At 45.1% G+C, this 115,343-nt stretch carries 101 protein-coding genes and 1 other RNA gene (1 of these 102 running past the window's edge); 58 read left to right on the forward strand and 44 right to left on the reverse strand.

Features of this window, described 5'->3' with window-relative positions; genetic code table 11:
- Positions 1-96: 96 nt before the first annotated feature.
- From IS446_RS12225 to IS446_RS12250, 6 genes are all read left to right on the forward strand, one after another.
- Positions 97-258, forward strand: a complete 162-nt coding sequence (locus tag IS446_RS12225; protein WP_203061034.1) for a hypothetical protein — start codon at positions 97-99, stop codon at positions 256-258.
- 51 nt (positions 259-309) lie between these two features.
- The gene (locus IS446_RS12230; protein ID WP_203061035.1) at positions 310-471 is read left to right on the forward strand and encodes a hypothetical protein; all 162 of its coding nucleotides are present in this window, start codon (positions 310-312) and stop codon (positions 469-471) included.
- A 51-nt stretch (positions 472-522) separates the two neighbouring features.
- On the forward strand, positions 523-684 hold the full coding sequence (locus IS446_RS12235) for a hypothetical protein (RefSeq protein ID WP_203061034.1): 162 nt from the start codon (positions 523-525) through the stop codon (positions 682-684).
- 693 nt (positions 685-1,377) lie between these two features.
- A complete protein-coding gene (locus IS446_RS15440) occupies positions 1,378-1,629 on the forward strand; it encodes a hypothetical protein (RefSeq protein WP_235996487.1) in 252 nt (83 codons plus the stop codon).
- 25 nt (positions 1,630-1,654) lie between these two features.
- Positions 1,655-2,854: an alanine dehydrogenase gene (locus IS446_RS12245; protein WP_203061037.1), complete on the forward strand. Its 1,200-nt coding sequence runs from the start codon at positions 1,655-1,657 to the stop codon at positions 2,852-2,854.
- 6 nt (positions 2,855-2,860) lie between these two features.
- Positions 2,861-3,238: a DUF4258 domain-containing protein gene (locus IS446_RS12250; RefSeq protein ID WP_203061038.1), complete on the forward strand. Its 378-nt coding sequence runs from the start codon at positions 2,861-2,863 to the stop codon at positions 3,236-3,238.
- On the opposite strand, the gene IS446_RS12255 is transcribed toward IS446_RS12250, so the two are convergent.
- Positions 3,228-4,400 carry a proline dehydrogenase family protein gene (locus tag IS446_RS12255; RefSeq protein ID WP_203061039.1) on the reverse strand — a complete coding sequence of 391 codons (1,173 nt, stop codon included), beginning with the start codon at positions 4,398-4,400 and terminating at the stop codon, positions 3,228-3,230. The genes IS446_RS12250 and IS446_RS12255 overlap by 11 nt on opposite strands.
- A gap of 96 nt (positions 4,401-4,496) precedes the next feature.
- Between IS446_RS12255 and aroB the strand changes: the two genes are divergently transcribed.
- The 5 genes from aroB (at position 4,497) to IS446_RS12280 (ending at position 9,442) form a co-directional block, all read left to right on the forward strand.
- Complete coding sequence (gene aroB, locus IS446_RS12260; protein WP_203061040.1) at positions 4,497-5,567, forward strand: 3-dehydroquinate synthase; 1,071 nt, start codon at positions 4,497-4,499, stop codon at positions 5,565-5,567.
- A gap of 282 nt (positions 5,568-5,849) precedes the next feature.
- Complete coding sequence (locus IS446_RS12265; RefSeq protein ID WP_203061041.1) at positions 5,850-7,247, forward strand: type III PLP-dependent enzyme domain-containing protein; 1,398 nt, start codon at positions 5,850-5,852, stop codon at positions 7,245-7,247.
- On the forward strand, positions 7,240-8,124 hold the full coding sequence (speB, locus tag IS446_RS12270) for an agmatinase (RefSeq protein ID WP_203061042.1): 885 nt from the start codon (positions 7,240-7,242) through the stop codon (positions 8,122-8,124). The genes IS446_RS12265 and speB overlap by 8 nt, the downstream gene beginning before the upstream one ends.
- The gene (locus tag IS446_RS12275) at positions 8,114-9,088 is read left to right on the forward strand and encodes a deoxyhypusine synthase family protein (RefSeq protein ID WP_203061043.1); all 975 of its coding nucleotides are present in this window, start codon (positions 8,114-8,116) and stop codon (positions 9,086-9,088) included. Before speB ends, IS446_RS12275 begins: the two co-directional genes overlap by 11 nt.
- A gap of 69 nt (positions 9,089-9,157) precedes the next feature.
- A complete protein-coding gene (locus IS446_RS12280) occupies positions 9,158-9,442 on the forward strand; it encodes a hypothetical protein (RefSeq protein ID WP_203061044.1) in 285 nt (94 codons plus the stop codon).
- A 46-nt stretch (positions 9,443-9,488) separates the two neighbouring features.
- Here IS446_RS12280 and IS446_RS12285 read toward each other — a convergent pair whose 3' ends face one another.
- Complete coding sequence (locus tag IS446_RS12285; RefSeq protein ID WP_203061045.1) at positions 9,489-10,007, reverse strand: DinB family protein; 519 nt, start codon at positions 10,005-10,007, stop codon at positions 9,489-9,491.
- A gap of 154 nt (positions 10,008-10,161) precedes the next feature.
- On the opposite strand from IS446_RS12285, the gene IS446_RS12290 reads away from it, so the two are divergent.
- Positions 10,162-12,981 (forward strand): gluzincin family metallopeptidase, encoded by a 2,820-nt coding sequence (locus IS446_RS12290; protein ID WP_317192208.1) that lies wholly within the window; start codon positions 10,162-10,164, stop codon positions 12,979-12,981.
- Between the two features lie 218 nt (positions 12,982-13,199).
- A complete protein-coding gene (locus IS446_RS12295; RefSeq protein ID WP_203061046.1) occupies positions 13,200-15,608 on the forward strand; it encodes an alpha-ketoacid dehydrogenase subunit alpha/beta in 2,409 nt (802 codons plus the stop codon).
- Positions 15,609-15,656: 48 nt separating this feature from the next.
- On the opposite strand, the gene holA is transcribed toward IS446_RS12295, so the two are convergent.
- The gene (gene holA / locus IS446_RS12300) at positions 15,657-16,667 is read right to left on the reverse strand and encodes a DNA polymerase III subunit delta (RefSeq protein ID WP_203061047.1); all 1,011 of its coding nucleotides are present in this window, start codon (positions 16,665-16,667) and stop codon (positions 15,657-15,659) included.
- An 80-nt stretch (positions 16,668-16,747) separates the two neighbouring features.
- Here holA and IS446_RS12305 point away from each other — a divergent pair, with 80 nt between their 5' ends.
- The 3 genes from IS446_RS12305 (at position 16,748) to IS446_RS12315 (ending at position 19,231) form a co-directional block, all read left to right on the forward strand.
- A complete protein-coding gene (locus tag IS446_RS12305) occupies positions 16,748-17,194 on the forward strand; it encodes a type I restriction enzyme HsdR N-terminal domain-containing protein (protein WP_203061048.1) in 447 nt (148 codons plus the stop codon).
- A 43-nt stretch (positions 17,195-17,237) separates the two neighbouring features.
- Positions 17,238-18,236 (forward strand): glycosyltransferase family 2 protein, encoded by a 999-nt coding sequence (locus IS446_RS12310; protein ID WP_203061049.1) that lies wholly within the window; start codon positions 17,238-17,240, stop codon positions 18,234-18,236.
- 131 nt (positions 18,237-18,367) lie between these two features.
- Positions 18,368-19,231, forward strand: a complete 864-nt coding sequence (locus IS446_RS12315; RefSeq protein WP_203061050.1) for an OmpA/MotB family protein — start codon at positions 18,368-18,370, stop codon at positions 19,229-19,231.
- A gap of 331 nt (positions 19,232-19,562) precedes the next feature.
- Here the strand turns inward: IS446_RS12315 and IS446_RS12320 are convergent, their stop codons facing one another.
- Positions 19,563-20,189 carry an L-threonylcarbamoyladenylate synthase gene (locus IS446_RS12320; protein ID WP_203061051.1) on the reverse strand — a complete coding sequence of 209 codons (627 nt, stop codon included), beginning with the start codon at positions 20,187-20,189 and terminating at the stop codon, positions 19,563-19,565.
- A 68-nt stretch (positions 20,190-20,257) separates the two neighbouring features.
- Positions 20,258-22,591, reverse strand: coding sequence for an ATP-dependent helicase (locus tag IS446_RS12325; protein WP_203061052.1), 2,334 nt, complete (start codon positions 22,589-22,591; stop codon positions 20,258-20,260).
- 182 nt (positions 22,592-22,773) lie between these two features.
- On the opposite strand from IS446_RS12325, the gene IS446_RS12330 reads away from it, so the two are divergent.
- Positions 22,774-23,319 (forward strand): DsrE family protein, encoded by a 546-nt coding sequence (locus IS446_RS12330; protein ID WP_203061053.1) that lies wholly within the window; start codon positions 22,774-22,776, stop codon positions 23,317-23,319.
- A gap of 151 nt (positions 23,320-23,470) precedes the next feature.
- Positions 23,471-23,983: a DUF7935 family protein gene (locus IS446_RS12335; protein ID WP_203061054.1), complete on the forward strand. Its 513-nt coding sequence runs from the start codon at positions 23,471-23,473 to the stop codon at positions 23,981-23,983.
- Positions 23,984-23,988: 5 nt separating this feature from the next.
- Here the strand turns inward: IS446_RS12335 and IS446_RS12340 are convergent, their stop codons facing one another.
- Together IS446_RS12340 and IS446_RS12345 are read right to left on the reverse strand one after the other, a co-directional pair.
- Positions 23,989-24,912: a patatin-like phospholipase family protein gene (locus IS446_RS12340; protein ID WP_203061055.1), complete on the reverse strand. Its 924-nt coding sequence runs from the start codon at positions 24,910-24,912 to the stop codon at positions 23,989-23,991.
- A 227-nt stretch (positions 24,913-25,139) separates the two neighbouring features.
- Positions 25,140-27,293 (reverse strand): M1 family metallopeptidase, encoded by a 2,154-nt coding sequence (locus tag IS446_RS12345; protein ID WP_203061056.1) that lies wholly within the window; start codon positions 27,291-27,293, stop codon positions 25,140-25,142.
- Between the two features lie 111 nt (positions 27,294-27,404).
- On the opposite strand from IS446_RS12345, the gene recG reads away from it, so the two are divergent.
- From recG to IS446_RS12365, 4 genes are all read left to right on the forward strand, one after another.
- Positions 27,405-29,510: an ATP-dependent DNA helicase RecG gene (gene recG / locus IS446_RS12350; protein WP_203061057.1), complete on the forward strand. Its 2,106-nt coding sequence runs from the start codon at positions 27,405-27,407 to the stop codon at positions 29,508-29,510.
- A 160-nt stretch (positions 29,511-29,670) separates the two neighbouring features.
- A complete protein-coding gene (gene pheT / locus IS446_RS12355; RefSeq protein WP_203061058.1) occupies positions 29,671-32,097 on the forward strand; it encodes a phenylalanine--tRNA ligase subunit beta in 2,427 nt (808 codons plus the stop codon).
- Positions 32,098-32,279: 182 nt separating this feature from the next.
- Complete coding sequence (locus tag IS446_RS12360) at positions 32,280-32,990, forward strand: hypothetical protein (protein ID WP_203061059.1); 711 nt, start codon at positions 32,280-32,282, stop codon at positions 32,988-32,990.
- Between the two features lie 45 nt (positions 32,991-33,035).
- Positions 33,036-33,293 carry a DUF2007 domain-containing protein gene (locus IS446_RS12365; protein WP_203061060.1) on the forward strand — a complete coding sequence of 86 codons (258 nt, stop codon included), beginning with the start codon at positions 33,036-33,038 and terminating at the stop codon, positions 33,291-33,293.
- A gap of 84 nt (positions 33,294-33,377) precedes the next feature.
- On the opposite strand, the gene IS446_RS12370 is transcribed toward IS446_RS12365, so the two are convergent.
- Complete coding sequence (locus IS446_RS12370) at positions 33,378-35,003, reverse strand: ABC-F family ATP-binding cassette domain-containing protein (protein WP_203061061.1); 1,626 nt, start codon at positions 35,001-35,003, stop codon at positions 33,378-33,380.
- A 188-nt stretch (positions 35,004-35,191) separates the two neighbouring features.
- Here IS446_RS12370 and IS446_RS12375 point away from each other — a divergent pair, with 188 nt between their 5' ends.
- On the forward strand, positions 35,192-36,610 hold the full coding sequence (locus IS446_RS12375) for a TlpA family protein disulfide reductase (protein WP_203061062.1): 1,419 nt from the start codon (positions 35,192-35,194) through the stop codon (positions 36,608-36,610).
- A 76-nt stretch (positions 36,611-36,686) separates the two neighbouring features.
- On the opposite strand, the gene fsa is transcribed toward IS446_RS12375, so the two are convergent.
- From fsa to ffs, 3 genes are all read right to left on the reverse strand, one after another.
- Positions 36,687-37,340 carry a fructose-6-phosphate aldolase gene (fsa, locus tag IS446_RS12380; protein WP_203061063.1) on the reverse strand — a complete coding sequence of 218 codons (654 nt, stop codon included), beginning with the start codon at positions 37,338-37,340 and terminating at the stop codon, positions 36,687-36,689.
- Between the two features lie 78 nt (positions 37,341-37,418).
- Entirely contained in the window at positions 37,419-38,225 is an 807-nt protein-coding gene (locus tag IS446_RS12385) for an SDR family oxidoreductase (RefSeq protein WP_203061064.1), read from the reverse strand.
- A gap of 48 nt (positions 38,226-38,273) precedes the next feature.
- Positions 38,274-38,372: signal recognition particle sRNA small type (gene ffs / locus IS446_RS12390), an RNA gene on the reverse strand.
- Positions 38,373-38,461: 89 nt separating this feature from the next.
- Between ffs and IS446_RS12395 the strand changes: the two genes are divergently transcribed.
- From IS446_RS12395 to IS446_RS12405, 3 genes are read left to right on the forward strand one after another with little or no spacing between them, the layout of a single operon-like run.
- The gene (locus tag IS446_RS12395; protein WP_203061065.1) at positions 38,462-39,508 is read left to right on the forward strand and encodes a glutaminyl-peptide cyclotransferase; all 1,047 of its coding nucleotides are present in this window, start codon (positions 38,462-38,464) and stop codon (positions 39,506-39,508) included.
- A complete protein-coding gene (locus IS446_RS12400; RefSeq protein ID WP_203061066.1) occupies positions 39,508-39,897 on the forward strand; it encodes an acyl-CoA thioesterase in 390 nt (129 codons plus the stop codon). The genes IS446_RS12395 and IS446_RS12400 overlap by 1 nt, the downstream gene beginning before the upstream one ends.
- 49 nt (positions 39,898-39,946) lie before the next feature.
- A complete protein-coding gene (locus tag IS446_RS12405; protein WP_203061067.1) occupies positions 39,947-41,485 on the forward strand; it encodes a right-handed parallel beta-helix repeat-containing protein in 1,539 nt (512 codons plus the stop codon).
- Here the strand turns inward: IS446_RS12405 and IS446_RS12410 are convergent, their stop codons facing one another.
- Positions 41,486-42,721 (reverse strand): glycosyltransferase family 4 protein, encoded by a 1,236-nt coding sequence (locus tag IS446_RS12410; protein ID WP_203061068.1) that lies wholly within the window; start codon positions 42,719-42,721, stop codon positions 41,486-41,488.
- Positions 42,722-42,789: 68 nt separating this feature from the next.
- Positions 42,790-44,064, reverse strand: a complete 1,275-nt coding sequence (gene glyA / locus IS446_RS12415; RefSeq protein ID WP_203061069.1) for a serine hydroxymethyltransferase — start codon at positions 44,062-44,064, stop codon at positions 42,790-42,792.
- A 111-nt stretch (positions 44,065-44,175) separates the two neighbouring features.
- On the opposite strand from glyA, the gene fahA reads away from it, so the two are divergent.
- The 8 genes from fahA (at position 44,176) to IS446_RS12455 (ending at position 50,758) form a co-directional block, all read left to right on the forward strand.
- Positions 44,176-45,468, forward strand: a complete 1,293-nt coding sequence (gene fahA, locus IS446_RS12420; RefSeq protein ID WP_203061070.1) for a fumarylacetoacetase — start codon at positions 44,176-44,178, stop codon at positions 45,466-45,468.
- Between the two features lie 93 nt (positions 45,469-45,561).
- Positions 45,562-46,761, forward strand: a complete 1,200-nt coding sequence (locus IS446_RS12425) for a hypothetical protein (RefSeq protein WP_203061071.1) — start codon at positions 45,562-45,564, stop codon at positions 46,759-46,761.
- A gap of 135 nt (positions 46,762-46,896) precedes the next feature.
- Positions 46,897-47,454 (forward strand): RidA family protein, encoded by a 558-nt coding sequence (locus IS446_RS12430; protein ID WP_203061072.1) that lies wholly within the window; start codon positions 46,897-46,899, stop codon positions 47,452-47,454.
- A gap of 16 nt (positions 47,455-47,470) precedes the next feature.
- A complete protein-coding gene (locus IS446_RS12435) occupies positions 47,471-47,905 on the forward strand; it encodes an SRPBCC family protein (RefSeq protein WP_203061073.1) in 435 nt (144 codons plus the stop codon).
- A 64-nt stretch (positions 47,906-47,969) separates the two neighbouring features.
- Complete coding sequence (locus IS446_RS12440) at positions 47,970-48,476, forward strand: hypothetical protein (RefSeq protein WP_203061074.1); 507 nt, start codon at positions 47,970-47,972, stop codon at positions 48,474-48,476.
- Between the two features lies 1 nt (position 48,477).
- A complete protein-coding gene (locus IS446_RS12445) occupies positions 48,478-49,416 on the forward strand; it encodes an alpha/beta hydrolase (protein WP_235996489.1) in 939 nt (312 codons plus the stop codon).
- A gap of 210 nt (positions 49,417-49,626) precedes the next feature.
- Positions 49,627-49,893, forward strand: coding sequence for a hypothetical protein (locus IS446_RS12450; RefSeq protein WP_203061075.1), 267 nt, complete (start codon positions 49,627-49,629; stop codon positions 49,891-49,893).
- Positions 49,894-50,134: 241 nt separating this feature from the next.
- Positions 50,135-50,758, forward strand: a complete 624-nt coding sequence (locus IS446_RS12455; protein ID WP_203061076.1) for a class I SAM-dependent methyltransferase — start codon at positions 50,135-50,137, stop codon at positions 50,756-50,758.
- A 6-nt stretch (positions 50,759-50,764) separates the two neighbouring features.
- Here IS446_RS12455 and ytxJ read toward each other — a convergent pair whose 3' ends face one another.
- Complete coding sequence (ytxJ, locus tag IS446_RS12460) at positions 50,765-51,154, reverse strand: bacillithiol system redox-active protein YtxJ (protein WP_235996490.1); 390 nt, start codon at positions 51,152-51,154, stop codon at positions 50,765-50,767.
- A gap of 153 nt (positions 51,155-51,307) precedes the next feature.
- On the opposite strand from ytxJ, the gene clpB reads away from it, so the two are divergent.
- From clpB to deoC, 3 genes are all read left to right on the forward strand, one after another.
- Positions 51,308-53,923, forward strand: a complete 2,616-nt coding sequence (gene clpB / locus IS446_RS12465; RefSeq protein ID WP_203061078.1) for an ATP-dependent chaperone ClpB — start codon at positions 51,308-51,310, stop codon at positions 53,921-53,923.
- Positions 53,924-54,132: 209 nt separating this feature from the next.
- Positions 54,133-54,729, forward strand: a complete 597-nt coding sequence (locus IS446_RS12470) for a TetR/AcrR family transcriptional regulator (protein ID WP_203061079.1) — start codon at positions 54,133-54,135, stop codon at positions 54,727-54,729.
- Positions 54,730-54,732: 3 nt separating this feature from the next.
- The gene (gene deoC, locus IS446_RS12475) at positions 54,733-55,389 is read left to right on the forward strand and encodes a deoxyribose-phosphate aldolase (RefSeq protein WP_203061080.1); all 657 of its coding nucleotides are present in this window, start codon (positions 54,733-54,735) and stop codon (positions 55,387-55,389) included.
- Positions 55,390-55,436: 47 nt separating this feature from the next.
- Here the strand turns inward: deoC and IS446_RS12480 are convergent, their stop codons facing one another.
- From IS446_RS12480 to IS446_RS12505, 6 genes are all read right to left on the reverse strand, one after another.
- Positions 55,437-56,744, reverse strand: a complete 1,308-nt coding sequence (locus IS446_RS12480; RefSeq protein WP_203061081.1) for an MFS transporter — start codon at positions 56,742-56,744, stop codon at positions 55,437-55,439.
- A 73-nt stretch (positions 56,745-56,817) separates the two neighbouring features.
- Entirely contained in the window at positions 56,818-57,645 is an 828-nt protein-coding gene (locus tag IS446_RS12485; protein ID WP_203061082.1) for a M48 family metallopeptidase, read from the reverse strand.
- An 18-nt stretch (positions 57,646-57,663) separates the two neighbouring features.
- Positions 57,664-60,063, reverse strand: a complete 2,400-nt coding sequence (locus tag IS446_RS12490; protein WP_203061083.1) for a glycoside hydrolase family 31 protein — start codon at positions 60,061-60,063, stop codon at positions 57,664-57,666.
- Between the two features lie 56 nt (positions 60,064-60,119).
- Complete coding sequence (gene glgB, locus IS446_RS12495; RefSeq protein WP_203061084.1) at positions 60,120-62,036, reverse strand: 1,4-alpha-glucan branching protein GlgB; 1,917 nt, start codon at positions 62,034-62,036, stop codon at positions 60,120-60,122.
- 23 nt (positions 62,037-62,059) lie between these two features.
- Positions 62,060-63,700, reverse strand: coding sequence for a trehalose synthase (locus IS446_RS12500; RefSeq protein WP_203061085.1), 1,641 nt, complete (start codon positions 63,698-63,700; stop codon positions 62,060-62,062).
- Positions 63,701-63,707: 7 nt separating this feature from the next.
- The gene (locus IS446_RS12505; RefSeq protein WP_203061086.1) at positions 63,708-65,648 is read right to left on the reverse strand and encodes an alpha-1,4-glucan--maltose-1-phosphate maltosyltransferase; all 1,941 of its coding nucleotides are present in this window, start codon (positions 65,646-65,648) and stop codon (positions 63,708-63,710) included.
- A gap of 75 nt (positions 65,649-65,723) precedes the next feature.
- On the opposite strand from IS446_RS12505, the gene IS446_RS12510 reads away from it, so the two are divergent.
- The 5 genes from IS446_RS12510 (at position 65,724) to msrB (IS446_RS12530) (ending at position 69,394) form a co-directional block, all read left to right on the forward strand.
- Positions 65,724-66,590: an alpha/beta fold hydrolase gene (locus tag IS446_RS12510; RefSeq protein ID WP_203061087.1), complete on the forward strand. Its 867-nt coding sequence runs from the start codon at positions 65,724-65,726 to the stop codon at positions 66,588-66,590.
- A gap of 143 nt (positions 66,591-66,733) precedes the next feature.
- Positions 66,734-67,507, forward strand: a complete 774-nt coding sequence (locus IS446_RS12515) for a hypothetical protein (protein ID WP_203061088.1) — start codon at positions 66,734-66,736, stop codon at positions 67,505-67,507.
- Positions 67,508-67,613: 106 nt separating this feature from the next.
- Positions 67,614-68,135 carry a hypothetical protein gene (locus IS446_RS12520; RefSeq protein WP_203061089.1) on the forward strand — a complete coding sequence of 174 codons (522 nt, stop codon included), beginning with the start codon at positions 67,614-67,616 and terminating at the stop codon, positions 68,133-68,135.
- A 343-nt stretch (positions 68,136-68,478) separates the two neighbouring features.
- Complete coding sequence (gene msrB / locus IS446_RS12525) at positions 68,479-69,003, forward strand: peptide-methionine (R)-S-oxide reductase MsrB (RefSeq protein WP_203061090.1); 525 nt, start codon at positions 68,479-68,481, stop codon at positions 69,001-69,003.
- Positions 68,996-69,394: a peptide-methionine (R)-S-oxide reductase MsrB gene (gene msrB / locus IS446_RS12530; protein ID WP_203061091.1), complete on the forward strand. Its 399-nt coding sequence runs from the start codon at positions 68,996-68,998 to the stop codon at positions 69,392-69,394. The genes msrB (IS446_RS12525) and msrB (IS446_RS12530) overlap by 8 nt, the downstream gene beginning before the upstream one ends.
- 63 nt (positions 69,395-69,457) lie before the next feature.
- On the opposite strand, the gene IS446_RS12535 is transcribed toward msrB (IS446_RS12530), so the two are convergent.
- From IS446_RS12535 to IS446_RS12555, 5 genes are all read right to left on the reverse strand, one after another.
- Complete coding sequence (locus IS446_RS12535; protein WP_203061092.1) at positions 69,458-70,714, reverse strand: sulfate adenylyltransferase subunit 1; 1,257 nt, start codon at positions 70,712-70,714, stop codon at positions 69,458-69,460.
- 209 nt (positions 70,715-70,923) lie between these two features.
- Positions 70,924-71,814 carry a sulfate adenylyltransferase subunit CysD gene (gene cysD, locus IS446_RS12540; protein WP_235996491.1) on the reverse strand — a complete coding sequence of 297 codons (891 nt, stop codon included), beginning with the start codon at positions 71,812-71,814 and terminating at the stop codon, positions 70,924-70,926.
- A 26-nt stretch (positions 71,815-71,840) separates the two neighbouring features.
- Positions 71,841-72,266 (reverse strand): DUF2061 domain-containing protein, encoded by a 426-nt coding sequence (locus IS446_RS12545; protein ID WP_203061093.1) that lies wholly within the window; start codon positions 72,264-72,266, stop codon positions 71,841-71,843.
- A 391-nt stretch (positions 72,267-72,657) separates the two neighbouring features.
- On the reverse strand, positions 72,658-74,568 hold the full coding sequence (gene dnaK / locus IS446_RS12550; protein WP_203061094.1) for a molecular chaperone DnaK: 1,911 nt from the start codon (positions 74,566-74,568) through the stop codon (positions 72,658-72,660).
- 235 nt (positions 74,569-74,803) lie between these two features.
- On the reverse strand, positions 74,804-75,271 hold the full coding sequence (locus tag IS446_RS12555; RefSeq protein WP_203061095.1) for an Lrp/AsnC family transcriptional regulator: 468 nt from the start codon (positions 75,269-75,271) through the stop codon (positions 74,804-74,806).
- A 165-nt stretch (positions 75,272-75,436) separates the two neighbouring features.
- Here IS446_RS12555 and IS446_RS12560 point away from each other — a divergent pair, with 165 nt between their 5' ends.
- The gene (locus IS446_RS12560) at positions 75,437-76,636 is read left to right on the forward strand and encodes an aminotransferase class I/II-fold pyridoxal phosphate-dependent enzyme (RefSeq protein WP_203061096.1); all 1,200 of its coding nucleotides are present in this window, start codon (positions 75,437-75,439) and stop codon (positions 76,634-76,636) included.
- A gap of 262 nt (positions 76,637-76,898) precedes the next feature.
- On the opposite strand, the gene IS446_RS12565 is transcribed toward IS446_RS12560, so the two are convergent.
- The 6 genes from IS446_RS12565 to IS446_RS12590 all read right to left on the reverse strand — a co-directional run bounded on the left by IS446_RS12565 (position 76,899) and on the right by IS446_RS12590 (position 85,703).
- On the reverse strand, positions 76,899-77,633 hold the full coding sequence (locus IS446_RS12565) for a Dph6-related ATP pyrophosphatase (protein WP_203061097.1): 735 nt from the start codon (positions 77,631-77,633) through the stop codon (positions 76,899-76,901).
- Positions 77,630-78,046 (reverse strand): type II 3-dehydroquinate dehydratase, encoded by a 417-nt coding sequence (gene aroQ, locus IS446_RS12570; protein WP_203061098.1) that lies wholly within the window; start codon positions 78,044-78,046, stop codon positions 77,630-77,632. Before aroQ ends, IS446_RS12565 begins: the two co-directional genes overlap by 4 nt.
- 73 nt (positions 78,047-78,119) lie before the next feature.
- Entirely contained in the window at positions 78,120-78,719 is a 600-nt protein-coding gene (locus tag IS446_RS12575) for an HD domain-containing protein (protein ID WP_203061099.1), read from the reverse strand.
- On the reverse strand, positions 78,716-79,327 hold the full coding sequence (locus IS446_RS12580) for a Pycsar system effector family protein (RefSeq protein ID WP_235996492.1): 612 nt from the start codon (positions 79,325-79,327) through the stop codon (positions 78,716-78,718). Before IS446_RS12580 ends, IS446_RS12575 begins: the two co-directional genes overlap by 4 nt.
- A 30-nt stretch (positions 79,328-79,357) precedes the next feature.
- A complete protein-coding gene (locus tag IS446_RS12585) occupies positions 79,358-81,331 on the reverse strand; it encodes an adenylate/guanylate cyclase domain-containing protein (protein WP_203061100.1) in 1,974 nt (657 codons plus the stop codon).
- A gap of 4 nt (positions 81,332-81,335) precedes the next feature.
- A complete protein-coding gene (locus tag IS446_RS12590; protein ID WP_203061101.1) occupies positions 81,336-85,703 on the reverse strand; it encodes a T9SS type A sorting domain-containing protein in 4,368 nt (1,455 codons plus the stop codon).
- A 310-nt stretch (positions 85,704-86,013) separates the two neighbouring features.
- Here IS446_RS12590 and IS446_RS12595 point away from each other — a divergent pair, with 310 nt between their 5' ends.
- The 3 genes from IS446_RS12595 to IS446_RS12605 all read left to right on the forward strand — a co-directional run bounded on the left by IS446_RS12595 (position 86,014) and on the right by IS446_RS12605 (position 89,693).
- Positions 86,014-86,955 carry a tyrosine recombinase gene (locus IS446_RS12595; protein WP_203061102.1) on the forward strand — a complete coding sequence of 314 codons (942 nt, stop codon included), beginning with the start codon at positions 86,014-86,016 and terminating at the stop codon, positions 86,953-86,955.
- 70 nt (positions 86,956-87,025) lie between these two features.
- On the forward strand, positions 87,026-87,973 hold the full coding sequence (locus tag IS446_RS12600) for an aldo/keto reductase (RefSeq protein ID WP_203061103.1): 948 nt from the start codon (positions 87,026-87,028) through the stop codon (positions 87,971-87,973).
- 19 nt (positions 87,974-87,992) lie between these two features.
- Entirely contained in the window at positions 87,993-89,693 is a 1,701-nt protein-coding gene (locus IS446_RS12605; RefSeq protein ID WP_203061183.1) for a glycoside hydrolase family 13 protein, read from the forward strand.
- 158 nt (positions 89,694-89,851) lie between these two features.
- On the opposite strand, the gene IS446_RS12610 is transcribed toward IS446_RS12605, so the two are convergent.
- Positions 89,852-90,046 (reverse strand): hypothetical protein, encoded by a 195-nt coding sequence (locus IS446_RS12610; RefSeq protein WP_203061104.1) that lies wholly within the window; start codon positions 90,044-90,046, stop codon positions 89,852-89,854.
- 291 nt (positions 90,047-90,337) lie between these two features.
- Here IS446_RS12610 and IS446_RS12615 point away from each other — a divergent pair, with 291 nt between their 5' ends.
- From IS446_RS12615 to IS446_RS12630, 4 genes are all read left to right on the forward strand, one after another.
- Positions 90,338-91,033 (forward strand): lysoplasmalogenase, encoded by a 696-nt coding sequence (locus tag IS446_RS12615; protein ID WP_203061105.1) that lies wholly within the window; start codon positions 90,338-90,340, stop codon positions 91,031-91,033.
- Positions 91,034-91,160: 127 nt separating this feature from the next.
- Positions 91,161-91,901 carry a lysoplasmalogenase gene (locus IS446_RS12620; protein ID WP_203061106.1) on the forward strand — a complete coding sequence of 247 codons (741 nt, stop codon included), beginning with the start codon at positions 91,161-91,163 and terminating at the stop codon, positions 91,899-91,901.
- A gap of 185 nt (positions 91,902-92,086) precedes the next feature.
- Positions 92,087-92,581 (forward strand): RNA polymerase sigma factor, encoded by a 495-nt coding sequence (locus IS446_RS12625; protein WP_203061184.1) that lies wholly within the window; start codon positions 92,087-92,089, stop codon positions 92,579-92,581.
- Position 92,582: 1 nt separating this feature from the next.
- A complete protein-coding gene (locus IS446_RS12630; RefSeq protein ID WP_203061107.1) occupies positions 92,583-93,200 on the forward strand; it encodes a hypothetical protein in 618 nt (205 codons plus the stop codon).
- Positions 93,201-93,258: 58 nt separating this feature from the next.
- On the opposite strand, the gene IS446_RS12635 is transcribed toward IS446_RS12630, so the two are convergent.
- Genes IS446_RS12635 through IS446_RS12645 form a run of 3 tightly spaced genes read right to left on the reverse strand, consistent with a single transcriptional unit; the run spans position 93,259 to position 97,575 of the window.
- Positions 93,259-96,045 carry an alpha/beta hydrolase family protein gene (locus tag IS446_RS12635; RefSeq protein ID WP_203061108.1) on the reverse strand — a complete coding sequence of 929 codons (2,787 nt, stop codon included), beginning with the start codon at positions 96,043-96,045 and terminating at the stop codon, positions 93,259-93,261.
- A gap of 33 nt (positions 96,046-96,078) precedes the next feature.
- On the reverse strand, positions 96,079-96,888 hold the full coding sequence (locus tag IS446_RS12640) for a lysophospholipid acyltransferase family protein (protein ID WP_203061109.1): 810 nt from the start codon (positions 96,886-96,888) through the stop codon (positions 96,079-96,081).
- Positions 96,889-96,933: 45 nt separating this feature from the next.
- On the reverse strand, positions 96,934-97,575 hold the full coding sequence (locus IS446_RS12645) for an NUDIX hydrolase (RefSeq protein ID WP_203061110.1): 642 nt from the start codon (positions 97,573-97,575) through the stop codon (positions 96,934-96,936).
- Between IS446_RS12645 and IS446_RS12650 the strand changes: the two genes are divergently transcribed.
- Entirely contained in the window at positions 97,574-98,317 is a 744-nt protein-coding gene (locus IS446_RS12650; protein WP_203061111.1) for a peptidylprolyl isomerase, read from the forward strand. The two genes, IS446_RS12645 and IS446_RS12650, sit on opposite strands and share 2 nt — an antisense overlap.
- Here the strand turns inward: IS446_RS12650 and IS446_RS12655 are convergent.
- Together IS446_RS12655 and IS446_RS12660 are read right to left on the reverse strand one after the other, a co-directional pair.
- Positions 98,314-98,931, reverse strand: a complete 618-nt coding sequence (locus tag IS446_RS12655) for a trimeric intracellular cation channel family protein (RefSeq protein ID WP_203061112.1) — start codon at positions 98,929-98,931, stop codon at positions 98,314-98,316. The genes IS446_RS12650 and IS446_RS12655 overlap by 4 nt on opposite strands.
- A gap of 4 nt (positions 98,932-98,935) precedes the next feature.
- Positions 98,936-99,574 carry a MarC family protein gene (locus IS446_RS12660; protein WP_203061113.1) on the reverse strand — a complete coding sequence of 213 codons (639 nt, stop codon included), beginning with the start codon at positions 99,572-99,574 and terminating at the stop codon, positions 98,936-98,938.
- Between the two features lie 320 nt (positions 99,575-99,894).
- On the opposite strand from IS446_RS12660, the gene IS446_RS12665 reads away from it, so the two are divergent.
- Positions 99,895-100,329, forward strand: coding sequence for a DUF2141 domain-containing protein (locus IS446_RS12665; RefSeq protein WP_203061114.1), 435 nt, complete (start codon positions 99,895-99,897; stop codon positions 100,327-100,329).
- Between the two features lie 164 nt (positions 100,330-100,493).
- The gene (locus IS446_RS12670) at positions 100,494-101,432 is read left to right on the forward strand and encodes a LysR family transcriptional regulator (RefSeq protein ID WP_203061115.1); all 939 of its coding nucleotides are present in this window, start codon (positions 100,494-100,496) and stop codon (positions 101,430-101,432) included.
- Between the two features lie 48 nt (positions 101,433-101,480).
- Here IS446_RS12670 and IS446_RS12675 read toward each other — a convergent pair whose 3' ends face one another.
- Positions 101,481-101,675, reverse strand: a complete 195-nt coding sequence (locus tag IS446_RS12675) for a hypothetical protein (RefSeq protein ID WP_203061116.1) — start codon at positions 101,673-101,675, stop codon at positions 101,481-101,483.
- A 239-nt stretch (positions 101,676-101,914) separates the two neighbouring features.
- Here IS446_RS12675 and IS446_RS12680 point away from each other — a divergent pair, with 239 nt between their 5' ends.
- Positions 101,915-103,195 carry a D-alanyl-D-alanine carboxypeptidase/D-alanyl-D-alanine-endopeptidase gene (locus IS446_RS12680; protein ID WP_203061117.1) on the forward strand — a complete coding sequence of 427 codons (1,281 nt, stop codon included), beginning with the start codon at positions 101,915-101,917 and terminating at the stop codon, positions 103,193-103,195.
- 57 nt (positions 103,196-103,252) lie between these two features.
- On the opposite strand, the gene IS446_RS12685 is transcribed toward IS446_RS12680, so the two are convergent.
- Complete coding sequence (locus tag IS446_RS12685) at positions 103,253-104,053, reverse strand: TIGR00266 family protein (protein ID WP_203061118.1); 801 nt, start codon at positions 104,051-104,053, stop codon at positions 103,253-103,255.
- A gap of 60 nt (positions 104,054-104,113) precedes the next feature.
- Positions 104,114-104,566 carry a DUF4442 domain-containing protein gene (locus IS446_RS12690; protein ID WP_203061119.1) on the reverse strand — a complete coding sequence of 151 codons (453 nt, stop codon included), beginning with the start codon at positions 104,564-104,566 and terminating at the stop codon, positions 104,114-104,116.
- Positions 104,567-104,759: 193 nt separating this feature from the next.
- Between IS446_RS12690 and IS446_RS12695 the strand changes: the two genes are divergently transcribed.
- From IS446_RS12695 to IS446_RS12710, 4 genes are all read left to right on the forward strand, one after another.
- The gene (locus tag IS446_RS12695; protein WP_203061120.1) at positions 104,760-105,230 is read left to right on the forward strand and encodes a DUF4870 domain-containing protein; all 471 of its coding nucleotides are present in this window, start codon (positions 104,760-104,762) and stop codon (positions 105,228-105,230) included.
- Positions 105,231-105,326: 96 nt separating this feature from the next.
- Positions 105,327-105,671 (forward strand): PadR family transcriptional regulator, encoded by a 345-nt coding sequence (locus IS446_RS12700; RefSeq protein WP_203061121.1) that lies wholly within the window; start codon positions 105,327-105,329, stop codon positions 105,669-105,671.
- A complete protein-coding gene (locus IS446_RS12705; RefSeq protein WP_203061122.1) occupies positions 105,664-107,340 on the forward strand; it encodes a PspC domain-containing protein in 1,677 nt (558 codons plus the stop codon). Before IS446_RS12700 ends, IS446_RS12705 begins: the two co-directional genes overlap by 8 nt.
- 51 nt (positions 107,341-107,391) lie before the next feature.
- Complete coding sequence (locus tag IS446_RS12710; protein WP_203061123.1) at positions 107,392-108,117, forward strand: head GIN domain-containing protein; 726 nt, start codon at positions 107,392-107,394, stop codon at positions 108,115-108,117.
- Between the two features lie 94 nt (positions 108,118-108,211).
- On the opposite strand, the gene IS446_RS12715 is transcribed toward IS446_RS12710, so the two are convergent.
- From IS446_RS12715 to IS446_RS12730, 4 genes are all read right to left on the reverse strand, one after another.
- Positions 108,212-109,618 carry a SusD/RagB family nutrient-binding outer membrane lipoprotein gene (locus IS446_RS12715; RefSeq protein ID WP_203061124.1) on the reverse strand — a complete coding sequence of 469 codons (1,407 nt, stop codon included), beginning with the start codon at positions 109,616-109,618 and terminating at the stop codon, positions 108,212-108,214.
- 11 nt (positions 109,619-109,629) lie between these two features.
- Positions 109,630-112,755, reverse strand: coding sequence for a SusC/RagA family TonB-linked outer membrane protein (locus IS446_RS12720; protein ID WP_203061125.1), 3,126 nt, complete (start codon positions 112,753-112,755; stop codon positions 109,630-109,632).
- A gap of 294 nt (positions 112,756-113,049) precedes the next feature.
- Positions 113,050-113,772: a response regulator transcription factor gene (locus IS446_RS12725; RefSeq protein WP_203061126.1), complete on the reverse strand. Its 723-nt coding sequence runs from the start codon at positions 113,770-113,772 to the stop codon at positions 113,050-113,052.
- Between the two features lie 4 nt (positions 113,773-113,776).
- Positions 113,777-115,343, reverse strand: the 3' portion of a protein-coding gene (locus IS446_RS12730) for a sensor histidine kinase (RefSeq protein ID WP_203061127.1). Its footprint extends 2 nt past the window's final position; only the last 1,567 of its 1,569 coding nucleotides appear in the window; only part of the start codon is in view: it crosses the right edge, with 1 base visible at position 115,343; the stop codon is at positions 113,777-113,779.

Below are 115,343 nucleotides of genomic sequence, written 5' to 3' on the forward strand. Positions count from 1 at the left end.
CAGGGAGTTGACAAAAACAAGATCGTAGTTCCTACCAACGGATAATCAAGACAACAATAACTAACATATACCTTTCTACATTTTAAAAGCACCATCATGAACACCCTTAAAAGAACCTTCGCTTTCCTTTTCGCCACTGCCATCCTCGGACTTTCTGCCACTTCTTGCTCAAAAGCTTCTGTAGCCGATGAAGACGCACTTTACAAAACACACCAGGGAGTTGACAAAAACAAGATCGTAGTTCCTACCAACGGATAATCAAGACAACAATAACTAACATATACCTTTCAACATTTTAAAAGCACCATTATGAATACCCTTAAAAGAACCTTCGCTTTTTTATTTGCCACTGTCATCCTTGCACTTTCTGCTACCTCTTGCTCAAAAGCTTCTGTAGCCGATGAAGATGCCCTTTACGAAACACATCAGGGAGTTGACAAAAACAAGATCGTAGTTCCTACCAACGGATAATCAAGACAACAATAACTAACACATACCTTTCTACATTTTAAAAGCACCATCATGAATACCCTTAAAAGAACCTTCGCCTTCCTTTTCGCCACTGCCATCCTCGGACTTTCTGCCACTTCTTGCTCCAAAGCTTCTGTAGCCGATGAAGACGCACTTTACAAAACACACCAGGGAGTTGACAAAAACAAGATCGTAGTTCCTACCAACGGTTAAATTATATTTCTACAGCAAAAAAAGCAACTATATTAAAAGCCTTCCTTTTTACAGTACATATTCCTCCAACTAAAAGAATAGCCTTTTTTTGACAACTCACAGTCAATTAAACATCAAAATAAAATATCATCTAAACACTCTTTAGTATTCAAAACTAAAAACGTAAACTCCACATTTACTTGGTTAATAAAAAAATTAAGCTATCTCACAACCTGCAGGCATATTGAAACCTTAAAAACATATCGGTATCATACTGTTTAACTTACCCCTTCAGTTTTCAAAAAATGACCCTCTCAAATCTAGGTCCTTTGGAAAGGATAATTTATCCGGAGTCACTTTAAAACACAATGACATTAAGAGAAACCTTTATTTTTATATTTTAGCACAAAGTCCCAAAAGCGAATGAGCTCAAAAAACACTACATCCAGAAAAGAAAAAAAATCACTTATTATAGGGTCGGTGGTCGCTGTATTTATTGCAATCTCACCCTATATTTTCTACCTCTACGAAAGCTTCCCAAAAGGAGTATATTCAACCGAAATACTTGGTATTAACATCCAAAGTCGATTCGAGATAGATCTGAATACCCAAGCTTGGCTATTTTTCAGTAAATTCGTCCCGCTCTACCTGTTTATTTTATGGTTCTTCACCTGTAAACACTGGTGGTATCATGTGCTATTGATACCAATAGCCATGTATGTTTTTCAAACCTTCAGTGCGATAAACGATAATATTCAATATACCGATGAATTCGAGATCTTCCTCTTGATCCCTATCATGATGATCGTGATCCCCATGGTCTACCTGATCAGGATCAAATTATTCGATCGTTTCGTATACGGTATCGATCTACGAAAGATCGACGAAGAGCTGGAAAAATATGACGCCCTGGAGCAAGAACTGGAAAGAGAGGTTCAATTCTACGATTACAAAAAGAATACTTAACTTTAGGGAGAACAATTAACCGGCCATGTCTTTTCCAAAATCGCCTTTTAGTAAACATGAGCTCATTCCGCAGGAAGAAACCCTGGAAGTTGTCAAGACCAAAGGAGAGCTGTTTATTGGGATCCCCAAAGAAAGCTCTTATCAGGAACGCAGAGTTTGTCTAACCCCTGATGCTGTAAACGCCCTTACCGCTCATGGTCACCGTGTGATCATAGAATCGAATGCAGGGGAAGGCGCTAACTACAGCGACCGAGAATACAGCGAGGCCGGAGCAGAAGTCACTTCAGACACCCAAAAGGTATTCTCCTGCCCTATCCTGCTCAAAGTAGAGCCGCCCTCCATAAGTGAACTGGAAATGATCAATCCGCAAACGATCATCATCTCCGCACTTCAAATAAAGACCCAAAGCAAGAAATATTTTGAAACCCTGGCCAAGAAACGCATTACAGCCCTGGCCTTTGAGTTCATTAAAGATGAAATGGGTAATTACCCGGCAGTTCGCGCCCTAAGTGAGATCGCCGGAACTGCATCGGTGCTTATCGCCGCAGAGTTGCTAACCAATATGAATTGCGGTAACGGACTCATGTTCGGAAACATTACCGGAGTTCCTCCTGTTAATGTCGTGATCCTTGGTGCCGGAACTGTAGGCGAGTTTGCCGCTCGTTCGGCTATAGGCCTGGGAGCCGACGTCAAAGTGTTCGACAACTCCATCACCCGGTTGAGAGGAATGCAAAACAACCTGAACCGGATCCTGTATACCTCTACCCTGCAACCCAAGAACCTTTTGAAAGCCCTAAAACGGTGCGATGTACTCATTGGAGCCGTAAGAGGCGTAGATAGAGCCCCCATTGTAGTTTCTGAAACCATGGTCGAAAACATGAAGAATGGTGCCGTACTTATCGATGTGAGTATCGATATGGGAGGATGCATCGAGACCTCTGAAGTCACAACGCACGATGCTCCAACTTTTGTCAAGCACGGAGTAACGCATTATTGCGTTCCCAACATTCCTTCCCGATACGCACGAAGCGCTTCGGTTTCTATTAGCAATATCTTCACGCCCTACCTCCTGAAGATCGGAGAAGATGGCGGACTCGAACAATCGCTAAGATTTGATAAAGGATTGAGAAATGGTTTGTATTTTTACCACGGAATTCTTACCAGTAAAGCCGTTGCCGACTGGTTTGACCTTTCGTATCGAGATATAAACCTTTTGATCTTTTAACACTACATGTCGCTTTTAAAAAAAATCGGATACTTCCTTATCGGACTTTCACTCGGGATGATCATTCTCACTTTTATCCTAAAAGGTAAGAACACTGAAATTTGCTACTTCCCCAATTGTCGCGTTCTTAAGGATATACGCTCCAAAGACCTCAGTTATAGCCCTGAGGTACAATCCCTCCTCGACGATCAGGTACTCAAAACAGAAGACATCGCATTGCTGCTTCAGGATGGAGATATTGACTTCCGTAAAAGCAACACCAAGGATACTTCCTGCAAGACCTATTACATTGAAGGTGATATTAACGAAAAAGCCACCGCAATAGAAGTAAAGAATTGCGATGGCTATGCTGAAGTTATTTCTGTAAAGACGCTTAACGATTAAGTTTTCTTCGTCGGCGCTCTTCGGTTAACAGACTTAATTCTCTGGTGGTTTGCCCGGCAACGGAAGTGTTCTCTTCTGCCCTTCTTATCAGGTAAGGCATCACATCCTTGACCGGACCGAACGGAAGGTACTTCGCTACATTGTAGCCATCATGCGCCAGGTTAAAACTAATGTGATCACTCATTCCGTAAAGCTGACCAAAGTAAATCCGACCATCATTCTTGTCGAGACCTTTTTCATGCATTAATTGCATCATGAGGTACGAGCTCTCTTCATTATGCGTCCCTAAAAAGATCGACATCTCATCAAGATGCTCCATCATGTAGCGGGTGGTCGCATTGAAATTATCGTCGGTTTCCTTTTTAGAAGCACATATCGGACTCGGATAATCATATTGCTTGGCGCGGAGATTCTCCTTTTCCATATAAGCACCACGCACCAGTTTCATTCCGATACGGAAATTATCCTTACGGGCTTTTTCGTGCAGTTGCTTCAGGTAATCCAAACGATCCCAACGATACAGCTGCAGCGTGTTATACACAACAACACGTTCCTTGTTATACTTGCGCATCATTTCTTCACAGAGCTCATCGGCTGCATCCTGCATCCAACTTTCTTCAGAATCGATAAGCAAAGAAACTTCGAGCTCACTGGCCTTTTTGCAGATCACCTCATAGCGTTTGTGAATGCGATCCCACTCCTGTTCTTCTTCCTTAGACAATTGCTCGCCGGAGCTTACCTTTTTATAAAGGTCCAGTCTCCCCACGGCGGTAGGCTTAAATACAGCAAAAGGAATCGCTTCTTTTTCTTTGACAAATTCCAGGATCTTAAGACATCTGGCCACTACCTCGTCAAACTGCTTGTCGATCTCCTTACCTTCTACCGAATAATCGAGTACTGCGCTTACTCCCACATCGTACATCTTATCGATAACAGGCATACAATCCAACTCGCTGACTCCCCCACAAAAATGATCAAAGACCGTAGCCCTGATCAAACCTTCAACAGGAAGATGCGCTTTGATGGCAAAATTAGTTACGGCGGTACCCATACGTACCAGGGGCTCGTTCGCGATCATGCGAAACAGAAAATAGGCCCTTTCAAGTTCAGAATCGCTCTTCAATTGAAAAGCGACCTGGGTGTTGTTAAAAATTTTTTCCATTACCCACTTTCAATATATCGCAAATATAGGAAGTCATTATTGTATTTTTTCAAACAAAATCTTCTTAATTTGCCCATTGTTAATAATATTTTTAACATGCAGCATACAACACCAGCATACCACCGCGCACCGGTCTATTTTACTGACGCTTACGAGCAATTGGAAGCCTATATTCAAAGCACATCACCCTCGTCTGTTTTTATACTGGTAGATGACCAAACGCATCAGTTTTGTTTGTCGCTGTTCTTATCTAAGCTCACTAAATTATACGAGACCGAGATCATCGAGATCCCTTCCGGAGAAGAGAACAAACATATAGAAACCTGTACCGGGGTGTGGCAGGCCTTATCAGAGCTGGGCTGCGACCGACGATCGCTCCTGATCAACCTGGGAGGTGGGGTGCTTACCGATATGGGTGGTTTTATTGCCGGAACCTTCATGAGAGGGATCTCCTTTATTAATATTCCCACTACCCTCCTGTCTATGGTCGATGCCTCTGTAGGAGGTAAGACCGGCGTCGATCTGGGCGTCTTGAAAAACCAGGTAGGATTGATCCTCGAACCGGAAATGGTGCTCATAGATCCCGAATACCTCAATACTCTGGATCCAAGACAATTGCGTAGCGGATTGGCAGAAATGCTTAAACACGGACTTATCCAGGATCCTGAATACTGGGAAGAGCTGAAAAACATGTCGGGTCTAACCGCCGATGACCTTGGGCGCCTTATCGCCCATTCGGTAACCATCAAAAGCGATGTCGTTGAAAAAGACCCCAAAGAAAGCGGGTGGAGAAAGATCCTGAATTTCGGACACACCCTTGGACATGCCATTGAATCCTACTTCCTGAAGCACGAAGAAAGAGAATCGCTCCTTCACGGGGAAGCCATCGCTGCCGGCATGATCATGGAAGCCTATCTGTCTCATAAGGTGTGTGGACTCCCCCTGGAGACCGCTCAGGAGATCAAAGAAACCTTTATACACTTCTTCGGTAAAGTAGAGATTTCTGATAGTGAAATGAAAGAAATACTACCTCTGCTCAAATTCGATAAGAAAAATGCCTCAGGTGCTGTAAACTTCGTTTTACTTGAGGATATAGGGAAACCCATACCCGATAAAAAAGCAGGCAATGACTTGATTTTCAATTCTTTGGAGTTCTATAATAATTAACATTTTTATTTGAAGGAATTCAAAAAATACTTATCCTTGTAAGGAATATTTTATCGTTTAGTGAAACAAGAGAAAAGCATTTGCTTTTTGGATCTGTCGTTCCGGGATGGTCCGGCATTTCATTTTCGTTTCCGGTTTACACATAAACCGTTGATATTTTTTACTGTTACCGCCTCTCACTTCCCTGCTTACACCTGTTTGCGAATCTGACCCCATACCCATACCTCAGGAATTATGGAGCGAATTATCGCATTTATTAACTACTAGCACAGTTTTGCAGGAATGAAAACCAAATACATTGATCTTATTGACCAAACCTACTACTTTCCGCAGGAAGAGTTCACCCTTGAGAATAACAACCTTAAATTTCATGGAGTAGACCTTATGGAGCTTATCGAACAGTATGGCGCTCCCCTGAAATTCACCTATCTCCCCAAAATATCAGACAATATCAAACGGGCTAAATACTGGTTTGGAGAAGCTTTTAAAAAGCGAGGATACAAAGGGAAATACCACTATTGCTATTGTACAAAAAGCTCTCATTTTAAACACGTATTACACGAAGCGCTTAAGAATGACATTCATATTGAAACCTCTTCGGCCTTTGACATAGATATCGTAAACAACCTGATACGAAAGGGCAAGCTCTCCAAAGATAATTACGTGATCTGCAACGGATTTAAACGGGATAAATACATTCAGAATATCGCCGACCTGATCAACAGTTCACATAAGAAATGCATCCCGGTGATCGATAACTACGAAGAGCTGAATCTTTTGAATGAAGCCATTAACGAGCCTTTTGATATCGGGATTCGAATAGCCTCAGAAGAAGAGCCTAAGTTCGAGTTTTACACCAGCAGGCTGGGCATCGGATATCGCAATATCGTGCCTTTTTACAATAAGGAAGTGAAGGGTAACGAAAAGGTAACCCTTAAAATGCTTCACTTTTTCATCAATACCGGGATTAGAGATACTGCCTATTACTGGAACGAACTCTTGAAATGTCTAAAGGTATACATCGACCTTAAAAAGGTTTGCCCCACACTCGATTCGCTGAATATTGGCGGAGGCTTCCCTATTAAGAACTCCCTGGCATTTGAATACGATTACGAATATATGATCGATGAGATCGTGAATCAGATACAGAACGCCTGTAATGAAGCCGGAGTTGACGTACCTGATATCTTCACCGAATTCGGAAGCTTTACTGTAGGCGAGAGTGGCGGAGCGATCTATGAAGTGCTCTATCAAAAACAACAGAACGACAGGGAAAAATGGAATATGATCAACTCTTCTTTCATCACCACCCTGCCTGATAGCTGGGCTATAAGCAAACGCTTTCTCATGCTGGCCGTAAATCGCTGGAACGAGGAGTACGAGCGGGTGTTATTAGGCGGACTCACCTGCGACAGTGACGATTATTACAATTCTGAACAAAATATGAATGCCATTTACCTCCCCAAGTACAATAAGCATAAACCCCAGTATATTGGATTTTTCAATACCGGAGCCTACCAGGAAACCATTGGTGGTTTCGGCGGATTAAAACACTGCCTGATCCCCGCGCCAAAGCACATCCTGATCGACAGGGACCCGGAGGGCAATATAGAAACCCGATTATTCTCAGAACAACAAACTGCAACCGACTTCTTAAAAATTCTAGGATACGATGAGTAAAAAAAATTATGCCGGTATTCCCGACAAATACGGTCGACTGGACGATGCCCAGGTGGTATTGATCCCTGTGCCTTATGACGGGACCTCGACCTGGCAAAAAGGCGCCGACAAAGGGCCACAGGCTTTTTTACACGCTTCAGAAAACATGGAGCTCTACGACATTGAAACCCGGACAGAACCCTACAGAAAGGGGATATACCTCGCACCCCCGGTAAGCGAGAACAGTTCTCCGGAAAAGATGGTCGAGGCCGTACACAAAACCGCAAAGAACTACATTAACCAGGATAAGTTCGTTACGCTTTTCGGCGGAGAACACTCCATCTCCATTGGCTCTATAAGAGCGTTTAATGAAGCCTTTAACGACCTAACCGTATTGCAGATCGACGCTCATGCCGACCTGAGAGAAAGCTACGAAGGAAGTCGCTGCAATCACGCATGCGCAGTGCATGAGGCCAGCAAGAACAACAAACTCATACAAGTGGGTATACGTAGTATGGATATCAGTGAACTGGAACATATGACCGAGGAGCAGGTGTATTTTGCCCACGATATGGTAAACGACGACGACTGGATGAGCGATTCCATAAGTCAGATGACCGAAAACGTATTCATTACCATCGACCTGGATGCCTTCGATCCTTCTATACTCCCTTCGACAGGGACCCCGGAGCCCGGCGGACTATTGTGGTACGAAATGACCGACTACCTGAAACAGGTATTCAAAAAGAAGAATGTGGTCGGATTCGATATCGTGGAACTTTGCCCTGATCCACAGGAAAAATCATCCGACTTCCTGGCTGCCAAGCTCTACTACAAAATGCTGGCCTATAAATTCAAGTATTCCAACACTAAAAACGACGAAGACGATGAAGACTAAAGGAGCAATATCCCAATTTATAGAAAAATACTACCTGCATTTTAATGCAGCCGCCCTGGTCGATGCAGCAAAAGCTTATGAAGACCAGCTCAATAAGGGTGCAAAAATGATGGTTACCCTCGCAGGAGCCATGAGTACCGGGGAATTGGGAAAGATCTTCGCAGAGATGATCAGGCAGGATAAGGTACAGATCATTTCCTGCACAGGAGCCAATCTCGAAGAAGACATCATGAACCTGGTAGCCCATAGTCACTATAAAAGAGTACCGAACTACAGGGACCTTACCCCAAAAGAAGAATGGGAACTCCTGGAAAAAGGACTCAACAGGGTTACCGATACCTGTATCCCGGAAGAAGAAGCCTTCCGACGACTGCAAAAACATATTCACGCCATATGGAAGGAAGCCGATGAAAAAGGCGAGCGCTATTTCCCGCATGAATACATGTATAAAATGCTGCTCTCCGGAGTACTGGAAGAATACTACGAGATCGACCTCAAGGATTCCTGGATGTACGCCGCGGCAGAAAAGAACCTTCCGATCGTGGTACCCGGTTGGGAAGACAGTACGATGGGAAATATTTTTGCCTCCTACGTCATGAAGGGCGAATTAAAGGCATCCACGGTAAAAAGTGGTATCGAATATATGACCTACCTCGCCAATTGGTATACCGCCAATAGTGAGAAAGGTGTTGGATTTTTCCAGATAGGCGGTGGTATTGCCGGAGATTTCCCGATTTGCGTTGTACCTATGCTTTATCAGGACATGGAAATGGAAGATATTCCCTTTTGGAGTTACTTCTGTCAGATCTCCGATTCGACCACCAGTTATGGATCGTACTCCGGTGCGGTGCCCAATGAGAAGATCACCTGGGGAAAACTGGATATAGACACGCCAAAGTTCATCATAGAATCAGACGCTACCATCGTTGCGCCACTGGTGTTTGCCTATTTGCTGGATATGTAATTTAATCAAAAGATTTTTTGGAGATAAAATTTATTTTGATTTACATTTAAAACAACAAACCAACACGCTATGAAAAGAGTAATTGTTGACTATAAAAAACTCACCAACGAGATCCTTACCATGCTCGTTGAAAAGTATCCCGACGGATATGGGGACGATGACATTATTCGCTTCAGAAATGCCAATAATGAAAGTATTGAAGCTGTAGAAGTGCGCACAGACGAAACCATCTACCTGGTTAAGGTAAGTACCAAACTGGCCGATACCATGGAGAATTTCGAAGAAGACGATGATGATTTCGATGCTGAAGGAAACGACGATCTTCAGCTACCTGAAGACAATGAAGACGCATAGACCTGTTAGATAACAAACAACGCCCTTGGTTCACAGGGGCGTTTTTTTATGCCAAATACCGCTCCTTTAAGATATTCTCGTGGTGTTTTTGATGTCCGCAGATCATAAAGCCCAAAGCACGCACACTCACTTTACTATCGCTAGCCTCTCCCATCCGGACCAATTCCTTTTCTGAAAAACTCCTGAACAGTGATCTTGACGCTTCTCTTACCGCCACAAATTCATCACGAAGAGAGGCAAGAGACCTTTCTCCGGCATTACATGTACGCACGAACAGATCCTGATCATAGCCCGGCAAGGGAGTCTCATCGCCCCTTCCCAATCGCAATGCGCGATACTGAAAAACCCTTTCGGCATCAATGATATGCAGGATCAGCTCGCCTATACTCCATTTTCCAGGATCGTACCTGTATGCAAGACGGTCATCGTCCAAAGCTTCTAAAAGCATTAAAAAGTGTTTCGTACGAACCTCCATTTCTTCTAATAATTCTGCCTCCCCCAATACGCTGATATAGCCGGCGTAAAACGCTCCGTATTCGGCCTCCGTAAGATCTCGTGTTTTCATCTAGTTTTTCATTAAAATCGCGGTAATCTAAGTATTTTTAACCATTCCTTTAAGGAATTTTTCCATATAATTGTAGGCAGAGGATGTCCCGTATCCCAAGGGTTACCGAAACATCGTCATGCTTGAAAAAAATCGCTAAAACCACAATTCCCGAGTGCTTAGATCCTTACGTAAGATCGTGTCTGTTCTCATTACCCTGTCCGGGGTATGCCTTTCTGGGCAAAATAGCCACAGGATCAGCGCCCAATTGCTTACTGAGACCCACTCTATACAGATACAGCAGGAGATCATTTTTCACAATACCAGTCAGGATACTTTAAATGAAATATGGCTTTATGACTGGAATCACGCCTATTCTACCAAGAACACCCCGCTGGCCCAGCGATTTGATGAAGAATTCAAAAAAGAATTTCACCTGGCGAAAACCAGGGAACGCGGCCGGACACACCTAAAAAATATCGCCGACAGGAATTACAATTTTTTGCATTGGGAGCGACAGAACTCAGGAGATCTGATTCGCGTGCAGCTACAATTTCCCGCCTATCCCGGAAAGTATTTTCTTCTCCGTCTGAACTATACGGTAGATATTCCCAGCTCTAAATTCACCGGTTATGGGTATACCTCCAACGGCAATTACAACCTGAGGTACTGGTATATTACCCCTGCTTTATACCATGAAGAATGGAAATTATACAGTAACAAGGATCTTAACGACAACAGCCAGTTTCACGAATCTATAGAAGTGAAATTCACCTATCCGGGAAATTACTCCCCGATAACCGACCTTGACATAATAGAGAAAGACCGGAGTCGATTATACCACACCGATGTGTTTTACGGTGAAAACCGGGGCGACGTGAAACTATTCCTTAAAAAGGAGAATGACTTTGAAGTATTTCAAAACCAACATTTCTCCCTCATCTCCAATATCGACGCTAAAGATCTTTCGGTGATCAGCCGCGTGAATTCGGCCAACAGGGTGATCGACTTCATCGACCAACACCTGGGAGCCTATCCCCACAAAACACTTCTCATCACCAAGGAAGATTACGCCGACAATCCGCTCTACGGACTCAATCAGCTACCTTCCTTCCTGAGGCCTTTTCCCGAAGAATTCCAGTACGAGCTAAAATTGCTAAAGACAGCGGTAAATAACTTCCTGCAAAATAGCTTGTTCATTGATCAACGAGCAGAGCGATGGATCACCGATGCACTGCAAACCTGGATGCTCATCGAATACAAGAACACCTTCTACCCCGATATGAAGCTTCTTGGGAATCTGTCTAACACCTTTTTACTCAGAGGTCTGAAATTAGCCAGAATGGACTTCAATGAGCAATACCCTTTCCTGCAGATGCTCATGGCCCGGAGAAACCAAGACCAGTCACTCCTTACCCCTACCGATTCCTTGATAAAGTTCAATGAAAAGATCGCCGGAAAATACAAGGCCGGGGTGGGCTTATCCTATCTCGATAGTTATATGGGAGGCAACCACCTTCACGAAGGAATACGCGAATTCTACAACACCTACAAAGGCACTCAAACCAACGGAAAGGCCTTAGAGCGCACCTTAAACAAGCACGCCTCAAAAGATATAAGCTGGTTTAGCGAAGAATTCGTGAATAGTGACAAACGTATCGACTTTAAGATCCGTTCATTCGAAAAAGAGGAAGACAGCGTCCGTGTATTTCTAAAGAACAAAACAGGAGCAGAAGTTCCTATTACCCTGTTCGGTCTGGACAAGGAAGAGCGTATCGTATTTAAGCAATGGATCAATGATGTGATCGACGAAAAAACGGTAACCGTGCCCGGTAAAGATGTAAACCGCCTGGTACTCAATTACGATCACGTTATACCGGAATTCAATGAAAGGGATAATTGGAAATCACTCGGCGGATTCTTTTCAACTAACAAGAAGTTGAAATTGCAGTTCTTTAAGGATGCCGAGGACCCCAATTACAACCAATTGTTCTATGTTCCCGCTTTAAGGTATAACATATACGACGGATTGAGTCCGGAGTTGCGCATTCACAACAAAACCTTCAGAGACCGCCCCTTTATCTTCGACCTCTCCCCCGGCTATGCCTTAAAAGAAAAATCACTGGTAGGTGGCGGGAACGTGGTCTACAGGCACTACATACAGCATGGCAGCCTATACGTTATTAGCGCTGCCCTTTCCGGTTCCAGCTTTCACTACGCAGAAAATCTAAGGTATTCTACCATCACGCCTTATCTCAATTTCGGCTTTCGAAACAAGGACCTGCGTTCTAATGAAAGGCAATTTCTCACTACCCGATTTGTGAACGTGATCCGCGAGAGTTCTCCTCTTATCGACACCGATCCCGATTACAGCATATTCAACACCCGTTATACCTATAGTAATAACGGCATCATAAAATTCAAGTCATGGTTCATAGACCTTCAGATCGCAGCAGAGTTTTCCAAGATCTCTTTTAATTACGAATGGCGGCGCCTTTTTCAGAATAACCGTCAGCTCAACCTAAGGTTCTTTGCAGGGAAATTTATTTACAACGAAACCGGTTCCGACTATTTTAGCTATGCGCTTGACCGCCCCACCGATTACCTATTTGACTATGGCTATTTAGGTCGTTCTGAAGAAAGCGGCTTCGCCAGTCAACAGATCATCATCGCAGAAGGCGGATTCAAATCACAGCTTCCGGATCCGTTCTCAGACGACTGGATCGCTACCATTAACGGTTCTTTTAACCTATGGCGATGGATCGAGGTTTATGGGGATGTAGGTTTGCTGCACAATACAAACACCAACACCCGCTTTGTCTATGATTCCGGGATACGCCTTAACCTGGTAACCGACTATTTCGAACTCTATTTCCCGGTGTATTCAAATAACGGATGGGAGATCGCACAGGACCGTTACGACCAGAAGATCAGGTTCCTGATCACCCTGTCTCCAAGGGTACTTAGCGGACTTTTTACGCGTAAGTGGTTCTAAAGCAAGATTTTACGCCTAAAAACCCATACACCACCACACCTGTATTGAGGACCTCTACCATTGATGAATTCTTAAAATAAGGTCATTTATTTAATTATTTGTATATTTTTTATTAAAAATATGCGCATTCATTAAGGATTTGTTATTATTATTAGAAAACCTAGATTGCTTTTAACCCGCTTTTTAGCTAATTTTGCAAGAGTCATCAAAAATAGCCTATGGAAACTAAAACTGAATCACACAAAGATATTTCGTTTGAAAACTTTAAAAGTCAGATTCTTGACGATTACCGTATTGCGGTAACCAGCCGGGAATGTAGTCTTTTAGGCCGAAGAGAGGTCCTTACCGGTAAGGCCAAATTCGGGATCTTTGGAGACGGAAAGGAAGTTCCTCAGCTGGCTATGGCCAGAGCCTTCAGGAACGGAGATTTTCGAAGTGGTTACTACCGCGACCAAACCTTTATGATGGCCATTGGGGTGTTAAAGGTCAAGCATTTCTTTGCCGGACTATATGCACATACCGATGCTGAGAAAGAACCGATGAGTGCCGGACGCCAAATGGGAGGGCATTTCCAGACCGATCTGATCAACCCTGATGGAACATGGAAAGACCTTACCGCTCAGAAGAACAGTAGTTCTGATATTTCTCCTACCGCCGGGCAAATGCCACGACTATTAGGTCTTGCACAGGCCTCAAAGATCTACCGCCATGAGAAAGATATCGATACCAAAGGGTTCTCAGTAAATGGAAATGAAGTAGCCTGGGGAACCATTGGTAATGCCAGTACCAGTGAAGGCCTGTTCTTTGAAGCATTTAATGCTGCCGGAGTTATGCAGGTGCCTATGGTGATCAGTATATGGGACGACGAATACGGGATCTCAGTACACGCTAAACATCAAACTACAAAAGAAAACATCTCAGAGATACTCAAAGGCTTCCAAAGAGATGAAAAAGGAAACGGATATGAGATCATCAGAGTAAACGGCTGGGACTACCCTGCCCTGATCGAAGCCTATGAAAAGGCAGGAAAGATCGCCAGGGAAGAACACGTTCCGGTAATGATCCACGTTCGCGAACTTACGCAGCCTCAGGGGCACTCTACTTCAGGGTCGCACGAACGCTACAAAAGCAAAGAGCGTCTGGAATGGGAAAAAGCACACGATTGTAACCTGAAAATGCGCGAGTGGATCCTGGAGAATAATATCGCCACCGAAGACCAGCTCACCGAACTGGAGAAGAACATCAAGAAAGAAGTTCGTACGGCTAAGAAAGAAGCCTGGAACGAATTTCTTGATCCGATGAAAAAGGATAAGGACCAAGTCGTTGCCCTTCTTGAGGCCCTTGCCAATTCCAGCAGTAATAAAGCTTTTATCGATAAGATCAAGAACGACCTTATCGCTAAAGACGAACCTATTAAACGTTACGTGATCTCTTCTGCGAGAAAGGCATTAAAATATGTCACCTCCGAAACCAGCGCGGAAAAAGAAGCCCTCAAACAATGGATCGAGGCTTACTTTACCAGAACGCTGCCGGAATACAGTTCACACCTATATAACGAAACGCGCAACAATGCAACCAATATTGCTGCCGAACCTGCCACATACGACGACGATGCCCCACTTGTTGACGGAAGGATCGTACTACGCGAAAATTTCGACCAACTACTGGGCAAACACGCGAACGCCCTCATTTTTGGGGAAGACACTGGTAATATCGGAGACGTGAACCAAGGACTTGAAGGCCTGCAGGAAAAATACGGTGCCCTTCGTGTTGCCGATGCCGGTATTCGCGAAGCAACCATTATTGGTCAGGGAATCGGGATGGCTATGCGAGGATTACGTCCTATTGCAGAGATCCAATACCTCGACTATATCCATTACGCATTGAACGTACTCAGCGATGACCTTTCCACCCTACTTTACCGTACGGCAGGGAAACAAAAAGCCCCATTGATCGTGCGTACCCGTGGCCACCGCCTGGAAGGTATCTGGCATGCCGGATCACCTATGGGAGGACTCATCCACTTACTAAGAGGAATGTATATTCTCACCCCTCGTAATATGACCAAGGCCGCCGGGTTCTACAACACACTTATGGAAAGCGACGAACCGGCACTTATCGTAGAATGCCTGAACGGATATCGCCTGAAAGAAAAGCTTCCTAACAACCTTGGACGCTTGAAAACCCCTATCGGGGTGGTTGAAACCGTAAAAGAAGGTACCGATATCACCATCGTATCTTACGGTTCTACCCTGCGTATCGTAGAAGAGGTGGCTAAAGAATTATTAGAAGTGGGAATCGATGCCGAGGTGATCGATGCTCAGACCTTACTACCTTTCGATATCGATCACGATACGGTTAAGAGTCTGCAAAAAACCAACCGTCTGCTTGTTGTAGATGAGGATGTACCAGGGGGAGCGTCTGCATACCTCATGAAAGAGATCCTCGAAAACCAGGGCGGATATCAGTATCTGGACAGTGCGCCAAAAACGATCACCGCCGGAGAACACCGTCCGGCCTATGCCAGTGACGGCGATTATTTCTCGAAACCAAATGCCGAAGACATTTTCGAGAAGGTCTACAGCATCATGCATGAGGCTAACCCATCAAAATACCCGTCTCTCTAAGGAGACGCCTTTAGATAAAAAAAGATCCCGGAAATCCGGGATCTTTTTTTAATACATGATCTTGAACATTAATTCTTTATACAGGTCACCGGGTGGCAACTGGTAAACACCTACTCCCTTGGATTTGGCATCGATCTCTCTGAGCACACTAATAATAGCACTCACCTTTTTCATGGGATAATTACGGGCTGCGGTACTGATATCTCTAAGCGGATACACACCACGCACCCCAATAGCCTTTGCTACCTCGTATTTATCGTTGTGGTTTGGCAGCCCCTGGTATGCCAGTACCTGCGAGAAAAAACTATGCAGAAGGGCCACTGAAAGTAAAACCGGATTATCACTGGGATTCTGAGCAAAGTAGCGTATAATGCGACCTGCCTTGAGCACATTGCGCTCGGCGATGGCACTCTTTAATTCAAAGTTATTAAAGTCTTTACTGATCCCGATATTGGTCTCGATATGTTCCGGGGTGATCATTTCAGTTTTATCAATAACCCCTTTAAGTTTATCCAGCTCATTAGAGATCCTCCCCAGGTCATTACCTAAAAATTCCACCAGCATTTCGGCTGCCTTAGGATCGATCTGATAACCACTCCCCTTTAAAACGCGTCTGATCCAATCGGGGATCTGGTTCTCGTACAACTTTTTGGTTTCCAGAATGACCCCGTTCTTCTTAACCGCCTTAAACACCTTTTTACGCTTGTCTAAGGTTTTTCCCTTATAAGCAAATACCAGAACAGTGGTGGGCTGCGGCTGCTCGGCGTAAGATTGGAAGCGATCCATCTGGCGTGATAAATGATGTGCCTCCCTAACGATCACCACCTGCCTTTCGGCCATCATAGGATAGCGCTTTGCTTGAGAAACCACCTCGTCAATATCGACATCACGACCGTAAAGCACCACCTGATTAAAGCCCTTTTCCTCTTCCTGAAGCACATTATTTTCAATGTATTTGGTGAGGCTGTCAATGTAATAGGGCTCATCTCCCATTAAGAAATAAATGGGGTGTATCTGGCCTTTTTTTATGTCGTTAACGATGGTTTTGATCTCATCCATGGTCTCGGTTATTTTCGGGGAACACAGCAACAAAGGGCAACGATCTTGTAAAATGCCGTTGAATTGATTTAATTTGCGCTATGCAGAAACTCAATTTTCCGGAATACTCCTTTCGATTCAAAAATAGTCAAAATAAACTCCGGATCTTTGATCCCATAAGGAAAAAATTCCTTGTTCTACAGCCTGAAGAATGGGTGCGACAGCATGTGATCCAATTTCTTTTTCAGGAAAAAAAATGTCCTCCCTCGCTCGTCAATGCAGAAAAGGAACTAAAGATCAACGGATTGAAAAGACGTTATGACGTGGTGGTTTACCATCCCGACGGCAGCATATTTCTCATTGTTGAATGCAAGGCCCCGGAGGTACCGATCACCCAAAATACCTTCGATCAGATCGCCCGTTACAATCTTACCCTGAAGGCCCGTTACCTGATGGTGACCAATGGCCTCAAACACTATTTCTGCAAAATGGATTACGACCAGGAAAAATATCATTTTATTCAGGATATTCCACCCTATATCCTTTAATTTGCATGACAAGCTATAACCTATAGAGCCTACAGCACAGCGCATGCAGACAGCCATTATAATTTTGAACTGGAACGGAAAGGCATTGCTGGAAAAGTTTCTTCCCAAGGTCGTTTCCTGTAGCGAAGGAGCGCATATCTATGTTGCCGACAATAATTCTGACGATGATTCTGTTACCTATGTAAAAGAGCATTATCCCATGGTAACGGTGATACGTAATGCCTGTAATGGCGGATTCGCCAAGGGATACAACGATGCACTAAAGCATGTTAAAGAAGACCTTTGGTGCCTTTTAAACAGTGATGTTGAAGTAACTCCCGGCTGGCTGGAACCTATGAAGGCCCTTTTTGCAGACCACCCCGATACCGCTATAGCACAACCCAAGATCCTCGACTACAAGCGCAAAGATCATTTTGAATACGCTGGTGCGGCCGGAGGCTTTATTGACCGCCTGGGGTATCCGTTTTGTCGCGGCAGAATATTCCAGTCGCTGGAGCAGGACCAACAGCAATACAACGACATCAGGGAGATCTTTTGGGCCACCGGAGCCTGCATGTTCATTCGAGCGAGTATTTTCAGAGAACTCGGAGGTTTCGATGAAGATTATTTTGCACACCAGGAAGAGATCGACCTTTGCTGGAGAGCCCATAACAAAAAATACAAAGTGCGCTATTGCGGGCATTCGTCTGTATACCACGTTGGCGGAGCCACCCTGGACAATATGAATCCCCGAAAGACGTATTTTAATTTCAGGAACTCCCTGTACTCCATCACCAAGAACCTGCCGAAAAGAAAGGTTTTCCCCTTGCTGTTCGCACGCCTGGTGCTGGATGGAATTGCAGGTGTACATTTCCTGCTCCAGGGAAAGGTAAAACACTTCTGGGCCATTATTCGCGCGCACCTGAGCTATTACAGAAATTTCATTAAAACCCTTCGAAAAAGGGGTGAAAGCGACAAAGACTTTAAATACTTTAATTGCACGTCCATAGTGCTAAGTTATTTCGTATATAAGAAAACAACTTTTCCGCAGGTTACCGCATGATTAAAAATGTACTTTTGACAGGGGTATTTAATAAAATATTAACGAATTCATACCCCTTGCATTTTGCATTTTCCATAATTTTGCTGTAATCTGAAATTGTTAACACATAAATTCTTAGTAAACTAATCATTATGAAAAAAATCTTATTACTCGGTGCTGCAGGAGCCCTGATCCTTTCTTCATGTGTTTCTTCAAAGAAATACGGTGAGCTGGAAGCTAAACAAAAAGAAACTCAGGACCTTCTGGATTCAGCTACTGTAAAGCTAAACAGCTGTCTTGAAGATAAAGCTACCGCCGATGCCGAGCTTGCTTCTCTCAGAAAGCAAAACGAGATGTTAAGAGCCAATAACCAGGAGCTTATCAACAACATGGGTAACCTAACTACCCTGACTACCAAAGGAGCTGAAAACCTTGAGAAGTCTCTTGAAAGTCTGAAAGAAAAAGACCTTACCATTCGCAAACTTCAGGATGCAGTTACAAGAAGAGACTCTATCAACCTTGCCCTGGTACAAAGCCTTAAAGGTGTTCTTGGAAACCTTGACGATGAGGATATCAACATCAGCGTAGAAAAAGGAGTTGTATACGTAAGCATTTCAGATAAACTACTCTTCTCTTCAGGAAGCACTACTGTAAGCAACAGAGCTAAAGAAGTACTTGGTAAAGTAGCTACCGTAGTTAAGAACAAGCCAGACTTTGAATTCATGGTAGAAGGACACACTGATGATGTGCCTGTTAAATCTACTGCTCCATTCAAAGACAACTGGGACCTCAGTGTTCTTAGAGCAACATCTGTAGTTAGAATCCTTCAGGATGAGTTCGGAGTATCTCCGGCGAGAATGACTGCTGCAGGTCGATCGCAGTACGCCCCGGTTGCGTCTAACGACAGCCGCGAAGGGAAAAGCAAGAACAGAAGAACCCGTATCGTTGTTCTTCCTAAGATCGATCAGTTCTACAGCATGATCGAAGAAGGACTTAAAGATCCAGACATCAACTAATTCACAGTGATGTTCACCTAATAAAAACGACCTCAAATGAGGTCGTTTTTTTATGGTTTATATTTTCTAATGATCTGCCGTTCCAGAAGGCTCTTTCATTTCTGAATGCCTTATAATTCCAGACTACGCTTACTGCACTTTCCACTCTTTCTGTCTTCTGCACTTCCAAACTTCCGCACTTCCACACTTACGCAATTCTGTAATTCCGCACTTCTGTAATTCCGCACTTCTGCAATTCCGCAATTCTGCACTTCTGCACTTCTGCACTTCTGCACTTCTGCACTTCTGCACTTCTGCACTTCTGCACTTCTGCACTTCTGCACTTCTGCACTTATCCCAAAATAAGATCGGGATCTCCTTTCCCCTCCCTGATCACCTCGGGTGTATCCCCGCTAAGATCGATCACAGTAGTGGGAACATTATCTCCATATCCCCCATCGATCACGACATCGACCAGCTTATCCCATTTTTCCCTGATCAATTCAGGGTCGGTGGTATACTCTATAACTTCATCTTCATCGTAGATCGAAGTCGAAACAATAGGATTACCCAATTGTTCTACCAGTAGCCTGGCAATAGCGTTATCAGGAACCCTGATCCCTACTGTTTTCTTCTTCTTAAAGATCCTGGGTAAATTGTTGTTACCCGGTAATACAAAGGTATAGGGCCCTGGAAGAGCTTTTTTAAGGATCTTGAAGGTAGGGGTGTCGATCTGCCTTACATAGTCTGAAAGATTGCTTAGATCGGCACAAATAAAGGAGAAGTTCGCCTTTTCGAGCTTTACGCCCTTGATCCGTGCAATTTGCTCCAACGCCTTGGTATTGGTAATATCACATCCCAATCCGTATACCGAATCGGTAGGATAGATCACCAGTCCGCCATCCCGCAAAATATCGACGATCTTTTTGATCGCACGCGCATCGGGATTCTCTTCATAGATTCTAATTAATTGCGCCATCAGAGTTCATAATTACATGCGTTACACCTAACGCATAGCATAAAGTTACGCAAAGTTCACGCAACAGGTTAATCCAGTATGGTCAATTTGGCAAATCGAAGCAATAGTTTCTTTATTCCACCTGTATCGAACTTGATCTCCGCTTTTCTGTCGTTGCCATGCCCTTCCAGGCTAACGATCTCTCCTTTTCCGAAACGACTGTGCTCCACTTTTTTGCCTACGGCGATCTCATCCATGACCTCCTTGTTCATCCTGGCACTTGGCGTACCCAGATTAGGCTTGAGCTTGCGTAGTTTTCTGAGCTTCTCTTCCGACGGTCGATGGGAAGAAGGCGGTTTCCCGGAAACCGGCTTGGTTGTGCGCAATTTGCTTTTGTCTACGGCACCAAAAATATCATCGTCAAGTACCGGCTTGTAGCGGTAACCCGAATTCATAGGGGGCGTTAAATGCTCCAGGAACACATCATCTATTTCCTCGATAAAGCGACTGGGCTCGGCATCGATAAGTTTCCCCCATCGGTAACGGCTTACAGTATACGTAAGGTAGGCCTGCTTCTCGGCACGGGTGAGCGCAACGTAGAACAGTCGCCGCTCTTCTTCCAATTCGCTGCGGGTATTCATACTCATAGCCGAAGGGAAGAGGTCTTCTTCCATTCCTACGATATACACATAGGGAAATTCCAATCCCTTCGCCAGGTGAATGGTCATCAAAGCTACTCGATCGTCATCTCCTGTATCCTGGTCAAGATCTGTAGCCAGGGCCACATCTTCGAGAAACTCGCTCAGGCTCCCGGTGGCATCTACCAGTTCTTTCTGACCTTCTACAAAGTCCTGAATACCGTTAAGCAGCTCTTCTACATTCTCCATACGGGCTATCCCCTCTGGCGTTCCGTCCTTTTTAAATTCCTGAAGGATCCCTGTTTGCTTAGCTACCTGCTCGGCAAGTACGAAGGCATCGGCATTTTGATTGGTCACCTGAAAACTCTTGATCATGGTTACAAAATCTTCCAGCTTACGGCGGGTACCCCCGTGTATCTTCAGATTGATCTTATCGAGATTATCCATGATCTCGAAAATAGAGCGTTTATAGTGGTTCGCAGCCACGGTTAACTTCTCTACGGTGGTTTGCCCGATACCTCTTGCAGGAAAATTGATCACCCGTTTTAAGGCTTCTTCATCTTTCGGATTGATCACCAGTCTTAGGTACGACAACACATCTTTGATCTCCTTGCGCTGGTAGAACGACAAGCCTCCGTAAATACGATACGGAATATCTTTCCGTCTCAAGGCATCTTCGATTGCCCTGGACTGTGAATTTGTTCGGTAGAGTACAGCGAAGTCACCATAGGTGAGCTGTTTTTGCATGGCATTCTCGAAAACCGATGAAGCCACGAACCTACCCTCCTCGGCGTCGGTCTCAGAGCGGTGCACCTTGATCAGGTTCCCATCGTCATTGGCGGTCCATACCACCTTATCAAGCCTGCTTTTATTTTTTTCGATCACAGAATTTGCCGCCTTTACGATATTTCCTGTAGACCGGTAATTTTGTTCCAGTCGATACATGGCCACATTATCGTAGTCTTTCTGAAAATTCAGAATGTTATTGATATTGGCCCCACGGAAGGCATAGATACTCTGCGCATCGTCTCCTACCACACAGATGTTCTGATACCTGTCACTTAATGCCTTTACGATAAGGTACTGCGAATGGTTGGTATCCTGGTACTCATCTACAAGTATATACCGGAAGCGCTGCTGGTATTTTGCCAATACTTCGGGGAATCTTGTCAAGAGCTCATTGGTCTTTAACAACAGGTCGTCAAAATCCATGGCACCTGCCTTAAAACAACGCTCACAGTATTCGTTGTAGATCTCACCCATTCGTGGTCGTTTGGCCATGGCATCGGCCTCCAGAAGATCCGGATTATTAAAATAAGCCTTCACTGTGATCAGACTGTTCTTGAACGAGGAGATCCTGTTTTGTACCTGCTTGTATTTGTAGACGTCTTTATCCAGCCCCATTTCTTTTATAATAGAACTGATAAGGCGTTGAGAATCCTGTGTATCGTATATCGTAAAGTTACTGGGATACCCCAGTTTATCGGCTTCAATTCTCAGGATCTTAGCAAAAACCGAGTGGAAGGTGCCCATCCACAGGTTTTTAGCCTCACTTCCGCCCACGATCGAAGCGATACGGGCCTTCATCTCTCTTGCCGCCTTATTGGTAAAGGTGAGTGCAAGAATATTGAACGGGTCGATACCCTGATACATCAAATAGGCAATGCGATATGTAAGTACACGGGTCTTTCCGGAACCGGCACCGGCGATCACCATTAATGCGCCATCTTTATGCAATACAGGTGCCCTTTGGGCATCATTCAATTCGGCAATATAATTCTCCAAGTCCTAACTATTTAATCATCTGAAATATACGCAATTCATCTATATCAAAAGGCGCCGCGAGCAGACACCCCTTGAAACAGGCGACAATTTAACCATTACCCTTCTATTACAATCGGGCATTCAGTGAAAATTTATAAACATCGGCATATTATCCTATATTTACCCCTAAAACCGATCGACCTATGCACCTTAACACCATCTTAACTGCCTTGCTTTGTACCTTTATAACCATGTGCGCTACTGCACAGGAGCAAACCACAGCAGGACCGGAATTTGACCCTTACGGTAAGGTCTACGCCGTTCCGGACGCCAACTTTCCGAATAACACCGAAGGGAATATGCACGCTGTTTTTGATGTTAGCAGGCAATTCAAAGACCGTCCGGGACCTAATCCGTTAATCGAAACTGCTGCCCGCTATTTCAACCTGCACCTGCAAAATGGCTACGTTTCTGCTCAACTTAAGGCAGCCCTTGTGGTACATGGGAGTGCCGTATTTGACCTGTTGAGTAATGAAGACTACCGCGAAAAGTTCGGAAAAGACAACCCAAACGCTCCTCTTGTAGAGGCACTGATCAACAAAGGTGTAATGGTGGTACTTTGCGGCCAATCGGCTACCCACCATGGTGTTGCACTGGAAAAGGCCGTACCCGGGACTAAAATGGCGCTATCGGCCATGACCGCCCTGGTTTCTTTGCAAAATGAAGGCTACAGACTCATTCGCTTTTAAATCCATGATAGTTAAGATCACCACTTCGCCCTAAGCGATCGCAAACACAAGTGATCAAAATGGCAAATTGTTTATATCTTGAACGCCGTAACAAGATCAACATTTAAAGAAAATAACCCGAACACCTGTAAAAACTGATATTTTTTAACCTATGGAAACCAGAATCATCGACCTCCTTTTTTACCTTCTCCCTGCATTGATCACCGGACTCATTGCCTATTACTTTTTTAGTATGCACACCAAGAACGAGGAAGGAAGAAGAAGGTTTTTGCTAAACAAGGAAAATCAAAAGAACGCCCTACCTCTCCGCCTTCAGGCCTATGAGCGCATGGCCTTATTCTTAGAGCGTATCAATCCCACAAAACTTTTATTAAGAGTAGCTCCGACCACTGCAGACAAGGAGCAGTACGAAAGAGTGCTGGTAACCACCATTGAGAATGAGTTCGACCACAATATCTCGCAGCAGATCTATATTTCTGACGAATGCTGGAATGTGATCAAGGCTTCGAAGAACACCACCATACAATTGATCAGAAAGGCCGCTTTAAACGCCGATACTGCCGATAAGCTTCGTGAAAATGTACTGAGCTCTTTAATGGAAAAGCAGCCTCCTTCTGCTACGGCTTTGGCATATATCAAAAAGGAAGTAGGCGACCTCTGGTAAGGATCTTATCCGGCAAGATCAATAGATTTATTAAAGGTTTTTTTGAGCATTTCTGTGCGCTCGCCTGCGTATTCCCGGCCTTGTGCCCACCATCCGGCCATCATTCTTTTATTGAAATGAAGGGAGTTTTCGGTAAGTCTCGTCGGTGTGAAATAGGTGTTCAACCTTACGTCTTTATTGATAGCTGCAAGACGTCCTTCTATGATATCATGAGACTCCAGCTGGTCCAACACAAAGGTATACAGGTTGACCATAAGGGAAAATGGATTCTTACCCAATACACGGCTGTGCTCATTATTCTCAGTTTCCAATATGATCGCATCGACCTCTGTAGCCCCGCGTTTGATCGCCTCGCGTATGGGGATCACACAACCTAAACCGCCATCGGCGTATTCGTAGCCATCTTTTTTAGCGAGCGACATAAAGGGCACATAGTTACAACTTATCCAGATCCAGTCACAAAAATCGTCATAGCCAAAATCCTTGATCGACTTGTACTCTACCCTGTTCATCGAGAGATTCGATACGGTTACAACAACATCCTTATTGCTCTTTTTAAGCGTTAGGAATTCATGCTCAGGCAAGTACTTTCGAATGTTCTTTCTCAGGTTCTTACTCTCTCCAAAGGTACGCTTGCCCTTGATAAGTTGCCACAATACATTGAGGTGGTTGATCGCCACATATTCCTTATCGCCACGCTTACGCACCACGAACGGATTGTTACTAAAAATGGTTCGCTGACTCACTGAAGTGTACATATCGTAAACCTTGGGAATATTCCCAATAGCGAGGTGAGGTATGAGCAGGCTTCCGGTAGAAGTACCCAGATAGAGGTCGTAATCACGCTTTTCATTCTCGATAAGGTATTGTGCTACCCCACCGGCAAAAGCGCCTTTACTACCTCCTCCACTAATGACCAATGCTCTCATAACGATCCTTATTGACTTGCCTGACAGATCAATGAACGAGAACAACCCCGTCCTGTCGATTCTGACAAGCGTTTCTTGTTAAAGATAAGGGAATTAGCACTCAAAACCGTGGAGACCTCATAAAAATTTATGACGGTGTTATTGGGTTGCAGCTCATCATGGAACAATGGGATCAACCGACCGATCTCCTATCTGACAAAATGTAATATATAAAAGCTGGACTCCACCTAAGGCCGGGGCTCATGCGTCGGCTCAGGAGCAACCGATGTGCTGTCAAGAAGAGAACGCAATTGCGCTGCCCTTTCCTCATCCATTTCGGGCAAAAGCGCTCGGAGCTGTATCCTGGATTCAGGCTGCACCACGAGGCGGTCGAGCATGCTCTTACAAAATCTTGAGAATTGCCAGGACGGATGCTGTGTACCCCCGATAAGATGGAGAAGCGATGTTTTTGTAAATCCGCCGGTCTGAAAAAGCATGTTCAAGGCCTGCTGCCTTACTTCAAACTGATATTTCGGACCCGTATAGGCCGTAAGTTCGTCGAACAATTCCGGAGCATCTTCCCTGTATTCTGGAGTAAATAAGGCCAGTCCTAACCATAGCACACGCAAGGCGCGGTCTTCTAAACCCTTGAGGTGAGCGGTTTTGCGAAGATAGCCTTCACGCTGTTCAGGAAAATCCAGCCATAATTTAAAAAGCGCCTCCTGCACCGTAATATAACTTCCATCATCGAGCAAGGTTTCAAATTTCGGTTTTAGGTATGAGCTAATGGTATCGGCTGCCAGGGCTACGCCCTGTCGTGTTCTTATATCGCCCTGTTCCAGAGCAAGGCTCCACAACGAATCTTTTAATGCAAGAGGCCAGGAAGCTGCGCGTTTCAGAAGGTATTGCTTTAGCGGATAATAGGAGTCTCCCTTGAGCACCTTAACGTAGTCGTTATACACTACGACAGGTGGAGCACTATCATTTACCTGATCTACATAAGTGCGTATAAAACTATTTTTTGTCAGGCTCGCCATGGCCTCTTCTTCAGGAAAAGAGGTATTTTCAAGCCATTCCGAACGGAAATCATTCAGATCGGCATCGGTATGCTCACCGAGTATCTTAAGGAAGTCATTAGTTTCTATATTCTCAAAGGCATGGGTTTCAAGGAGTACCTTCACCGCCTTTTGAAAGGCCCGGTCTCCCACCCTCTCTCTTAGTATATGCAATGCCCAGGCACCTTTTTCATAAAAGGTAAGGCTACCTGCACCGGGATCCAGAAGGGACTCCCCTTTCCCCGACCCGGAAAGGGCGGCTAATTTCTGAGCGGTATCATAAAGCTTCCAATAGTAATGGTCTTCCCCGAAGAGATGCCGCTCTGCCATAAGGGCGTAGTAAGTCGCAAATCCTTCCTGCAACCAATGGTGGGTGCCATTGATCTCTGTAACAAGATTACCAAACCAATGATGTGCAAGTTCATGAGCATTCACATTAACGTAAGGCCGGTCGAGGCTTCCGACTTGATCGTTCATATAGGCATCCGAGAATATGGTCAGACTAACATTCTCCATGCCTGCGTACAGAAAATCCCTTACGGGCACCTGCTTGTAATCGGCCCACGGATAATCTACACCGATCTCTTCTTCTAAATACTCAAAGATCACTTTGGTATGACGATAGGTAGCGCCTGCCTTCAGACTATCGGACGGATAGTAGTAAAGACTCACCGGCACACCGGAAGCCGTTTTAAATGACGTATTGCTGTACTTACCGGCAACAAAGGCCAACAAATAACTGCTAACGGGGTACTTCATCCGGTATTTCCAGAGCGTTTTGCTTCCCTTCTTCTCCACACCCTTCAATTGGCCATTAGCCAAAACTTCAAATCCTGAAGGAAAAAGAATAGCTAAGGAAAACCTAACCTTTTCATTCATGTCGTCAAAAGAAGGCACCCATGAAGATGAATACTTGCCCTGCCCCTGAGTCCACACCTGCCGGCCGCCTTCCTTTTTAAACTCAGGATCACTTACATCCGATTCGTCCAGGTTCCAGCCGGGGAAATACACTGCATTTCGGGGTTGCACCTTGTATTGAATTTCCAGATCGCGATAGGCACCCTTCTCCCAGGAGTGATAAAGTATCAGGTTATTGCCCCTGCTCTCAAATGCTAACGCCTTCCCCTGAAGGCTTGCTCCCAAAATATCAAGTTCTCTCGATGATACCACCACACTATCTGTGGCTTCCAGCACCCTGAGGTCATAGGCTACCGTCCCTTTAATGAGTCCGGAATCGGGCACCACCTCAATGGCAATTCTCCCTTCTGTAAAATCTACATTCCCGGGTTTTTGAGCCCATGACACAGAAATAGATAGGAAAACCAGTACATACAGAAATCTTTTCATAAAGGGTGTTGGTTGCAAATTGCCTGTACAATGTAATCATTTTAATTTCTTCACCGCGGCTTACGGGTCAGGCTGTATTTTGTTTTAAGCTGAATGTTATATATTCGTGTTATGGTCCGGACAAATATCCTGCAAACCCCCATTGACTACCTGAAAGGTGTTGGCCCAAGTCGCGCTGATCTTTTAAGGAAGGAACTCGGTATACACACCTACCAGGACCTGATCAACCTGTTCCCCAACCGTTACCTTGATCGCACCAGGTACTACAAGATCAACGAGCTACAGCGCAATAATGCAGAAGTACAGGTAGTGGGTAAGGTGGTGCACCTCAAAACCGTGGAACAAAAGAACCGCAAAAGACTGGTAGCTACCTTCGTTGACGAAACAGGACAAATGGAACTGGTTTGGTTCCGGGCACACAAATGGATTCGGGAAACCGTTAAGATCAATAAGCCCTATGTGATCTTTGGTAAGACCAATTGGTATAACGGATTTTCCATGGCACACCCGGAAATGGAACTGCTGGAAGAGCATCAGCGCAGTTTACAAACAGGCATGCAACCCGTTTATCCTTCAACTGAAAAGCTCACCAATAAAGGCATTACCAACCGGGTCGTGAACAAGCTCCTGCAACAATTGTTTCGCGAAACCCAGGGTAAATTCTTTGAAACCCTCTCCCCCGACCTACTGGAAGAATTAAAGCTCATGCCCAAGAGCGAGGCCCTGATCAACATTCACTTTCCGAAGAATGGCGAGTTATTGGCTAAGGCACAGTACCGACTAAAGTTCGAGGAGCTTTTCTATATCCAATTACAACTCATTGCTAAGAATCTCAGCAATAAAGCTAAGATCAAAGGACTTCCCTTTGAACAGGTAGGTTCCAATTTTAACACCTTTTTTCATCATCACCTCCCCTTTTCCTTAACGGGTGCCCAGAAGAGGGTGCTCAAGGAAATTCGCAACGACATGGGAAGCAAGGCGCAGATGAACCGCCTGCTACAGGGGGATGTAGGTTCCGGGAAAACCATCGTAGCCCTGATGAGCATGCTTTTAGCCATAGACAACAATTACCAGGCTTGCCTGGTAGCACCTACAGAGATCCTGGCGCAACAGCATTTTAACGGCCTCTCGGAGTTACTTGGAGACATGGATATTAACATAGACCTTTTAACCGGGTCTACTTCCAGGTCCAAAAGAAAAGAGATCCACGAGCAACTGGAGAACGGCTCTCTCCATATTTTGGTGGGTACCCATGCCATACTCGAAGACAAGGTCAGGTTTAACAACCTCGGCCTGGCTGTGATCGATGAACAACACCGGTTTGGCGTTGCCCAAAGGTCTAAACTGTGGCATAAGAATACCACCCCGCCACATATCCTGGTCATGACCGCCACTCCCATACCCAGAACACTTGCTATGAGTCTTTATGGCGACCTTGATATTTCGGTGATCGACGAACTCCCTCCCGGAAGAAAGCCCATAAGAACTGTTCATCGCTACGATGCAAACCGGCTAAAGGTATTTCGCTTTATCAGGGACGAGATCGCCAAAGGACGACAGGTATACGTGGTTTATCCGCTCATTGAAGAATCAGAAAAGCTGGATTACAAAGACCTTATGGATGGGTATGCCAGCATAGAAAGGGAGTTCCCGAAACCCAACTACCAGATCTCGATCGTACACGGCCGCATGAAAGCCGAAGACAAAGACTATGAAATGGACCGCTTTGTACGGGGCGAAACCCAGATCATGGTAGCCACTACCGTGATCGAAGTGGGCGTAAACGTACCCAATGCCTCGGTCATGGTCATAGAGAGCGCCGAGCGATTCGGACTCTCACAATTGCACCAGCTACGCGGACGAGTTGGACGGGGTGCCGAACAAAGCTTTTGTATACTCATGACCGGTCATAAACTTTCTAATGAGAGCAAGACGCGCCTGGAAACCATGTGTGCTACCAACGACGGATTCGAGATCGCCGAGGTCGACCTAAAGCTTCGGGGGCCGGGTGATCTTATGGGGACACAGCAAAGTGGCGTGCTCAATTTAAAGATCGCCGATATTGTAAAGGACAACGAGATCTTAAAGGCCGCCAGATACTACGCCATTCGAACCATGAAAGAAGATCCATCTCTGAGTATGGATAAAAACAAACGTGTTTTATACACCTTCGGCCAGATGGCCAAACACAAAAATATCTGGACCTATATTTCCTGACCCCCTGTAAAGCCAAGATATACAGCTATTTAAAACCGCTGAAACAAAAGCACTCCCATAAGCGACAAAACAGTTGATATTTTCTGGGTACAAAGCGCTTCCTACAGGCCCTAAATTCTTGTTGTATTCTTATCTTTGCCCAGCATCTATAATCAAAGGCATGAAAATTTCATACAACTGGTTAAAACAATTTATCAATACCGACCTCGAGACCGAAAAGGCTGGAGAACTACTCACAGACCTTGGCCTTGAAGTTGAAGGCATAGAGACCTATGAATCTGTAAAAGGCGGACTGAAAGGCGTTGTGGTGGGTCACGTTCTGGAATGTGAAAAACACCCCAATGCAGACCGACTTTCGATCACCCATGTCGATCTGGGTAACGGGGAGCCCGTTCAGATCGTGTGTGGAGCTCCTAATGTGGCTAAGGGACAAAAGGTTCCGGTTGCTACGGTAGGTACTACCCTTTACGACAAGGAGGGAAATCCATGGGAGATCAAAAAAGGAAAGATCCGCGGGGAAGTTTCTATGGGAATGATCTGTGCAGAAGATGAGCTCGGACTAGGTGAAAGTCATGACGGGATCATGGTCCTTGATGAAGCCATAGCTCCCGGTACGGCCTGTGCAGAACTCTTTAAGATCGAGAACGATCAGGTGTTCGAGATCGGTCTTACCCCGAACAGGGCCGATGCTATGAGTCATTTTGGGGTGGCACGCGACCTCAGAGCAGGACTGCTGCAGCAAGGCACGCAAATGGAGCTTATCACCCCATCGGTAAGCAGCTTCCACGTAGACAACCGTACCCTGCGTATTGATGTGGATGTTCAAGACAAAAAACTTTGTCCGCGTTATTGCGGATTAACCATATCCGGAGTAAAGGTTGCCGAATCGCCGGACTGGCTAAAGAACAGGCTTGAGGCTATCGGTATTGCCCCGAAGAACAACGTAGTTGATATTACCAATTACGTACTTCACGAACTGGGACAACCTTTACACGCCTTTGACGCTGTAAAGATCGAAGGCAATAAGATCGAGGTAAAAACCCTCGAAAAAGGAACCAAGTTCACCACCCTCGACGAGGTAGAGCGCGAGCTTAGTGAAGACGACCTAATGATCTGCGACGCCAACAAACCACTGTGTATCGCAGGAGTTTTTGGAGGACTTAGCTCAGGAGTTACCGAAACCACCACCCAGGTATTTCTGGAAAGTGCGTACTTTGACCCGGTATCTGTGCGTAAAACAGCGAAACGCCACGGATTGAATACCGATGCTTCTTTCCGTTTTGAGCGTGGTATCGATATCAATATCACGAAATACGCCCTGTTGCGCGCTGCACTGCTTATCAAGGAGGTTGCCGGTGGTGTGATCTCAAGTGATCCGGAAGACATTTACCCTGTTAAATTCGAAGACTTCCAGGTATTCCTGACCTTCGAAAAAATCCACAGCCTGATCGGACAGGAGATCCCGACAGAAACGATCAAATCGATCCTTACCTCCCTGGAAATAAAGATCAACAACGTGACCGAAACCGGGATCGGACTCACCATTCCGTCCTACAGGGTCGACGTACAACGCGAAGTTGATGTGATCGAAGAGATCCTTAGGGTATACGGATATAACAATATAGAATCAACACATAAATTCAACGTGTCTGTGGCGCCTACTTCAAGGTTTGAAGACCACAAGGTGAGTAACGTTGTAGGCGATCTGCTGGCTGCTGAAGGGTTTTATGAGATCATGGCCAATTCATTGACCACTCCAAAATACACCCAGCTTACCGAAACCCTCAACGAAGAGCACGACGTAAAGATCCTTAATCCGCTGAGCAACGAGCTTTCGGTCATGCGCCAGAGCATGCTCTTTAGTGGTCTCGAAGCGTTGAGTTACAACATTAACAGAAGGAATGCCAACCTCCGTTTCTTTGAATTCGGAAAAACCTACCATCAATATGGCGAAAAAAGAGAGGAGCACAAGCACCTTACCCTTCTGATCACCGGTGAACGCTTTGCCGAGAACTGGAATGTAACCTCTGAGCCTACAGATTTCTTCTACCTCAAAGGTACCATTGAACGCCTGTTGCAACGCCTGGGCATTCAAGGCCTGAAGTCGAAACCGTCGAAAGAAGACATCTTTAGTGAAGGTTTGAGCTATACTGCAGGAAAGATACCCGTAGTTTCTTTCGGACTTGTAAATCGAAAGGTGCTTAAGGCTATGGACATCAAGCAACCGGTACTTTTTGCCGATCTCAACTGGGATAATATCCTCATGCTCATTAGCAAAAAGCAGATCCAGTTCAGAGAGATCCCTAAATTCCCTGAGGTGCGCAGAGACCTTGCCCTTCTTCTCGATGAGAAGACCGGGTTTGATGAATTGCACAGCGCAGCCATGCAATCGGAGAAAAAATTACTTCAGGAGGTTAATCTCTTTGATGTATATCAAGGAAAAAACCTTCCGGAGGGTAAAAAGTCATACGCCTTGAGTTTTATACTCCGCGACGACCAAAAAACCCTGACCGATAAGCAGATCGACAAGGTGATGCAGAAGCTTCAGAAAACTTTCGAAAAGCAATTTGAAGCGACCCTGCGCTAACATCGATCAACAGATCACCATACCAAGGCCCGGATACCATCCCGGGCCTTTTTTATGTTAAAACCCCGGTTTCCTCTCATAATTTTAACATAAAACTCTGTACTACTGCCATTTACCCCCTTGCGGTCAAACCACTATTTCCTTATTTTTGAGACGCTATGAAACTGAAAACCAAGGAGTTCATGTTAAAGAAAACAAACATAGAAGAGAAATTGCGTGCCCAAAGAGCGCGTATTAATGGAGAACAAAATATCCTCGAACAGGTACAGCGCATCCTTGATCAGGAACAACAAAAAGAAGACCTCATAACCCGAGAACTTCACTCCGGGAAAGAGGGCGATTTCAATGACCTTGATATCCCAAAACTTGATCCGGGGCGCATTTACCATCTGGATGAGATCAAAACGATCTGCATAGACTACAGGCTACGCTTTCTTGCTACACGCTATTTTAAAGGAAAAATACCTCCGGAAGCCCTTATCGAGATCAAAGCTCTTGAAAAGGAACACCACACGGCGCTAAAGGGGTTTAAGATCCTGGCACCTTCTAAATTGTTTAAACTGGAGAATCCCGACGATCCCTTGTTATTTGCTCCCATTGGCAACGGTTATTACTACCTCATACATAAATGGGGCAACGACCTGCATCCGCTGCGCAGATTACTGGTTTTGCCTTTCAGAAATCTCCTGAATCTCATGATCACCGTATTATTGGTAAGCTGGGTATGCACCAGGCTCATGCCCATGGGGATGTTTACCCCCGAAAAGGATCCGGCTTCCTTTTGGCTTATCTATATGTTCATGTTCAAGATGATCGGTGGTATCGTGATCTATTACGGATTTGCAGCTGGCAAGAACTTCAATACCCAAATATGGAATAGCAAGTATATGTAGGTTTTGGATACCTTAACATACATCAACCACTAAAACGAACGCATCATGTCTAGTGATTCTTACAACCATCTGTTTACAGGCAACCAGGCCCAGGTCATGTTGTTATTGGAGCACCTCAAAAAACTCGATATTATCCCCGTAACCCGTAATGAATCAGAATCGGGACGTCTGGCGGGGTTCGCTCCACCTGTATTTAACCAGATCCAGGTATTTGTTAATAACGACGAGCTGGCCCAAAGCAAGGCGGTGCTTGAAAACCTGATCACCGAACTCGATAACCAGGGCATTGAAGAAGAATCCTAACCTTAAGGTAATCGCACAAATAAAAACCCCTTCCGGTTGCCGGAAGGGGTTTTTTATAAAGTATATTCCAATAGGGGTTTGTTCTTATGCTGTTACCGCATACATTTTATCACGCTGTTCGCGAATCGACTTATCGGTCATGTATTCGTCGAATGTAAGGTAACGATCGATCACCCCGTTTGGTGTAAGCTCCACAATACGGTTGGCCACGGTATGTGCAAATTCGTGGTCATGTGTTGTTAGCAACACTGTTCCCGGGTATTTCTTTAATGAATTGTTGAACGCAGTAATACTTTCCAGGTCAAGGTGGTTCGTAGGCTCATCGAGCATCAACACATTGGCACGGAGCATCATCATTCTACTCAGCATACAACGCACTTTCTCTCCTCCGGAAAGTACACGGCACTGCTTGAGCGCTTCTTCTCCACTAAAGAGCATCTTACCAAGAAAACCTCTAATGTGTACTTCTTCGCGCTCTTCTTCGGTCTTTGCCCACTGACGTAACCAGTCTACGAGGTTCATATCGTGATCAAAGAAATCAGAGTTATCTGCAGGCAGGTAGGCCTGGTTGGTGGTGACACCCCATTGATAGGCTCCGGCATCGGCTTGCATATTCCCGTTAACGATCTCATAGAAAGCAGAGGTCGCTCTGGAATCCCTGGAGATCACAGCCACCTTATCACCCTTTGCCAGGTTGAGGTTCACATCTTTAAAGAGGAGCTCTCCGTCTATTGAAGCCGCCAGCTTTTCTACATTCAGGATCTGGTCTCCGGCCTCTCTTTCACGCTCAAAGATAATAGCAGGATATCTTCGACTCGAAGGCTTAATATCTTCAACCTTAAGCTTCTCAAGCATTTTCTTTCTTGAGGTAGCCTGCTTACTTTTTGCCACGTTGGCAGAGAAACGCTGAATGAATTCCTGTAGCTCTTTAGCCTTCTCTTCAGCCTTTTTGTTTTGCTGTGCACGTTGTCTGGCAGCCAGCTGGCTACTTTCGTACCAGAAGGTATAGTTACCACTAAAAAGGTTTACTTTACCAAAATCGATATCTGCAATGTGCGTACATACCGCATCGAGGAAGTGACGGTCGTGAGATACTACGATCACGGTATTGTCGTAATTCGCCAGGAAGTTCTCCAACCAGTTAATGGTCTCGAAATCCAGGTCGTTGGTAGGCTCATCCATGATGAGTACATCAGGATTACCGAAGAGGGCCTGCGCCAGCAACACCCTTACCTTTAATTTATTATCGAGGTCCTTCATCTGGGTATAGTGAAGTTCTTCAGAAATTCCCAGATTCGATAAGAGGGCAGCTGCATCACTATCGGCATTCCAACCATTCATTTCTTCATAAGCCACCTGGAGCTCTCCGATGCGGTCTGCATTCTCATCAGAATAATCGGCATATAAAGCATCCATTTCCTGTTTGATCGCAAACAATGGCTTGTTACCTCTTAGTACAGTTTCCAGTACAGGAAATTCATCATAGGCATAGTGGTCCTGCTCGAGAACAGACATTCTTTTTCCGGGCTCCAAATGCACATGACCTCCCGCAGCATCCTGCTTACCTGAAAGGATCTTTAGAAATGTGGATTTTCCCGCACCGTTGGCACCGATGATCCCATAACAGTTTCCCTGGGTGAAATTTACATTCACCTCGTCGAATAGAACTCGTTTACCAAATTGAACGGAAAGATTTGATACTGATAACATTAAAATTCCTCTTTTTTAATTATGCGGCAAAAGTAAGCATTCTTAACGATTAAAACGATAGGGATAAAATTTAAAAAAGTCTTATTTAACTACACATTAACACCTAGAAATACCCTGCTTTTATAGATTTGTTATCCTGAGGGAAAAAGAATACATCTCCCTGAAAATTGGAACAGAATTTTAAGTTCATGAAGCATTTCTTACTGGTAATTTCAGTGATCCTTTTTTATAGTTGTAGTAAAACTACCGAACTTACCTATTTCGGCGGGGAGGTAGTGAATCCAAAGGACCACTATGTTTACCTGAAATTTCAGGACGAGATCATCGACTCTGCAGCGCTGGACAAGGACAATCGTTTCTTGTTCGAACTTACTGACCTCGCAGAGGGTGTCTATCGTTTTTCTCACGGTATCGAATTTCAATATATTTTACTTGAAAAAGCCGACAGCCTCATGGCCAGGCTAAATACCCTTGAGTTCGACGAGTCGATTATCTTCTCGGGCGTGGGAGCCGAAAAGAACAATTTCCTTATCGACATGTTCCTGCTTGAAGAAGATGAGGGCTATCTGAAAAGAAAGTTTTACCAGGCCAGCCCGGAAGCGTTCATTCGTAAGATAGACTCCATGCGCGACATGAAACTTGAAGAGTACAAAGAACTGATACAGGAGGCAGACCTTTCTCCTTTAGCGCAGCACATTACCAAGGCAGCTATCGATATTCCTTATTACACCACCAGAGAGCACTACGCCGCCGAACACAAATTCTGGATGGGATTAGAAGAGCACCCTAAACTCCCTGAAGGCTTTTATAGCCATCATCAGGATATTGACCTAAACGATGAGTCTCTGGCGTATTACGGGGTGTACCTCAAATATATCGACCGCCACCTGGATCACCTTACCCGCGAAACCTGTCGTAAGGTTTGCTCTACCAGCGGTAAAATGAACGCCTATCACTACAGCACCCACAAACTTAATCTCATCGACAGTCTGATCACACTTGACAAGCTCAGAGGATTTTTACTGGAAAATACCGCCATCACCTATTTTACATACGATCACGATAAAGAGAACAACAGCCGCTTCATGCAGCAGTACCTCGAAGCAACCGGTGGCGACACCTCTCCCGACCTCGATCGCTTTTACAAAGCGGTGACCAGCCTGAGAAAGGGTGAAGATTTTCCCGCCCTCGAACTTTTTGATTCCAACGGACAAAAACACCTGCTCGACGCCTCATGGTTCGATCAGAAAACCGTTTTCTACCTCTGGTCTTCAGATCAAAAGATGCATGCAAAGAAAACGTTAAAGCACATAGAAGCACTTAAAACAAAATATCCTTCCTATAAATTTATCGGTATCAACCTGGATACCGACCACGAGCAGTGGAAAACCACTTTGCAGCAAATGAACGTTGAAGACGCCACGCAGCTGCGCGCTCCTGACATGAAATATATGACCAAACACCTGGCATACCTGAGATTTAACCGAATGTTGGTGGTAGACCAGAACGGTAAGGTGATCGAAGGCTTCGGGAACATCTATAATCTGTCGCCTTTAGAATTTTCCGGCGGAACATCAAAAGTAGCCAAAGCCCGCGGGGGTATTTAAAAAGATATAAAGCTTATAAAAAAAGAAAAGCCTGCTATTCGCAGGCTTTTTCATTTATGTTAATTCACCAAATAAATTAGTTTCCTTTTTTATGATCTGCAAGGAATTGAGCAAGACCGATATCGGTAAGTGGGTGCTTCAACAACCCGGTGATAGCCGATAATGGTCCGGTCATAACATCGGCACCAATGCGGGCACATTCAATAACATGCATGGTGTGTCTTACCGAAGCTGCAAGGATCTCTGTCTGGAAACCGTAGTTGTCATAAATGGTTCTGATATCCTGGATAAGACTTAATCCGTCGGTAGAAATATCATCCAAACGACCAATAAAAGGCGATACATAGGTAGCTCCTGCTTTAGCTGCAAGCAAGGCCTGCCCTGAAGAGAATACCAGCGTACAGTTGGTTCTGATCCCTTTGTCAGAGAAATACTTGATCGCTTTGACACCATCTTTGATCATAGGTACCTTAACCACGATCTGATCGTGAAGTTCAGCGAGCTCCTCACCTTCTTTGATGATACCTTCATAATCGGTGGCGATCACCTCTGCAGAAACATCACCTTCTACCAGGTTACAAATATCAACATAGTGCTTAAGAATGTTGTTTCTTCCGGTAATGCCCTCTTTGGCCATTAACGACGGATTGGTAGTTACACCATCCAGAACTCCCAACGCTTCTGCCTCTTCGATCTGAGCAAGGTTAGCAGTATCGATAAAAAATTTCATACTTGATTGTAATACGGGTTATCATTATAAATTTCGTTGCCCGGAACCATGCCAATGATCCGCAAAGGCAGCGCAAAGTTATAATTTATAATGATTTCGAAGTAATTTATTAAATACTTTATCCGGAAGTAATTCCTTCAGTCTTACAGAAAACACCTCCATAAAGCCCCCTACCTTGTAGTGTCTTTTTCTGCGACCACTTTCGATGATGGCTGCCACTTTTTCACCAACACGCGAAGGATCTGAAGCACTATCCATCTGGGAATTGATCACATCCATAACACGGGCGTAGCTCTTTGCGTAATCAGAATCGCTATCTATTGGTGCGTGGTAACGGCCCTGGGCTATGTTGGTGTTAAAATCACCGGGAGCCAGATCACAAACATCGACCCCCATCTCGGCCAGTTCCATTTGCATGCTTTCAGAGGCGAGACTTAACGCCCCCTTAACCGCACTATAAACACCTCTGTAAGGCAATCCCATATAGCCGGCGATCGAAGTTATATTAATGATGAGTCCGCTTCCCTCCTTTCTCATATATGGCAATACGGCTTTCATCATATTTACAGGTCCGAAGAAATTGGTATCGAAAACCTTACGCATCTCTGCTTCAGGCACCTCTTCCATAGGCCCGGTGACCCCTACTCCTGCATTATTAATAAGCACATCGATACGCCCCTCGGTATCTACAATATGCTTACACACAGAAACGGCATTATCGGCATTGTTCACATCGAGCTTCAATAAAGGAAAAGGCTGTTGTCCTGTTAAACGATCGGGATTTCTACTGGTACCATAAACGGTATATCCCTTAGCAGATAGATGGGTTCCAATAGCTTCACCTATACCTGAAGATCCTCCTGTAATTAGAACAACTTTGGACATTTTAGAATGGCTCTGAAAATTAATTGCCGGGAAAGTTAAAACAAAAAAAAACGGCAAGCTACCTACATCGCACCGCTACGACCGTATACCCTTGCTGCGTTCCCGCCCTGGGGGATTCTACAGGAGCTGGTCGTGTAGGACTTGCCGGGTGCAAATATACAAACTCTTCGAGCTTACACAATAATTTTACCATGTAAATTTTATTAAATACCTTGCTTTCAAAATCAGCATTTCCCATGTTCACATATAAGGTTATCGTCTTCAGTTTGTTATCTGTTTTCGCCCTGAGTTGCGGCGGAGAGCAGCAAGATGTAAAAAAACTATTCCGACTGGAAGTTCAGGCTCCCGATAAGAAGATCAACCACGGTGAACGTGTTAAAATAGCCCTGACCAACCGGAAAGACATCACGGTTGATTCGGTTCATTACTTCCTGAATGATACCAGGGTATTCCCGGAAAACAATGAGATGCTCATGGCCCCGAAGAAACTAGGGGAACAGGTATTCAAAGCGACCATCTTTACTGAAGGAGAAACGATGGAGATCACAACCAACCCGGTTGTCCTGGCATCAAAGGCTCCTACGATCTACACCTATGAGATCATTAACACCTTTCCGCACGATATGGAAGCCTTTACACAGGGACTGGAATTTCACAACAACGAACTGTTTGAAAGCACAGGTCGGAAAGGCTTTTCGAGCCTGCGAAAGGTCGATCTGGAGACCGGAGAGATCAAACAGATTGTTCCCCTAAATTCAGCCTATTTCGGTGAAGGGATCACGATCATGAACAATAAGGTCTACCAACTTACCTGGAAAGCAGGAAAAGGCTTTACCTACGACCTTGAGACCTTTGAGCTCATGGGAGAGTTCCCTTATACCGCCAGTAAAGAAGGCTGGGGACTCACCAATAACGGGGAGGTGATCTACATGAGCGATGGTACCGATAAGATATGGATCCTGGATCCGAACACCATGAAGGAAAAAGATCACTTGCAGATCGTTACCAACAGTTCTGTTTTTAATAAGGCTAACGAACTGGAATATGTAGACGGTAAGATCTACGCCAATGTATGGCTTAAGGACAGCGCTATGATCATTGATGCCGAAACCGGAGCCATTACCGGCGTGATCGATTTCAGAGGCCTGAAAGACCAGGTAAAAAAGCACGATCAGCTGGATGTGCTTAACGGGATCGCATATCACCCGGAACGCAAGACCTTTTTTGTGACCGGTAAGAATTGGGACACCCTATTTGAAGTTAAGATCATAGAAAAGTCCTGATGAAAACCCACCAATACACTATAATGGTAAGCGCAGATGATATTGACGCCTTGCATCATGTGAACAATGTTCGCTATGTGCAATGGGTACAGGATGCTGCAGAAGCGCATTGGAAGTCACTGGCCACCGATACGATGAAGAAGCAATACCTTTGGGTGGTCCTCAGTCACCATATCGAGTACAAAGGGCAGGCCTTTCTCGGTGACAAGGTATTGGTCAAGACCTTTGTTAGCCGGTCTAAAGGTGTGACTTCTACCAGGGTGGTGGAAATGTACCACGAAGAAAAAGGGCATTTGCTGGTAAAGGCCGAAACCAACTGGTGCCTCCTCGATGCGCAGAGCAAACGACCAACGCGCATGAACGACGAGCTAATTAGTTTATTCGAATAAGGCACCTCTTAAAGATCGTAAACGCAAAACGTAACACACTACCGCTATTATGCTAAAGAACCTGTTGGCCATATGCTCTCTCCTCACCGTTGTCCTGCTGGGCTCCTGCCGCGAAGATCTGGAGTATCGGCCTTCGGCAGATACCTTGCGCTTTTCCAGAGATACGGTGTTTCTCGACACGGTTTTTAACGGACTCAGCTCATCGACCTATAACCTCAAGGTATACAATACCGGAAACGATGATATTAGCATTCCTGAAGTATTCCTGGAATTGCGCAACAACAGCAACTTCCGGTTAAATGTGAACGGAGAGCCCGGCAAGGAGTTTAGCCATGTCGAAATTCCCGCCAAAGACAGCATCTACATTTTTATTGAGAGCACCGTAGCCCTCAACGCTCCTGCCACCGGTTCCTTCCTGGCTACCGATGCTATTATTTTTACAGATGGCAACTCCAGGGAAGAAGTAGCATTGGTCACCCTGATCCAGGATGCAGTATTTCTTTACCCGGCACGGAATAACGGCGTGGTAGAAACCATCGCTATAGGGATAGACGAGGACGGCAATGAATTGCGAACAGAAGGGTTTGAACTTCAGGACGACCAACTCAACTTTACCTCACAACTCCCCTACGTGATCTACGGATATGCGGCAGTACCCTCGGGAAAGACCCTGGAGATAGAAGCAGGCACGAGAGTGCATTTTCATGAAGCCTCGGGCATCCTGGTAAAGGATGGTGGCAGCCTACAGGTAAATGGTGCCCCCAGCACTGATATGGAAATCATGGAAAACGAAGTGATCTTTGAAGGCGACCGCCTGGAGCCCGAATTCAGCGATATCCCCGGTCAATGGGGAACCATCTGGATGGCAGAAGGCAGTATCAATAACCGCATAGACCACCTAACCATTAAAAATGCTACGATCGGCATTATTACCGAAGGCAATGCCGAAGCCACTCCTTCCAAACTCAACATGACCAATTCCAGGGTACTCAACAGTGCCAACATTAATATATTTGCCAGGAACACCTCCCTGGACCTGACCAACTGTATTGCCGGAAGCGCCGGACAACCCAGTGTGTATCTCACTCGTGGCGGCCGTTACAAATTCGAGCATTGCACGATCGCCAATTATTGGAACACCGGGTTACGAAGTTTCCCGGCCTTACTCATCGATAACTTTGAGTTTACCAATAATGAGAGCATTATAGCCTATCCCCTCACCGCTGCGGTGTTTAACAATTGTATTATAACAGGAAATGCATCGGTCGAATTTCTATTAAACAGGAGCCCCGAAGCCGAATTCAATTTTAACTTCAACCATTCCTTGCTGCAATTCAATACGACCAGCAGTGAGCTTGTTAATAACCCACTTTACGATCTTGATGATCCTGCTTTATACAGCAATAACATCATCAATGGAAATCCGGGGTTTGTCAACCCTGCCGACAACGATTACAGCCTGTTAGCAGAATCGGATGCCATTGATCTGGGCGACCCGCTGTTATTACCGTCAGTGCCCACCGATATCCTGGGTGACCCGAGAGGTTCGATTCCGGATGCCGGAGCATATGAATACAAGGAGAATTGATCAGGAGCGATTTTTTGCCACGATATATTTACTGAGGTATCTCGCTGCCATATTGCGCTGATCCATGAGCATTTGGCCCGTAAAATTGTTTCTGCGATGAAATTCGATATCTAACAACAGTGCATTGATCCGGGCATCTAATTTCTTTTCAAAAGACGCCCTTTGAAATCTTGCATCAATGATGCGAAACCCTCGTTCTGCTGCCTGATCCCAAGCCACTTCATCATGATACAAATCGGCTACGGCTTCGACAAATCCGGAATCGGGAGCAACAACACTCCCTCCCCACTCCAGGGCACCGGCAATGCCTTCGGCCCCAATAGCCGTGGTCACTGAAGGCAGTCCATTCTCAAATCCGCGAATTAGCTTGCCTTTAATACCCGCTCCAAAACGCAAGGGAGCAAGGAGTATTCTTGAATTTCGCATAACCACATCTACCTCGGGTGCACGGCCATGAAAACAGATCCCTTTGGGTGTCACTCCTCTTTCCTTATAGTGCTTTGGCATATATGCCCCATAGATATGCAATTTAACACCAGGGAGTTTCTTGCTGATCTCAGGCCAGAGATCGTTCTCCAGGACCCTGACCGCATCGGCATTAGGCTCATGCAGAAAATTACCAATGAACATAACGTCAGAACGCTCGTGAAACCCGGGGAGATCATTGCGGGTATCAAGTGACTTATCCTCAGCAAATACCGGATGGTACACCAATAAACCTGAAGGCACATGAAACAATTCGGTCAATACTTCCATTTCCATTTCAGAAACCACCAATGACAAGTCGCAGCGATAGATGGCTGCCACCTCCCTTTTGGCGAGATCGTCTGCGAGCAGGTCTTCGACTTTAAAGGGCAGTCCTTTCTTAACCGTAAACTTTCGGTGTTTTCGTAAAAAGTGCAGGTCTTCGGTATCGAGTATACGAAGTGCAGAAGGGCAATGTTCGGCGACCCTCCAGGCAAATTGCTCCTCCATCATATAGCGGTCAAAAAGCACTGCATCGGGAGCAAGTGATGCGATAAAATCATTAAACCCATCGTCATTTATCCTTATATCGTGAACTGTTACTCCCATTTTCCTTAGGTCATAAGCATGTTCTGTATGTTGGGCGGGGGTGCCAAAATGAACTTCCCATTCCCGTTCACGAAAAAAACGGATAAGCTGAAGCATACGCACCCCGGCAGCCGAAGCTGTTGGTTCGGGCCAGACATAGCCGATAACGAAGATCTTTTTCATTCTTTTAAAAATACATATAAAAAAACCCCGAAGAAAACTCCGGGGTCTGTATGGTGATGCAAAAGTAATTAGCTTTTAAACAATGGTCTGTGTCCCATTAATTCGTTCACCTTAACCTTGATACTTGCAAGCTTAGCCTCATCTTCATGATTCATGAGCACTTCATTGATAAGCCCTGCAACGGTCTCCATATCACTTTCCACCAATCCTCTGGTCGTGATGGCTGCCGTTCCAATTCTGATACCACTGGTAACAAAAGGACTCTTATCGTCGAATGGCACCATATTCTTATTGACAGTGATCTCGGCTTTACCAAGTGCTTCTTCTGCGATCTTTCCGTTGAGATCCTTATTTCTCAGGTCGATAAGCATCATGTGGTTATCGGTTCCTCCTGAAATAATGTGATAGCCCATATCTACAAATGCCTTAGCCATGGCTGCAGCATTTTTCTTCACCTGAACAATATAGTGGAGGTACTCATCGGTGAGCGCTTCTCCGAAAGCGATCGCCTTAGCTCCGATAACATGCTCAAGCGGCCCACCCTGATTACCGGGGAATACAGCACTGTCAAAAAGCGAAGACATCTTTCTAAGCGATCCGTTCTTGAGTTTTAATCCGAAAGGATTATCAAAATCTTCTCCCATCATGATGAGTCCCCCACGTGGTCCTCTCAGGGTCTTATGAGTTGTTGTGGTCACCACATGACAGTGTGGGATCGGGTCGCTAAGCACCCCTTTGGCAATAAGTCCGGATGGGTGCGATATATCTGCCAGTAAAAGTGCACCAACACTATCGGCGATCTCTCTAAAACGAGCAAAATCGATATCACGGCTGTAGGCCGATGCTCCTGCAATGATCATTTGAGGCTTTTCGCGCTCTGCGATCTCTGCGATCTTATCGTAGTTTAACAACCCGGTTTCCTTTTCAACACCGTAGAATACAGGATTGTAAAGTTTTCCCGAAAAGTTCACAGGCGAACCGTGGGTAAGGTGACCTCCGTGAGAAAGGTCGAAACCGAGTATCTTATCTCCCGGTTTTAAGCAGGCAGCGAATACCGCTGTATTGGCCTGAGATCCACTGTGCGGTTGTACGTTAGCCCATGCCGCACCAAAAAGCTCTTTAGCCCTTTCGATGGCAATGGTCTCTACCTTATCAACAACTTCACACCCCCCGTAATATCTTTTTCCCGGGTACCCTTCGGCGTATTTGTTTGTTAGAACAGAACCCTGAGCTTCCATTACCTGGTCGCTTACAAAGTTCTCTGAAGCGATAAGTTCCAATCCATTTAACTGCCTTTGTTTTTCGGCCTGGATAAGTTCAAAAATTTGCTCGTCTCTTTGCATTGTAGAATTTTTCGTTAAGGAAAGGTCAAAAGTAATAAATACATTCGGTTAATAAGTAGAATTTAATACCTTTAAATGCTAATTTTTGAACACAAAACCAACAACGAAAATATGCCCATTTTAGCAAATGACCCGAACAGAAGATCGTGGATCGAAGTACAAAAGAATTCAGACTTCCCGATACAGAATATTCCATTCGGGGTATTTCTCACCCGCGATGATGTGATCACCATAGGAACCCGGATCGGTGACAAGGCCATAGATCTTGGGGCACTTCACCAACTGGGATATTTTAAAGACATCCCACTCACAGACGACATCTTTTTACAAGACACGCTCAATGATTTTATCAGCGATGGTAAGAAGACCTGGAGGCTGGTAAGAAACCGTATCGCAGAGATCTTCGACAAAAACAATCCTCAGTTAAGAGATCATGCCGAACACCGCAAGGCAGTACTTTTCGATCTTGAGGAGATCGAAATGCAACTTCCTGTTCTGATCGGAGATTACACCGATTTTTACAGCAGTAAAGAACACGCCACCAATGTGGGTAGCATGTTCCGAGACCCGGACAATGCCTTACTCCCCAATTGGCTCCACATCCCGGTAGGATATCACGGGAGAAGTTCTACGATCATACCAAGCGGCCACGCCATTCACCGTCCGGTAGGTCAAACCCTTCCGGCAGGTAGTGAAACTCCGGTTTTCGGTCCTTCCAAGCTGGTTGATTTTGAATTGGAGATGGCTTTCATTACAACGGATGCTAACCATATGGGTGAATCTATACCGGTTACAGAAGCCGAAGATTACATCTTTGGGATGGTCTTATTTAACGACTGGAGTGCCAGAGACATCCAAAAATGGGAATACGTGCCACTCGGACCATTCCTGGCCAAGAACTTCGCATCTTCCATCTCGCCATGGATCGTCACCTTAGACGCCCTGGAGCCATATCGCACCAAGGGGCCTGAGCAATCACCGCAACCTCTCCCATACCTTCAATACGAAGGGCCCGGAAGTTTTGATATCAACCTTCAGGTAGACCTGTCTCCCGAAGGAGGCGAGGCGAAGACCATTACCCGCAGTAACTTTAAGTATATGTACTGGACCATGGCCCAGCAGCTCGCTCATCATACGGTGAACGGATGTAAGGTAAATAGTGGCGACATGATGGGAAGCGGAACCATTTCCGGCCCTACCCCAGACAGCTATGGATCGATGCTGGAGCTCACCTGGAAAGGAGAAAATCCGATCACCCTGGCCGATGGCAGTGAACGAAAGTTTATTCAAGACGGAGATACGGTCACCATGAAAGGGTATTGCGACAATGGAACCACCCGAATTGGTTTCGGACAAGTTCGTACGAAACTTCTACCACCTTTTAGTAAGGAAAAGAAAAAGTAAGCAGAAGAAAAACGTGAAAAACACAACCCTCAATTGGCTACAATTGGGGGTTTTTCTTATTTTTAGCCTCAAATTCCAAATCTACGAACCCCTATGAAACGTGCTATACTACTACTTGCACTGGTTCTGACTGCATCGTGCAGCAGCGTAAAGAAAACACAGGTTGCCCTCAATTCTGGAAATTATGAGAGTGCCATCAATATCGCGATCGACAAACTGCGAGACAACAAGACCAAAAGGTCCAACCAGCCTTATATCGTCATGCTGGAACAAGCTTTTGCAAAAGCAGCAGATCGCGATCTTCAACGTATTAAATTTCTAAGAGCAGGAAGTAACAGAGCTCAATTGGAAGAGATCTATGAAACCTATCGAAACCTTATGAAGCGACAGGAAAATATACGTCCACTCCTTCCTCTTTACCTGGAAGAGGAAAGCAGACGAGCCAACTTTGCCTTTAAAGATTACACCAATGTGGTAATAAAAACGCGTAATGAGCTTTCTCAGTTCCTTTACGACAATGCGAAAGCGTTATTGTATGAAGGGGCCGATAAGTTCGCCTTTCGCAAAGCCTATGACGACCTCGACTATCTGAACAAGATCAATCCCGGGTACAAGGATACCGATGTACTCATGCGAGAAGCACACGACAGAGGTGTAGACTATGTAAGGGTGGTTATGAACAACCAAAGTGACAAGGTGATCCCGGAAAGACTGGAGAAAGACCTGCTCAATTTTAATACGTACGGCCTTAATGACCTTTGGACCGTTTACCACAACGAGCCAATGGAAGATTTTCGCTACGATTACGAAATGGAGCTGTCTTTACAACAGATCAATTATACCCCGGAACAGATAAGCGAGAAGATCATTATTCGCGAGAAGAAGGTTCAGGACGGTTTTAAATATGTGCTCGACGCTAATGGTAACGTTAAAAAGGACAGCCTTGGAAACGATATCAAAGAAAAGAAATTCGTAACCGTGACTTCTAAGTTTCAGCGTTACACCCAGTTCAAGGCAGTTAATGTGGTAGGACAAGTCGCTTTTAAAGATCTGGCCTCTACCCAGGTTATGAACACCTACCCTGTCGTTAGTGAGTTCGTATTCCGCCATCTCTATGCCCAGCATGATGGTGACCGAAGAGCACTTGAAACTGCCGATCTGGAATTATTACAGGCAAAATTAGTGCCTTTCCCAACCAATGAAGAAATGATCTTTAGCGCAGGCGAAGACATCAAGAACCGAGTGAAGAATATTGTGCAGCAGCAAAAGCTCAACAGGGTATCCATACGGTAACCCGATGAGCATATTCCCTGATAAATGCCCCGACAGTTCTTGCTGATCGGGGCATTTTTTATGTCGGGGCCCGGAGCTCATTGTAAGAAAATCGCTAAATAATTGTAAATTAGAAGGATCATAAAATCCATCCTCATGATACGCTCTATCACCTTTTTCATTGCCCTGATCCTGTTGATTTCCTGTAAGACGCCATCGCCAACAACTACGGCAAACGACCGGAACTACAATTATGATATTGACGAAAAACTAAAGGAATTGCAAATTGATCTTCCTGAACCCTCGGCTCCGGTAGCCAATTATGTCAATGCCACCCGTGCAGGGAATCTGGTATTCCTGGCAGGAAAGGGTCCGAAAAAAGCAGATGGAAGTTATATTTCCGGTAAGGTTCCTACTGAAGTAAGCACCGAACAAGCCTATGAAGCAGCAAGACTTACCGCTATTCAACTATTAGGAGCACTTAAGGCCGAGATCGGCGATCTAAACAAAGTAGTACAGGTGGTAGAGGTGTTTGGAATGGTGAACGCCACACCGGATTACACCGATCACCCAAAGGTCATTAACGGATGCTCTGACCTGTTGGTTGATGTTTTCGGCGATCGCGGAAAACACGCACGTGCGGCTGTTGGTATGGGCTCATTACCGTCTAATATTAGCTGTGAAATTCGAATGACCGTTCTGGTTCAGGATTAATTCAAGATTCCCCGTGATGATGAAAACCACAGACCCGCCGGTTCAGGTTACCGAAGTTTTTGATCAACCCCTCTCAAGGGTGTGGCAAGCGATCACCTCACATAAGCAAATGATTGAATGGTACTTTGAACAACTTCCCGATTTCATGACAGAAAAAGGGTTTACTACAACATTCGCAGTGTGCTCAGGGACACAGACCTTTACGCATATATGGGAGGTTTTGGAGGTGATCACAGAAAAACGGATCAGTTATTCATGGAAATACAAAGAATATCCCGGCGCCTCTGTACTCACCATGGAAATTAGCCCTGCAAAACAAGGCACCCAACTTACCGTTACCCATCGCACCACTTCCGACTTCCCTTATGAAGTACCCGAATTTAAGCGGGAAAGTTGCCGGGAAGGATGGAAGTACTTTATAAGCGAAAGACTTAAGGCCTACCTCAAATAACCCCTGGGCATATTGCCATACCCTGTCAAATTAACTATATTCGTTTAACAAACACTATAACAATATGTTGCGTTATTTGCTCATACTATTTCTCGTGCTCCAGACGGGAATTCACGATACTATGGCTCAACGATCATTTCCTGAAAAATGTATTGGTAATTGGGAGGGTACCTTATTTATTTACAACCAGGGACAACTGAGAGACAGTGTTGCAGTAAACCTGGAAGTTAGTCCCACCCCCGACCCCGTTACCTTTCAATGGAAAACGACCTATAGATCGGAGAATCACCCCATGGTCAAGGATTACACCATGGTGATCGATACCTCTGCAGCCAACACCTACATTATGAAGGAGGAAGAAAATGTAGAATTATTCATGTACAGCTTCGACAACAAGCTTTACAGTCTTTTCGAAACAGAAAGCACCATGCTGAGCAGTACCTACGAGATTCAAAAAGACACCTTGTTTTTTGAAGTGAATTCGGCAACCACACAGGCTACAGGGCCTGTGGTGACCAGCTTTAATATAGGATACCTGCAAAAAGTTAAGTTTGTAAGAGAGTCAAATTAATATGAGAATAGCGCTTTGTATTATAGTCATGTACCTTTTGCCCTTCGCGATCGAAGCCCAGGAACCAGCTCAGCAGCCTGTATTTGAAGTGGCAGCAGGCACGATTATCCATTACAATGAGTTTCCTTCATTACATGTTCCCGCTCGTAATATTGAGGTCTGGTTACCGCCCGGTTACAACCCGGAAAGACGCTACCCCGTGCTCTATATGCATGACGGACAAATGCTATTCGATGCCCAAAAAACATGGAATAAGCAGGAATGGGGTGTAGACGAGGTCATCAGTTCAATGATCGCCGATGAAAGCATCCCTCCGGTGATCGTAGTCGGTATCTGGAATATTTCTGAGAACAGACATTCAGAATACTTCCCTCAAAAGCCATTCGAATCTCTGGATCCCGAAGCTCAGGATTCTCTTGTAAATAAGGTGAGACGCAATGAACAGACAGACCTATTCATCAAAACGCCTTATTCTGATCAATATCTGCAATTTATTACGAAAGAGCTAAAACCATTCATCGACAAGACCTATCCCACTTTGTCACAAAGGGAACACACCTTTATTGCCGGATCCAGTATGGGCGGACTTATTTCTATGTACGCCATTTGCGAATACCCTGAAACCTTTGGCGGCGCCGCATGCCTGTCTACACATTGGCCGGGGGTGTTTCAGCTGGATAATAACCCCATCCCCCAAGCATTCCTCGATTACCTGAAAATCCAACTACCGGACCCGGAAACACATAAGCTCTATTTTGATCACGGTACGGCTACCCTGGACGCCCTCTATGGCGACATACAAGTAAAAGTCAATGCGATCATTACAGCCGGCGGATATAACGACCAAAATTTTAAGACCCTTGTTTTTCCCGGTGAAGACCATAGCGAAAATGCCTGGAATAAAAGGTTGGGACAACCTCTGATGTTCCTGCTTCGTTAAGTGATCTTCCCGGTTTAACTATCCCCTCCCTTACTCCTCTAAACACCTCACTCATGTCTTGCCAGGAACATTCCCTAAGGTTATTTGTCAAAAATTCTTATAATTTTATAAGTTAATTCTTGCAATTTCTACCTATATTTAATAGAGCTTTTTAAGCTTAAAAGCCGTCCCTCCCCCTGACCTTGGTAATTTTCAAAATCAGAAAGCCAGGTGCCTGTATCTTCAAAAACGTCAAGATCTAAAGAAAAGTCTGCAAAGGGTAGCCTCTCAGCTCCCCCACACAAACGGCATACTTTTGTGAGTTTCTCTGAGCAAAAGGAGCCTTCAGAAAATTTCCTGAGCGACAGCGCTTTAGAAGCCATTAAACTCCGACTTCGTAAAAAGCATCGCAGGGAAACCACCAAACTTCTGGTGGTTTATGGTATTTTGATCCTTATCTTTATCTGGTATGTGCTAAGCTATCAGGTATTCTCCTAAACACGAGAGGGATCAACCTGTTCAAGACTCCTCTCGCACTACTCTTCTAAAGAGACACCCACAGCAACTATCCCCGCACTTCCGTATTATTTTTTTATTATATTGGGCCTTGCTCTAAAGAACCCTGATACCTTATTGGCATGTATAGAGAAAAATGACAGGACAGGACCATCGGCTTACATCGGTTGCGAACACCCTTTCAGGAGAACCTTTCAGAGCCTGCTAAAAAAACACCACAATCATGGAACCTACGAACTTGCAAAATCACTGGGAAAACGTATATACCAAACAAGCAGACCTTTCTGTTGCCAGCTGGTACCAGAAAACTCCTGAGATCGTAATAGATTGGATCGCTTCTAAGATAGACGATCCTTCTGCTGCGATCATTGATGTTGGAGGTGGCGACAGTACCTTTGCAGACACGCTCTTAAAAAACGACTATGAGAACATCACTGTGCTTGACATCTCCTGTAAAGCACTAGAAAAGGCGCGTTTACGCCTTGGTAAGGACGCGCTTAAGCTCAAATGGATATGCGCAGATGCATCGGCCTTTGAACCTACCCGGAAATACCACCTTTGGCACGATCGGGCAGCCTTTCATTTTTTAAACAGTAAAGCACAAAAACAGGGATATAAGCGTGCCCTGACCCAAGCTGTAGCTCCCGGCGGGTGGGTTATTCTGGCTACATTTTCTAAAAATGGCCCTTTAAAGTGTTCGGGGTTGGAGATCACCCAATATTCCGAGGAGGAACTATCGGCTTTACTGGGAGATGAATTCACCCTGGAAGCCGTAAGATTCCACGATCATACGACCCCCGGTGGTGGTAAGCAAAACTTTATATACACCCTTTTCAGGAGGAAGTAAAACCCATTAAAGTTGCTCCAGAATATTTGGTGCGGTGATTGCTCCGTGAGATCCGTGCCAGAGCACTTTCCCTTTACTGAGCAGTAGTACCTGCGGACTCTCATGCCTGATGCCGTAAGCGTCTGCGATCTTATTCGAAAGGCTCCTGTACCTGATCAGGTCGAGAAAGTAGCATGATATCCCGGCGTCAAGCAGGGCTTTACTGCGTTCCATCCTGCTGAGCACTACAGAGCTTATACCACAACGGGTGCTGTGTTTGTAAATGAGCACTACCCTTTGAAAAGATTCCATTTGAATAGCCTCAAGCTGTGAAAGCTCGGTAAGTTGATGCCATGGAAAAGCATTTTCATCTTCCCCTTTTCCGTCGAATATTGATCCTAACCACTTCATTGCCATGCGCCTTGTAACTTTTTGTCTGCTTTTGTTCAAAGAATAGCGCCAAAATGTCTGCTTAACACACTCATTAGCAGTCATTTTGACTGTATATCACCTTTGGAATATTTATTGAAAATATGCTTGCGTAAGTTAATCATATTAGAAACAACACCTATGAACTTAAATAATTTCACCATTAAATCACAGGAGGCCATACAGCAGGCGCAACAGATCGCCCAGGGATATGGCCATCAGCAGATCGAGAATGAACACCTCTTCAAGGCCATTATGGAGGTCGATAAAAATGTGTTGTCCTTTATTCTCAAAAAACTCAATGTAAACACCAGCCTTCTGGGCCAGATGGTAGAAAGTACCTTAAAGGGCTTTGCCAAGGTCGAAGGCGGAGAACTCATGCTATCAAGAGATGCTGCTTCCACACTTAATGAAGCCGCTAATCTCTCAAAGAAAATGAAAGACGAGTTTGTGAGCATTGAACACCTTATTTGGGCCATTTTTAAATCAAAAAGTAAGGTCGCCCAGATGCTCAAAGACCAGGGCGTTACCGAAAAGGGACTTCAGGCCGCTATAGAAGAACTCAGAAAAGGAGACCGGGTTACCTCGGCTAGTGCCGAAGACACCTATAATTCTCTTAACAAATACGCCAAGAACCTCAATCAGCTCGCCAACGATGGTAAACTTGACCCCGTGATCGGGCGTGACGAGGAAATAAGACGAGTACTACAGATCCTCTCGAGACGTACCAAGAACAATCCGATGCTTGTCGGAGAACCTGGAGTTGGTAAAACAGCCATAGCCGAAGGTTTAGCCCACAGGATCATTCAGGGTGATGTGCCGGAGAACCTTAAGGACAAACAGATCTTTTCGCTCGATATGGGAGCCTTGATCGCCGGAGCCAAATACAAAGGTGAATTCGAAGAGCGCCTTAAGGCTGTCATCAAAGAGGTTACCACCTCAGATGGCAACATTGTATTGTTCATTGATGAGATCCACACCCTTGTGGGAGCCGGAGGCGGTCAGGGAGCCATGGATGCGGCGAACATCCTGAAACCCGCTTTGGCGAGAGGAGAGCTCCGTGCTATTGGGGCAACCACCCTTGACGAATATCAAAAGTATTTTGAAAAAGACAAGGCGCTGGAGCGACGCTTTCAAAAGGTAATGGTCAATGAGCCGGACACCGAGAGTGCTATCTCCATTTTACGGGGTATCAAAGAAAAGTATGAGACCCACCACAAGGTGCGAATTAAGGATGAAGCCATTATTGCTGCGGTAGAATTATCCCAAAGGTATATTACCAACAGGTTTCTGCCGGATAAGGCTATTGACCTTATGGACGAGGCGGCTTCAAAGCTGCGCATGGAGATCAATTCGAAGCCGGAAGAGCTCGATGTGCTCGACCGAAAGATCATGCAGCTAGAGATCGAGATCGAGGCAATTAAACGTGAAGATGACGAAACAAAATTAAAAAGCCTCAATGCCGAACTGGCCAATCTCAAGGACGAGCGTCACGAGGTTTTTGCGAAATGGTCAAGTGAAAAAGAGGTCGTAGATCAGGTTCAAAATGCCAAGGAAGATATCGAACGCTTTAAGCTGGAAGCCGAAAAGGCAGAAAGAGAAGGCGACTACGGTAAGGTTGCAGAGATACGTTACGGTAAGATCAAAGAAGCCCAGGAACAATTACAGACCCTGCAGGAAAGCCTGCAGGAACAACAGCAAAGTGGCAAAAGTCTGATCAAGGAAGAAGTGACCAATGAAGACATTGCCGAAGTAGTGGCTAAATGGACCGGTATTCCCGTAACCAAGATGCTCCAAAGCGAAAGAGAAAAACTGCTTAGCCTGGAAGACGAACTCCATAAGCGCGTGGTCGGACAAGAAGAGGCTATTCAAAGCGTATCTGATGCGATACGACGCAGCAGAGCCGGATTACAGGATATGAAAAAGCCCATTGGTTCGTTTCTATTCCTCGGGACCACCGGGGTGGGGAAAACAGAACTTGCAAAGGCCCTGGCCGAATATCTGTTTGACGATGAAACCGCCATGACCCGGATTGATATGAGTGAGTACCAGGAAAGACATTCGGTAAGCCGATTGGTGGGAGCGCCTCCGGGATATGTTGGATATGATGAGGGCGGACAGCTCACCGAGGCTGTGCGACGCAAGCCCTATTCGGTCGTATTGCTAGATGAGATCGAGAAAGCACACCCGGACACCTTCAATATCCTGCTGCAAGTACTGGATGAAGGGCGTCTTACCGATAACAAGGGAAGGCTGGCCGATTTCAAGAATACGATCATTATCATGACCAGTAATATGGGTAGCCATATCATTCAGGAGAAATTTGAGAACATTCCGGATATCTATAGTGCCATGGAGGCAGCCAAGACCGAAGTGCTGGGACTGCTTAAACAAAGTGTAAGACCGGAGTTCCTGAACAGGATCGACGATATTATTATGTTCACACCGCTTAGCGAGGCCAATATCAAGGACATTGTAGGCCTGCAGCTTAAACAAGTCATAAAAATGGTTGCAAAACAAGGCATCACCATGGATGCTACAAAAGAAGCGGTAGCGCATCTGGCATTAAAAGGATACGACCCGCAGTATGGGGCCAGGCCGGTAAAAAGGATCATTCAGAAAGAAGTGCTCAACGAGTTATCTAAAGAGATCCTCTCCGGAAAGGTCACTACAGACAGTATCATCCTCCTGGATGCCTTTAACGACGAGATCGTTTTCAGAAATCAGGACAATCTCGTAGATAAGTCTGATTTATAACGTAAGGTTTTTGTATAAACTGCGACTATTAAAACAGCGACGAGAGTTTGCTAAGATGAAGGTAGATAATTCGTTAGCGAATTATTTAGTTTTAAGTTGGTTGGTTAGTGAGCCCCTGCAGCATGCTGCAGGGGCTTTTTATTGGAATAGAAAAAAGAATTATAAAATACCATTCAGTATTATTATCTTGTAGTTGTAAAACAACTTCCATGCTCACCAAAGCCGAAAGAACTACCGTATTCATTACCAGCACCATTGCTCCCATCTTCAATAAAAAAGGCTACGCTGCCACGAGTTTAAGCGACATTACCACCGCCACAGGACTCACTAAGGGGGCCGTATACGGGAACTTCGAAAATAAGGAAACCCTATACCTGCAGTGCTTCGACCACCTGGCTCATAAGATCATTGCCAAACTCGAATCCCGTGTAGAAAATGCCGGAGATCCTCTGGAAGGGCTCATGCAATTTGCGTACTTTTACAAAGACTATTACGAGTTCACAAATACTTTTGGTGGCTGTCCTATTGTTAATTTTGGCACCGACAGTAAGTTCCTAAATGACGAAATGAGCCAAAAGGTTCAGGAAGTGATGCACCGTATAGAAGCGATCATGGCTTCACTCATAGAGTCGGGAAAGGAAGAGGGGGTAATTCGCAAGAACATCAAGGGCGATGTATACGCCAAACGGTTCTATTCCCTCATACAGGGCGCAGTATTTATGAGCAACACCACAAAAGACCCCTCCTACCTCAAAGATGCCATGAATGTTATTATCGACACAATGAATCAACGCTTTAAAAAATAACTCATGGAAAATATCAACACCTATATCGATCACACCCTCTTAGATCCGCTGGCCACAGAAGCACAGATCACCAAATTATGCGAAGAAGCAGCTATTTATCGGTTTAAGTCGGTTTGCGTACACGGCACCTATGTGGCTTTGGCCAAAGAATTACTCAGAGATACCAAGGTCCTGGTGTGTACCGTGGTAGGATTCCCCTTAGGAGCAGCGACCACTGCTGCAAAGGTCGCTGAAGCAGAAGATGCGGTAAAAGACGGTGCCGGAGAAGTCGATATGGTGATCAATCAGGGGTGGGTCAAGGACAAGGCGTACAGCAAGATCACCCAGGAAGTTCATTTTATAAAACACGCCATTGGAGGTGCCGTATTGAAGGTGATCATCGAAACGGCCAATCTGAGCAAAGAAGAGATCGTAGCCGTATCTAAAGCCGTAGTCGAAGGCGGTGGTGACTTTGTTAAGACCTCGACCGGATTTGCCAGCAGAGGAGCTTCTCTCGAAGATATTACAATTATTAAGAACACCGTAGGCAACAATGCCCTGATCAAAGCCTCAGGAGGTATCAGGAGCTATGAAGACGCCATCGCATTTATCGCCAAGGGCGCCGACAGAATTGGTACTTCTTCAGGAATTAAGATCGTTAGCCACTTTGGCAAGCAATAGGAAGACCTGAGCACTAACCTATGATCATATGAGGCGCTTTAAAGGACCTAGGAAGACCGCTTATCAGGTACCCTGAGCAACAACAACAATCCGAACACAAAGAGGATTCCCAGAAAAAAGATCGAATTACGCATACTCCCTGTTAGTTGCGCTATAAGTCCGTACAGGAACATCCCGATCACGATCCCTATCTTCTCTGCCACATCGTAAAAACTAAAGAAAGAGGTGGTATCCATGGTTTTAGGCAGGAACTTGGAATAAGTAGAGCGCGACAATGCCTGTATACCTCCCATGACCAATCCTACGGTAGCGGCTGTAATATAGAATTGTACCGGAGTGATCACAAAATAGCCGTACACACATATGGCGATCCAAACAAGGTTAATGGCAATAAGTACCGGAATATTCCCAAAACGGAACGAGAGTCGTGCCGTTCCCCAGGCGCCAAGAATGGCTACCAGCTGAATAAGCAAGATGGAAACGATAAGCCCCATGGTTCGCTCCTCTGCATTGGCCCAGGCAAGCTCCTCTTCTGCAAAATACGACGCCGCAAGCATAACCGTCTGCACCCCCATACTGTAAACAAAGAAGGCTCCGAGGTAACGCTTTAGTCGTTTGCTTTCTGCGAGGTCGTGCCACACTTTCTGCAGCTCTTTGAATCCGCTAAGCAATACCTGCTTGTTGACCTTCCCCTTGTTCTCGTTGCCCTCAGGCAGATGGTAGAAGGTATACTGTGCAAATCCGGCCCACCATAATCCCACGGTCAGAAACGAGAGCTTGGTTGGCATTCCCGCCCCTTCAAATCCGAACCACTCGTATTTAAGGATCATCAGTAAATTGATCAGCAACAGGATCACACTACCAAAATAACCCCAGGAATACCCCTTCGCACTAATGGAATCCTGTTGTTCAGGATAGGCTATATCCGGCAAATAAGAGTTGTAAAAAACAAGGCTGCCCCAAAAGCCTACCAGGCCGAAAAAGTAGGCAATAAGGCCAAAATAGATATGCTCCAGACTAAACCAGTACAACGCAGCACTTGATAATGCTCCCAGGTAACAAAAAAATTTGAGAAAGACCTTTTTATTCCCCACGTAATCGGCCACCCCGGAGAGCAGCGGACTCAATACAGCGATAAACAGAAAAGCTGCAGCGGTAACATAGGTGATCAGGGGAGCTCTGGCGATCATACCTCCAAAGACCTCTATCTTCTCGACCCCGGCCTCCCGAAATAAGGCCCCGTAGAAAAGCGGGAAGATAGCCGAGGCTATGGTAAGACTGTATACCGAATTGGCCCAATCGTAAAACGCCCAGGCATTTAGAAGTTTTTTACTTCCTTTTTGTAGTTGGTTCATAGGTTCAGGTCATAAAAAAACCGCCCTTCAGGGAGAAGAGCGGTGTCTAATATATAGATTTATTGTTAAAGCCTTATTGCTGAAAAGAGGTTACCCCGTATTTCTTGGCTTCAGCTTTTGCATTTTCAGCATTCGCTCTCAGGTTTTGGATCCTTGTCGTACTGCTTGGGTGCGTACTAAGGAATTCAGGTTGTGAACTTCCCCCGTTCTTCGCCATGCGCTCCCAGAGTCTTGCAGCCTCATCGGGATTATAACCGGCTATGGCCATTAAACGCTGCCCGATAATATCGGCTTCTGTTTCATGACTACGGCTAAATGGCAGCATAACTCCAACCTGGGAACCTACACCATAGGCCGCATTAAAGAGCAAGTTCTTATCGCGATCGTTCATGGTGGCAACGTTACCTACTACCAGGCCTACCTGCTGTAACGTTCCGGCACTCATTCGCTGGGCTCCGTGATCGGCAAGGGCGTGGGCTACCTCATGCCCCATAACGGCGGCAATTCCAGCTTCACTTTCACAAATGGGTAAGATTCCCGTATAAAAAACGATCTTCCCGCCAGGCATACACCAGGCATTCACTTGTTTGTCGTCTACCAAATTAAATTCCCAACTGTAATCTTTAAGATATTCGGGATTGCCATTTGCGGCAAAAAACGTCTCTGCCGCCTTTTTGATGCGCTGTCCTACCTTGGTGATCAATTCGGCCTCTGCCGTCCCTTTGATCACTTTATTCGCATCTAAAAACTCATCGTACTGTTTAAAAGAGGTAGGGAACAGGCTACTGTTATCATGAAAATTAAGGGTCGATTTTCCGGTAAAAGGATTGGTCTTACACCCTAGGACCAAACCCGCAAATAGCAACAGCGTTACTACATGTTTGAATTTAATACTCCTCATTTTTATTAGTTTTTGGAGCTATGCTCCTATGATATGAATTTCTGTAAAATCTTTAGGGATCAACATAGACTGACCCTCCACAGATTCAATAGATTCCAACGGAATCCTGGCGTTATCCAGATACACCGACTTCACCTTGAACGGGAGGCCGTGTAACACTAATTTAAAATGTTCATAGGAAGTAAGGTACTTTCCTTCTTTGAAGTGCTGAATTATCAGTTGATCGCCGCGACCGGTAAGACGAAACTTCCTCGAGCAATACCTTCCTTTTTTATAATCGTAGCCGTCTCCGGCATCCTCGTAGACCATAGAGGTCTCTACTCCTTCGGCGTAATACGCATGAAGTTCCAATTCTTCGATCTCCTTCTCCCCTACATATTGTTGCACCGGATACTTCGGAATTATCGCTCCTTCTTTAACAAAGATCGGAGCAGAATCAAGATCGGCCTCGACCCAGGTTTCTTTGCCTCCCTCCAAGATCTCATCATTCCAGTAGTTATACCATTTCCCGCGAGGCAGGTACATCCTTCTTCCCTTGGCATTAGGCTCCAGAACAGGACAAACCAGGATGTGGTTCCCAAAAATAAACTCATCATTGCGATAATGGGTATGCTGATCATCCTGATCGTAATACATCAACGATTTGAGCATAGGTACCCCATCGTTGATATACTCCCAGAACATGGTGTAGAGATAGGGTAATAAACGGTAGCGCAGCTCTATGAACTTTCGGGTGATATTGGTGATCTCTTCACCGAACGACCATGGTTCCTGATCGCCGTGATCGCCACTTGAATGCACCCTGCAGAAGGGATGAAACACCCCTAATTGTATCCAGCGCGCGAATAATTCTCCTGACGGCTGCTCGGCGAAGCCTCCGATATCAGAACCTGTGAACGACATGCCGCTCATACACATACGTTGCACCTGTACATTGGCGATCCACAAATGCTCCCAGGTAGCCACATTGTCGCCGGTCCAGGAGGAGGTGTATCGTTGGGTTCCGGAATATGCAGCACGGGTGATCACGAAAGGCCTTTTAGGGAAGGTATACTTGCGCAAGCCTTCATAGGTAGCCCTGGCCATTTGCATCCCGTAAATATTGTGCGCCTTGCGATGGCTGCAGGGGTGGCCGTCGTAGTTATGGCGTACATCGTCAGGGAAGGTTTTTCCGGGCACTTCCATCACAGCCGGTTCGTTCATATCGTTCCAAACCCCACGTAATCCGGTTTCGGCGATCAATTCTTTAAATAGTCCCGACCACCATTCACGTACTTCGGGATTGGTAAAATCCGGGAAATTACATTCCCCGGGCCACACCTTACCCTTCATATACGGGCCATCTGCCCGTTTACAGAAATAATCTTTATCTATAGCCTCCTGGTACACCGGGTAGTCCTTATCGATCTTGATACCCGGATCGATGATAGCCACGGTCTTGAATCCTTCTCCAAGAAGATCATCGACCATTTTCTTAGGATCCGGAAAATACTCGTTGTTCCAGGTAAAGCATCGAAAACCATCCATATAATCGATGTCCAGGTAGATGGCATCACAAGGGATCTTTTTCTTCCGGAAGGTATTGGTAATCTCCCTTACATTGCTTTCCGGGTAATAACTCCATTTACACTGATGAAAGCCCAATGTCCATAAGGGCGGCAATTCGGGAGTCCCCGTAAGATCGGTATATCCCTGAACGACTTCAGGGATGCCCGGCCCGTAAAAGAAATAATAGTTCATCTCTCCCCCATCGGCCCAGAACGAAGTGATATTTCGTCTTTCCTGGCAAAAGTCAAAATGACTTCTAAAGGTATTATCAAAGAAAATACCATAGGCTTTCTTCTTGTGAAGTCCGATATAAAAAGGTACCGCTTTATACAGTGGACTCTGGTCTTTCCCGAATGCGTATTGGTCTGTATTCCAGTTTTCCACGCGCTTTCCTCTCAGGTTAAGCTGCGATGGTTTATCGCCCAGTGCATAAAAACTTTCCGAGCCTTGAGCATGTTTGCTCATTTTGACGATATTACCACCATGGTGGTAACTCTCCTCCCAATGAAATCCAAGTTCATCTTCATTAATGGTATTCCCTTCCTTATCGAGAACAGCAACCCTTAGATCGCCCTTAGCTACATGCACTTCCAGTTTTGCCGTAATAATGGCAAAGTGCTCCTCATGCTCTTCCAACTCCAGATGATTAAATCCATAGGTGGCATCCTCAGCGATGGCATAAGAAAAATCGGGCTCATATCCTTCTTGGGTGGCATACCGAAAACGTAAAACACTATCTCTAAGGATAGTTATGGTAAGGGTTACCTCATTTTCTGTGAAGAATATGACCTTATCAACCTCTTTCTTGTGATCAATTATTTTTGAGGGATATAAATTCCCTTTATACTCTAGTTCTGTATTGGTGATCATAACTACATTTTATCAAGAGCCTAAAAATAATAGTTTAATCACTAATGGCATTTTTTTTATGGTAAAATGTGAAATGCGACCATAGCCAGGGGTGGTAAAGTTACTGTTGCAGAATGTTCTCTTCCGTTCCACGCTGTATGTTCTGTCGCAATGCGCTTCTTATTACTGCAACCACTGCCACCATATTTTTTATAATCGCTGTTAAATACTTGCTCCAGCCCACTGCCGAAAGGCAGTCCTATACGGTAATCCTCCCTGATGGCCGGTGTCATGTTCAAGACTACTACAAGAGTATCTTCCTTTTTACGGCCCTTTCTCAAGTACACCAGAACAGAATTTTCAGCATCCCCGTAATTGATCCATTCAAAACCTTCAGAACTAAATTGCTTCTCAAAAAGTGCCCTTTCACCCCGGTATAATTTATTCAGGTCACCCACGAGCTTTTGCATCCCTTCATGCATCGGATATTGCAGAAGATGCCAATCGAGACTACCTTGAAAATCCCACTCTTCACCCTGGCCAAACTCACCTCCCATAAAGAGCAACTTCCCGCCGGGGTGGGTAAACATATAACTGTAGAGCAACCGCAGATTCGCGAAACGCTGCCATTCGTCTCCGGGCATACGCCCCAGAATAGATCGCTTACCGTAAACCACTTCGTCATGACTTAAAGGCAACATGAAGTTTTCAGTAAAGGCATAGGTCATACTAAAAGTGATATCATTTTGATGATGCCTGCGGTGAATAGGATCTTTTTTAAAGTATTCGAGGGTATCGTGCATCCATCCCATCATCCATTTCATCCCAAATCCAAGACCTCCGAGATATACGGGCTTGGTGACCATCGGAAATGAAGTCGATTCTTCGGCAATGGTCTGAATACCTTCAAAGCTTCCGTATACAGCTTCGTTTAGCTCTTTCATAAACAGAATTGCATCGAGGTTCTCACGCCCCCCGAATTCATTGGGTTCCCACTCCCCCTCCTCCCTTGAATAATCAAGATAAAGCATGGAAGCAACTGCATCTACCCGCAATGCGTCGGCATGAAATTTATCGAGCCAGAAAAAGGCATTACTTATAAGAAATGAGCGCACTTCATTACGACCATAATTGAAGATCAGACTCTTCCAATCGGGATGATACCCTTTTCTTCGATCAGGGTGTTCATAGAGGTTTGACCCGTCAAAAAAACCAAGACCATGAGCGTCTTCGGGAAAGTGTGAAGGCACCCAGTCGAGGACAACCCCGATCCCGGCCTGGTGTAATTTATCGATCAGGAACATCAGGTCTTCAGGCTTACCAAAACGGGAGGTCGGTGCGAAATACCCGGTTAACTGGTATCCCCATGATGGATCATACGGATACTCCATGATCGGCATGAACTCAACGTGGGTAAATTGCATTTTCTTTACGTAAGCTACCAGCTCATCAGCTAATTCAACATAGCTCAGGGAACGCCCTCCATCTTCTATCTTTCGTCTCCATGAGGCAAGGTGAAGCTCATAGACCGAAAAAGGTTTATCGAGTGCATTGTGGTCTTTACGGGTTTCCATCCAGGAGGTATCCTTCCATGAATAGTTGTGTTTCCAGGTAAGTGAAGCGGTATGAGGTGGCGATTCACAGTAAAAGGCATAAGGATCTGCTTTTTCCGTTTTAATATCGTTATGATGCGAATGTATTTTAAACTTATATCGCGTTCCCTGCTCGATCCCGGGAATAAAACCTTCCCATATACCGGAGCCGTCCCACCTAACCTGTAGCGGATGATCACCTTCGATCCAGTAATTAAAATCTCCAATGACCGACACAGCTTTTGCACTTGGTGCCCAAACTGCAAAGTAACATCCGTTCTTACCGTCCTTTTCAATAAAATGAGCACCAAATTTTTCATATAAGCGATAGTGCTTGCCCGATCTAAAAAGGTCAATATCAAAATCGGTAAACAAACTGTGCAACTCTACCTGGTTTTTCATACAATTGGGTTATAATATAAATCTTATTTGGAATCATTAAGAATACTCATAATACCTTCTAAAGGAATAACAGCCCATAAAGGTCTTGAATTCATTTCGTATCCAAGCTCATAAACTGCCTTTTCCAGAAGGCAATATTTTAGCACATAGGTGCGCTCGCCGAGATATCCTATACTCAGGTTTTTAGAACGAACATAATCGATATAAGAATCAGAGAATACGGCTATCATATACTGATAAAGCAACTCCCCTGCCTTGAACAGGGATTCCTGGGTATAGGGGTACTCACTCTGATGTGAAAATATAGTAGCGTAGATGGCATAGTGAAACGATCGGAACATACCAGCCACATCCTTAAGCGGAGGTTGTTTTACCTTCCGGTCGCGAATGGTACTTTCGGGTTCTCCCTCAAAATCGAGAATATAAAAATCGTCGTCTTTGACCAATACCTGTCCCAGATGGTAATCGCCGTGAATACGAATGCGTTCGCCTTTAAGCCTCGTCCAGTTGAAGTCTACAAACCTTTTTCGAACCTCATTCTTGCGCTCAAGAAACTCCTGTGCCCTCTCAAGTGTGAGTCCCTCTAACTTATGCAGGTTATTTTCCACGATGTTCAGACGGTTCTGAAATTGATAGAGCATCCGGTTCTTTAGCCATACCTCATAGTCGCCATTGTAGTGCGTAGGCGTAAAAGCCATATCTTCGAATTCCGACCCCAGAAGCACATGCATCTCTGCGGTGCGAAGTCCCAATTTACGAAGCTTTTGAAAAAGATTCAGACCGGCCCAGTCAATGATCTCAGGAGGAACGTCACGAATGGCCAGCCTGTTGAACATACTGGTCTTGGGCAATTTATCAATGTCGATACCCTTGTATTCCAGGTTTAGAAAAACCTTGTGCAATTCTTCGAGCATATACTCCCAGGCATCCCCTTGGTTGGGTATCAGTTCCTGCATCAAGGCAATGGTTATGTTTACATTCTCCATGTCCTTAACGCTCATGCTTCCCCGGTAAGCGGGTGTGTTCTTGAATCCGCGTTTCTCAGATAAGAACCTACTCAGCTCATAATCCGGATTTTTTGAAGCGTAAATTCTTCGAAAGAACTTGATCACATATTTATCGTTAATGACAATGGAGGTATTACTCTGTTCAAGTCCCATAAACCTCGAACTTTCATATTCCTCCGAATCCAAATACTCACTTTTATGGTATTGCACCTTAGTGGTATCAAAGGGAACAGCACTCTGAATACGCTGAAAAACGACCCTTCGGAATCCTTCCAGATTTACTGCATCGACAATAAAACCTTTCTCACCGTTTAATGAGATCTCCAGAATACGTCCTTTTTCTGCATATTGGGGATCGGTAACAAAGGCAATAGGCAGAAAATAATGTTGAAAAAAGGCTTCATAAAAGTTCACTTCGAGAATGAGTCCGTAATACACTTCTCCACTTTGCTGGATCTTAAAGTACTCGGCCAGTTCGATATATTTGAGCTTGCTGCTTTTCCCTCCATACCAGCGTTGTGCAATGATGTATTTTTCGAGGACATCAGAAAGAAAGGCTTTGAGAAAATCTTTGTCCTCAATGAGTTCTTCCCAGTTCGATCTAAAATCGTAAGGTGCCCTGACAACTTTGGTACTTTCTGATTTCTTACTCCCCATAACAGATCTATTTAATGATTTTGAAAAGGTGGAATGGCAAGGCGGGATGCAACTCTACATAATTCCATTCTTTGTCCCATATGTAACTGCTTCCTGTGATCAGGTCAAGCATTCGTATCTGTTGACCTTCTTTAACCCTTAATGCATCCAGCGGAAGTCGAACCCAACCCTGCTTGGAGTAAAAGGCATCAAGACTTGCCACCATAAATGTTTCATTCGTACGATCATCATCAAATTTGTACCAGGCCAGCAACTGATCGTTATCTGTATCGCAAAAACGAATATTATTGGTTTGCTGCAGAGATAACTGTTCTTTACGAGCCATATTGATCTTTGTCATAATATGGGTCAATTTATTCTTTAAGTCCCAGTTCCAATGACTTACTTCATATTTCTCAGAATTTAAATACTCCTCCTTCCCCGGGACCGCTGCAGAAACTAAATGCTCATAAACAGGGCCATAAACCCCGGTGTTCGAACTTAGGGTTGCAGCGAGAAAATATCTTTGTAGAAATACGGCCTCATTCCCCCCCTGTAGCGGATAAGGGTTAATATCGGGAGTGTTAGGCCAAAAATTAGGACGGAAGTAATCCTTACGCTCGGTTTTGGTTAGCTCTTCCAAATACTGTACGAGCTCCTGTTTGCTATTACGCCAGGTAAAATAGGTATAACTTTGAGTAAAACCTTGTTTAGCAAGCTCTTCCATGACCTTGGGCCTGGTAAAGGCTTCTGAAAGGAACAGGACATCAGGGTATTTTTTCTTCACCTCAGCAATAAGCCAACCCCAAAACTTAAAGGGTTTGGTATGGGGGTTATCCACCCTGAAAATGCGAATATCAAATTCTTCTACCCAGTACATGGCTATACTGAGTAACTCTTTCCACAATCGCTTCCAATCCTTGGTTTCAAAATATATAGGTAGGATATCCTGGTACTTCTTAGGCGGATTTTCGGCGTATTGCACAGTTCCATCCGGTCGCCACTTAAACCATTCAGGATGCTCCTTGACGTACGGATGATCGGGAGCACATTGCAGGGCGAAATCCATGGCGATCTCAATACCGTACTCCCTTGCTTTAGATACAAGACTTTTAAAATCTTTTTCTGTACCCAATTCCGGATGAATGGATTTATGTCCTCCCTTAGCCGAACCGATGCCCCAGGGGGAGCCTACATCTCCGGGCTCGGCAGTGGTGGCATTGTTCTTCCCTTTTCGATTTACCTCTCCTATAGGATGAATAGGCGGAAAATACAATACATCAAACCCCATTTCCGCAATACGAGGAATCAGGCGTTCACAGTCTTCAAAAGTACCATGCTTTCCTGCTTCTGCAGATGCCGACCTTGGAAAGAACTCATACCAGGTAGAAAAACGAGCTTTAGTCCTATCGGTATAAACTCTGAATTTAGGAGAATCTGCAGCCAGGTACCTCATGGGATATTTTATGAATAATTCCTTAAGTTTTAAGGATACAGCCTCTTCAATAGCCTTTTCGTAGGAGAATTCCTCTGCGAATAGACCTTTTAGCGATCTAAGATAGTCCTGTTCACTTTTCTGGCATTTCCTTAGAACCTGATCGATATACTCGATGCCTTCCAGTAATTCGCTTTTTACCATCTGCCCATCCTCTATCTTACGCCCTATACCGTGCTGCCAGTTCAAGGCATAATCTACCCATCCCTGAATGTAAAACATGTACTCACCTTGCTTTTCTACCGAAAATGTACCAGACCAATGATCATTAATTCCTTGTTCCATCCTACACTCCCGCCAATTGCGTTCCTTTTCGTGTTTGAAACGCACCACACAGGCCACCACATCATGACCATCTGCAAATACATCTGCACTAATATCCACGTGCTCTCCGACAACGCGTTTAATATAAAAATCCCCATGATGTATCTGGGGATGCACATTTTCTATAATTACTCTTGACTGGTCTTGCATCTTCTTGTATTAATAGTGTATTAAAAATATAAAAAACCTTTGAAAATAAGTAAATTCGCCATTAAACATACAGGTATGCCCGACCAAAAAACCTCAAATACATCTTCAGACATAAAAGTTCCTTTATTTATAAAATTACCCGCCAAGATCTTAGAAAAGGTATCTCCCTCTCTGGCTGCGAAATTTGCCGCCAGGTTGTTCTGTACCCCATTTAAGTTCGGGATGCCTGAGCGGGAATATGAAATGGACCAACAAAGTCGCCAGGAACGCCTTATAGTTCCCGGTATCGGGAAAGAGATCGTGGTTTACCATTACGGGAAAGCCGCTAAAAAAGTTTTATTGGTACACGGCTGGAGCGGACGAGGCACACAACTTTCGGTGATCGCCGATCGCCTGCTGCAGGAAGGCTACAGTACGGTAAGTTTTGACGCCCCTGCTCATGGAAAAGCCACAGGAAAACAAACCGAGATGCTGGAATTTATAGCATCCTGCCTTTTCTTAACTCGCGAATTCGGCCCTTTTGAATTCGGTATCGGCCACTCCCTTGGAGCGATGACCTTGCTCCAAAGTATGAACAGGGGGGCACAATTCAAAAAGCTGGTACTTATTGGCAGCGGCAACCTGGTTTGGGACATTATGCAAGACTTCACCAAAAAATTGGGATTAAAGCCCATTACCGGAATTCAGATGAAGCGCTATTTTGATGAGATCTCCGGTATGGACACGCAAGAGCTATCGGCAGAGCTGGTAGCACCAGGGATCGATATTCCTGTAATGGTGATACACGATACAGACGACGAAGACGTCCCGGTATCGGCAGCGCATGCCATTCATGCCGCACTTCCTCATGGGGAACTCATGATCACCTCGGGCCTTGGCCATCGCAAGATCCTGGGAGATCCTGAAGTTATCGCAGCAGCCATGACATTCCTTAAAAAATAAGGATCAAGACACATAGATCGCAAACGCTGATCTTTTTTGCGTACCTTTGCGCAACTTCCTTAAAATAAGTCGATTACAACTAAAACTAACCTCCCCTGACCTAAAGCTTATCTGCTATTTACTAACCAATAAATCAAAATAGTATGAAGCGCATTTTAAGTATTCTTGTCATGGTGGCATGTACTGCTGCCCTGGCACAAGAACAAACCCCAACAGTGGTCTTCGACCAGATCATGGTGACTCCTCATCCCGAGAAGGTCATGCAATTTCACAAAGCAGTGGCTGAACACAACAAACAATTTCACACCGATGCACCACGGCAGGTGGCAGTATACCAGATCATGACCGGCCCGAACACCGGAAAATACATCTGGAATCTGGGACCTTGCACCTGGCAAGAACTGGACGAGCGTCCGATGGACACCGGTCATAATGAGCACTGGGTAAACAACGTTACTCCGACACTAACCACTGAGGCACACGGAACCTTCTGGCAGTATCATCCGGAATTCTCTAACATATCAAATAATTTCAAGCTCAATATGCTGAGCATTACCTTTTACGATGTTAAAAGAGGTATAGGGAATTTTGATAAGATCAAAGCCGTGATGGAACGATTCACCCAGCTGTATCGGGAAAAATATCCTGAAGACATGTTCGGGATATACACCAATGTCATGGGATCTACCAAAGAAGGACGGGATCTTGCTATCGTAGGGTTTTTAAATAATTACGCCGATATGGCTTCGGAAAATCCTGATGTTCCCGAAAAATACGATGCCATGTTCGGTAAAGAAAGTTACGAGAAGGACCTGCAAACCTGGATGGAAAACATGGAGGGGTCTGCTTCAGAAATGTGGCTTTTTATGCCCGAGTTAAGTTCAAGGCCCGCAGAAGTTGAAGTAGCCCAAAATTAGGGACATCACATAATTGACGATAAAGCCCGTATTTTCGGGCTTTTTCTTGTCTAATTTTCTTTTGGCATAAGAATTGTTAACTTACTAACATCCAAAAATCACAATTATGAAAAAATTATTCTCTTTACTAGCACTTTTCTCCCTGGTCCTTATCTCATGTGAAGGCGACCCGGGACCTCCGGGACCTCCCGGACAAGACGGACTTGATGGTCTTATCGGAACGGTATTCGAATACGAGGTTACCTTTAGAGAACTTAACACCGATGTTCCTGTGGAATTATTTGATTTTCCGGGCGGGGTTGAAGTTTTTGACTCCGATGTTGTATTGGCTTACGTTCTCATTGACGTGATCGAAGGAGTAGATGTTTGGGAGCCCCTTCCAAGAACACTTTACTTCAACGACGGAGGTATCTTGAGCTACGGATTTAATTACACCGCATTTGATATTCAATTCTTTCTGGATGGAAATGTTAATTACCCAACCCTGGATGTCTCTTATACCGACAACCTAATCATGAGGGTGGCTGTTGTTCCCGCAGAACTTCTTGGTGAGATCGACATTAATGACTTTAGCAAGGTAATGAGTGTTGCGAAAATGATAAATAATCAGGATATTGTCATAGAGTAATTAGTTTACTCTTGATGCCGGGTCATAAATATGGAGCGTACCGTATTTATGGCCCTTTTTTGTGCCCTGCCATTGCGCATTCTTCTGGCTCTCCACACAAGGCCTTGTGCACCCCATACTGGATTAGGCGCGTTTGGTTTCATCGCTCCGAACTTATCCTGTTTGGTGTCATTTGACTGGGTTTGGTTTTGGTCTGGTCTAATTTGCCCCGGTTTGGTTCGCATGAGTCTCGATAGTACGGTCAAAATAGTTCTAACCAGCTACCTGACCACACAAAACTCCATATTTTGATAAGGTTTTAACAATAACTGCGACCAAAACCTCATATTTTTAATAAAAAAACATGAAAAAGATCCTTATTGCATTTATCCCCGCCTTGCTGCTATCCTGCCAATCGGGAGCACAGAATAAAGAGCACAGATCAAGCTCAGGCGAAGAAGAAATTCGTTATGCGGTAGAAATGAGTGATGCCGAATGGAAGGCCAAGTTAACCGATATGGAATACCAGGTCATGCGAAAAGCGGCAACTGAAAGAGCTTTTAGCAGCGACCTTCTCGATATTAAAGATGAAGGTGTATATGTTTGTGCCGCCTGTGGCAACCCCTTGTTCAGGAGTGAGCATAAGTTCGATTCCGGTAGCGGGTGGCCAAGCTTCGACAGGGAGATCGAAGGCAATGTAGCCTACTCGGTAGACCACAAGATCGGAGTGGCAAGAACCGAAGAACACTGTGCCAGATGCGGCGGCCATTTAGGTCATGTTTTTGACGACGGACCACCACAAACCACTGGAAAACGTCATTGCATTAACGGCGTAGCACTTGATTTTATTTCCATTGAAGAATTTAATCGCGTTAATAATAATGAGTAAATATAAAATTGAAAAAAGTGAGGACGAATGGAAGTCAGCCCTCGATCCTGAAAGCTTTAAGATCTTAAGAAAGAAGGGCACAGAGATGCCTCATACCGGAAAATACAACCTCCACTTTGACGAAGGGGTCTATCGCTGCAAGGGCTGTGGTACCCAGCTTTTTACCTCAGACATGAAGTTCGAAAGTGGTTGTGGATGGCCCAGCTTTGACAAGGCCATTGAAGGTCGTATCGAGTATGTTAGAGATACAAGTCACGGTATGATCCGAACAGAGATCTGTTGCGCAACATGCGGAGGACACCTGGGGCATGTATTTAATGATGGCCCTACCGAAACCGGCTTGCGTTATTGCGTGAACTCAGCAAGCCTGGACTTTGAAGAAGAAAACTGAATCATAGCCTGATAAAAAAACCCGGAACATTCCGGGTTTTGTTTATAAATTCAGATAAGCGTATTACTGTACCATAGCGGCCGCCACCGTACGGTTGGTTCCGGGATCGATAAGCACAAAGCTTCCGGTTACCCTGTTGCGTTTGTACGGATCGGTAAATACAGGTTTATTGAACCTGATCTCGGCCTCAAAAATATCATTCATAGCTACTGTCTGTGCCCCTTCAAGTTTTTCCAGGGTGTTAATATCAAGCCTGTAGCCTATACCCTTAATGATCCCTAAAGCCTCATCCGAACACTGCCGAACGATGTATTTGGTGTTGGGACGCATAGGCTGCTCATCCATCCAGCAAAATAAAGCGCGAACTGCATTCCCCACCCGGGGGGCATTATGCTTACTTACCAGCATATTCCCTCTGGCCACATCGATATCATCTGCGATGCACACCACTACCGATTCTCCAATACCTGCCGTGCTTACACTCGTTCCCATCTTATCGATGGCACTGATCGTACTAAGCTGACCGCCCGGAAGCACCATGACCTCATCACCCACGTGAATTTCATTCCCTTCTACCCTACCAGCATATCCGCGAAAATCGCGAAACGTTCCCGATTGAGGGCGAAGTGCCGTTTGTACCGGAAAACGCAACCCAAGATCATGATCAACTGTATCCGGTTCAATATGCTCCAGAACCGATAATAACGGATCTCCGGTATACCAGGGCATGGCCTTAGTCTTATTTACCACGTTATCGCCCTCCAGGGCACTTATCGGGATAAATTGACCGGACTCGATCCCAATAGCGGTAATAAACTGTTTAATTTCAGCCGCCACCTCGTAGAACCGGTCTTCTGAATAGTCAACCAGGTCCATCTTATTGATACAGATCAAAATATGAGGAATACCTAATAAATGGGCAATGAATATATGTCGCTTGGTTTGCTCTACCATCCCGTGGCGGGCATCTACCAAGACAATGGCAGCGTTTGCCGTAGAAGCGCCGGTAACCATATTTCTGGTGTATTGAATATGTCCGGGAGTATCGGCAATAATGAATTTACGATTGGGAGTGGTGAAATACCTGTAAGCCACATCAATAGTGATCCCCTGCTCCCGCTCATCTCTTAATCCGTCGGTAAATAGTGCAAGGTCTACCCCTTCGTGTCCTTTTCGTTTTGAAGTCTTTTCCACCTGCTCGATCTGGTCTTCAAAGATCGATTTTGAATCGTACAGGAGTCGGCCGATCAGGGTCGATTTCCCATCGTCTACAGATCCTGCAGTGGTGAAACGCAATAATTTATTATTCGAGATTTCCATATGGTATGGTTTTCTTTACTAGTTTAATTTAAAATGGTCATTGCGGGCCCATGCAATGGGCGCGGCAATCTTTTGAAGCGATCTCCGCATCCAATTAAAACTTGAGTAAGCCCTGGAGAGATCGCCACGTCCCGACGAGTCGCAACTCGCGAAGACGATTTTATAATATAACGTTATTAAGTTGTCCACTAAACACTTATAACTAACAACTAAAAATACCCTTGTCTTTTTCTATCTTCCATGGCAGTCTCCGAACGCTTGTCGTCTGCGCGATTACCGCGTTCTGTCTCCTTCATTACCGAAACCTCATCAACGATCTTTTCCAGGGTATCGGCCTCAGACAAGATTCCTCCGGTGATGGTGATATCACCCAAGGTTCTGAATCGCACTTTTTTGCGTTCTATACGCTCGTTGCCATCCAGTACCAGGTATTCTGAATTAGGTATCCAGGAGCCATTTCTCCATACCACCTCGCGTTCATGCGCATAATAGAGAGAAGGTATAGCTATATTTTCTCGTTTAATGTAGTTCCATACGTCCATTTCTGTCCAGTTACTGATAGGGAAAACGCGAAAATGCTCTCCTTCAAAGTGCCTTCCGTTAAAGACATTCCACAACTCAGGACGTTGATTCTTGGGATCCCATTGGCCAAAATCATCCCTATGTGAAAAGAAACGCTCCTTGGCACGGGCCTTCTCTTCATCTCTTCTCCCACCCCCTATGGCGCAGTCGATCCTGAGCTCTTCAAGAGTGTCTAAAAGTGTGGTCGTTTGCAGGGCATTACGGGTTGCCAGTTTTCCCTGCTCCTCTACAACACGTCCCTTATCGATGGACTCCTGAACCGATCCTACCAGGAGTTTACACCCCAAACCGGATGCGAGGTCATTTCTGAAAGCAATGGTCTCAGGAAAATTATGCCCGGTATCTATATGCAATAGCGGAAAGGGAATACGTGAAGGGTAAAAGGCTTTTTTAGCCAGGTGCGTTACCACGATCGAATCCTTACCACCGCTAAACAGAATAACGGGGTTATCAAATTGTGCATAAACCTCCCTTAATACATATACCGCTTCCGATTCCAATTCATCCAAATAGTTCATATTCTTATTGATATTATTCAGGTTTATTAATTCATTTTATTACTTAATAGCTTTTGCTGTTTATGAAACTGTACCGTAAAGGAACGCTCCCATACCCATTCATGGAGGTAGTACAAGATCATTTTTGTGATCACCTCTGTCATACCGATCTTTAGACCGGTTAAAGGGTCTGATGTCACGATCCAACCTATGAGAATGGTATCTACTGTGCCTATAAGTCGCCAGGAAAGGGTTTTGAATAGTCGCCGGTGTACAACACGATCTCGTATGCGTTTACTCCATACCCGCTCGTGCATATAGTATAAGATCATCTTACTAAAGACCTCCGTAACCCCGATCTTCATGCCCGAGAGGGGATTTCCGGTGAGTAGCCAGGACAAGAAAAAAGTATCAGAAGTACCCAATACCCTCCAGCTTAAGGTCTTCAGAATGTGGCGATGTTCGAGTTTCATAGGTTAGCAGCAGTAAGGTTTGGGCATCCGGTCAGGTCGTACAGACAACCAGACCTAAGCTATTACCCTACTAAACCGATAGGGTTTTAGTATTAATAAGCAAATAACGCTATTTAACACGTTCTGTGCAAGATTTTTTTTAAACATAGCTTTAGGATAATTGGATCAGGGGAAGGCCCTCCCTTACCCCTATCAATAACCCTTACCCTTTGAAGTAAAATGCACCATATATAGAAATGTGAGGATTGTACCTATATCCGTTACCTGGTATAAGCCAAATACCTGATAAGGATATCGGCATCAGCATAACAGCGGTATCGGGCACTTAGACCCGGGGTAAATAAAAAGCCACTCTTACTCAGAGTGGCTTTTTCTATTATAAGGAAGAAGTTTACTTCACTTCTTCGAAGTCTACATCTTGTACATCCTCACCTTCCTGTCCGGAACCTCCGGCTGCACCGGCTTGATCTCCGGCACCCGGTGCTCCTTGCTGTTGTTCGGCCTGGGCTTTGTACATTTCTTCTGAAGCTTGTTTCCACGCTTCATTGATCTTATCCAGGGCAGGTTGAATCGTATCTACCTCCTTCGTCTCATAAGCCTTCTTAAGCTCTTCAAGCGCATCCTGAATAGGTTGCTTCTTATCATCGCTTAGCTTATCTCCGAATTCACCGAGTTGTTTTTCGGTCTGGAAGATCATAGAGTCGGCTTCATTAAGCTTATCTACTTTCTCTTTCGCTTTCTTATCGGCTTCTGCATTGGCTTCAGCTTCCTGCTTCATTTTCTGGATCTCTTCTTCGGTAAGTCCTGAAGAAGCTTCGATACGAATGTTCTGCTCTTTATTTGTTCCTTTATCCTTAGCACTAACGTTAATGATACCGTTGGCATCAATATCGAAGGTCACCTCGATCTGTGGCACTCCCCTTGGTGCTGGTGGGATTCCGTCAAGGTGGAATCTACCAATGGTTTTGTTGTCTGTTGCCATCGGACGCTCACCCTGAAGTACGTGGATCTCTACAGAAGGCTGGTTATCGGCAGCTGTTGAGAACACTTGCGACTTCTTGGTAGGAATGGTCGTATTCGATTCGATAAGCTTGGTCATAACTCCTCCCATGGTTTCGATACCCAATGAAAGTGGAGTTACGTCAAGAAGCAATACGTCTTTTACATCTCCGGTAAGTACACCACCCTGGATCGCAGCACCTACGGCTACTACCTCATCTGGGTTCACTCCTTTAGATGGCTTTTTACCAAAGAATTGTTCTACTGCATTTTGTACTGCAGGAATACGGGTAGAACCTCCTACAAGGATCACCTCATCGATATCGCTCTTGCTGAGACCGGCATTCTTAAGCGCCGACTCACAAGGTTTGATGGTACGTTGAACGATCTCGGCAATAAGCTGCTCGAACTTCGAACGTGTAAGGGTTCTTACCAAGTGCTTAGGACCGGTTGCCGTAGCGGTTACATAAGGTAGGTTGATCTCGGTTTGTGAAGAAGAAGAAAGCTCGATCTTCGCTTTCTCAGCAGCTTCCTTAAGACGTTGTAGCGCCATAGCATCTTTTCTAAGGTCGATATCTTCCTCAGCTTTGAATTCTTCAGCCAACCAGTTGATGATGGTCTCATCTACATCGTCACCCCCAAGGTGGGTATCTCCGTCTGTAGCAAGCACCTCAAATACACCGTCTCCCAATTCAAGGATAGAAACGTCGTGGGTACCTCCACCAAAGTCAAAAACTACGATCTTCTGATCGGTATTCTTTTTATCGAGACCATAAGCCAGGGCTGCTGCGGTAGGCTCATTGATGATACGCTGAACTTTAAGTCCTGCGATCTCTCCGGCCTCTTTGGTAGCCTGACGCTGGGCATCGTTAAAATATGCAGGAACGGTAATTACCGCTTCTGCCACATCCTGCCCGAGGTAGTCCTCAGCAGTTTTTTTCATTTTCTGAAGGATCATGGCCGAAAGCTCTTGTGGCGTATACAGACGTCCGTCAATGTCAACTCTCGGGGTGTCATTATCACCTTTAACCACCTTATAAGGCACACGCCCTGCCTCTAACTGAGATTCTGAGTACTTGTTACCCATGAATCGCTTGATCGAGTAAATGGTTTTATGCGGATTGGTCACTGCCTGACGTTTTGCAGGATCACCCACCTTGATCTCACCATCCTCTACGAAAGCTATCACAGAAGGAGTTGTGCGTTTACCTTCAGCATTAGGGATCACCACCGGTTCGTTACCTTCCATTACAGAAACGCAGGAGTTGGTAGTACCTAAATCTATTCCAATAATCTTGCTCATGTCAATCTATTTATGATGTTCTGAATTTTTTTATGTGCACCCTGTTTAAGTCAATCATTATGCCATGAAAAAAAATATGACAAGCTGTCATAAACTTTTGATCCTAGTGACGCATTTTAACGCTAACCCGCGCCAAACAACATCCGTAAAAGGGAGTCAGCATGTCAGAAATGCCATGCGTCATGCCTTAAAGTAAGCCACAAGCTCCCGGTGCAAGGTGCAATAGCCTGCTCTTTTATGACCTGTCTATGCCGATCACCGTAGAATGCTTTACTTCTCCGATCATAAATATGCTGTGGGTATTCCCGATATGCTTGAGATCGGTAAGCTTGGTCACCATAAAGTTCCGATAGTCTTCCATATTGGCGACATGCACCTTTAAGATGTAATCATAATCACCACTTACATGATAACACTCTTGTACCTCGGTAAGTCCCGCCACTTCTTCTTCGAACTCACGAACATTTTCCCTGGTATGCTGAGTAAGACGGATATTACAGAATACCACGAACGATCGATTCACTTTTTCCCGGTCTACAATAGCAGTATACCCCTTGATGATCCCCTCACGCTCTAACTTGCGCACCCTTTCATACACAGCTGTGTTCGACATGCCCAGCTGTACGGCCAGTTCCTTGGTGGTTTGCTTTGCATCGCTTTGTAACAGATGTAATAGCTGCTTATCGGTTTGATCCATTTCCATATCTGATAATTTTTCGGCTAAATTCCAAAGATATGACTCACAGGTTAAATATTTTCTGATTACACACTCCAATTTAGTTTTATCATCTATTTATGACTTACATCATTGACATTTTATCCTATTAACACGTAATTTGTTAAGCATAACCAATTAAACCACCATGTCATGAAATTCGATCCGGCCAACAACATACAAGACCTTCAGTACTTCGGAGAATTCGGAGGCGTTAACCCTTCTATATCAGATTCTTCCACATACACCTTCTTATCGGCCAAGACCATGTTCGATACCTTCGAGGGTAATACTGAAGGCTGTTACCTGTACTCCAGGCATTCTTCTCCTTCTAACCTGTACCTGGGGGAAGCACTTGCAGCCATGGAAGGCACAGAAACGGCCAATGTAACCGCTAGTGGTATGGGCGCTATTACGGCAGTGATCCTTCAACTTTGTGGGGCAGGAGACCATATCGTATCCAGCCGCACAGTATATGGGGGTACCTATGCCTTCATGAAGAATTTTTTGCCAAAACTGCAGATCTCAACCACCTTTTTGGATATCACCAAGCCGGAAGAAGTGGAAGCTGCTATAACGCCAAATACCAAAATGATCTATTGTGAGGCGGTGAGCAATCCCCTGCTGGAGGTAGCTGATCTGGAAGCACTCTCTGCTATTGCCAAAAAACACGGTATTCCGCTGGTCGTAGACAACACATTTACCCCTTTAAATATTTCACCTGCCAAATTCGGGGCCGACATTGTGATACACTCCCTTACCAAATTCATTAACGGGAGTAGTGACACGGTAGGAGGTGTTGTTTGCGGAACCCAGGAATTTTGCCTGAGCCTGAAGGATGTGAACGATGGTGCCGCCATGCTTTTGGGGAGTACCATGGATAGCCTGAGAGCGGCGTCCATTCTCAAAAACCTGAGAACCCTTCATATACGTATGAAAAAGCATAGTGAAAATGCCCATTACCTGGCAAAGCGCTTTGAACAGGACGGACTCAAAGTGGTATACCCCGGACTCCCCTCTCATCCCGGTCATGACACCATGAAAAAGCTCATCAATCCTGAGTACGGGTACGGCGGGATGCTTACCGTTGATGCCGGAGATCTGGATAAAGCCAATGCGCTTATGGAAATGATGCAGGAAAAGAACCTCGGATACCTCGCTGTGAGTCTTGGGTTCTACAAGACCCTGTTCTCTGCTCCGGGCACCTCAACTTCTTCGGAGATCCCCGAAGAAGAACAAAAGGCCATGGGACTCTCTGATGGATTGATCAGATTCTCCATCGGTCTGGATAACGATATTGAGCGCACCTACAACACCATGAAAAGTTGCATGCAGGAACTGGAGATCCTGTGATCTACGATAATTTTCTCTGATATATTTTTTTGCAAATCGCCCTAGAGGCACTTAGGATCCCTCCGGAGTTTAGGCCGGAGGGATTTTTTTGTTACGTGGTGATTAGGGAAATAGGGAGATAGGGAGATTACATATTACCGCAACACTGAATAACTGTGTAACTGTGTAACCGTATAACTGTGTAACCGTGTAACTGTGTAACCGTATAACTGTGTAACCGTATAACTGTGTAACCGGTTAACCACCTAATCCGGTTAACCACCTAATCCGGTATCAGATCACAAAACCAAAAAGAAGTATCCCAGGTGACCTCATCATCGGTAAAACAATTGTCTTTTTTATCCTGATGAGGCTTATAAGTTTTAAGCACCTTCTCACCTACACGGAAAGAAACCGGGTTCCTGAAGATGGGACCATCAAAAACGAACGTATGGAATTCGCCATTCTCGCCACAGGGATCGACCCCTTCGGGCAGTTCGTTCAGGAAATCCCTGTCGATAACCCTTCCGAGAAATGCCTCGCCCAATGCACTATCGCTAACGCTTACTGTAATGGCCTTAAATCCGGCATCGATAAATTCTTCGATCAATGTTTTGCTGTCTTCACCCCAGAGCGGGAACACCGCCCTGATGCCTCTGGAAGCCAGCTGCTCTTCCCTGTAATTCTTAAGGTCTTCGAGAAAGATATCCCCGAAAACAGAAAAGGTATAGCCGCTGTTTTTAAGTTGATCTACATGCCGGTCCATGATCTTTCCATATTGTTCCATAGAAACCACTCCCGGAAGGTTGATCGTATGTAATGGCAATCCGATCTGTTTTACCTGCTCGAACAGCAACGCTTTTGGCAGTCCGTGCATACTCACCCGGTCTACCTCATCATTCAGGGTAGTTACCAGGGTACCTACCTGAAACCTGTTATCCTGAAGCAAACGGTAAAGGGCAAGACAACTGTCTTTCCCGCTACTCCAATTCACATATGCGTTCTTCGGTGTTATCATTTTAAAAAACTCTGTAGTGCCAGATCATAACTCTGGAGTCCGAAGCCCAGAATGACCCCTTTGGCATGGGCAGAAATATACGATTGGTGCCTGAAAGCTTCGCGACCGAAGGTATTCGAAATATGAACTTCGACCACCGGCGTTGATATACCTTTTACGGCATCTCCAATACCTATAGAGGTATGCGTATACGCCCCGGCATTGAGCACGATCCCATCATGGTCAAATCCTGTCTCGTGTAATTTATCGATAAGTTCTCCTTCTATATTGCTTTGAAAATAAGACAACTCAAGTGAAGGGAACTTTTCCTTCAGACTATTTAAATACGTTTCAAAACTAGTACTTCCATATACTTCCGGCTCTCTTTTTCCCAGCAGATTAAGGTTAGGGCCGTTGATGATTATAATTTTCATAGGGATAGTGTTACCCGGGATTTAATTATCGGAATAAATGTAGTAAAAATGATACACAGCGACATATAATCCGCTACGATTCCCTCAGGTCTTGAGACACCCTGGCTTTTAACTCTGCAATACGCTCCTCCTTTTGGGGTTGCCTGTTGGCTTTGGCGAAGTCGGTGTGGTATGAATGCTTTTCCAAAAAAGCGATCTGTATTTTATTCCATCCTACTGACTCAGAAACCTTCCCATAGGCCAAAAGTTCTTTGTAAAGACTTTCACTGATCTCCCAAAAGTCATCCCGTCCCAGATAGTCCAGATCGGCATCACAAATGATCTCTTCCAATTCGTTCTCAGGGTGTTGCGGGATACGAGTGGCCGCTATGAGGCCTTCTACTACGCGGATATCATCTTCATCACACCCTACTGCTTCCATTTCACGTCTCGCGATCTCGGCACTATAGGTTTCGTGATCTTCATTAGAGATAATAAAACCGATATCGTGAAATAAGGCACCAAGGCGCAAGAGATAGGCATCATGTGTATCAATATCCCGTCTTTCGATATACTGTTCGACCACACTCAGCACATCAAGGGTATGATCTACCCCATGATAGTAAAGCTTATCAGACAATCGGGTCTCCAGAATATCTAAAGCCCGTTTACGTAATGTGGTATATGTGTTCATCCGGTAAATAATACATCCTTTAACTGAAAAAGCCATAAGATCATGATAAGCACGATAAAAATGAAGCTAAATCCCATAAACTTCATGGCTTTCTTTACACTTCTGAATTTAGTTTCCACGATCTTACTTTCAATATAGATCTGTTGTCCGAGCTGATCGTACAATTTATCGCGATCGGCAACAACTTCCTTTAATTTATCACTGTACTGCGTTACATCGCCAAAGTGGTTTACGGTATCCTTAAAAAAGAAAACGTTCTTATCGAACTTGAGCTCCATCTTCGGCACGAAACACTGCAAGGCGTAATAGATCGATACTAAAACGATCAAAAGCCACATTACCACAAGAACAGCAAAAATAGTACTGTTGTGAAAGGTCTCGTACAACATCTCCATCCTGTCAAAAAACACCCCTATCACCAGGGAATGAAAAGAAAAAATGATCCCTGCTTTCAACTCTGAGGCCCTGATAAGGCGTTCAAGCCTTTCGATCTGTTCCCAATAGTTCTCCGGTTCGACATTTCGAAGTGCTTTGAGAAAGGCTTTTTCCTCTTTGAGATCAGGTTCTTTATTTGTGGTTTTTTCCTTCAACACAATAAATATAAGCAATTATCCCGCTTTTTTCACTTTCAATCCACTCTAAGTGAGGGGTTTACTCGCTATGTCGTCAATAAAATACATCTTTAACGTCCCCTTATTCTTAACCTCGACCTCACCCCTATAGACACAAGAGAAGTCCTCTTTTACCAGCGCATAGGTAACCTCAGAAATATTGATCTTACCGGCTTCCGAACTCGATTCCATGCGACTTGCCACATTTACCGTGTCGCCCCAAATATCATAGGCAAACTTTTTAGTACCTACCACTCCGGCAACTACGGGCCCTGTGTGAATACCGATGCGAACCTCAAATCCGGGGATCCCATCTGTGGAGTCTTGTCTTACCGCATCGACGAACTTCAGAATATCGATGGCCGCAAGAATCACCTTTTGAGGGTGATCACTTACAGGGAAGGGCAATCCTCCGGCACACATATACGCATCTCCTATGGTCTTTATCTTTTCAAGTCCGTATTGCTCAATGATCTCATCGAACTTGGAAAAGAAGTGATCTACACTCTTCACCAGTTCTTCCGGGGTCATATTTTCTGAAGTTTTCGTAAATCCTTTAAAGTCGGTAAACATCACGGTAACCGATTCGAACCGCTTGGCTTTCACCTTCCCGTTTTCTTTAAGCTCCTGAGCGGTTTCTTCGGGGAGAATATTGAGGAGTAGCGAATCAGACCGTCCCTTTTCTTCCTGTATAATACGATTAGCCTTTTTGATGAATTTGTAACGATTAAAAAGTCCGAGCACCAGGATCATTAACAACCCTGAAACGGCGACCGTAGCTATGGTAACACTCTTTTGCCGTTTTTGTTGTAATTCGGTGATCTCTGTTTCCCTCTCAAGTAAGGCGATCTGACTCTCTTTTTTCTCCAGGTCAAAATTTAATTGCGCAAAACGCACCTTATCATTGGCCGCAATATCAAATATGGAATCTTTAAGTTCCAGATATCTTTTGTGATGCTTCAGCGCCTGATCATAATCGCCCTGTTTTTCGTAGGCCATATACAGTGCCTTATTCACATCACGTTGTGCCTGTAGCATTCCGGAAGCATTACTTATCATCAAGGCTTCCTGCAGGTAACCCAGTCCAAGTACCGGCTGATCGGATTTAATGTAGGAGCTGCCTAACTTATTCAGACCTTCTACCCAGTTCCTGTCAGAGCTCCATTTTTTTGCCGATGCCACCGACCTTTTGTAATAATCCCTCGCCTGGTCTGTTTGTCCCAGCCCTTCATAAGATTCTCCTGCCTTGAGCAAGGTCTCTGCATAATATATACTCCCCTCATCATAAGGTAGGAGAGCGAGGTATTGCTGTAACGACTCCTTGTAATTCGCATTGATCAAATTGTATTCAGCCAGGCCGGCCCTGTAATAGATCTCCCAGTTTTCGCTTCCTTCAAAGCCTGCATCCAGATAGGTCTTACAATCGGCGTAATACTTCATAGCCTTCTCTGGTTCCTGCATATAATTTCCGTATAGTGCGGCAAGATTGATCAATACACTTACGATGCGCGTGGTATCTTTTAAAGCCTCTCCTTTCTGAAGGGCGGGTATGAGGTAATCGATCGCTACAGGGTCTCCCTCATTGAGATACATGGCACCGAGATTAGACTCCAGGTTGGCTATCCCGGGAACATCATTAATGCGCTTATACAATTCCAGGGATTCCATCGAATACCGGGTAGCTTCATATCGGTTAGACTGATAGTCATAGTTTACTCCGAGGTATTTCAACGCTTCGGCTTCACCACGCAGATACCCTATCTCTTTGGCCAGCGTTATGGCTTCCTGCAGCACACTATCGGCTTTTTGAAAGCGCCCCTCATTGATGTAGAAGAAAGCCAGGGTATTAAGGTTGTTCACCTTAAGGGAATCGCTTGTGTCCGATACATTGCCTATTAGCTCCATTTCTCTTACCTCCTGAGCACAGAGCATACCATGGCCTGATAATACGAGAAAAAGCATCATCCATAGCCATAGAGAACAGTACAGGGAAACTTTCATAAAATTATTGTTTGACTACTTTAATGGTCTTGCTTTCCAGGGTGGTTACGATCTGCAGCATGTATACCCCCGGATAAAATCCCTGGGTATTAATTCGCTGCTGTACAGAGGTCCCGCTGTTCTCTGTGAAAGACTCATACACCATTCTGCCGGTAATATCATACATCTTCAATGATCGAATAGCACCTTCTCCGGGATGCACGACAAGTTCGTTAGCTACCGGATTGGGATAGGCCGTTATTTGCGTGATCACTGGAGAAGTGGTTACTGCCTGACCGCTTGCGGCAGCAACCAATTCGGGATCTTTTAAAGAGGCTGCAGCTTCCTGATCTGTAACATCCTTGGCAGAGCAGCGATTACTGTTTAATGTGGCATCGGTGCTCACTGAAGAAGGGTTACAGCTACCAAAGGTGCATACGAACCAGGTCATGGCTGCACCGTCAAACCGCACCTTTAACTCATGCTCTCCAGGCAAAAACTCCACAGGGAGATCTGCAGCCACATCTCCATTTGCCTCTATGTAATTGGCATCTTCCAATAGATAAAGTGAAAATTCATTGGGATTGATATATCTGAAGTTCGCGATATAGCGGTACCCATCTGTTGCGAAATCCGGATTTAATTGGACACAATCAAAATAGGTGCGGATCTTACTTCCTTGAGAAGGATTCACATAGAGTATACCTGGTACTGCTGTTTCGATCACATAGTTCTCAGGAGGAGCTATAGCAATAGTAAATGCTCCGGTATCACCAGGGGTATAGGGTATACCGGCGGCATCTGTTATATTGAATTCAACGCCATCCGGGAAAACATCACTCTCGGTTTCTCCATAGACATATCCTGTAAGTGTATACGCTATCTGCGTCGAGTCTATAGCCTCTCCCTGTTGCAAAATGAGATCGGTCGTGATGGCGGTAAGGGTAGCAGGGCTCATTTGAAGTCTGCTCAGGTCATAGGTAACATTGAAATTAGAAGCTATAGGATGCAGTAATACCCCGGGATACGTATAATGCGCATCCTGTGAGGTTGGCGTAACATCAAGTCCTGTGATCAGATTCAAAGCATAAAGCCTTTCCACTCCCCTTTCGTCTGTAGACACATCAGCCTCATCGATAATGGTAAAGGTTCGGGCGTACTCACTATCGTCATCTTCTCCACCAAAGCTGGTTTCATTTAATACGGTCCTGAAGCGATTCTCAATAGAAACATCGGCGAGACCATCAAAGAAATCCTGACCATTTAGTACGGTACGGAATCTGTTAAGTACCGTTCTGAACCGATTATTAAGGGGATCATCTGCATTGATATAATCCTCAAAATGATCCATTTCCAGATCGATAATATCCATGCCGTTCAACACTGTCCGGAAGCGATTCCTGATGGTGTTTTCAGAAACCATCCATGCATTATTATTGAGCAATCCCAGAATATCCTCACCATTGAGCACTGTTCTGAACCTGTTGACCAAGGCGAATGTGTTGTCAGGAAAATACCCTGATTCATGAGCTTGCTTGAGGTTTTGCAGAAATAACTCCTTCTGAGAAATACTGTCTGCCTCATAAATGTATTCCATTTCCAGTTCTACAAGATCGCCATAGGTATAACTTGCCGGAAGGGGTTTGATCTGAAGATCTCTCCGGTTCACCTTGAACACCGACGATTTGAAATTTACGATATAGGTTTGTAGCAGCGAAGCATCCGGAGTTTCTTCAAAATCTGCTGTTACCAGATAACTCCTCACGTCGGGAAAAGGAGGCACTGCGGGGGTCGAAAAGCCAATAGCAGGAAAGCTCAGGTCTTCAAAACTCACATCCTCCGGCAATCCATCGACCGTATACGTAAAGGCATAATCATTACCATAGGTGATCTTAAGACTATCTACGGAAATGGTAAGTGCGGTTTTATCGTCAAGAAGATCTTCCGTATTTGAAGTTACGATCTCTGTTCCCCCAGGTGTTTTTGGTTGCACCTCAACATAGATCAATCCACTCCCCGAAAATTCGGGAACGGTCACGGTGATGGCCGTTTCACTTATGCTGCTTATCTCCAGCGGAGACCCGTTGAGAAATACCCGGGCTTCAGAAGTAAAGTTCTGCCCGGTAAGGGTGAGTTCGAAAGCTTCGGCACTCACATTGATCCCGGGATCGATCACGGGTTTATCCAATACAGGTGCCCGCGCTGCGAGGCTGGCAAAGGTCGCCTCCACATCAATAAATCCTGCTCCCGACTGTTCGGGAGATCCCACAGGCCTGGCGAACTGCTGGTAGAGAGCTAAGATCGGGGCTGAAGCACCTACCTCATCGGGTGCGCTTTGATACCACACATCATAGGCAGGCTTTAATAAGGCTATAGCACCCATGACATGCGGCGCCGCTGCAGAGGTTCCGAAGAACCGTTCAAATCCCTCTACGGCGGTAACCACACCATCGGGGGCAGCAATATCGGGTGCAACAATAGATGAAGAAGGGAGATCTCCTCCAAAACTTGAGTACCCCCTCGGGGCCACATTCTCCAGGTCAAAAGCATTCACCGCCCCTACAGTGATCACATCTTTCAAAGAAGCATGACCGCTAATGGTCGGGGCACCCCCGTATTCTAAAAAGTCTAATCCCTGGTACCTAAAGGCGATCACCCTGAAAGGCACCCGGGGCGTCTGAACTCCCTCTTCACTCACGATCATAAGATTTGCCTCTCCTTGTTCACTTACCGAAAAGGTCATGATCTCCAGCGCATCCCGGCCTGTACTAAAGCTGTTATTCCCCACAAGCAGGCGTCCGAGGTCGTCTACCACATACATATCAAAGTCGCTAACGGCACCTTCCTGATTATCTGTTGAAGCAAAGTCTTCGTCCCATTGAAAGGCCAAAAGATAGACTCCCGGTTCTACAGCGAATCGCAACAAATAATCTTCGCTTCCATCGGCATTGGTGCCGAACACATGAGCCCGCTCTTCGGGATCAAGTTGAAAATTATTATCGGGCAAGGAACTTCCGGCTGTAAATACGCCTGTAAATCCTTTATCGAGAAAATTTCCGGCTGCCGAAACAAAATACGTATCGCCTTTATTCAGAAAATCCTGAATGGCCTGTCCTGCAGGTCCATCACCATCAAATTCTTCATCGACAAAGGTCATATCGTCTCCGATCATATCTACCCCAAGAGCACTGAGTCGGTTCACCGCGTAGGCAAAGACCTGATCGGTCATGGCATAGTGAAATGCCAGCTTACTACCCGGCGCCACATCGTGAACGATCTGCAACATCGCCCTCCCCTCATCGGTACCCCCAATACCGGGATGATCTTCGATCACAATAACTTCTTCCTGATAATTATTGGGATTAGTTGCACCGGGAAGATCACCACTTCCCACATCAAAAAATGCATTAGAGCCGGTTGTCGATGGGAGTTTATCATAGCTATCGGAGATCACCCCGGTAAAAAATCCGGATCCATCTACGAACCGGGCTTCTTCCTCAGTTACCGTACCGAACGAACGTCTTGCAGCAAGCGACCCTTGAAGTGAATCTCCTTCAGAGAATGCCACAGCCTGAAGATCGGTCTCTTCGAGAAGAGGCAGGTAATTGGTGCGTACAAAATTGATAAGCCCTGCATGATCATTGAGTTCCAACAAGCGCGATACCGGAAAATAGCAGTCTACCGATGAGAATTGTTCTGAGATCAAAATATTCGGGTCGATCAGAAAATCACCCGAGCTAAAATTTAACCCGAAGGTATTTCTTAACAGATCGATCACCGCTGCAAGCTGCCCGGGATTGGGAACCACCTCTACCAGTAGCCTTTCGTTCTGAAGCTGGTAGATGATCTCCGATGGCTGCTCTCCTCCATTACCTGTGGCAAGCGCAAAAGATGAAGGATCGAGTATACCGGCGGTTTTGCCATTCTCCCCGTAAACAGGAAAGATAAAATCGGTCTCTTCGACATCCTGACAAAAGGAGGCACTGGAATTGGCTTCGACAGTTATGGTCTTACCACTCGGATTAGTAATGGTCCAGGTTACTGTTTCACCCTTTCCAAATACCACACTAAACGCTTTTTTATGAATACCCGGCTTGAAGTTGGTCATACCCTGCATGGACTTGCGTCCTTTTTTAAAGGCTACCTTGCTCTGCTCAGGCTTCAACCTTATCTCACGCCTTCCTGAATTCTCATAAGTAAAATTAGCCTTATAAAGTCCGTTACCTATGTCCTGCACACAAGCCCGTGTTCCCAGATCATTCTTTCCCTGTGCAAGAACAGCATGATGAACGAGGAATATCAAGGTAAGGAAGAGTCCGTTTCTGAGGAACATCAGAATCGAAGAAAAAGGTATTGGGGAAACGGTGGCCAGGCCGGGGTAATGGTATTTCATCGTTGGTTGTTTAAGTATTCTGCGAACAGCTACGCCCATGGAAACGTAGCACGTCCTAAAGATCATTCTATCACTCTTTCGGCATTCCCTAAAGAAGAAAACACCTCATAACACAGGCTATAGCAAGACTGATATAATGACACCAACGCATTAAGCAGCAGATCGTGAGCCTCATAAAGATAAACAATTAGTTGATGCCAATTACCTGAATTTAAGCCGATTAACACCCCTGAGCCCTACTTCATCCCTAAAACCCAATTTGCGCCCCGCGATATATGGCTATATTTACCCGAATTCCTATTTTTAGTCCATGACCTGGAAAGATGCCTTAAACGATTACCAGAACTACCTCCGTTTGGAACGCGGATTGTCTGATAATTCGATCAACAGCTATCTGTCTGATCTCAAAAAGTTATGGTCGTATCTCGAAGAATTCAATACCGATGTAGGTCCCGACAAGATCGGTGCCGAGACCCTTCAGGAATACCTCTATGACAAGGCACGCTCCCTTAAACCGCGCTCACAGGCCAGGCTGGTCTCCTCGCTTAAAGGATTCTTCGCATACATACAGTTCGAAAAATACCGCAACGACAACCCCACCAGTCTGTTAGAGAGTCCGCGACTCGGCAGAAAGCTTCCCGATACCCTTAGTTTTAAGGAGATCGTAAAAATGATCGACATCCTGAAAAACAAACGCCACAACCTGGAAACTGCCGGAAATCTTCAACACCCCGATTACCACATCCTGCTGCGCAATGAGGCGATACTGGAAACCCTTTACAGTTGCGGACTTCGGGTTAGTGAGCTTACCCATCTCAGGTTATCGGACCTCTTTTTTGAAGAAGGTTTCATCAGGGTACACGGTAAGGGGAACAAGCAGCGCTATGTACCGGTTACCGCACTCGCCATGAAATGCATCCTGGAATACCTGGATTCAGGACGTACCCAGCTCAATATAGCCCATGGGCATGAGGATATCGTATTCCTGAATCGCAGGGGAAAACAGCTCACGCGAGCCATGATCTTTACCCTCATAAGGCAAACGGCAGCCCAGGCCGATATAAAGAAAAAGATAAGTCCGCACACCTTTCGACATTCATTCGCCACCCATCTTCTTCGGGGAGGCGCAGACCTTCGGGCCATTCAGCAAATGCTTGGCCATGAGAGCATCACCACTACAGAAATATACATGCACCTGGATCGCACCGACCTTAAACGGAGTATTCTGGAGCATCATCCGAGAAACGACTAAACGCTTGACCCCCGAGCTAAATTTCATTAAATTCATAGGCGATATTCACCGTATATAATCCACCTCGCTTATGAAGACCGTCTTGCTTAATGATCAGTTAGAAATACCCGCCATCGGACTTGGCACCTGGAAATCGGCTCCCGGGGAGGTAGGTCAGGCAGTGATCGAAGCCATCCGTAGCGGATACCGACATATCGATTGCGCCGCGATATACGGTAATGAAAAAGAAATTGGCGAAGCCTTAAAAACGGTTTTTGATCAGGGTGATGTTACCAGGGAAGAACTTTGGATCACTTCGAAACTATGGAATAATGCCCACCAAAAAGACCGTGTGCTCCCTGCGCTGCAAACCACGTTGAAAGATCTGCAACTGGAGTATCTCGACCTATACCTGGTGCATTGGCCGGTGGCATTTAAACCTGAAGTTACCGGTGCAGAAAAAGCTGAAGATTACCTCAGGCCTGAAGAATGCCCCGTTGAAGAAACATGGAGTGCCATGGAAGAGGCAGTAGCACAGGGACTCACCAAAAGTATTGGGGTTTCTAATTTCAGCGTTAAAAAGTTAAACCATCTTTTAAAACACAGTACGATCAAACCATCGATGAACCAGGTCGAACTCCATCCCTACCTCTCCCAGAACGATCTCCTCGAATTCTGCGCGCAACACCACATTGCTATTACGGCCTACTCCCCCCTGGGATCAGGAGACCGGCCAAAGAACATGAAAAAGGAGAACGAGCCGGCATTACTGCAAAATGAGACCATCAATACCATAGCCCGGGCACACAAATGCACACCTGCACAGGTACTCATTGCCTGGCATCTGCACAGGAATTGTGTCGCGATCCCGAAGTCGACCAATAACACGCGCATTGAGCAAAACGCAGCGAGCGAACACATCTCGCTTACTGAAGATGATATGAAAGCCATAGGAGATCTTAACATTCCCTATCGCTATGTAGATGGCAGCTTTTTCGAATTGGAAGGAAACGGCTACACGAATATTTTCGACGAATAAACTTAAAACGCACAAGACCATGGGTAAGGCTTCATCAAAAAAATGGTGGAAAGAGAGCGTGGTATACCAGATATACCCCAGGAGCTTTAAAGACAGTAACGGAGATGGTGTAGGCGACCTCCGGGGGATCATCTCGAAGTTAGATTATCTAAAAAGCCTGAACATTGATGTACTATGGCTTAATCCCATATACCGCTCACCAAACGATGATAACGGTTACGACATTAGCGATTACCGTGCTATCATGGAAGAATTTGGGAACATGGCCGATTTTGATGCATTGCTCAAAGGGGTGCATGAACGGGGAATAAAGCTCATCATGGATCTCGTAGTGAACCACAGTAGCGATGAGCACGAATGGTTCAAAAGGTCGCGCAGTTCCCGTGACGATGCGTTCCGGGACTATTACCATTGGTGGCCCGCAGAAAAAGGCACACCCCCAAAGCGATGGAGCTACTTTGACCTTGAAGACAATGCCTGGCAATACGACGAAACCACCGATGCATACTACCTGCATTATTTCTCGGTAAAACAACCGGACCTCAAATGGGAAAACCCCGAATTAAGACGGGCCGTTTACGATATGATGCACTTTTGGTTTCAAAAAGGTATTGACGGCTTCCGAATGGACGTAATTCCGTTTATATCAAAAGACACCGCCTACCCGGAACTCCCGGAATCCTACAAAGGCGATTTTATTGCCTATTACGCTAACGGCCCGAGATTACACGAATTTCTCCAGGAAATGAACCGGGAAGTACTCAGCAAATACGACATTATGACCGTTGGTGAAGCTCCGGGCGTTACCCTGGAACAAGCCTTGAATTTTGTAGATGAAGACCGAAAGGAACTCGATATGTTCTTCCATTTCGACCTTTTAGCATTAGACAGGGAACCCGGAGAAGTATTTAAAATGCGGAAAGACCAATGGAAACTTACAGAATTTAAGCAGATCCATTCCAGGTGGGATGCCGTGTTCAAAGACAAAGGCTGGGGAAGTATCTTTCTATGCAATCACGACTTTCCACGAAGTGTTAGCCGATGGGGCAACGACAGCCCCAGATACTGGCATAACAGCGCCACGATGCTACAAACCTTTAGCCTGAGCATGAGAGGCACTCCCTTCTTTTATCAGGGAGAAGAAATAGGTATGACCAATATACGTTTTGATGCTATAGAAGATTACCGCGACATCAACACCCTTAATGCCTACCATAAGGCAGCACACCGATGTGACGACCTTAAGGCTTTTCTTGAGAACGAAAAAGACGCCAGTCGCGATAACGCCAGAACCCCGATGCAATGGGACACTTCAGAAAACGCGGGCTTCACTAATGGTACGCCATGGATAAAAGTGAATACAAATTTCAAGGAGGGGATAAATGTTGCAGAACAAGATAAGGACCAAAACTCTGTACTCAATTACTTCCGTAAAATGACACAAGTCAGGAAAACACATGAAGGACTTATCTACGGCAGCTACGAGCTCGTGGAAGAAGGCCATGAAGAAATCTATGCCTATACCCGAATCTGGGGGGAAGAACGCTATGTAGTATTACTCAGTTTTTCTGAAAACCAAGTGACCTTCCCACTGCATACCCTATCGCATAAAAAGGGAACACTGTTGATCAGTAATGATGAGGCTCCGCAAAACCTTCCTGATGACAAAATAACATTGCATCCGTACCAGGCAGCGATCTACAGATTTACTCCAAAATAACATGTGCCAATTGAATCGGCATCAAAGGTAACAGATACAACGCTAATGCGGCAATGACCTTACATCAATAAAGTCATGCCCATACGATAAAGGTATCTGCATATGGCGCCGGGACTCCACCTAGAGACCGGTGTAAAATGGTATGCTACAGAAAAGACCTATTGCGGATTGGCTCCAAAAACATGCGCTTCTACCGCCTTCCAAACGTAATAATGGAAAACAGATCCGGCACTTACCAGAAATAAGAATACGACAATGTTAATGGGTGCAAAAAAGTCGAGATTGTGCTTGAAAAATAGGAAGAGCACACAGCATAGCGGTACCAAGACCGACTCAAGAACTTTTGGTTTCATAGGTTAAATTATTTGGTTTACCTGGTATCCTATTTATATAAACCTGAAAGGGGCAAAAGATCAGGCCTAACATAGGATGTAAAATTTGGGCTATTAGGTAACCTCAATATTAAGACAATTCCTATAGTTTTCAAAAAAATACTTGATTACTTTCGATTTAAATACAAAAAATCCGGATGTAATTACAGAAAATACAAATATTTAATAGCTAAATAACCTACAAATTTATATTTTACCCAACGCAAATAGCACAGGCAGGAAACTGCACCGAAAACTAAAAAAAGGAACCCTATGAACCACAATGTCCCGTATATCTCCAGGAGTGAAAACCATATTAACTGGTTACCTTTTACCCTGATCTATACGGTGATCACCGCTGCAGATATCGCCGTACTCAGCATGGACCTGCCACACGTGTACAGGGAGATCACCAAGCCGCTTATCCTGATAGCGCTAATGATATTCTTTGTATGGAAGGCCTTCCCTCTTAAAAACCGCAGATCGTGGTTATTTCTGGGAGGACTATTCTTTTCGTTTTTGGGCGACGGGTTTCTAAACTACGAAGGGTACTTTTTACCGGGACTCCTCGCCTTCTTTACCGCGCATGTATGTTACATAGCTGCATTTTCCATGCGCAAAGGCTTCCGTCAAATTTGGAAAACTCCGATCCCCTATCTTACCCTAAGCTATGCGATCGGCGTCTTTCTTTGGCTCGAGCCTCACCTCGGGGCGCTCAAGCCGTATGTGGTTCTTTATATGATCATTCTTGTTGCTTTGGTTATTGCTTTGCTAAGTCGCAAAGCAATGGTAAGCCCTTCTGCTTACATTATTGGCCTGGTCGGAGGCTACCTCTTCCTCCTCTCCGATTCGCTTCTCGCCATCAATAAATTTGCAGCTCCTTTTTTCCTGGCACCACAGGCCATCATGATCACCTATGCCCTGGCTCAATTTCTATTGTTGAAAAGTTTTTTAACCTCCCGTCCATAATCCTCAACGTTAGTAAACAAGGGCCTTCCGGACATTGAACATCGGTTTTACACGATTTTTATATTTTGTTGATTAACAATATTTTACCTAAGTTTAAGAGTCCATTTTAAACACAGCTACTTATTGTATGAGGTCCATACTGTATTACATTGCCTATTTTGGTTTGTTGCTCGCTGATCTCCTGCTCATACACTTTCGGCCTGAAAGTAATTGGAGACCGGTGCTGGAACCGGCACTTATGGTTATCCTCTTTCTCTACTTCAAGTTTCATTACAGGGTCAAGAATACAGACCATCCCAGATTGGTTCAGGTAGCTTTAAGCTCGCTATTACTCGGCGGATTCTTCTTAATGAAATCAGCACCGCTTAACAGTTTCCTTGCCGGATTCTGTTTCTTTCTTATTGCGAACATCGCCTATACCCTGATGTTCTATCGTTATGCCGACATGAACTTAAAAAGGGTCATACCTTTTGTAACTGTGGCATACATCATGGCAATCGCACTTTTGTATTATTTCTACGATGCCTTCGGGTATTACTTTTTACCGGCCTTCTTTTATATTTTCGTTTTGCTCAATTGTTTGCAGGCTGCCTTCCTGCGCTACAATATGGTTAGCCCAAAAAGTTACTACCTGGTATTTTCGGGCGTTTTCCTTTTCCTGATCGCACAGGTTCTTGCAGGGGTGTATTATTTCCTGATCCCTGAAGCCTTTCTTGTACCACTAGTTGTAGCCATCTTCTTTATCTCTCAGATCCTCATTATACACGGCGTTCTAAGCAACACACCGAAAACAGAGGAAGGATCAGCATCAGCAATAGTATATGCTGAGCAAGCAGAGAAGGAGAAGGTTAAAGAAACAGCCTCATAACCACCAAGTGCGGAACATGGTATAAGTGACCATACGGACTTATCGTATTTTCTTACACCTTCCTCATACCCTTGAACAGGTGATGTAAACCCTGCATTCGATCTCTTATTTCATTTTTTTACTGTTATGGCTGTAACAATTTATTACTTTAGGTGACTAAACTACTAAAGCAACCAACCCTCAACGTGAAAAAAGACCTGGAACATGAATTTGTACAACAGCTGGAAGCCAACCAGAACATTGTACACAAAATATGCAGGATCTATACGAACGATAAGCACGGTCATAATGACCTCTTTCAGGAGATCACCATACAGCTGTGGAAGGCCTATCCCAAATTCAGGGGAGACGCTAAATTCAGCACCTGGATGTATCGTGTAGCGCTGAATACGGCAATTACCCTGTACCGCAAGAAAAAACGAAGGCCTGATAATACCGATATTGAAGCTGTAGCCTACCGCCTTCAGGCAGACGCCTATGACGATGCGCAGGAGCAACAGCTCAAACTCATTTACGAAGCCATCAAGCAGCTTAATGATATCGAAAAGGCACTTGTCTTTTTATACCTGGAAGACAAGAATTATGCCGAGATCTCAGATACCCTGGGTATTACCGAGGTAAATGCACGGGTAAAAATGAATCGGGTAAAGAATAAACTCAGAACAATATTGAACCCCTGATATGGACGAACTGGATATTTTTAAAGAACAATGGAAAAAGGAAGAGCAGCATCTTCCGCACCTGAAGTTTGAGGAGATCTACAAAATGATCCTCAAGCGATCCTCTTCTGCCGTGAAATGGATCTTTATCATCAGCATCCTTGAACTGGTATTCGGTCTTGCAGTCACCGCCTTCTGGCACCCATCCTTCGAGCAGGATCTCGAGATTCCTCCTGTTGCAGAATGGATCTCCTGGGCCGTTTTCCCTTTGGGGATCTATTTCATTTACCGATTCTTTAGCAACTACCGGCTTATCAATACCACCTCTTCGGTCAATGAATTGCTTACCAATATCATGAAGGCTCGCAGAACGGTTCGCCTTTGGATCATCATTAATCTTGTTATCGCAGGTGTTGGCGCTATGATCATGATGCTTTCTGCCCTGATCGACCAAAAAGGAGGCTGGGACGCCTTCACAGCAGAAGCAAGTCTTACCGACTACTTTATCATATTCGGACTTAGCGCAGGGCTAACCCTGTTTATCGTCACGGTCACCCTCGCGATCTACTTCCTGCTCTACGGATTGCTCATGCGAAGGCTTAACAGGAATTACAAAGAGCTTAAAAAAATGGAATTGTAAAAAAACGGCCTTTCTCATTACAGAAAGGCCGTTTTTTTAAACTTAAAAGGGGTGTTTTCTAATATGCTTTATCGTAGGCCTTTCTAACAGCCGGACGTCCGTTTTCCATCCAGGCAGGTGCAGCTTCCCCCTTAAGGTAATGATCAAAGAATTGCATCATTCGCACCGAAAGGTCTTTACGGTTACCCCATGCACTACCGCTAAGGTTGTGAGGCATACCATTATAGTTTAGCATCCAAACAGGTTGATCCAATCTTCTTAGGGCCACAAAGAATTCTATTCCCTGGTACCACGGTACGGCTCCATCGTTATCATTGTGCATCATAAGCAAAGGCGTATTTACCTTATCGGCAAAGAACAAGGGTGAATTCTCCAGGTACAGATCGCGGGCATCCCAGAGCGTTTGGCCCAAACGGCTTTGCGTACGTTCATACTGGAACATTCTGCTCATTCCACTACCCCATCGAATTCCTCCATAGGCCGAGGTCATATTACTCACCGGAGCTCCGGCCATAGCGGCGGCAAAACGATCGGTTTGTGTAATAAGGTAGGCTGTTTGATATCCTCCCCAGCTTTGTCCTTGAAGCGCAACCTTATCTCCATCGATAAAATCATATTCAGAAACCATGGCCTCTACGCCACTTACGATACAATCATAGGCACTTTGTCCCGGGTAACCGTCACGATATACAATATCCGGCACAAAGATCACATAATCGTTACTCACATAAAACGATTTATTGACCACCGACCTGCTGGGTGCAGGATGGTTAAATCCGTGAATACGATCGGACGAGCGTTCGTAGAAATAGGTCACCATGGGGTACTTTTTACCCGCTTGCATATTTTCGGGCATATACAACACCCCCTGTAGCTGGCTGCCATCATATCCTTTCCACTCCACCAGTTTGGTTTCACCCCACTTGAAGGCATCCATCTGGGCACCCGCAGCGGTTACCTTCACCGGATTAGCAAAATCGGTATTACTCACCAGAAGCTCAGGGAACATATCAAAGCGCTCTTTGGTAAAAACCACGGTGTTGGCATCTGCAGCCTTGGTCAGGAACCGAACACGGTGATCACCCATTTGGGTCACCTCAGGCTCCCTGGCCTTATTAAGGCGGGCAAAAGCAAATCCTGATCGCTTGGTCAACTCATTAAAGACCGTGAGTGTAGCTACTGCACGCGGATCAATAAAATCGGCATCCTCATCTAACTCGAGATAGCGATAAACCGTATGGTTGGTTCTTCCGTTTACGGTAACATTTAAAGGCGTTTTTTTACCGCTTGGATCCAGGCGCCAGATATCATAACGATCGTATACATATACGTACTTGTCGTCTTTACTCCATCCGGCTATGCCGTATGGCCTTGGCTCAGAAGGGGTGTCATGCAATTCATCGTAGAACACGACATCAAGATCTTTTGTCAGAGCTTTTCTGCTACCGCTGGCAAGGTCTATTCCGTAGTAGATGCTATCCATACGGTCGTAAAGGAGGGCATAATTTTGAGCGGGCCCTATATCGATACCAGGTTGCCCCTGAGCAATGAGCTTGCGGTCACCTGTTCGGGTATCTACCAGGTAAAAATCATTGATCCAGAGACCACTCCAGGAACGTGCTCTTTCATAAGGGTCTGCATCGATACCCAGGGCGTAGTTCGCATCGCCATCATCCAGGAGCCTGATATTGGTCATCGAACTATCGGCTAGCTGAAAGGCCTTTCCATCTTCCATATGGTATACCGCCCTGAAGGTGCGCTTTTCATCCTGACTTTTATTGAGCAATTGCATGGGCTGCAACTGCTTATCGGTCCATGCCCAAATATCCAATTTGGCACGCTCGCGATCCAGCAGGGTGTCTTTTGGGTGCTCCTGCTCCTTGAATGCTGTTCCGAAGAATAATTTACTACCGTCTTCTGAGAACCTCGGAGTTTCGTTCTTACTGATCTCCCAGTCTGCGGGAAGTCCTTCTATCCCGGAAACCGCTACCAGGGACTCAGGCGTTCCTGCATGCAGGGCATACGATTTGATATCGGTAGTATCAGCCGTAAAAAGATAGGCCATTTGCCCACCTTTTTCATCGAGGGTTAATCCGGTGATCTCTCCATCACGCTTTACCAGGGTATCCAGTTGTTGCGTAAGCGCATCGAACCTGGTCAGGGCCGTATGCACCCCAAGACTGTCTTTATCTTCGTGTTGCATGAAAAGCAATCCCGATTTCTTTGCCCAGCGGAAATTTTTCACATCGGCAAAGCTCAGGCTATCGCCTTTGATCGGATTCAAGGCCAGCAAAAGGGTATCGCGTTTTGCCTCTTTACTCTTTTCTGCCACAGCAGTAGTATCTGCATCACCCTGAGCAAGGCTATCGGCAGATTCGGCTTTGAGCACTACGGTCTTAAAGGCCATCCATGCACTGCCCTTTTCAGGCATTTTAGCCCCGTGATTATCGGGGTACTTGATGAGCTTTTGGCTGCTCAGGACATAAATTCCCAGAGAATCTGTCTGGCGTTTTTTCTTCGAAATCTTTTCAGTCTCTTCCTTTCTTTTGAGTTCCAGTGAAGGCTTAATAGCAAATGTAAGATAGCTGCCATCACCGCTAAATTTTGGATCTTCTGCCCTTGGAATGGTATCAGAGGTACCGCGCTTCAGGTTGGTTATCACCAGGCTGGGATCACCCATCCCCGGAGAAAGTTCATAGATTAGGTGTTGACCATCGGGGGAGAGCTCTGCTCCCGTAATAGCCTTCCATTGATCAAAGTCGGCCGGCGTGAGCGATCGCTTCTGTGCCTGCACGACCAGTCCTGCCAGGAATAACCCCAGCATAAACAAGTAATTCTTACTCATGAGTGTTGATTGCGTTAATGATATTTAGTGAAATTATGGACGATTAGACCATTTTCTGGCTTCGTTGAGCGCTTCCATCTCTGCCAGTGCCTCTTCAGGGATCACCTTGAGAAAAGACGGGTGTTGCTCTATGGCGTATTCGATCTTTTCTACGATCTCTTCTACGGTCTCATTGTCATAATCAATTTGCAGTGGTTCTTTGATGACCATAGATTGCAGAATACCTTTTTTCTTTACCCGTAAGCCTTTTTTATCGAACGATCGTCTGAATCCATCAATAACGATAGGCACTACAATAGGCTTGTACTGTTTTATGATATGAGCGGTCCCTTTTCTAATTGGCTTCCAGGGTTTTGTAGTTCCCTGTGGGAAAGTGATCACCCAACCATCGTCCAGGGCTACGCCTATATTTTTAGTATCGTTGGTATTTACCTCCCGCTTGATATCCTTTCCCTTTTCCCGCCAGGTACGCTCTACAGATATAGCTCCTGCATATGCCATGATCTTAGGAAGCAGTCCGCTCTTCATGGTTTCCTTGGCAGCGATATAATAGATATTGAGCTTGGGATGACGCAGGTACCCTACATTCTTAATACTATCTGTACGACCACTAAGACTGGCATTGAACACATGGAACATCGCCACAACATCGGCAAAATAGGTCTGGTGATTGGAAACAAAAAGCACCCCTGTTTCCGGCAGGTTTTTTATAAGCTCTGAACCTTCGATCTGAAGTTCATTAAATCCGCGGTAGCGTTGGTGGGTCATCAATCCCGCAAACTGGATCAACCATTTTTTTACAAAAAGTATATGTCCGAAAGGATTCTTCTTTATCAACGTCATTATAAATTCTGTTCTCAGTGGAAATCAAAAGTACAAAATAAGACTTTAATGCGATTTTTCAAGCATTTCTTTTACCTCACTTAAGATCATGGCCGTAGCTCCCCAAACCGTATGATCATTAAGGCGAAACGCCGGAACTTCAATATCCCGTGCATAGGAGGTGTCAAGGCGCTGATAGAACATGGCCCTGTCGTTTAAAAATTCTTCCAAGCGCACTTCTATAAGCCGTTCAACCTCGCTTTCCTGTCTTGTAAATTGTGGTTTGTGATCTGCATACCCCATATAAGGATATACCATAAAATTACTCGGAGGTATATACACTTCCGAAAGACTCCTGATCACCTTGACCTGCTGCGGGGCCACCCCCACCTCTTCATGGGTTTCCCTTAAGGCGGTAGCTTCCAGGTCTCTGTCAAAACGCTCCACCTTTCCCCCGGGAAGGCCTACCTGATTGGAATGAACCCCTTTGTAGGTCTTCCTTAAAATAAGCAACAACCTTGTTTCGCTATCGTCGCCGGGATAGAACAAATTGAGCACCGCCGCCTTACGCGGCTGGCCGGAAGGTTTATAATTGGCCTTTAGCTGCGCTTTGCGTTCCGGCGGGATCATTTTATGATGAGAATCCAGGCCGGGCAAAGGCAGATTTTTTATTTTTGGGATCAAACGGTAAAATTCTTCAAATTTCATGAGCTACGTATTCTTTCGTCCCCTTACAATATTACTATTAATTCTTTTAACCGCCTGTGGGAACAACGAAGCCAAACAGCAACAAGCCCGTGCAGCAAGAGAAAAGTTTGTTGCAGACAGCATTAAAGCAGTCAAAGCTCAAGAGGCGCTATTAAAGAAAAAGGAAGAAGAGGCTAAAAAGGAAGAATTCGTACTCACTGAAGAGAATGCTATTCCCTTTTTCTTTGAATATCAAAAACAACATCCCGAAGATAAGGTGAGGGTTTATACCGATATGGGCAACTTCGATCTTGACCTTTACGAAGAAACCCCCTACCACAGGGCGAACTTTATCTATTTAGCCGGAAAAAAATATTTTGACGGCACCTATTTCCACAGGGTGGTTAAGGACTTTATCATTCAGGGTGGTAACTCTGACCTTCGATCTACTGCAAAAAAAAGAGGCAAGATCGGCTCCTACCTGCTCCCGCCCGATACCCGTAAAGGATTCAAACACCACAGAGGAACCATCTCCATGCCCAGTAGCGACAATGTAAATAATCCACATAAACTCGCTTCTCCTTATGAATTCTTTATTGTGGTGACCGATCCGGGTTCTTATCACCTCGATGGGAATTACACCGCTTTCGGGAAAGTAATATCAGGGATGGACGTGGTAGATAAGATCAACAGTGTTCGTACAGACGACAGTGAATGGCCTGTACAGAACGTGCTTATCGATTCGGTACGTGTGATCAATTAACCCTGCGCAGCATTCTTATAAAGACTCGGAAGGGATAATTTAAAACGTACAGCAAGAAACCTTATCAGGATAACCACTACGATCGGAATCGCAAAGACCAGCTGGTCATTTATAGGGAACAGGTCCAGTATAAAATAACAGATACCTCCGACTACACAGGCAGTGGCATAGATCTCTTTGTGGAAGATAATAGGGATCTCATTGCAAAGAATATCCCGGATAACCCCTCCGAAGCAGGCCGAGATCGTACCAATGGTTATACACATAATGGGAATGAGTCCGGCATTAACGCCTTTTTCAAGTCCTACTACAGTATACAAGCCGATACCGAAAGTGTCGAATAAGAACAATGACGTACGGAGGTACCGAAGGTGTTTCCGCAAGATAACCGCCAGAAATACCGACCCCATGATCACATACATATAAGAGGGGTTCACCAACCATGCAACGGGCTCAACGCCCAGTATCACGTCTCTTAAGGTACCACCTCCCAAAGCCGTGACAAAGGCAATGATGAATATGCCGAAAGGATCCAGGCGCTTCTCCATAGCCGTAAGGACTCCAGAAATGGAAAAAGCAACGATCCCGAGCATCTCTATAGCGTAATACAACATCCGGTCATGATTTAAAAAGAATATCCTGTAATATAGGTTTTAATCCGCTGAAAAAGAACTCCACAGCGATCACCATTACGATAAGGCCCATAAGCCGCATCATAACATTGACCCCTGTTTGTCCGAGCAACTTAATGATCGTATTTGAACTGTATAGAATAAGATAGGTAACCACCATGACCAGTACCACACTCGCTATAAGGGCAACTTTAAGCGGAATGGTATTGGCATCTTCCATCAATATGATCGCATTGGTTAGCGCTCCCGGGCCACAGATCATAGGAATGGCCAGCGGAGTTATGGAAATATCGTCTACATACGTATGCACTTCAGAGTCTTTCACCTTGACCTTACCCAGGCGGGCCTGCAGCATATCCATCCCCATCAGGAAAAAGATCACCCCACCGACCATTCGAAAGCTATTTACCGAGATCCCAAAGAAATTGAACAATAGTTGCCCGGTAAACGCAAAGATCACAATGGTGATAAAGGCTACAATACTGGCTTTCCTGGCTGTTCTGGTACGATGTCCGGCATCGAGATCGGCGGTCATCGTTAAAAAAACAGGCATGGTACCCAGCGGATTGATCAGGGTAAAGAACGAGGTAAAAGCGAGTAAGGCGAAACTCAACATGTCATTCATATGCAATCGTTTTAATAAAGCGCAATCTTAAGGAGAACTGTTCCGGGAACAAATACCCGCGGCATATGGTTTACGATCTTATTCATATGGGCAATAATTACTTACAGTTCAACTCAAATTCGGCACAAAATAAAGGATTTTATTACAGCGGAGCGGATTAATCGACAGGGGTAGTTATTTCGGGACAACCCTCATAGAAGAGGATCTCAACCACGCCGTCTACAGCTCATCCTCCTATTCTGACAATTGGGTAAAAGAGAATTCGCCATACAGGTAAAGACTTTGATATTTGATCCTGTAAAACCAAAACAAGTAAACTTATGAACAAATTAATTTTAGCAACGGCACTCTTTATGACATCCTTAGCACTTCAGGCTCAGGACGCAGTAACCACAGCAGATAACGGACTTCAGATCGAGGTACTAACAGAAAATGTAATGAATGATAAGGGTAAACTTCTGATCGCGCTTTATACGAAGGATGGATTTTACAGCAGGGATCCTTTTATGAAAACAGCGGTAGTTATCGAGAACGGAAGCGCAACCTTTGTATTTAAAGACGTTCCTCCCGGGACTTACGCCATCATGGCCCTTCACGATGAAAATGAGAACTATCGTATGGACATGCAAAGCAACGGGATGCCAAAAGAGGCCTGGGCTACATCCGGAAATGACCTCAGTATGGGACCACCGGATTTTGAGACCTCCAAATTTGAATTACAAAAAGAAAACCTGACCATCAACCTCCGATTCTAATGCCTTACCGCTAAACGGTATGGTCTATAGGTCCTCCGGCATCTTCGGGAGGGCCTTTTTTAGTTTAAAATACTGATTATCAAGACTCTTTATTAATAAGAGTAAAACCATAAGAATTGATGATAGTTTCGTAAATTTGAAAAGCCAATAAAAGCGTATCCACAATGACCATAACCCAATTACAGTACGTCCTTGCCGTTGCTGAACATAAGAACTTTACCCTGGCTGCCGAAAAAAGTTTTGTTACCCAACCTACGCTAAGCATGCAGATCCAGAAACTCGAAGATGAGCTGGATATCCTGATCTTCGATCGAAGCAAAAAGCCCATACAGCTTACTCAGGTAGGCGAAAAGATCGTAGACCAGGCCCGCAACATTGTTAATGAGTCGCACAGGATCAAAGATATCGTAGACCAGGAAAAGGGATTCATAGGTGGAGAATACCGTTTGGGTATCATTCCTACCATCATGCCTACCCTGCTCCCCCTGTTCCTTAAGAACTTTGTAAAGAAGTACCCTAAAATAAACCTTAAGGTCGAAGAGCGCAACACAGAGACCATTATTGAGATGCTCGAAGACGGATATCTTGACGCAGCCATTGCTGCAACCCCTTTAGAGCACCCGCACATTAGAGAGCGTGCCTTGTATTACGAACCCTTTGTAGCCTACATTCCAGATAGCCACAGGCTTTCCGGAAAAGCAGAGATCGATGTGGAGGACCTTGATCTCGACGACATCCTTTTACTGGAAGACGGACATTGTTTCAGGGAAGGCGTTATTAACCTTTGTTCTTCAAAGGGCGATTATACCGAACACCAATTTCAGCTGGCCAGCGGTAGTTTTGAAACCATGCTAAAACTGGCCGACGATGGTATGGGCATGACCCTATTACCGTATATGCATACCCTTGACATTCAAAAGGAGCAACAAAATAAACTTAGGTACTTCAAAGAGCCTCAACCGGCAAGAGAAGTGAGCATCATCTACCATAAAAGTGAATTAAAGATGCATATTACCGAAGCCTTAAAAGAAACGATCTCGGGAGTGGTTAGAGGCGCTATTGCCTTTCAAAATGTGAAGATCATTAGTCCGTTAAGTAAATAACAAGAACAAAACCCCATAAAAAAAGCCGCTTTGTTAAGCGGCTTTTTTTTATTTGATACAAATTAAACAAGTTGAAAGTTCCGGCTTCCCCTGAATGTATTGAACTAACCAGATCTTAAGTTCCTTTAGTTCGTGGGGTAACAGTCGATTAACAGCCTTTTCCAGCTCTTTTCGAAAGAGTTGTACATCAAAACTTACCTTTTCAAGTACCGTTTTGGTGTACTCAAACATAGCTCTAGGCATATCTTGAAGCATTTAGTTAGGTTAAAAAACAATAAATCATAAAATTTATCGGCCATGTAAAGTTAATAATAAATTCGACATATGAAATCATATTCTGAATTTTAATGATATCATTTTACGAATTTCATAATTTAAGTTCAGTTTAGTGTTTATACAATAAAGAAAACGCATTTTGACCATTTTTTATTGTGTGTTTAATTTCTATATTGAACACAAATAACACTCTTTTCTACTCACTTATGCGATATCTCCTGGTTTGTCTTGGGTTTCTGTCACTGTTTTCCTGTGGTTCGGCACCCCAAAGAAAGTTCAACAAAAACATAGGTAAGGTTCTGGATAGCGCCGCCTGGCAAAATCAATTCACCGGGATCTTTATCTACGACCCGGAGCAAAAGGACACCCTGTACCGTCATCATTCAGACAAGTACTTCACACCGGCCAGTAACACCAAAATATTTACGCTCTTTGTCGCCATGGAGCTCTTACCCGAACTATTGCCACAACTCCAATACCAGATCGATGCCGATACGATATACATCAAAGGAACAGGAGACCCCACCCTGCTTCACCCCTATTTTAAAGCGAACAAGAGCCTGGAACTTCTTCGTACTGCATCACAGGTGCGCTGGGTCTATGATCAACTGGACGCGCATGCCATGGGCCCCGGATGGTCATGGGGCGACTATGATGCGTACTACGCTCCGGAACGCAGCGAACTGCCGTTATACGGAAATGTGGTCATGGCCGCTACCCCTGCTGACAGCGCCCACTGGATATCTCCGGAAGGTTTTGAGCATCGATGGGAGCAGGAACCTCCAAAATTTTCAAGAGACCAGCACATTAATCACTTTTACCTCCATACCCGGGATCATACAGACACCCTGGAGATACCCTATATTACCGATACGACAGCCACCCGTATGCTTCTTGAAACCTACCTTGACAAAAAGGTCGACCTCGTTGAGGCGGCACCCGGCGAAACATGGGAAACCATCTATGGCATTCCAGCCGATAGCGTATACAAACGTATGATGAAGAACAGCGACAACTTTCTTGCAGAACAACTCCTTATTCAGGCCTCAGGAATGATAAGCGACACCCTGGATCCCGAAAAAGCTATCGCCTTTATCCTTGAAGGACCTTTGGCCCACCTCAAACAACAACCCAGGTGGGTAGACGGTTCCGGACTTTCAAGATATAATCTCTTTACCCCGGAGTCTATGGTGGCCACCCTTACGCAACTTTACGAATGCTACGGTACGGAGCGCTTATTCGCCTTTTTCCCGGAAGGCGGGGTATCGGGTACGCTCAAAAGGTATTTCCCTGATGCAGACAACACCCCCTATGTTCACGCCAAGACCGGAACGCTGAGCAATAATTACAACCTTAGCGGCTACCTGGAAACCCGCTCCGGCAAACTACTCGTTTTTAGTTTTATGAACAACCACTACCGGGAATCAAGTACGGCCGTAAAACAAAGAATGGCCCCGATCCTGGAATGGATACGAGACCATTATTAAAGTATAGCGTAATGGATAAAAGGCGTGTTTATCTTTACAAAGATCTTTAACTGGTGATCAGAAACGATTATCACCGTCCATCAGATCACCGAGTCCGCCAAGTACAGAGCCTTCACCTCTGCTTCTGCCTCCCTTGCGAGGTATCGAAGAGAGCACCCGCTCTGCCAGGCGACTAAACGGAAGCGACTGGATGTACACAGTGCCGGGACCTCGAAGAGTGGCATAGAAAAGTCCTTCCCCTCCGAAAACCGTATTCTTTATTCCTCCAACAAACTCAATATCGTAATCTACGTCTTTGGTGAAGCCCACGATACATCCCGTATCTACCTTAAGCACCTCCCCGGCCTGAAGTTCTTTACGGGCCAGGGTACCTCCGGCGTGAACAAAGGCCATACCGTCACCTTCAAGCTTTTGCATGATAAATCCTTCCCCACCGAACAGGCCACGCCCCAAACGCTTCGAGAATTCGATCCCCACAGAAACGCCTTTGGCGGCACAAAGAAAGGCGTCCTTTTGACAGATAAACTTTCCCTGGTACCCTGTAAGGTCAATAGGAACGATCTTTCCGGGGTAAGGCGATGCAAAACTTACTTTTCGCTTCACCGAAGCATTGTTGAGATAGGCCGTCATAAAGAGACTCTCTCCCGTAAGCAGTCGTTTCCCGGCAGAAAAGATCTTGCCAAGAACACTATTGTCCTGATTGGAGCCATCGCCAAAGATGGTGTCCATTTTTAATCCGTCCTCCATCATCATAAAACTCCCCGCCTCAGAGATCACAGCCTCCTGCGGATCGAGTTCTATTTCTACATATTGCATTTCTTCGCCATATATATGGTAATCTATTTCATGTGCGTTCATAGGTGCTGGTTTAAATTCAATATATAAGTACTCCCACGACCATAAATGTTACAGAGTCGCTTACTTTTTACGTAACGTCCATTCAAAATCGAACACAGAAACCACATCTCCCGATTCGTCCCTGCCTGTAGCGCGCATCCAACAGGTCTGCCCTTCCGAAGAACGCAAAACCTCCTCCATAACTCCTGCGAGCTTCTCACCATCTTCACAGGTAAATCGTATGGTACCCTTGGCCTTTTTGCTAAATGAGGCCTTATTATTAAGCACCAGCATGCTCACTGCTTTACCACTTGATTTTATATGCGACATGACCAAAACCCCGGTGGCCAATTCGGCTGCCATACCCTGTACGGCCCAAAACATCGAATTAAAAGGATTCTGATTTACCCAGCGATGTGTAACCCGGGTAATTGCCCTGTGATCTTCTAAAGCTTCTACCCTTACCCCGGTAAACCAGGCAGCCGGCAATTTAAAAAAGGTGAACGTATTGAGTTTGGAAGGCGTAAATGTCATGCTTCTTGTATTTAGCTGCTCTAAAATATTGATTATTACGAAGACTCTGTAAGGAGATAAATCTTAAATAAATGTTAAATTATAGTACTTTGTATTGCATAATACCTTCTTTTGGATATATATTTGTATAAGAAATTACAAGGTAAAGGAAATTATCTTCTATAGCATCAATCAATTAATCATCAAAACAGTTATGGACACCACCCTCACAAAACATCAAATGAACCTGGCTTCGATCATTCATATATCGACCTTTTCGAAGTACTTTTTTCCTTTTGGGAATTTTATTCTACCCCTGATCCTTTGGATATCGAATAAGAGTCAATCTTCTTTTGTTGACATTAACGGAAGAAATGCTCTGAACTTCCAGATCAGTGTACTTTTATACAGTCTTATCCTGGGGATCGTATGCATACCGTTCCTATTCTTTACGGCATTCGATTTCTTTCAAATGGCGAATTTACTGGAGCACAACACGCACAGTATCGATCTGCCGGTAAGAAGTTTTTACGATCTAAGCCTGAGAATGATCCCTGTAGGTATTGCAGGCCTGTTGTTCTTTGCGCTATTAATTCTCGATGTGGCATGTAGTATCATCGCCGGGATCAGAGCATCGAAAGGCATACTGTACAATTATCCGCTAACCATAAACTTTATAAAATAAACACCAGAACATCAATCATTAATCAAAAATCATCATCATCAATCAATCATTAATCAATCAAAAAACGAACAGTTTAATTTAAAGCATTATGTAACCATGAATATAGAGAACACAAAGGCACAGATGAGGAAAGGAGTTTTGGAGTACTGTATTCTTTCGATCCTTGAGAGCGAAGACAAGTATGCTTCTGAGATCCTTGACACGCTCAAAGATGCCAAAATGCTTGTCGTAGAGGGTACCATCTACCCCTTACTCACAAGGCTAAAGAACGCAGGTCTTCTCACCTATCGCTGGGAAGAGTCAACCTCAGGACCACCTAGAAAATATTACGCATTAACCGAAGACGGCACGAATTTTCTCAAAGAGCTCGACACCACCTGGGACGAGTTAAGAAACGCCGTTAACCTAGTAACCCGATCAAAAAGCACTAACAATGAATAAGACAGTCAATATAAACCTTGCGAACACCTTCTTTCATATCGATGAAGACGCATACAGAAAGCTACAGGGCTATCTCGAGGCCATCAAGCGTTCGTTTTCCGGAACCCCCGGAGGCGACGAGATCATGGCCGACATTGAAGCGAGGATAGCCGAACTATTCACCGAACGTCAGCAATCAGACCGCCAGGTGATCACCACCCAGGAAGTCAATCAGGTCATTGAGATCATGGGACAGCCGGAAGATTATATGGTAGATGAAGAGATCTTCGCCGACGAAGAGCCTTATAAAAAGGCAACAGGAGCTACCAAAGAGCCTAAGAAACTCTTCAGGGATATAGACAACCAGTATGTTTCCGGGGTATCGGCAGGTTTGGCGCACTACCTGGGGATCGATGTACTTTGGATCCGCCTCTTATTTATTCTGACCACGGTATTTTCAGGATTCGGAATCGTAGCCTATGTGCTTTTCTGGGTTCTTGTACCGGAAGCGAAGAGTACTGCCGAAAAACTCGCCATGACCGGGGAACCCATCAATATCACCAATATCGAAAAAAAGATAAAGGAGGGAATTGATACGGTAACCGAAAAGGTAAAGAACGTAGACTACGAGCAGGTGGGAAAGTCGGTAAAGGATGGTTCCAGGGGTTTTTTCGGTACTCTGGGTAATATCGTAACCACCCTGTTCAGAGTGGTTGGTAAATTTATCGGAATCATCCTTATCCTCACTGCAGCCTCTACCCTCATCGCCTTACTGGTAGGTCTGTTCACTGCGGGCTCCTTTAATATGTTTGGAGAGCAGCACTGGACCAACCTGGTGGCCATGAACGTAGATGCTCCCCTTTGGCTCATTAGTTTACTGGTATTCTTTGCTGTCGGGATCCCGTTCTTTTTCCTCTTTTATCTCGGACTAAAGATCGTGGTGAATAACCTGAACTCATTGGGACGCGTAGCGCAATTCTCGCTACTGGCTCTTTGGATCCTGTCGCTGGCTGGTCTTATCTCCCTGGGAGTGCAGCAAACTTCACAACGTGCAGTTTCAGGCAAGACTACGAATACGGTAGCGTTGAACGTCATGCCGTCTGACACGCTTACGATCAAGGTAAACTCCAATACGAATTTTAACGGGAGGTTCCTTAACGACAACGATTTTGACATTGTTGCTATAAACGGCGTAAAACATATTTATTCTGACGATGTTGAATTCTGGATCAGAAAATCGGCAGAGGCTAATGCCTATGTAGAGATCCAACGCAGGTCTCGAGGTGCCTCCTACGACGATGCCTTTGAACGAGCAGAAAATGTACGATACAACCTGCAAGTGGAAAACAACACCGTAACAGCCGATAATTACTGGCTGAGTGATGTTAACCAGAAGTTCAGGGATCAGGAAGTGGTAGCCACCTTCTACCTCCCCTCCGGTACCCGTATCAAATTCGATTCGCCTACCAATGAATATTTCAGAACTGTGGGTGCTCAGGGCTATACCGACTATAAGCGCGGACACAGCGAACACATCTATGAGATGTCTGAAGACGAAACCGTTAAATGCATCGACTGTGAAGAAACTCCAGCTGAAGAAGAGGAAACAACCACAGCGGCAGACACGGCTGATGTTCAGCCTGAAAACCCTGTAAACACAACCGAGACAGATACGCTTAACAACGAATAACACAACAAACCATTCATCAATCAACCGGGCAACCGGATCAAATCAAAAATTATGAGCACGCTAATCAAATTCATCACCGCATTCATACTATCGTTAACCCTATGTTCCTGCCAGTTCGGATTTATAGGAACCGGAGAAAAAGGAAATGGAAACGTGGTTACCGAAGACAGAAATATTGAAGGATCATTTAACGCCATCGAAGCCTCAGAAGGCCTGGACGTAATCGTACACCAGGACAACGAACTCCGCGTAAGCGTGGAAGCCGATGAGAACCTCCAGGACCTTATCATTACCGAGATCAAGGGTAATACCCTGAAAGTACATTGCGAGAAAGCGATCGGATGGGCCTCGGCAAAAAAGGTCTTTGTAAGCATGCCCGACGTTGCAAAACTGGAAAGTAACAGTGGCGCAGAGCTGTGGAGTACCGGGGTTATCAAAGCCAGCACCCTCCACCTAAGAACGTCGAGTGGCGCCGATATTCGCGTAGAAGTTGAAAGCGATGATATCGTACTGGAATCTTCAAGTGGTTCTGATCTCGATGTTCGCGGTATGACCACTAACCTGACGGCTCACGCCAGCAGCGGGAGCGATATCGATGCTTCGGGGCTTACAGCACTTAACGCCAAGGCCGAAGCCAGTAGTGGCGCCGACATCAAGGTAAACGCAACCGATAAGATCGATGTTCGCACGAATTCGGGTGGAGATGTACACTACATCGGCAACCCTGCGATCGTACAGAAAAAAGGCAGCACGCCTGAGAAGATCTTTAAAGATTAACCATCAACCCACAACCAACCAACCCATAATAAAAGACCTCTTTCGATCGAAAGAGGTCTTTTTTTGTAATGGCTTTATCTGTAAACAGACCGGTTTAATTCACATCCCAGAAGATCGGAGTGGTGAGATCTACAGTGGGTACATTATCGGGATTTCGAAGGTATTCGGTATCCGGATAATCAAAACGCAAAATAAAGTTAGTCCCCAATTCATTATTAGTAGGCACTGTAAAGTCCTGATAACCGTAATCAAAACGCCTTGCATCGACCCATGATTCGGGATGCAGGAACATAGCCACATATTTTTCCTTAAAGATCAGGTCCAGTGTTAATCCGGATGCTCCTACTCCAACAGCAGGATCTGCAAGATAGCTGTCGCGATCGGCCACAGACACTCCCAACTTATCCATATGCGCAGCAATACCTTCGAGGTAAGCCGCATAGGCTGCATCGGAATTACCGGCCCTGAAAGCTGCTTCGGCCTCGATGAATTTCACCTCTGCATAGGTGACCATGAGTAAGGGAGAATCATCGGAAGAATAGAATCCGGTAGTGGTCAGGTAACACTCTTCCTGTACGGTCCCGTCACCTATACGTCCCTCTCCGTTAACCGTTCCGCGATAGGTTACCCCATCAGGAAGCGCATCAGTTATAAGAGGAAGTCTGGGATCAAATACTCCAAAGGTGGTACCGTTCATAGCATCGATCACCTGCTCAGACAACCATCCTCCAAGGATAAGTCCTGCATTGTTCACCGCAACTTGCCCCCAGGGGTTCCTGTTCTGGAACTCACTGATCTGGGCATCGTCTTCATTAGAAGCATAAGCCGATGCTACGGCGTTAAGAACCGCATTAGGGTCATAGCTTCCGGTACCTGACAAATGATTCAGGTAACGAGCTTTTAGCGCATATGCCGTTCTGCTCCAGGCTTCGATATCTCCTGCGTGTATAAAATCACTGGACGCCGGAACGGTTTCGCCCAAATTCTCAGCGTTAAAATCGGCAATAGCCTCATCAAGAAGATTCACGATCTCCTGGTAAAGCACCTGCTGATCGTCATATCCGGGAAAGAGCGACTGAAAATTAAGTGCTTCAGAAAATGGCATATCACCATAAACATCGATTCCCATACCGAGGTTCAAAGCCGTAAGGGTTTTGGCGATACCCGCATAATGAACAGACTCCCCTTCTTCTGCAAGGCTTTGCATATCAGAGAGGTCTGAGAGCATATTGTAAATACCTCCCCAGGTACCATCGGTATTGATTCGTTCATAGATATCTGTGGCACTGGCTTCGTTAGGCGAAGCGAGGTACTGTGTATAGAATGAGGTAGTACCTCCAAATCGGTATACGTTAATACCGGAATTATAGGTCGTATTGGCCAGCAAACCATCCAGGGGTGGCTGGGTGGCAGCATTCGGATTTTCATTGATATCCAAATAATTATCACAACCCGAAAGCACGAGTGCTGCTACAAAAATATAGATTGCTTTTTTCATCATAGTTCTCATGATTAGAATGAAAGTTTTAGGGTTGCCGCATAGGTTTTAAGACCGGGGTGAGCTGCCAGACCATTGAATCCGTTAGCATTACCGGGATTGATCGAACTCTCCGGATCCCAACCTTTGTAATCGGTCCATAAGAACAGGTTGGTACCACTAAGGGTAAGGCTTGCTCTGGAGAGGCCCATTGCATCGGTAAAGTTACCCGGCATAGCGTAAGTAAGGCTTAGATTTTGAAGTCGAACCCATGATGCATCCTGCACGAAATTCTCTGTGATCCCGCGATAGATGTTACGGTAATAACCTCCGCTTAACGCCGTAAATCCATCCGGAGCATTTGCTTGTCCTAAGAACACTTCCTTGGTATTAGGCTGCCCGTCGGCAGTAACGCCTTCAAAAACTACGATGTCATCCCTGTTGGTGGTATAATCGGCCGTACCAAAGGCTGCAAGAAAGTTATCCAGGTTGTTGAATTTTTCAAATCCCTGACGAAAATCAAAGGCAAAACCGAGGGTCCAGTTCTTATAACTAAGGGTATTTGAGATATTCATCAACCAGTCCGGTGTACTGTTACCAATAATTTTTTGTTCGCTGTTTCGAACAGGGTAGCCATCTTCCCCAATGAGAATAGGACGGTCTTTATCTACTACCAAAGGATCTTCATCGGCAGGATCTTCGTAATAACGCGCATAGGATGTTCCTAAAATAGCACCATATGCCTGCCCCAGGTAAATTGCCTGTGAAGCAGAACTCCCCGCATACCCGAAGTCACTCCCAAGGAAAATACCGTTAATATCATTAAAGATCTCAATAACCTCATTCTTGTTATTGGAGAAGTTTAATAGGAAATCCCAGGTAAAATCGGTTGTTTGAACAGGGGTAGCGTTCAAAATAAGTTCTATCCCCGAATTGCGCAGTGTTCCCACATTCGTTGTATAACGGTCGTAACCGGTAGATAAAGGTACCGGCAAACTCAGGAGAGAGTTCTGTGCATCGGTGGTATACCAGGCAATATCGACCCCTAAACGATTGTTAAAGAACTTGAGTTCAGCACCGATCTCGAAGTCCTTCGAGATCTCGGCAACGAGATTAGGATCGGCTTTATTTCCTCCACGTGTCCAACCGGTCACATCGCCAATAGGAAATCCGGAGGCGGTAGGTACGTACACATCAGAGGTGAGGTATGGATCAGGATCAGATCCCCTTTCAGCATAGGAGGTTCTGAATTTTCCAAAATCAAACCACTCCGGCATATCAAACAGGTCAGAGAATACGAAAGAACCACTCACCGAATAATAATTGAACGAACGATTATCACTGCCTAAGGTCGAGGTCCAGTCATTTCTGTCTGTAACGGTAAGATAAAGAAAGTCCTTATATCCGAAACTGGCCTCCCCGTAAAGTCCTACGATCCTTCTTCGCGACTTGAACTGATTGGACGTGATTATAGAAGCATTTTGCAAACTAAAGAAGTTATACACATCGAGTTCAGCCCCATTGGTGGTTACCCTGTCGTAATCTTGTTGAAACACATCAAGACCTCCGCGAATGGTAAAGTCTAAATCGTCGGAGAGTTTAGTATTATAACTCATGATCAGGTTGGAATTCAGGTCCATACTGTTAATTCGCGTTTCCCGAACATACCCTAATCCGTTGTTCTCAAATACATTTTCATTGGCGATTCCCGTAGGTCCGGGAGCAAAGCCGGTTCGTGCATCACTATAGTAATCGATACCAAAGCGATATTGTACATCCAGCGCCTTTACGGGCTCCCAGTTAAAGCCCATATTTCCGATCACCCTGTTCACATCGTCTACAAGGCGGTTGGTTTTGGCACCGTAGATAGGGTTATTTCCCAAACTGCCATCAAAGCGGTATCCTTTCATGGTTCCGGCCAGAGGGCCATCGGTGAACTCATAATCGTTCACATCTGTTTGAGGTGCCCAATAGATCAATCGGGTATTGAACAGGTCAACGTCAACCCGATTACCTCCGGAATTGATATAATTTGCAGAAGCATTGATACTGAAATTATCTGCTACCTGAACCTTTCCGTTGATCTTTGCAGAAATTCTTCCAAAATCTGCAAATGGCAATACCCCTTGCTGGTAAAAATGTCCCAGGGAAGAATAGAAATACGACTTTTCATTACCTCCTGAAGCATCAAAGTGAAGATTGGTATTATACCCCGTCTGATAAGCATTCCTGAAATTATTAAAGAGCTCTTCCGGGTGTTCAGGATCAATGGCTCGCGCCTCCTCTACTGTAGGTCCCCAGGTAGGCCAAAAACTGTCGCGATCGTAGTTACCGGCAAATCCCTGGGTATACTCTTGCTGCACCTTAGGATATTTGTTTACATAATCGATCCCACTACTAGCCGAAAGATTAAACTGGGTTCGACCGGTCTTACCCGATCTGGTGGTGATTATGATCGCCCCGTTTTTTGCTCTAACTCCATAGAGGGCAGTTGCAGCACCTCCTTTAAGAACAGATATACTTTCTACATCACTCAGATCCAGGTCAGAAGCACGATTCGACATACCTCTAAATCCTCCCCCACCTACGGTAAGTTGGTCATTACTGATCTGTACCCCATCTACAACGAAAAGGGGCTGGTTATCTGCATTTGGGTCAAGAGAGTTAACTCCACGAATAATAATTCGTGAGCCTTGACCGGGAGCTCCTCCTCCACGGGTGATCTGAGCTCCGGCTACCTTACCCTGCAGGGCGTTTACCACATTGGTTTCCGGAACCTGAAGAATTTGCTCGGTATCCAGTTGCTGACTGGCGTATCCCAACGCCTTTTTGTCCCGCTGAATACCTAAGGCAGTTACAACAACTTCATCCAGTGCCTGAGCATCTGGCTCCATTGTTATGTTGATCATACTTCTCCCTTCCACCAGGACTTCCCTGGTTTGCATCCCTACATAGGAAAATACCAGAATATCACTTGCAGAAGCCTGAACGGTAAATTCACCGTCAAAGTTCGTCGAGGTACCCTTGGTCGTACCTTTGATCAAAATAGATACTCCCGGGAGGGGCACCCCTTTACTATCTGTCACAGTTCCACTTACGGTCTGCGCCACAGCAAAGGAAAAGCACCACAATGAAAGCATCGTTAAGAGTAGTCTTTTCATGAAATTTATGATTTAGATTGTAAGAAAATATATATAAAATTACCAACAAAATAAACAGATAATCCAATAAACTACACATGGACTTTCATCATGAACAGGCAAGAGCCTAACCAACAGGATCTTAGCGCGATCAACTCGTTTAGTAATAAGAAGGGTGACCTTTGGTGTATTGGAAAGAAAGCGTGTATTAAACAGAAGAAAAAAGAAAAATATGTCACCAATTTCAATGAATGTGTAAAAAAGAAAAAGCCCGGAAATCCGGGCTTTACATATTCTATGTAAACAGTAATGCGATTATGCCTTACTCTCAGACTGGTCTTTTACCACGAGACGGAAACCTTCGCCATGAATGTTCAGTATCTCTACAAGATCATCTTTTTTGAGGTATTTACGGAGCTTGGCAATATACACGTCCATACTTCTGGAGGTGAAATAGTTATCGTCTCTCCAGATCTTGGTAAGGGCCAGCTCACGAGGCATGAGGTCATTCTCGTGAAGGGCCAGCAATCTGAGCAGTTCGTTCTCCTTAGGCGATAGTTTTGTTGGCTCCTCATCTTTGTAGGTGAGAAATCGCAGTTTTGAGTTCAGGTGGAAATTTCCGATCTGGAACTCGAACTGCTTGCTATCTGCTAGAGATTCTGTACTCTTGCGCTGCAATATGGCTTTGATCTTAAACAGTAGCACCTCAGAATCAAAAGGCTTGTTGAGGTAGTCGTCTGCCCCAACCTTATACCCTTTTAAAACATCTTCCTTCAGTGATTTTGCGGTAAGGAAAATAATAGGGATCTTCTCGTCTTTATCCCTGATCTCCTTAGCCAGGGTGAATCCGTCCTTATAGGGCATCATCACGTCGAGAATACAGAGGTCGAAATTATCCTTGCGGAACTTTTCAAAACCTTCCATTCCGTTTTTCGCCAGGGTAACGTCAAAGTCGTTCATGGCGAGATAATCTTTAAGTACCACCCCAAAATTAGGGTCGTCTTCTACTAATAAGATCTTTTTATTTACTGTTTCCATATGCTTATATTAAAGGTAACTTTATAAAAAAGGTACTTCCTTTATCTTTTTCACTTTCGGCGTATACTTCGCCCTGATGGTCTTCTACAATATTTTTCACGTATGCCAGCCCAAGACCGTGGCCTTTAACATTGTGAATGTTCCCGGTTGATTCCCGGTAAAATTTTTCAAAGATCCGCTTTAGCACCGCCTTACTCATTCCGGCACCTTTATCTGAGACACGTATAAGGATACTGTTCTTCACATTCTCCGTATACACATCGATCTCCGGCTTTTCAGGCGAATATTTATTGGCGTTATCCAATACATTAACCAGAATATTGGCCAGGTGAAACTCATTCCCGAGGATCTCGGTTCTTTCGGCATCCAGGTGTAAGTTAATATGTCCGCCCCTGTTTTCTACCATAAGCTCGACATGTGCAACGGCCTCATCGATGAGTTCATGCACATCGACCTTATCCTTGGTAATATCCAGCTGGTTCTTTTCCAGACGAGAGATACGCAGTACATTCTCTACCTGTGCGTGCATACGCTTGTTCTCATCTTTGATCATTTGCAAATAGCGCATGACCTTGTCCTTATCTTCAAGCGTGCGTGGGTTCTTGATCGCGTCAAGCGCCAGGTTAATGGTCGCAATGGGCGTTTTGAACTCATGCGTCATATTATTGATAAAATCGGTCTTGATCTCCGAGATCTGTTTCTGACGAATAAGCTGGTATAGGGCACTTGAATAGGCTACGATAATGATCAGGGTGAACACGACAGACATCATGGCCATACCAAGGATCGACGAGATCAGAAACCGTTTCTTTTTCGGAAAGCCTATCAGCAGGTTATAACTACTGGAACCTTCACTATCCCGGAATATCGGGGTCTTGTACGAAGAGCTCTGCAAGCCCTGGAATCCGTCGGTCTTTACCCGGGTGGGCAAGCCGCGACTGTAGATCCCGAACTCATAATCGAGTTCCACCCCGTGATTGCGCAATTCCTGTTGCAGGACCAGGTCGATGTCTCTAACATCTACCCTGGAGTGAATCGGGAGTCGTTTCCCGCGTTCGCGAAACATCTCTTCCATAGCGATCCTGTCGATCTGATCGAGATTTCCGATCTTCTCTATACGCTCTACAGGGCTGTAAACTTTACCGTCTATTCCATATTCTTCCCGAACCACCTCGGTAGTTCTTCGGGAGGTGTAATTCTTTACGATCAGCGAATCTGTGCTGTTTTCAATGAACGAAGGGGGAATCTGATAATCTTCTTCCAGGATCCCATGCCTGTAAATAAAGGTCTCATTACTCCGGTCATCGGGAATGATCACCATGAACTCCTTGAACTTACTTACCTCAGAAAGGTCCAGGCTATCATGCAGCTTCAGGTAGTAATCCAGTGTTTCCCGAAACTCCTTCTCTTCCATCTTAGAGGCTACCTCCTGAAGTACCTGGGAGATGGTATTGGAAAATTGCTCTTCCTTATCTTCCACAGCAGTTTTGATCCAGTATCCCTGAACGAAGATTATTCCGATCAACGACAGGCTCATCAGGATCACCAAAAGGACAAATAAGCGTCTACTC

This window comes from Robertkochia sediminum, from assembly GCF_016786255.1.
GTDB classification, from domain to species: Bacteria; Bacteroidota; Bacteroidia; order Flavobacteriales; family Flavobacteriaceae; genus Robertkochia; species Robertkochia sediminum.

What these genes read in the sequence shown, in the direction of transcription:
- IS446_RS12225 (WP_203061034.1), top strand. Translation starts at nt 97, where the DNA reads ATGAACACCCTTAAAAGAACCTTCGCTTTCCTTTTCGCCACTGCCATC.
- IS446_RS12230 (WP_203061035.1), top strand. Translation starts at nt 310, where the DNA reads ATGAATACCCTTAAAAGAACCTTCGCTTTTTTATTTGCCACTGTCATC.
- IS446_RS12235 (WP_203061034.1), top strand. Translation starts at nt 523, where the DNA reads ATGAATACCCTTAAAAGAACCTTCGCCTTCCTTTTCGCCACTGCCATC.
- IS446_RS15440 (WP_235996487.1), top strand. Translation starts at nt 1,378, where the DNA reads ATGTATGTTTTTCAAACCTTCAGTGCGATAAACGATAATATTCAATAT.
- IS446_RS12245 (WP_203061037.1), top strand. Translation starts at nt 1,655, where the DNA reads ATGTCTTTTCCAAAATCGCCTTTTAGTAAACATGAGCTCATTCCGCAG.
- IS446_RS12250 (WP_203061038.1), top strand. Translation starts at nt 2,861, where the DNA reads ATGTCGCTTTTAAAAAAAATCGGATACTTCCTTATCGGACTTTCACTC.
- IS446_RS12255 (WP_203061039.1), bottom strand. Translation starts at nt 4,400, where the DNA reads ATGGAAAAAATTTTTAACAACACCCAGGTCGCTTTTCAATTGAAGAGC.
- aroB (WP_203061040.1), top strand. Translation starts at nt 4,497, where the DNA reads ATGCAGCATACAACACCAGCATACCACCGCGCACCGGTCTATTTTACT.
- IS446_RS12265 (WP_203061041.1), top strand. Translation starts at nt 5,850, where the DNA reads ATGAAAACCAAATACATTGATCTTATTGACCAAACCTACTACTTTCCG.
- speB (WP_203061042.1), top strand. Translation starts at nt 7,240, where the DNA reads ATGAGTAAAAAAAATTATGCCGGTATTCCCGACAAATACGGTCGACTG.
- IS446_RS12275 (WP_203061043.1), top strand. Translation starts at nt 8,114, where the DNA reads ATGAAGACTAAAGGAGCAATATCCCAATTTATAGAAAAATACTACCTG.
- IS446_RS12280 (WP_203061044.1), top strand. Translation starts at nt 9,158, where the DNA reads ATGAAAAGAGTAATTGTTGACTATAAAAAACTCACCAACGAGATCCTT.
- IS446_RS12285 (WP_203061045.1), bottom strand. Translation starts at nt 10,007, where the DNA reads ATGAAAACACGAGATCTTACGGAGGCCGAATACGGAGCGTTTTACGCC.
- IS446_RS12295 (WP_203061046.1), top strand. Translation starts at nt 13,200, where the DNA reads ATGGAAACTAAAACTGAATCACACAAAGATATTTCGTTTGAAAACTTT.
- holA (WP_203061047.1), bottom strand. Translation starts at nt 16,667, where the DNA reads ATGGATGAGATCAAAACCATCGTTAACGACATAAAAAAAGGCCAGATA.
- IS446_RS12305 (WP_203061048.1), top strand. Translation starts at nt 16,748, where the DNA reads ATGCAGAAACTCAATTTTCCGGAATACTCCTTTCGATTCAAAAATAGT.
- IS446_RS12310 (WP_203061049.1), top strand. Translation starts at nt 17,238, where the DNA reads ATGCAGACAGCCATTATAATTTTGAACTGGAACGGAAAGGCATTGCTG.
- IS446_RS12315 (WP_203061050.1), top strand. Translation starts at nt 18,368, where the DNA reads ATGAAAAAAATCTTATTACTCGGTGCTGCAGGAGCCCTGATCCTTTCT.
- IS446_RS12320 (WP_203061051.1), bottom strand. Translation starts at nt 20,189, where the DNA reads ATGGCGCAATTAATTAGAATCTATGAAGAGAATCCCGATGCGCGTGCG.
- IS446_RS12330 (WP_203061053.1), top strand. Translation starts at nt 22,774, where the DNA reads ATGCACCTTAACACCATCTTAACTGCCTTGCTTTGTACCTTTATAACC.
- IS446_RS12335 (WP_203061054.1), top strand. Translation starts at nt 23,471, where the DNA reads ATGGAAACCAGAATCATCGACCTCCTTTTTTACCTTCTCCCTGCATTG.
- IS446_RS12340 (WP_203061055.1), bottom strand. Translation starts at nt 24,912, where the DNA reads ATGAGAGCATTGGTCATTAGTGGAGGAGGTAGTAAAGGCGCTTTTGCC.
- IS446_RS12345 (WP_203061056.1), bottom strand. Translation starts at nt 27,293, where the DNA reads ATGAAAAGATTTCTGTATGTACTGGTTTTCCTATCTATTTCTGTGTCA.
- recG (WP_203061057.1), top strand. Translation starts at nt 27,405, where the DNA reads ATGGTCCGGACAAATATCCTGCAAACCCCCATTGACTACCTGAAAGGT.
- pheT (WP_203061058.1), top strand. Translation starts at nt 29,671, where the DNA reads ATGAAAATTTCATACAACTGGTTAAAACAATTTATCAATACCGACCTC.
- IS446_RS12360 (WP_203061059.1), top strand. Translation starts at nt 32,280, where the DNA reads ATGTTAAAGAAAACAAACATAGAAGAGAAATTGCGTGCCCAAAGAGCG.
- IS446_RS12365 (WP_203061060.1), top strand. Translation starts at nt 33,036, where the DNA reads ATGTCTAGTGATTCTTACAACCATCTGTTTACAGGCAACCAGGCCCAG.
- IS446_RS12370 (WP_203061061.1), bottom strand. Translation starts at nt 35,003, where the DNA reads ATGTTATCAGTATCAAATCTTTCCGTTCAATTTGGTAAACGAGTTCTA.
- IS446_RS12375 (WP_203061062.1), top strand. Translation starts at nt 35,192, where the DNA reads ATGAAGCATTTCTTACTGGTAATTTCAGTGATCCTTTTTTATAGTTGT.
- fsa (WP_203061063.1), bottom strand. Translation starts at nt 37,340, where the DNA reads ATGAAATTTTTTATCGATACTGCTAACCTTGCTCAGATCGAAGAGGCA.
- IS446_RS12385 (WP_203061064.1), bottom strand. Translation starts at nt 38,225, where the DNA reads ATGTCCAAAGTTGTTCTAATTACAGGAGGATCTTCAGGTATAGGTGAA.
- IS446_RS12395 (WP_203061065.1), top strand. Translation starts at nt 38,462, where the DNA reads ATGTTCACATATAAGGTTATCGTCTTCAGTTTGTTATCTGTTTTCGCC.
- IS446_RS12400 (WP_203061066.1), top strand. Translation starts at nt 39,508, where the DNA reads ATGAAAACCCACCAATACACTATAATGGTAAGCGCAGATGATATTGAC.
- IS446_RS12405 (WP_203061067.1), top strand. Translation starts at nt 39,947, where the DNA reads ATGCTAAAGAACCTGTTGGCCATATGCTCTCTCCTCACCGTTGTCCTG.
- IS446_RS12410 (WP_203061068.1), bottom strand. Translation starts at nt 42,721, where the DNA reads ATGAAAAAGATCTTCGTTATCGGCTATGTCTGGCCCGAACCAACAGCT.
- glyA (WP_203061069.1), bottom strand. Translation starts at nt 44,064, where the DNA reads ATGCAAAGAGACGAGCAAATTTTTGAACTTATCCAGGCCGAAAAACAA.
- fahA (WP_203061070.1), top strand. Translation starts at nt 44,176, where the DNA reads ATGCCCATTTTAGCAAATGACCCGAACAGAAGATCGTGGATCGAAGTA.
- IS446_RS12425 (WP_203061071.1), top strand. Translation starts at nt 45,562, where the DNA reads ATGAAACGTGCTATACTACTACTTGCACTGGTTCTGACTGCATCGTGC.
- IS446_RS12430 (WP_203061072.1), top strand. Translation starts at nt 46,897, where the DNA reads ATGATACGCTCTATCACCTTTTTCATTGCCCTGATCCTGTTGATTTCC.
- IS446_RS12435 (WP_203061073.1), top strand. Translation starts at nt 47,471, where the DNA reads ATGATGAAAACCACAGACCCGCCGGTTCAGGTTACCGAAGTTTTTGAT.
- IS446_RS12440 (WP_203061074.1), top strand. Translation starts at nt 47,970, where the DNA reads ATGTTGCGTTATTTGCTCATACTATTTCTCGTGCTCCAGACGGGAATT.
- IS446_RS12445 (WP_235996489.1), top strand. Translation starts at nt 48,478, where the DNA reads ATGAGAATAGCGCTTTGTATTATAGTCATGTACCTTTTGCCCTTCGCG.
- IS446_RS12455 (WP_203061076.1), top strand. Translation starts at nt 50,135, where the DNA reads ATGGAACCTACGAACTTGCAAAATCACTGGGAAAACGTATATACCAAA.
- ytxJ (WP_235996490.1), bottom strand. Translation starts at nt 51,154, where the DNA reads ATGGCAATGAAGTGGTTAGGATCAATATTCGACGGAAAAGGGGAAGAT.
- clpB (WP_203061078.1), top strand. Translation starts at nt 51,308, where the DNA reads ATGAACTTAAATAATTTCACCATTAAATCACAGGAGGCCATACAGCAG.
- IS446_RS12470 (WP_203061079.1), top strand. Translation starts at nt 54,133, where the DNA reads ATGCTCACCAAAGCCGAAAGAACTACCGTATTCATTACCAGCACCATT.
- deoC (WP_203061080.1), top strand. Translation starts at nt 54,733, where the DNA reads ATGGAAAATATCAACACCTATATCGATCACACCCTCTTAGATCCGCTG.
- IS446_RS12480 (WP_203061081.1), bottom strand. Translation starts at nt 56,744, where the DNA reads ATGAACCAACTACAAAAAGGAAGTAAAAAACTTCTAAATGCCTGGGCG.
- IS446_RS12485 (WP_203061082.1), bottom strand. Translation starts at nt 57,645, where the DNA reads ATGAGGAGTATTAAATTCAAACATGTAGTAACGCTGTTGCTATTTGCG.
- IS446_RS12490 (WP_203061083.1), bottom strand. Translation starts at nt 60,063, where the DNA reads ATGATCACCAATACAGAACTAGAGTATAAAGGGAATTTATATCCCTCA.
- glgB (WP_203061084.1), bottom strand. Translation starts at nt 62,036, where the DNA reads ATGAAAAACCAGGTAGAGTTGCACAGTTTGTTTACCGATTTTGATATT.
- IS446_RS12500 (WP_203061085.1), bottom strand. Translation starts at nt 63,700, where the DNA reads ATGGGGAGTAAGAAATCAGAAAGTACCAAAGTTGTCAGGGCACCTTAC.
- IS446_RS12505 (WP_203061086.1), bottom strand. Translation starts at nt 65,648, where the DNA reads ATGCAAGACCAGTCAAGAGTAATTATAGAAAATGTGCATCCCCAGATA.
- IS446_RS12510 (WP_203061087.1), top strand. Translation starts at nt 65,724, where the DNA reads ATGCCCGACCAAAAAACCTCAAATACATCTTCAGACATAAAAGTTCCT.
- IS446_RS12515 (WP_203061088.1), top strand. Translation starts at nt 66,734, where the DNA reads ATGAAGCGCATTTTAAGTATTCTTGTCATGGTGGCATGTACTGCTGCC.
- IS446_RS12520 (WP_203061089.1), top strand. Translation starts at nt 67,614, where the DNA reads ATGAAAAAATTATTCTCTTTACTAGCACTTTTCTCCCTGGTCCTTATC.
- msrB (WP_203061090.1), top strand. Translation starts at nt 68,479, where the DNA reads ATGAAAAAGATCCTTATTGCATTTATCCCCGCCTTGCTGCTATCCTGC.
- msrB (WP_203061091.1), top strand. Translation starts at nt 68,996, where the DNA reads ATGAGTAAATATAAAATTGAAAAAAGTGAGGACGAATGGAAGTCAGCC.
- IS446_RS12535 (WP_203061092.1), bottom strand. Translation starts at nt 70,714, where the DNA reads ATGGAAATCTCGAATAATAAATTATTGCGTTTCACCACTGCAGGATCT.
- cysD (WP_235996491.1), bottom strand. Translation starts at nt 71,814, where the DNA reads ATGAACTATTTGGATGAATTGGAATCGGAAGCGGTATATGTATTAAGG.
- IS446_RS12545 (WP_203061093.1), bottom strand. Translation starts at nt 72,266, where the DNA reads ATGAAACTCGAACATCGCCACATTCTGAAGACCTTAAGCTGGAGGGTA.
- dnaK (WP_203061094.1), bottom strand. Translation starts at nt 74,568, where the DNA reads ATGAGCAAGATTATTGGAATAGATTTAGGTACTACCAACTCCTGCGTT.
- IS446_RS12555 (WP_203061095.1), bottom strand. Translation starts at nt 75,271, where the DNA reads ATGGAAATGGATCAAACCGATAAGCAGCTATTACATCTGTTACAAAGC.
- IS446_RS12560 (WP_203061096.1), top strand. Translation starts at nt 75,437, where the DNA reads ATGAAATTCGATCCGGCCAACAACATACAAGACCTTCAGTACTTCGGA.
- IS446_RS12565 (WP_203061097.1), bottom strand. Translation starts at nt 77,633, where the DNA reads ATGATAACACCGAAGAACGCATATGTGAATTGGAGTAGCGGGAAAGAC.
- aroQ (WP_203061098.1), bottom strand. Translation starts at nt 78,046, where the DNA reads ATGAAAATTATAATCATCAACGGCCCTAACCTTAATCTGCTGGGAAAA.
- IS446_RS12575 (WP_203061099.1), bottom strand. Translation starts at nt 78,719, where the DNA reads ATGAACACATATACCACATTACGTAAACGGGCTTTAGATATTCTGGAG.
- IS446_RS12585 (WP_203061100.1), bottom strand. Translation starts at nt 81,331, where the DNA reads ATGAAAGTTTCCCTGTACTGTTCTCTATGGCTATGGATGATGCTTTTT.
- IS446_RS12590 (WP_203061101.1), bottom strand. Translation starts at nt 85,703, where the DNA reads ATGAAATACCATTACCCCGGCCTGGCCACCGTTTCCCCAATACCTTTT.
- IS446_RS12595 (WP_203061102.1), top strand. Translation starts at nt 86,014, where the DNA reads ATGACCTGGAAAGATGCCTTAAACGATTACCAGAACTACCTCCGTTTG.
- IS446_RS12600 (WP_203061103.1), top strand. Translation starts at nt 87,026, where the DNA reads ATGAAGACCGTCTTGCTTAATGATCAGTTAGAAATACCCGCCATCGGA.
- IS446_RS12605 (WP_203061183.1), top strand. Translation starts at nt 87,993, where the DNA reads ATGGGTAAGGCTTCATCAAAAAAATGGTGGAAAGAGAGCGTGGTATAC.
- IS446_RS12610 (WP_203061104.1), bottom strand. Translation starts at nt 90,046, where the DNA reads ATGAAACCAAAAGTTCTTGAGTCGGTCTTGGTACCGCTATGCTGTGTG.
- IS446_RS12615 (WP_203061105.1), top strand. Translation starts at nt 90,338, where the DNA reads ATGAACCACAATGTCCCGTATATCTCCAGGAGTGAAAACCATATTAAC.
- IS446_RS12620 (WP_203061106.1), top strand. Translation starts at nt 91,161, where the DNA reads ATGAGGTCCATACTGTATTACATTGCCTATTTTGGTTTGTTGCTCGCT.
- IS446_RS12630 (WP_203061107.1), top strand. Translation starts at nt 92,583, where the DNA reads ATGGACGAACTGGATATTTTTAAAGAACAATGGAAAAAGGAAGAGCAG.
- IS446_RS12635 (WP_203061108.1), bottom strand. Translation starts at nt 96,045, where the DNA reads ATGAGTAAGAATTACTTGTTTATGCTGGGGTTATTCCTGGCAGGACTG.
- IS446_RS12640 (WP_203061109.1), bottom strand. Translation starts at nt 96,888, where the DNA reads ATGACGTTGATAAAGAAGAATCCTTTCGGACATATACTTTTTGTAAAA.
- IS446_RS12650 (WP_203061111.1), top strand. Translation starts at nt 97,574, where the DNA reads ATGAGCTACGTATTCTTTCGTCCCCTTACAATATTACTATTAATTCTT.
- IS446_RS12645 (WP_203061110.1), bottom strand. Translation starts at nt 97,575, where the DNA reads ATGAAATTTGAAGAATTTTACCGTTTGATCCCAAAAATAAAAAATCTG.
- IS446_RS12655 (WP_203061112.1), bottom strand. Translation starts at nt 98,931, where the DNA reads ATGTTGTATTACGCTATAGAGATGCTCGGGATCGTTGCTTTTTCCATT.
- IS446_RS12660 (WP_203061113.1), bottom strand. Translation starts at nt 99,574, where the DNA reads ATGAATGACATGTTGAGTTTCGCCTTACTCGCTTTTACCTCGTTCTTT.
- IS446_RS12665 (WP_203061114.1), top strand. Translation starts at nt 99,895, where the DNA reads ATGAACAAATTAATTTTAGCAACGGCACTCTTTATGACATCCTTAGCA.
- IS446_RS12670 (WP_203061115.1), top strand. Translation starts at nt 100,494, where the DNA reads ATGACCATAACCCAATTACAGTACGTCCTTGCCGTTGCTGAACATAAG.
- IS446_RS12675 (WP_203061116.1), bottom strand. Translation starts at nt 101,675, where the DNA reads ATGCCTAGAGCTATGTTTGAGTACACCAAAACGGTACTTGAAAAGGTA.
- IS446_RS12680 (WP_203061117.1), top strand. Translation starts at nt 101,915, where the DNA reads ATGCGATATCTCCTGGTTTGTCTTGGGTTTCTGTCACTGTTTTCCTGT.
- IS446_RS12685 (WP_203061118.1), bottom strand. Translation starts at nt 104,053, where the DNA reads ATGAACGCACATGAAATAGATTACCATATATATGGCGAAGAAATGCAA.
- IS446_RS12690 (WP_203061119.1), bottom strand. Translation starts at nt 104,566, where the DNA reads ATGACATTTACGCCTTCCAAACTCAATACGTTCACCTTTTTTAAATTG.
- IS446_RS12695 (WP_203061120.1), top strand. Translation starts at nt 104,760, where the DNA reads ATGGACACCACCCTCACAAAACATCAAATGAACCTGGCTTCGATCATT.
- IS446_RS12700 (WP_203061121.1), top strand. Translation starts at nt 105,327, where the DNA reads ATGAATATAGAGAACACAAAGGCACAGATGAGGAAAGGAGTTTTGGAG.
- IS446_RS12705 (WP_203061122.1), top strand. Translation starts at nt 105,664, where the DNA reads ATGAATAAGACAGTCAATATAAACCTTGCGAACACCTTCTTTCATATC.
- IS446_RS12710 (WP_203061123.1), top strand. Translation starts at nt 107,392, where the DNA reads ATGAGCACGCTAATCAAATTCATCACCGCATTCATACTATCGTTAACC.
- IS446_RS12715 (WP_203061124.1), bottom strand. Translation starts at nt 109,618, where the DNA reads ATGATGAAAAAAGCAATCTATATTTTTGTAGCAGCACTCGTGCTTTCG.
- IS446_RS12720 (WP_203061125.1), bottom strand. Translation starts at nt 112,755, where the DNA reads ATGAAAAGACTACTCTTAACGATGCTTTCATTGTGGTGCTTTTCCTTT.
- IS446_RS12725 (WP_203061126.1), bottom strand. Translation starts at nt 113,772, where the DNA reads ATGGAAACAGTAAATAAAAAGATCTTATTAGTAGAAGACGACCCTAAT.